Origin of the sequence: Streptomyces sp. NPDC085944, from assembly GCF_040686295.1 — a bacterium.
Taxonomy (GTDB): Bacteria; Actinomycetota; Actinomycetes; order Streptomycetales; family Streptomycetaceae; genus Streptomyces; species Streptomyces salinarius.
The window spans coordinates 110,300-222,666 of sequence record NZ_JBFBJX010000013.1; the positions used below are offsets into that span (position 1 = coordinate 110,300).

A 112,367-nucleotide genomic window follows, 5' to 3' on the forward strand; every position below is an offset into this window, starting at 1 on the left:
TCCGCGCGCTGCGCACCTTCCCGCTGCTCACGGCGCTCGGGCAGGACATCGCCGAGGTCTGTCCGGACGCGTGGCTGCTCAACTACACCAACCCGATGGCGATGAACGTCCAGTACCTCGCCGAGGCCACCGGCCTGACGCGGGTGGTGGGCCTGTGCCACTCGGTCTACTGGACGGTCCAGGGCCTGTGCGAACTGCTGAAGGTCCCCTACGAGGAGGTCACCTACCGGACCGCGGGCGTCAACCACCAGGCATGGGTGCTGCGTCTGGAGCACGGCGGCGAGGACCTCCACCCGCGCCTCGACGCCCTCCTCGCCGAGGACCCGCAGCTGCGCCGCCGGGTCCGCATGGACATGTACCGGCGCCTCGGCCACTACCCGACGGAGACCAGCGAGCACTCCTGCGAGTACGTGCCCTGGTACCTGCACCACGACAGCGAGATCGAGCGGCTGCGGCTGCCCGTCGGTGCCTACCTGGGCATCGTGGACGAGAACGTGGCCGAGTACGAGCGCACCCGCGACGCGCTGGCCTGCGGGGCGCCGCTCACGGTCGAGGGCACCATGGAGTACGCGCCGCAGATCATCCACAGCATCGTGACCGGCACCCCCCGCACGGTCTACGGCAATGTGCCGAACCACGGTCTGATCGAGAACCTGCCCGCCCGGGGCACCGTCGAGGTGCCGTGCCTGGTCGACTCCGCGGGCGTCCAGCCCACCCGCGCCGGGGCGCTGCCCCCGCAGCTGGCGGCCCTGAACCGGGCCTATCTGAGCACCACCGACCTGGTGGTGCGGGCGGCCGTGGAGGACGACCCGCGGCACATCCGGCACGCGGCGATGGCCGACCCCGCGACGGCGGCGACGCTCAGGGTCGAGGAGATCTGGGAGCTGTGCGACGACATGGTCCGCGCCCACGGGGACCGCCTGCAGCCCGGGCTGCGGGGCGCGCTCGCCCGTTGAGCCGACCGCCGCGCGGGCGACTGGTGCGGCCCCGCGTACGGGGGAGAACGCGGGGCCGCACCAGCAAGCTATCGGAGTAACCGGCCGCCTGCCAGACCCGGCGTCGTACCGAGCACCGTCGACTCCCGCCCCCGACCGCGACTCGGCCCGGGTGTCCGCCTTTCACCGGGCTCCCGTCACCCGACCGGCGGACAGGAGTGCCGGCGGGAGCGGGGCGCGCCGGGACGGCGCACGCTGCGGGGCGGGCCGTGCGGGGCACAGACTGGGGTCATGGGTTGCTCCGATCCACCGCCGGCAGCGGTGTCACGGCGTTTTCCCGGCGGGCCGACGAACGTGGTGGCGGCCCGCCGGTTCGTACGTGCCGCGCTTCGGGGCGCCGCCTCGGACCTGGTGGGCACGGCCGAGCTGCTGGTGAGCGAGCTGGTCACCAACGCGGTGCTGCACGCGCGCACCGAGGTGGAGGTGCGCGTGTCACGCCTCGACGGCCGGGTGCGGGTAGGGGTCGGTGACCGGCGGCCCGGCCTTGGACTCGTGCCACAGCGCCTTACGCCGTACGCCGGTACGGGACAGGGGCTGACTCTGGTGGAGAAGTTGGCCTCGCGGTACGGGGCGGACGGCGGTGACGCGGGCAAGACGGTGTGGTTCGAGCTGTGGCACGACGGTCCGCCGCCGCCGTCGTCCGGGTGGGAGACCGCTCTGCCGCCGCGCCCCGCCGAGGCGACGGTGACGCTCGTCGACGTGCCGACCGCCCTGGAGGCGGCGGGCCGGCAGCACCGGCACGTGGTGCTGCGCGAGCTGATCCTCGCCGCGTCCGCGGGAGACCTTCTCGGGGTGGCGCCCGAGGACCTCGCAGCCGCCAACGACGTCAACAACATGATCAGTGCCGGGATGACGGCCGCGCTGGAGGTACCGGTTCCCGAGTCGGGGCTGCGCACCCTGCCCCTTCCGCTGCCGCCCGACGCCGTGCCCGCGGTGCGAGCGCTGCGCCGCGTACTCGACCTGGCCGAGGAGCGGGCCCGGGAGGAACGGCTGCTGACTCTGCCGGCGCTGCCCCGCGGGCGCGCCTTCCAGGAGTGGCTCTTCGACGAGATCGCCGGGCAGCTGACCGGGGCGCCGCCCGCCGCCTGGACCGTGGTCCCCCGCGAGCCGGAGATCAGCTCCGCCGAACTCGTGCCGTGGGACGTCGGTCAGGTGCGGGCCAGCAGGATGCCGACCGTCGCCGCCGACGAGGGCAACCGGATCGTCGCGGCCAACGGAGCGGCGGCCGACCTGCTGGGCTGGGGACCGGACGACCTCGTCGGCCGCCGTCTGACCACCCTCGTCCCCGAGCACCTGCGCGAGCGGCACACCGCCGCGTTCACCTCGATGCTGCTCACCGGCCGCACCCGCGTCGTGGGACGCTCCGTGCCGCTTCCCGCGCTGCACCGCAGCGGACGGCTGGTGCCGGTCCGGCTGTACATCCAGGCCCAGGAGACGGCCGACGGCCGCACCGTCTTCGTCGCACAGCTCGTCCCGCGGGCGACCACGTTCCTCGACGGGCCGAGGGCTCCCGGCAGGATCAGGGAGGCGGCGATCGGGGAGCCGGACGGCGGCCGGTCGCCCGGCGTCCCGGAGGCCGGTGCCCGGGCGGCCGGTGCCCGGGGCGAATTGTCGGCGCTCGACCGGCTCACCCTCCTGGCCGAGTTGGGGGCGCAGCTCAACAACACGCTCGACCTGGACGAAGGGCTGCAGCGGGCGGGCCGCCTGCTGACGGAGCGGCTGGCCGACTGGTGTGTGGTGGACCTGTACAACGCCGACGCGCGGGTGGACCGGGCCTGCGTCGTCCACCGCGACCCCCGCGCCCTGCGCCCGGGGGCGTACGAGGGGGCGCTGTCGGAAGTCTCCGAGGAGTCGCGCGGTCCGCTGGCCCGGGTGCTGCGCGGCGCCGGGCCGCTCCTGCTCACGGACGCCCCGCAGCCGGCCCGGACCGGGAGCGCACTGGACCGGTCGTACGTCGAACTGTTCCGCGAACTGGGGGCGGGCAGCGCCGTCGTGGCCCCACTGCGGGCCCGCCGCCGGATCTTCGGCGCTCTCACCCTGGCGCGCGCGCCCGGCGGCCCGCCGTTCACGGAGGACGACCTGACGCTCGTCGACGACCTGGTGCACAGTCTCGCGCTGGGGGTGGACAACGCCCGCCTGTACCGGGACACCCGCTCCATCGCCGAACGGCTCCAGCGTTCGCTGCTGCCGGTGCTGCCGGAGGTCGAGGGGCTGCGGCTGGCCGCCCGCTACGCCGCCTCCTCGACCACCGCGCAGGTCGGCGGGGACTGGTACGACAGTTTCGTGCTGCCCGGCGGGAACACCGCGGTGATCATCGGGGACGTCGCGGGGCACGACCTGGACGCGGCCATCGCGATGAGCCAGTTGCGCAGCATGCTCCGGGGCATCGCCGTGGACCGCGAGGAGCCGCCCGCCGAGGTGCTGCGCCGGCTGGACCTGGCCAACCACAGCCTTTACCGGGAGGCCACCGGCACTTGCGTCTACGGCCTGGTCAAGGGCCCCGCGCACGGACCCTGGGAGCTGACGCACTCCTCCGCGGGCCATCTGCCGCCGCTGCTGGTCACCCGGGACGGGCGGGCCCGTTACCTCGACGGAGGCGCCGGGCTGCTGCTCGGCATGGACCCCGACGCGGCCCGTGGCACGGCGCGTGACGCGCTGCCCGCCCACTCGACGCTGCTGCTGTACACCGACGGCCTCGTCGAGCGTCGCGACGAGCCCCTGGACGACGCGCTGGAGCGATTGCGCCGGCACGCCGCCGATCTGGCCCACGAGCCCCTGGACGTGTTCTGCGACGAGCTGCTCATCGGCCTGGGGGCGGACAGCGTCGACGACATCGCGGTCCTCGCCGTCCGCCCCACGCCACCGTCGTCCGGACGCGAGTGCGACGGGGCGACCGAGGGGTGACGATCGCGCCGCCGGGCGCCGCCCGGCCTGCCCGTTCGGGCATCTGATTCTGCCTCGCAGGCTCCTGACGCCTGCGGGCGGGCGGCGCTAGTGTCCCCCCGGTGAGCATCACGTCCCGGCGAGCGGCCAGGTGAACGACGAGCGGCTGACCGTGACGCAGCCGGCCCCTGCTGAACAGCCGGGACAGGCGGAGCAACCCCGCAGGCGCAAGCGCCGCGGGCCGGGGCCCGTCACCCTGTTGCTGCTGCCGGCTCTGGTGACCGTCACCGGTGTGGCCGCCTTCCTCGCGCTGGGCGGGCTGCCGAGCCCGGGGTCCGACGACGACTCCGCCACGGATGCGTCCGCCGCGGTCGACATCGACCCCTCGTACCTCCCCTGGCTGCGCAAGGCGGCCTCGGCCTGCACCGTCCTCGAGCCGTCCGTGCTCGCCGCGCAGATCGACCAGCTCTCGGGCTGGAGCGACGACTCCGACGAACTCTCCGGTCAGAAGGGCATCGCCGCCTTCACCGACGACGAGTGGCGGACCTGGGGCAAGGACGACGACGGCAACGGGCGGTCCTCGCCGCGCGACCCGGCGGACGCCATCATGGCGCTGGGTCGGCGGGACTGCTCGCTGGCCGGGAAGGTGACCGAACTGCGCACCGAGGGCAGGATCAACGGCGACCTGGTGGAGCTGACCCTGGCCGCGTACGCCGTGGGGGAGGACGCCGTCACGGAGGCGGGGCGCGTACCGTCGGCGGCGAAGACGTACCTCGACGAGGTCCAGGCCCTAATGCCCCGTTACGAGGCGCTCGACCGTGAGGACTCCGGCGGCGGTGCGGGCGGGGCGGCCGGCGCCCTGCTGACCGCGCCGGTCAGCCCGCTCGCCATCACCTCGCCCTACGGGTCGCGGGAGCACCCGCTGACGGGGGTCACCAAGCTGCACACCGGTGTGGACTTCGCCGCGCCGCAGGGCGCGCAGGTCGTGGCGGCGCGGCGGGGCCGGGTCGTGTTCGCCGCGCTCACCAGCGCGTACGGCAACCGCATCGTGATCGACCACGGGACGATCCAGGGCAAGCGGGTGGAGACGACCTACAGTCACCTCTCCTCGCTGGGGGTGGCCGTGGGGCAGACCGTGGAGGCCGGGGCCCCGATCGGACGGGTCGGCTCCACCGGCCTGTCCACCGGCCCGCACCTGCATTTCGAGGTCATCCTCGACGGGTACTACACGGATCCGCGCCCCTGGGTCGTCGCGAACGGGGTTTGATCCGGCGGATCGTGTCGAAGCACTGAGCATGACCCAGTCGAAGCGCGAGACAGAGCGGAAGTACGAGCCACCCTCCGGCGGCGTCGCCGGGCTGCCCGACCTCACCGGCGTCGGTCCCGTCGCCTCGGTCACCACGGCCGGGCCCGAGGAACTGGACGCGGTGTACCACGACACCGAGGATCTGCGGATCGCCGGGGCCTCGGCCACGTTGCGCCGTCGTACGGGCGGTCCGGACGCGGGCTGGCACCTGAAACTGCCCCTGGCCGGGGACACCCGGGAGGAGGTGTGGGCGCCGCTCTCGGACGAGGTGCCGGAGTCGCTGCGCGAGCTGGCCCTGTCCCGCACGCGGGGCGCCGAGCTGCGTCCTGTGGTAAGCATCCGGTCCACCCGTACCGTGCGGCGGTTGCGCGACGCGGAGGGCGGGGTGCTCGCCGAGCTGAGCCTCGACGAGGTGCGCGCGGACGCGGCGGCGTCCGGCGGTGGGCGCGCCGAGTGGGGCGAACTGGAGGTCGAACTCGCCGAAGGTGTCGACGCCGGGCTGCTGGACGTCGTCGAGAAGAAGCTGCGGAAGAAGGGGATCGTCCGCGCCGGCAGCCCGTCCAAGCTCGCCCGGGCGCTGCGGGAGACGGGGGCGGGGGCGGGGGCAGTGCCGGAGCGTCGCCCGGAAGTGGTGGCCGGGTCTCCCGGGGCGTACGTGCTCGCGTACGTGAGGGAGCAGGCCGACAGGCTGGTGTCGCTGGATCCGGCGGTCCGGGGCGACCTGCCCGACGCCGTGCACCGGATGCGTGTCACGTGCCGACGGCTGCGCGGTTGCCTGCGCTCCTACCGGTCGGTGCTCGACCGGCGGGTCACCGATCCGGTGCGCGCGGAACTGCGCTGGCTGGCGGGTGAGTTGGGAGTGGCGCGCGATCAGGAGGTGCTGGGCGAACGCATCGGTGCCGCGCTGGCGGAGCTGCCGGACGAACTCGTGCTGGGTCCCGTCGCCGCCCGGCTGCGCGTCTGGGAGGTGTCCCACGGCGGCAAGGCGCGGTCCCGTACGCGGGAGGCTCTGGCCACGGCCCGCTATCTGCGCCTGCTGGACGCCCTGGACGCCCTGGTCCGGCGACCGCCCCTGCGGGCCGGGGCCGCGCGGAAGCCCGCCCGTACGATGGCCCGGGCGGTGCTCGAGGAGTACGGCCGTCTCGCCGGACGGATGGAGCTCGCCCTGGCGCAGCCTGCGGGCCGGTCGCGGGAGACGGCTCTGCACGAGGCCCGCAAGGCGGCCAAGAAGCTCCGCTACGCGGCCGAGGTGGCGCGTCCCGCGCTCGGCAAGCCGGTCGCCCGGCTCGGCGCGCGCGCCAAGGCGGTTCAGGTGCTGCTCGGCGAGCACCAGGACGCGGTGGTCGCCCAGGACACACTGCGAGGGCTGGCGGTGGCCGCCCACGGGGCGGGTGAGTCCGCGTTCACCTGGGGGCTGCTGCACGGTCTCGAACGGGCGGGGGCCGACGCCCGGCAGCGGGAGCTGCCCGAGGTGTGGCGGGCGGCGTCGGACCCCGCGCTGCGGACCCCGCTCGAACACTGACCCGCGGTGCGCCGCGCACGCGACGGCCGTGTGCCGCGCCATGCGGCTCCGTCCGCCCCCGCGCACCGTGCGACAAGGACCGGCCTCACGCCGCGCGTGCCCGCTCCGGCAGGGCGCGCGGCGGCGCCGGCGGGGTGCGGGTGGCGCTGACCCGGTAGGTGATCCGGTTCGGGTCCGCGAGCGGCTCGCCGAGCGATATCCGGCCCGCGGCGTGCAGCGTGTCGCACTCGGCGGTCGGCAGTGCGACATAGCAGCCGCCACGGCCGGTGACGGAGTCGAGCGGGCGCCAGTAGCTGTATCTGTGCCGCCCGTCCGCGCGCACCGTGACGAAGACCGGCGTCCGCGCGTCGGTGACGATGCGCAGGACCTCGGCCTCGGCGGCACCGAGTTTCGCGCGGCGCCGGGCTTCGCCCGAGTCGGCGGAGTGCGGACGGACGGCGGCGGTGAGCGGCATCGGCTGTGGCCCTTTCAGGTCAGTGACTCGAGAACGCCTACCCGGTCCGGCCGGTGTTGATCTCGATGGACCGCATTCTTCAGCACGGCACTGACAAGTCCTGTCCGGAGTCTTGCCGGATCGATTACTCACCACTTAAATCACACCTTGAACTAAGCCGCTGCATGGCGCGGTTGACCGATCCTGCCCGCATCCCCAGAAAGCACCCGTATGAGACTGAGATCCTTGGGTGTCGCGCTCGTCGCCACGGCGGCGCTCGTCACCCTTCCCGCCCCGATGACGGCCACCGCGGCCGACACCCCCCTCTCCCAGGACCGGACGGCCACGTCGTCCTCGGCCGAGAACGCCGGAACACCGTCCGGCAACGCCGTCGACGGCGACACGACCACCCGGTGGTCGTCGGCCGCGAGCGACGACCAGTGGCTCCAGGTCGACCTCGGCACCACCGCCTCCGTCACCCGCGTGGTGCTCGACTGGGAGGCGGCCTACGGCAAGGACTACAAGATCCAGCTCTCCCAGGACGGGAGCACCTGGACCGACGCGAAGACGGTCACCGGCGGCGACGGCGGCACCGACACGCTCGACGTCTCGGGGCAGGGCCGCTACGTCCGTATGCAGGGTGTCCACCGGGCCACGCCCTGGGGCTACTCCCTGTGGGAGTTCCAGGTCTTCGGCACCACCGGCGGCACCACGCCGGGCGGCTCGTGCGACAGCGCCAACGCCGCTCAGGGCAGGCCCGCCGCCGCCTCCTCGGTCGAGAACGCCGGGACGCCCGCCGCCGCGGCCTTCGACGGCGACCCCGGCACCCGCTGGTCCAGCCAGGCCTCCGACCCCCAGTGGGTGCGGGTCGACCTCGGCGCCGTACGGGACCTGTGCAAGGTGGATCTGAACTGGGAGGCCGCGTACGCCAAGGACTTCCGGATCGAGGCCTCCTCGGACGGGCAGAACTGGCAGACGCTCAAGAGCGTCACGGGCGCGACCGGGGGCAAGTCCTCCTACGCCGTCAGCGGTTTTGGCCGCTACGTCCGCGTCCTCGGCACGGCCCGCGCCACCGGCTACGGCTACTCGCTGTGGGAGGTCGCCGTGCACACCGGCACCACCGGCACTCCCCCGGTCGAGGGCGGCGGCGACCTGGGGCCGAACGTCATCGTCGTGGACCCCTCCACGCCGAACCTCCAGCAGAAGTTCGACCAGGTCTTCGCCCAGCAGGAGTCCAACCAGTTCGGCAGCGGGCGCTACCAGTTCCTGCTGAAGCCGGGCACGTACAACGGGATCAACGCGCAGATCGGCTTCTACACCTCGATCTCCGGCCTGGGCCTCAACCCGGACGACACACAGATCAACGGTGACGTCACCGTGGACGCGGGCTGGTTCAACGGCAACGCGACGCAGAACTTCTGGCGTTCGGCCGAGAACCTCGCCATCACACCGTCCAACGGCACCGACCGCTGGGCCGTCGCCCAGGCGGCCCCCTTCCGCCGGATCCACGTCAAGGGCGGCCTCAACCTCGCCCCCAACGGCTACGGCTGGGCCTCCGGCGGCTACATCGCCGACTCGAAGATCGACGGCACCGTCGGCCCCTACTCCCAGCAGCAGTGGTACACCCGGGACAGCTCGGTCGGCGGCTGGACCAACGGCGTCTGGAACATGACGTTCACGGGCGTCGAGGGCGCTCCCGCAGGCAACTTCGAGACCGGCCCGTACACCACGCTCGACACCACTCCGATCTCGCGCGAGAAGCCGTTCCTCTACCTGGACGGCAACGAGTACAAGGTGCGGGTGCCCGCCAAGCGGACCAACGCGCGCGGTGTCTCCTGGCCCGCCAACGCGGGTGGCACCTCGCTGCCGCTGAGTCAGTTCTACGTCGTCAAGCCCGGCGCGACGGCGGCGACCATCAACGCCGCGCTCGACCAGGGCCTCAACCTGCTGTTCACGCCCGGCGTGTACCACATCGACCGGACCATCGAGGTCGACCGCGCCAACACCGTCGTGCTGGGCCTCGGTCTGGCCACGATCATTCCGGACGGCGGCGTCGACGCCATGCACGTGGCCGACGTCGACGGCGTGCGGCTCGCCGGCTTCCTCATCGACGCGGGTCCGCAGAACTCCGACACCCTGCTGCGCATCGGAACGCCGGACGGGAACGCCGACCACTCCGCCAACCCCACGACCATGCAGGACGTGTTCATCCGCGTCGGCGGCGCGGGACCGGGCAAGGCCACCGACTCCGTCGTGGTCGAGAGCGACGACGTGCTCATCGATCACACCTGGATCTGGCGCGCCGACCACGGCGAGGGCGTCGGGTGGGAGACCAACAGAGCCGACTACGGCCTGCGGGTCAACGGGGACGACGTCCTCGCCACCGGGCTGTTCGTCGAGCACTTCAACAAGTACGACGTCTACTGGAGCGGGGAGCGGGGACGGACCGTCTTCTTCCAGAACGAGAAGGCCTACGACGCACCGAACGAAGCCGCCATCACCCACGACGGCATCGTCGGCTACGCGGCCTACAAGGTCGCCGACTCGGTGGACGTGCACGAAGCGGTGGCGCTGGGCAGCTACTGCAACTTCACCGCCGACCCGGCCATCGTCCAGCACCACGGCTTCCAGGTGCCGGTCAAGCCGGGGATCAGGATGCGCAACCTCCAGGTGATCTCGCTCGGCGGCATGGGCCAGTACCGCCACGTGATCAACGACACCGGCGCGGCCACGTCGGGGACGGACACCGTGCCGTCCAAGGTCGTCCAGTTCCCCTGAGACGACGACGTGCCCCGCAGCGGTGCGGGGCACGTCGCCCGCCGGGCCGAAAGCCCGGTTCCTCAGGCGAGTTGGACGAGCAGGTCGCCGCCCTCGACCTGCTGGATGCGGTTGATGGCGAGCCTGGTCACCGTGCCGGACTTCGGCGCGGTGATGGACGCCTCCATCTTCATCGCCTCGATGGTGGCCACGGTCGCCCCGGCCTCCACCTCGTCGCCCTCGGCGACGGCGAGGGTCACCACGCCGGCGAACGGCGCCGCGACGTGGCCGGGGTCTGCCCGGTCGGCCTTCTCCGTCACCGGGACGTCGGTGGCCGCCGACCGGTCGCGGACCTGGATCGGGCGGAGCTGACCGTTGAGGGTGGACATCACGGTGCGCATGCCGCGCTCGTCGGCGTCGCCGATCGCCTGCAGTTCGATGAGGAGCCGCACGCCGGGGTCGAGGTCGACGGTGTACTCCTTGCCCGGGCGCAGCCCGTAGAAGAAGTCCTTGCTGTCGAGGACGCCGGTGTCGCCGAACGAGGCCCGGTGGGTATCGAACTCGCGGGCCGGGCCCGGGAAGAGCAGCCGGTTGAGCGTCGCCCGGCGGTCCTTCTCCAGTCCGGTGCGGTCGTCCTCGGACAGTTCGGCGAGCGGCTTGGCCTCGCCGCGGCCGCGCAGTGCCTTGGTGCGGAACGGCTCGGGCCAGCCGCCGGGCGGGGTGCCCAGCTCGCCGCGGAGGAAGCCGACGACGGAGTCGGGGATGTCGAACCGGTCCGGTTCCGCCTCGAAGTCCGCCGGGGAGACGCCGGCGCCCACCAGGTGCAGGGCGAGGTCGCCGACGACCTTGGAGGACGGGGTGACCTTGACCAGGCGGCCCAGCATCCGGTCGGCGGCGGCGTACATGGCCTCGATGTCCTCGAAGCGGTCGCCGAGGCCGAGCGCGATGGCCTGGGTGCGCAGGTTGGAGAGCTGGCCGCCGGGGATCTCGTGGTGGTAGACGCGGCCGGTCGGGGAGGCGAGGCCCGCCTCGAAGGGGGCGTAGACCTTGCGGACGCTCTCCCAGTAGGGCTCCAGGTCGCCGACGGCCTGGAGGTCCAGGCCGGTGGGCCGCTCGGTGTGGTCGGTGGCGGCCACGATCGCCGACAGGGAGGGCTGCGAGGTGGTCCCGGCCATGGACGCCACCGCACCGTCGACGGCGTCGGCGCCGGCCCGGATCGCGGCCAGGTAGGTGGCGAGCTGGCCGCCGGTGGTGTCGTGGGTGTGCAGGTGCACCGGCAGGTCGAACTCCCGGCGCAGCGCCGACACCAGGGTCGCGGCGGCCGGGGCGCGCAGCAGTCCGGCCATGTCCTTGACCGCCAGCACATGGGCACCGGCGTTCACGATCCGCTCGGCGAGCCGCAGGTAGTAGTCGAGGGTGTAGAGCCGCTCGGACGGGTCCGACAGGTCGGCGGTGTAGCAGAGCGCGACCTCGGCGACGGCGGTGCCGGTCTGCCGTACGGCCTCGATGGCGGGCCGCATCTGCTCGACGTCGTTGAGGGCGTCGAAGATGCGGAAGACGTCGATGCCGGTGGCGGCGGCCTCCTGCACGAAGGCGTCGGTCACCTCGGTGGGGTACGGCGTGTAACCCACGGTGTTGCGGCCGCGCAGCAGCATCTGGAGGCAGATGTTGGGCACCGCCTCGCGCAGGGCGGCCAGCCGCTCCCACGGGTCCTCGGCGAGGAAGCGCAGCGCGACGTCGTAGGTGGCGCCGCCCCAGCACTCCAGGGACAGCAGCTGGGGCAGGGTGCGGGCGACGACGGGCGCCACGGCGAGCATGTCCTTGGTGCGCACCCGGGTGGCGAGCAGCGACTGGTGGGCGTCGCGGAAGGTGGTGTCCGTGACGCCGATGGTGGGAGACTCGCGCAGCCGGCGGGCGAAGCCCTCCGGGCCCAGCTCGGTGAGCCACTGGCGGGAGCCGGCCGGGGGTTCACCGGCGGGTACGGCCGGCAGCTTGGTCAGCGGGTCGACCAGCTCGGGGCGTTCACCGTGCGGCTTGTTCACGGTCACGTCGGCGAGGTAGGTGAGCAGCTTGGTGCCGCGGTCGGCGGAGTGCCGGGCGGTGAGCAGGTGCGGGCGCTGCTCGATGAACGAGGTGGTGACCCGGCCCGCCTGGAAGTCGGGGTCGTCCAGGACCGCCTGGAGGAACGGGATGTTGGTGGCGACGCCGCGGATGCGGAACTCGGCGACCGCGCGCCGGGCCCGGTTCACGGCGGTGGTGAAGTCCCGTCCCCGGCAGGAGAGCTTGACCAGCATCGAGTCGAAGTGCGCGCTGATCTCCGTACCGGCGTGGGTGGTGCCGCCGTCGAGCCGGATGCCGGAACCGCCGGGCGAGCGGTAGGCGCTGATCCGGCCGGTGTCCGGGCGGAAGCCGTTGGCCGGGTCCTCGGTGGTGATGCGGCACTGCAGGGCCGCGCCGCGCAGGGTGATGTCCTCCTGGGCGAGTCCGAGGTCGGCGAGCGTCTCGCCGGCGGCGATGCGCAGCTGGGACTGGACCAGGTCGACGTCGGTGACCTCCTCGGTGACCGTGTGCTCGACCTGGATGCGCGGGTTCATCTCGATGAAGACGTGGTTGCCGTCGCGGTCGACGAGGAACTCCACGGTGCCCGCGTTGCGGTAGCCGATCCGCCGGGCGAAGTTCACGGCGTCGGCGCAGATCCGCTCCCGCAGGGCCGGGTCGAGGCCCGGCGCGGGCGCCAGCTCGATGACTTTCTGGTGGCGGCGCTGCACCGAGCAGTCCCGCTCGAAGAGGTGGATGACGTCGCCCTCGCCGTCGGCGAGGATCTGCACCTCGATGTGGCGGGGTTCGACGACCGCCTTCTCCAGGAAGACCGTGGGGTCGCCGAAGGCGGAGGCGGCCTCGCGAGAGGCGGCCTCGATGGCCTCGCGCAGCTGGGCGGGTTCCTCGACCCGGCGCATGCCGCGCCCGCCGCCTCCCGCGACGGCCTTGACGAACACGGGGAAGCCGACCTCGTCGGCGGCGCGCACGAGTTCGTCCACGTCGGTGGAGGGCGCCGAGGAGGCGAGCACCGGTACGCCGGCCTCGCGGGCGGCGGCCACGGCACGGGCCTTGTTGCCGGTCAGTTCGAGAATCTGGGCGCTGGGTCCGACGAAGGTGATTCCGGCCTCTTCGCAGGCGCGGGCGAGTTCGGGGTTCTCGGACAGGAACCCGTAGCCCGGGTAGACGGCGTCGGCCCCCGCACGGCGCGCGGCGCGGACGATCTCCTCCACGGAGAGATACGCGCGCACCGGATGCCCCTGCTCCCCGATCTCGTAGGCCTCGTCGGCCTTGAGCCGGTGCAGCGAGTTGCGGTCCTCGTGCGGGAAGACGGCGACGGTGCGCGCGCCGAGCTCGTAGCCCGCACGGAACGCACGGATCGCGATCTCACCGCGGTTGGCGACCAGCACCTTGCGGAACATTCTTGATCCCTTCAGCCTGCCGGGTGACGAGACCATGGTGTCGGCGCCGACCTCGGTACGCCATGTGAGCCGGGCCACTCCCGGCCCCCTCATGTACGCGCGCCGTCCGTGCGGGGTCAAGGGCCATCGTCACGGCAGGACGGTGGCGAGGCGGTGGCGGATGCGGTCGAGACCGGCCGGGGTGCGGGAGGGGGCGGCGGTGGTGCAGCCGGGCAGGGCGGCCCTGGCGAGGGTGCCGAGCAGGGCCCGGGGGCCGCTGTCGAGGTAGGTGGTGAAACCGGCGCGGCGCATCGCGTGCAGGGTGCGGGGGAGGGCGAGGGGCTCGGTGAGATGGGCGGCGGCCACGGTGCGCAGGTGGGCCGGGGTGCGGGCGGGCCCCGCCCTGGTGGCCGTGTACACGGCGAGGGTGGGCGGCGCGACGGGCTGCGCTCGCAGCAGGCGCCGGAAGGCCTGGTGCACCTCGGTGAGCAGCGGGTGGTGGTAGGCCGTACGGCTGGTCAGCGGGGTGGCGCGGCGGCCGAGCGCTACGACGGTGTGCCGGACGGCGGCCAACTGGTCGTCGGGACCGGCCAGGACGGTCTGGCCGGGGGCGTTGCGGGCGGCGATCCGCACCTGTGGCAGGTCCTCGGCGCTCAGCAGGTCCGCCGCCTGCTCGGCGGTCAGGTCCGTGGCCAGCAGGCCCGCCGCGGGCAGCGCGGCCTCGCGCAGCAGCCGGTCGCGGACGTGCAGCAGCCGGACCCCCTGTTCCAAAGTGATGGCGCCGGTCACCGTGAGCGCGGCGAGGTCGCCCACGCTGTGCCCGAGCACCGCGTGGACGGGCGGCGCGGCGAGGTCGAGCAGGACGGTGGCACAGGCGACCACCGCGGCGTAGGTGGCCAGGTCGAAGCCCAGGGGATCGGTGCGCACGAGCCGGCCGGGTTCGGGTGCGCCGGGGTCGGTGAGGAGGCCGGCGACGGGCGCTCGGGGGCCGCCGAGCGCGGTGCTGCGGGTGTCCACCGTCCGCAGCACCCGGGCGACGGAGGGGACTTCGCCCAGATGACGCAGGGCGCCGGGGAGGTAGGCCCCCTGGCCGGGGCACATCAGCACGGTGCGCGGTGTGCCGCCGGCGGGGGCCGGGCGGCCGTCACTCACGAGGCGACGGCGAGCGCCACGTTGTGCCCGCCGAATCCCATGCTGGTGGTGACGGCCGCGAGGGGCCCGGAGGGCAGTGCCGCGGGGTCGCGGCCGACGACGTTCAGGCCGATCTCCGGGTCCACCCGTTCGAGACTGCACGCGGGCGGTGCGGTCCTGTCCCGCAGGGCGAGGACGGTGAGGACGGCCTCGATGGCTCCGGCGGCACCGAGGGTGTGCCCGAACGCGGCCTTGGTGGCGCTCACCGCGATGTCGTCCACGCCTTTGGCGAAGACGCTGTGCAGCGCCCGCGCCTCGCCGAGGTCGCCGAGCGGCGTCGAGGTGGCGTGGGCGTTGATGTGCCCGACCTGGTCCGGAGCGAGACCCGCGTCGCGCAGCGCGGCGTCGACCGCGGCCGCGCAGCCCGTTCCGCCGGGCGCCGGCTGGGCCACGTGGTGGCTGTCGTTGGTGATGCCGGCGCCGGTCAGCCGGCCGTGGACGCGGGCGCCGCGGGCGGCGGCGTGCCGGGCGCTCTCGACCACGAGCAGGCCGGCCCCCTCCCCCATCACGAAGCCGTCGCGGTCGGCGTCGAAGGGTCTGGACGCTCCCTTGGGGTCGTCGTGGCGCCGGGAGAGGGCCCGCAGCCGCGCGAACCCGGCCAGGGCGAGCGGATGCAGTGCGGCCTCGGCGCCGCCCGCGACCACGATGTCGGCGCGGCCGTCCCGGATCATGCCGAGGGCCTGGGCGAGGGCCTCGGCCCCGGAGGCACACGCGCTGACCGGGGCGTGCACCCCGGCCTCGGCGCCGACCAGCAGCCCCACCTCGGCGGCCGGGTGGTTGGGCAGCATGACCGGGATGGTGCGCGGGCTCACCCGTCCCGGGCCCTGCGTCCGCAGACGGCGGTCCTGCTCGAGGACGCTGGTGATCCCGCCGAGCCCCACCCCGACGACCACGGCCACCCGCGAGCCGTCCGCGGCGAGCGCCGACACGTCGGTGAACCCCGCGTCGCGGACGGCTTCCCGCGCGGCGACGAGGGCGAACTGCGCCGCACGGTCGCAGTGCGCCGCCTTGGCGGGCGGCAGAACGGTCCCGGGGTCGACGGCGGCCGGGGCCGCGAGGTACTCCTGCGCGGGCCCGTCCGGCTCCCCGAAGTCGACCCGCTCGACGCCGCACACGCCGTCCAGCAGGGCCAGCCAGGTGGTGGGTACGTCGCCGCCCAGCGAGGTGGTCAGGCCCAGCCCCGTGACGACGGCGGCCCGCTCCTCGGGGGCCGGGTCGGCCGCGTGCCGTGGGCTCACGCGGTGCCGCCCGCGGGGGCGGCGACGGCGGCGGCGAGGTGGGCGGCGATCTGCCGCACCGTCGTGAGCCGTTCCGCCTGCTCGTGGGGCACCTCGATCTGCCAGCGGTCCTCGATGGCGGCGACCAGCTCCAGCCGGGCCAGCGAGTCGACACCCAGGTCGTCCTGGAGGGAGGAGTCGGGATGGATCTCCTCCACGGTCAGGTCCTCGACCGTGGCGGCCAGCAGGTCACGTACTTCGTCGAGCAGCCGTGATGCATCGGCGGTGGACGGCATGTCCGGTTCCTCCTCGGTCGGTGCACGGTGCGCCCGGAGGTGGTGGGCGGGAGGACCCGGCCCCCCGGGCGCACCGGTGGTGTCCGGCGATCTGCCGGTTGCACGCCGACAGGCTGTCCGGCCGTCCGGGGCGGCAATCGCCGGGGCCGGGGTGACGGCGGAGCGTCGGGGGCACGTCCGGGGGCCCTGTGGGCACCCGTGTCCTCCTTTCACTGTGAAGCGCCCCGCCGTGGACCGAGGGTGGCGGGTGGCGGGTGCGTAAGGGGCCAGTGGTGGTGCCGTACTTCCTCAACGGACTTTGGCGGCTCTTTTAAGGCTTTCTGAAGATGACCTTCGAACGGCCGTTTTCACGCCGGTCGCGTCCTACGCTCTCGAACACCCCCCACAGTCCCGGTGGGCGCACTCGCGTCCACCGGGTACGGGGACTCCGTCAGCCGACCGACAAGCCGAGGTGTCCTGCGCATGGGTTCCCGCCGAGCCGCTCGCCCGTCCCGCTCCCACGCCCGTCCCCGCGGCGGGCTCAGGACCCGCGGTACCGCGCTGGCCCTCGGCGCCGTCGCCCTGACGGCGGGCGTCGGGATCACGCTGGCCGTCACCGACGGCGAGAACGACGGGGCCTCGGACCGGGTCACCGCGGACGCCGCCGACCCGGCGCCCAACGCCGAGGACGCGGCGGGCGGTGCGGCGCCGCTCGCGTCCGCGTCGGCGAGCCCGAGCGCCACGGCGAGCGCTTCCCCGAGCGAGAGCGCCGAGCCGAAGAAGAAGCCCAAGAAGTCGGCGAGCCCGACGACCAGTGCCGCGAAGGCTCCGGCACCGGCCTCCGAGGGTCCCGTCAAGGCCACCACGAAGAGCGCCGGCGACGGGTCGGGCGGCGAGGACTCGTCCGGCGGGGACAGCGGCTCGGGGTCGGGCGGCGGTTCCGGGTCCGGCTCGGGCGCCGGCGCGACCGGTGGGGCCGAGGCGCAGGTCCTCGCGCTGGTGAACGAGGAGCGGGCCGCGGCGGGCTGCTCGCCGGTCACCGCGAACGACAGGCTGACCCGGGCCGCGGACGACTACAGCGACGTCATGGCGAGCAGCGGTGTGATGTCCCACACGGGTCCCGACGGCTCCACCATGGCGAGCCGCGTCGAGGCCGCCGGCTACCGGTGGTCGACGCTGGGCGAGAACATAGCCCGGGGCCAGGCGGACGCCGCCTCGGTGATGGACTCCTGGATGAACAGCCCCGGCCACCGCGCGAACATACTCAACTGCTCCTTCAAGGAGCTGGGCGTCGGCGTCCACTTCGGCGACGGCGGCCCCTGGTGGACGCAGGACTTCGGCACCGGCCGCTGACGCCGACCGGCTCGACGCGCGCACGGCCCCTCCGCGGGCACCGCCACCGGGCCCTCAGCGTGCACCGCCACCGGGCACGGGCGCGTCCGCCAGCGCGAACGACACCGTCACCCGCGCGCCCCCGAGCGGTGCGCGGGCGATCGTCAGTTCGCCGTCCGCCGTACGGGCGGCCCGGGCCACGATGTCGAGGCCGAGCCCGGTGGAACCGCCGACGCTGACGCCCCGGGTGAGTGCCGCCTGTGGATCCGCCACCCCGGGTCCGGCGTCGTCCACGGTGAGGTGCACGTGCGCCTCACGCCGTTCCACGCGCACGAGGAAGCGGGTGCCCTGCGGGGTGTGCCGGAAGACGTTGCCGATCAGGGCGTCGACGACGGCGGCGAGGTCGTCCTCGGGGAAGGCCACGGGCGTCGGACGCGGGGTGAGGGAGCGCTCGAACGGACGCTCCTGCTGGGCGGCGAGGACCGACCAGAAGTCCAGGCGCATGGCGACCACCTCGGCGACGTCGCACATTTTCGCCGTGCCCGGCCCGGACCCGGCGAGCTGCGCCGACGCCAGGGGCGTGCGCGCCGCCGCGATGATCGAGTCCAGCTCGCGCTCGAGCTGCCCCGCCGCCTCCGTGACCCGCTGGGCGCTCGGCGTCGCGCCCATCCGGTCGGCCTCCAGGTAGAGCGCGGTCAGCGGGGTGCGCAGCCGGTGCGAGAGGTCGGCGACCAGTTCGCGTTCGACGGCGAGCAGGTCGACGACCCGGTCCGCCATGGTGTTGAACGCCGCTCCCGCCTCCTGCAGCTCGGGCGGTCCGTCCGGTGCCACCCGTACGCCGAGGTCGCCGGAGCCGAGGGCCAGGGAGGCCCGTTTCAGGCCCCGGGAGGAGCGGACCACGCGGGCGCCGAGCCGGTCGGCGACCAGCACCGAGCCGCCCACCAGTCCGACGGCGAGCAGGGCCATCACGCCCCAGGAGGCCGCGACGCCCCGGGTGAGGTCCGCGGCGGGCACGTACGCCTCGACGACCGCGATCCGCTCGCCCCGCAGGACGACGGGCTGGAGGTAGGCCCAGCCGTCGGGGGTGTCGACGGCGAGGGTCTCGCGCCCCCGTACGGCCCGGTCGAGCGCCTCCTCGGAGGCGTGCGGCGTCCCGACGAAGGTGCCGTCGGGCAGTCGTACGACCAGTTGGTCGGAGGAGCCGAGTTCCGCGACGGCCTGCTGGACGTCGGCGCGCCGGGTGGTGAGGGCGAGCACCGGCGAGAGGGCCGCGGCACGCTGTTCGGCCGCGGTGGTGACCCGGTCGCGGGCCTGTTCCCGGACGAGGAGGGCGAGCGGGATGAGGAACGACAGCGCCACCATGGAGGTGACGGCCAGGGCGATCCCGGCGAGGGCTCGTCTCATGGCGCGCTGACCAGCTTGATGCCGATGCCCCGCACGGTGTGGAGGTAGCGGGGCTTTCGCGCCTTCTCGCCCATTTTGCGGCGGAGCGCGGAGAGATGGACGTCGACCGTCTGGTCCTCGACGTACGGCTGCTGCCACACCTCGGTGAGGATGCGCTGCCTCGAGATGACCTGGTCGGCGTTGGCGGCCAGGTAGGCGAGCAGATCGAACTCCCGCCGGGTGAGGGCGAGTTCCCGGCCGCCGAGGTGGGCGGTGCGCGCGGTGGGGTCGATGCGGAGGTCGGCGACCCGGAGGACGGGCGGCCGGGCGGCGGGGAGGTCGGCGGGCACGGAGCGGCGCAGTACGGCGGCGAGCCGGGCCGCGAGCTGACCGCCGGAGAACGGCTTGACCAGGTAGTCGTCGGCCCCGGCGTTGAGCAGCCTGATGATCTCGGACTCCTCGTCCCGGGCGGTGGCGACCAGCACCGGGACGCGGGATATCCCCCGGATCATCCTGAGCACGTCGAGTCCGTCGAGGTCGGGCAGCCCGAGGTCGAGCACGACGATGTCCGGCGGGCTCTGGGTGATGTCGCGCAGCGCCTCGAAACCCTGGTGTGCGGTCTTCACCGCGTAGCCGTGTCCGGTGAGGACCTCGATCAGCGCGGCCCGGATCACAGGGTCGTCCTCGACGACAAGTACGGAGGCCATGGGCAGGCACGTTAGCCGGTCCGTCACTATGGTGTCGTGTCCCGCCTCCTGCGCTACCTGATCATCTGGCTGTCCTGCACGGCGGCCAGTGTCACGGCCGTCATCATCACGATCAGCTTCGTGGTGGGCTCGACCCGGCCGACCGCACCGGTCGCGCAGACGGCGCCGAAGGAGCTCCCGGCCCCGCCCCGGCCGACGGTGTCCAAGACCGTGACGGCCACTCCCAGCCCGTCGCACACCAGCCCGTCGCCCACCAGCCGGGCGCCCCGCCCGACGCCGTCCCGCACCAGCGAGGAGCCGCCCGGGCCGACCCCGACTCCCGCGCCGACGCCGAGCGCCCGCACCACTCCCCCGCGGTCTCCCGGGGCCGGGGACGGCCCCGGGTGCGAGGAGGGCGGGGCGGGTGTCTACACGGTGCCGTCCGAGGGCGGCAAGGCCACCGTGCGGTTCGGCGGCGGCGGGGTGTGCCTGATCTCGGCGGTGCCGAACCAGGGCTTCACGGTGAGTACGGAGCAGAGCGCGCCGCAGACGCTGAAGGTGACGTTCGCGGCGAGCCGCCACCGCTCGGAGATCACCGCGACGACACAGCCGCAGAGCCGGGCCGACGTCCGTGAGGTGTCGTGGTGACGTTCCTCACCCGCGCCCTGCCCTCGCCCTCGGTCAGGTGGTGAGGCAGGAGGCTCCGTCGAGCGTGAACGCCGCCGGGGCGGTGTTGGTGTCGCCCTTGCGCGCCGTGAAGCCGAGGGTGACCGTGGCGCCGGCCGGGATGGTGGAGGTGTAGGAGGCCGGGGCGACGCTGACCGCGCCCGCGTTCTGGGTGGCGGTGCCTCCCCACATGTTCGTGATGCTCTGCCCGTCCGCGAAGGCGAACGCGAGCGTCCAGGGGCCGACGGCGGCGCTCCCGGTGTTGCGGACGGCGATCTCGCCCTGGAAGCCGCCGGGCCACTCGCCCACGACGCGGTATCCGACGGAGCAGGAGGCGCCCGGGGTGCCGCCGCCCTCGTCGGTGGTGACCTCCACGGCGGCGGAGCGGGCGGACCGGTTGCCGGCCGCGTCGCGGGCGTAGACGGCGAAGGTGTACGTGGTGCCGGCGGTGAGACCGGTCACGGTGGCGGTGGTGGTCGTCGAGGATGCGATCCGCGTCTCGGTACCGTCGCCGACCCGGACGACGTCGTAGCCGGTGACCGCGGTGTCGTCGGTGGCGGCGGTCCAGCCGAGGGTGACGGAGGTGTCCGTGACCGCGGTGGCGGCCGGGGTGCCGGGTGCCGTCGGGGCGCGGGTGTCGCCGGGCGCGCCGCCGCCGTAGACGGTGGCCTCCTTCGCGGTCCGGGCGATGCCGTTGACGCCGTGGAAGATGCGTTCGCCCCAGTCGCTGAGCCTGCTCGGGTCGAAGTCGAGCGCCAGGTCCAGGATCGGGTCGGTGTTGCCGCTCCACGACCAGGCGAGGTAGCCGAGGCCCAGCCGCTCGGCGGTGGCCATCACGGTGTCCTCGTCAGGGTCGCCGTACTGGTCGGCGGGGCCGCCGAACTCGCCGACGAGGATGGGCAGTCTCGCGTCGACGAAGGCGTTGAGGTAGTCGGCGATCTCCTGGGCGGTGTCGAAGACGCTGTACATGTGGATGGAGAAGACGAGGTTGCCGGTGGGGTCGGCGTCGTAGACGGTCCGCGCGTTGGCACGCATGACGCCCTGCCAGTCCTGACCCCAGTTGGGGGCGTCCACCATGATCGTGTGCTGGAGTCCGGCGGCGCGCAGCTTCTTGACGGCCGCCGTGGTCGGCTCGGTCCAGCCGGCGGGGTCGGTGTTGCCCCAGGGCTCGTTGCCGATGTTGACGACGACGTAGTCCTCCTGGCCGGCCAGGACGTCCTTGAGGCCGATCCAGTAGTCGGCGGCGTGGTCGAGGGTGCCGGCCGCGGCGTCCTCGCCGTATCCGGTGGTGTCGTGCACCTCCAGGACGCAGATCAGCCGGTTGGCCTTGCACTGCTCGATGACGGCGGCGACGTCGCCGGGACCGTTCTCGCTCCAGCGGTACCCGTCCGAGAGGACGACCCGGACGCTGTTGGCGCCCAGCGCCTTGACGTCCGCGAGCGACTGCGTCTCGCCGGGGTACCAGGTGTGGGCGTGGTTGACCCCGCGCATGACGAAGTCGTTGCCGTTGGCCTCGAGGAGGCGGCCGTCGCCGACATGCAGGCCGACTGCCTGCGCAGCTGCCGGCGCGACGCCGGCCGAACGGGTGCCGGGTGACTGGGCCAGCGCCGACCCCGGAAAGAGGGCCCCGACGACGACCAGCCCGATCAGGGCGGCCAGAGAGGTCAGCAGGCGGGCGGGGAGCGTCTTCGGTAGGGGTGTATCGCGTCTTGCTCTGCGCACGGCGACTCCAGGGCGGGTAGTGCGGACACACGGACGGCGAGCAGCTCATGGGAGCGCTCCCACATGCACCACCATGAAACTGGCGCCGCCGCGTACACGTCAATAAGCGGGACAGAAAACGCTTGCCCCGCCGGCTCGGGCAGGGCTGGTCCCCGCCCGGCGGCCGCGCCCGCGGGGTCACCCGTCGACCGTCACCACCACGGAGTGCCACCCGCTCGCGCCGTCGGGCACGGTGCGCGTGCGCTTCTCGGTCTGCACCTCGCCGGTGCGGTCGGTGGCCCGCACGGTGAGGTTGTGGCTCCCCTTGGTGGCCTGCCAGGCGTACGACCACTGGCGCCAGGTGTCGCGCGAGTCCTCGGCCGCGAGGGTGGCCTCCTGCCAGGGTCCGTCGTCGACGCGGATCTCGACCTTGTCGATGCCGCGATGCTGGGCCCAGGCGACTCCGGCGACCATCACCGTGCCCGCCTTCGGCCGGGCGAACGGTTTCGGGGTGTCGATCCGGGACTGGGTCTTGACCGGTGCCTCGCGGGCCCAGTCGCGCTCGACCCAGTACGCGTCGTAGGCGTCGAACGTGGTCAGCTCGATGTCCTCGATCCATTTGCACGCGGAGACGTAGCCGTACAGGCCGGGCACGAGCATGCGGACGGGGAATCCGTGGTCGAAGGGCAGGGGCTCGCCGTTCATGCCGACGGCGAGCATGGCGTCGCGACCGTCCATGACCTCCTCGACCGGGCTGCCGATGGTCATGCCGTCCACGGAGCGGGCCACGAGCTGGTCCGCCGGGCCGCCCTTCGACGGCGGCCGGACGCCGCACTCGTCCAGCAGGTCGGCGAGCCGGACGCCGATCCAGCGGGCGTTGCCGACGTAGGGGCCGCCCACCTCGTTGGACACACAGGTGAGGGTGATGTCCCGCTCGATCAGCTCCCGCCGCAGGAGGTCGTCGAAGGTCAGCGTCCTCTCCCGGGCGACACCGTCGCCGTGGATGCGCAGCCGCCAGCCGGTGGCGTCCACCTTGGGCACCACCAGGGCGGTGTCGACCCGGTAGAAGTCGCCGTTGGGGGTGATGAAGCGGCTGACCCCCTGCACCCCTGCCTGTGCCCGCCGGGGCACCGCCGGGGCCGGGGAGCCGGGCGGCGGAAGGGTGACGTTCTCGCGTGAGGCGAGCGCCTCCCGGCCGCCCGCGCCGCTCATGGCCCGGCCCAGGACGCCGGCCCCCGCCGAGGCCGCGGCCGCGGCGGTCGCGGCGAGGACGAAACGGCGCCGGTCCCAGCCCTCGCCCCGCTCCCCCGGATCCGTCCGGCGCGGTGCCGGGAGGAGGCCGACGAGGACGTACAGGAGCACCGCGCCGGCGATCGCCCCCAGGACGGAGGGGAGGGCGTCGGTGACACCGGTGGAGTCGGGCCTGCCGAGGGCCGCCGCGGCGCCCACGACTCCGAAGACGAGGACTCCCCCGGCACCGGTGCGCCGGTGCCGGACGGCGAGCGCGCCGAGGGCCAGGGCGAACAGGGTCAGTGCGGCGAGGATGCCGAGCTGGAGCACGAGCTTGTCGTCGCTGCCGAAGGTGCGGATCGCCCAGTCCTTCACGGCGGCCGGCGTACGGTCGATGGCGGCTGCGCCGACCGCGACGACCGGCCCGGCCTGCGGGCGCACCGCGGCCGCCGCCAACTCGGCGACGGCGAGGGCGGCGCCCCCCGCCAGGAGGCCGCTCAGGGCCCCCAGCGGGAGGCGGGTCCAGGTGCTGGCCGACGCGGTGCGTGGAGTCTTGTCGTGGTCGCTCACGACGGTAATCCGGCACCGGGCGGCGGACGGATTGGTGGCGCGTCGCCCGCCGTCACGGTGTCCCGGCCCCGGACCCGGGCTGCGTCCCCGTCCCGAAGGCGTGGCCGAGCACCGTGCGTAGCGCGTGCCGCACCGCCGCGCGCGACTCGTCGGTCACGTCGATGGTCTCGAAGCCGTGGTGGCCGTTCGGCACGTCGATCACCTCCACGTCCGCCCCGCGGTCCTTGGCCGCGGCCAGGAACTCCTCGACGGTGGAGGCGAGTTCCGGCATCTCCAGCCCCACCCGGGTGAGCACGACGGGCAGGCCGCCCGCGTTCGCCACGGCGCGCACCGGTCGCAGGCGGGTCTCGGACAGCCCCCAGTTCGGCAGCGGCGCGAGGACCGGGTAGGTGGCCGCCAGGCAGCGCAGCCACGCCGGGGGCGCGTCCAGCCAGTCGGCGGCGATCAGGCCACCGCCGGAGAAGAACCACAGCGCGATCCGGTCCCCGTCCACCCGCGGATCGGCCCGCGCCAGTTCCACGGCGGCGGCCACGTCCGCGGCGGCCCGCTCGTAGTCGCCGAGGTCGTGCAGGCGGTGGTCGAGGAGGACGCCCACGGCTCCGTCCCCGGCCACGCACCGTGCGTACCCCGTCAGGCCGGGCCAGTCCCTGGGGGTCGGCCGGGCGTCGGCGGGTACCGGACCGCCGTGCACGAACACCACCGCGGGGCGGGGCTCCCCGGCGTCGGGCAGGTAGAGGTCGACGTTCCCGTGCCGCTCCCTCGGGACGTCGGGCACGTCCATCAGGAACGGCCGCAGGTGTCCCGGCCCCTCGGCGTCGTCGACCGGCTCCAGCCGGTGTCCCTCGCCCGTCGCGGCCCGCAGCAGCACGTCCGTCAGCTCGGCGGGGCAGGACAGCATCGGCCAGTGGCCGGTGGGGAGCTCGAAGAAGGTCACCCGGGGGTCGGTCAGGGCGCGCAGCGCGGGGTCGCCGAGGCGCACCAGCATCTGCACCAGCTCGATGCTCGTGCCGTTGCCCGTGCACAGCACGCCGGTGGTGGGCACCGGGGCGACCGCGCCGGTCAGCCGCAGCGGCTGGAGCAGGGTGCCCAGGGGCTGGGGCGCGGCGAGGGCGGTGAGCCGGTCCAGTGCGGCGTCGGGGACTCCCGCGGTGCTGCCCCAGCGCGGCCACTCGTCGAACGTCGGGGGCGGCAGCAGGCCCGGCGTCTCGTCCGCCCCGGCGGTTTCGGGAGTTCGGGCGAGACGGTCGCGCAGGGACTGGTCGGGTACGGCGGCCAGGGCCGGGACGCCGTCCCTCGGCAGGCCCGAGTCCAGATAGACGATCCGCTCGATGTGCTCGGCGCACCGGTCGGCGGCACCGACCGCCGGGTGGATGCCGTAGTCGTGGCCGACCAGGACGATCCGCCGGCCCTCGGACCCGCCCGCGGAACCGACCACGGAGTCGACCACCGCGAGCACGTCCGCGATGTGGGTCTCCAGGTCCACGGCCGAGTCGCCGGCCGCGCGCGGTCCGTCGAGGCCGGTGAGGGCGACCGGGTGCGCCTCGGCGCCCGCCGCGGTCAGGCGCGCGACGGTGTCCTGCCAGATGTGGGTGCCGGTGAACATGCCCGACACCAGGATGAACGCGGTCATGGTCTGCTCTCTCCTCCGTCCGTGGCGGCCCGGCCCGATCACCGGCCCGCTGTCGCCGGTACCGTAGGAACTCCCCCTGAGGGAGGTTCAAGTGTTCACGTCCCACGACGGCCTGTGCGGCATCGGCGAGCTGGCCGAGGGCGCGGGTGTCACCGTCAAGACGGTCCGCTTCTACTCGGACCGGGGTCTGCTGCCGGAGGCGTCCCGCAGCGCCGGAGGGCACCGCCGTTACGGTCCCGGGGCACTCGACCGGCTGCGGCTGATCCGCTCCTTGCGCGCCCTGGGCCTGGGCGTTCCCGAGGTGCGGAGGATCCTCGACGAGCGGCACGCGGACGGCGCGGCGGGCGGCGGGAGCGGGTCGGGCGGGGCACTGGAGGCCGCGGTGGCGGGCCGGCTGCGTGAGGTCGGCTCGGAGCTGAGGGCCTTGCGCTGGCGGGAGGCCGCACTGCGGCTGGTGTCGGAGTCGCCGCCCGGTGAGCAGGCCGACCGACTGCGGTTGATCGGTGCCGTGTCCGTCCCGCCCAGCACGGCGCCGCTGGTACGGTTCTGGCGCGGATGGCTCCCGGCGCGGATGCCGGCCCGGTCGGCCGGGGCCTTCCTGGACGTGGCGGTCCCGCAGCCGCCCGACGACCCCTCTCCGGCCCAGGTCCTGGCCTTCGCCCGCCTCAACGCCCTCACCCTCGCCCCGTGTCCGGGCACCGCCCAGCCCCAGCCCGAGGCCCACCGTGCCGCCGGGGCGCGGGGGGCCGCCGTGCTGTACGCGGCGCTCGCGGAGGCGTACGAGCTGGCCGGGGCGCAGCTGCGCCGGGGCCGGGAGCCGCATCCGGGTGAGGCGTTGGACGGCTTCGTGGGCGCGTACACGAGTGCGTACGGGGTGCGGGACACCCCGGACTTCCGGCGCCGGCTGGCCGGGCAGCTCGCCGCCGATCCACGTCTGGACGGCTACTGGGAGCTCGTGGCCGAGGTGCACACCGCGCCGGGCGGGCGGCCGGAGCCGACCCCGGGCACGGCGCACGACTGGCTGCTGGCGGCGCTGACCGCGCAGACGGGGGCGGTACCGGTTCAGGGCACGTCGCCCCGCCAGTCGAAGCGGCGGGTGTCCCCCGGCCTCGGGGCGTAGGCGGAGCGGCCGCCCGGGCCGTAGCGGCCTATCTCCGTCGCCAGTGCCACGGCGCGGCCGCGCTCCTGTTCCGTGAGGTCCGTGACGTCCAGGAGCAGACCGTCCAGGGGACCGCCCACCAGATGCGCGTACACGCGTCCGGCGCGCGGCCCGGGGTTGTCGTGGTCGGCGCCGTAGACCCTGCCGCGCATGAACTCCACCTCATCCATGCGTGAAGCCTCGCATCCGGCACTGACAACGGCCCGCGCGACGAGGGCCGGGACCGGTTCAGAAGGGCGGCTCGTCCAGCAGTTCCAGCAGACAGCGTGCCCCCGCCGCGGCCGTCGCGGCACCGGCGGCACCGGATGCGGTGGGGAAGAGCCGGCCGTAGGCGGCGGCGCGGTTCAGGGCGCTGAGCCGCCAGGCGAGGCTCGCCGCCCGCCGCAGCTGCGCCGCCGTACGGCCGGAGTCGGTCCAGGGTTCGAGGTAGGCGTCGCGCAGGCGCGGCAGCACGTGCGGACCGTGGTGCTCGGCGGCCCGGCGGGCGGGGACGACGAGGCCCGCGAAGGGGTGGGCCACGACGGCGTCGCCCCAGTCGAAGAAGGTGAACCTGCCGGGCGCGGGACGGAACAACTGCCCCTCGTGCAGGTCGGCGTGGTCGAGGGAGTCGGGGACGCATGAGGCGTCGAGTTCCGCGCACCAGTCCAGCAGGCGGGGGCGCAGGTCCCGCAGCGCGACCCGGTCCCGGTGCGGCAGCGGGGTGTCGTCGAGCCGGTCGAGGACGCCGGGCAGCGCGCGCACGGGGACGGCGGGGACACCCAGGCGTTCGATCTCTCCCGCCCGCACGGTCAGGGCGTGTTGCACGGCCGCGTACTGGCGCACGAGTTCTTCCCACGCGCCGGGGGTGACCGTCTCCCGTGCGAGGACCTCGCAAAACCGCGGTCCCCCGTCGGGCAGCAGCGACCAGCCCCGGTCGGTGTCCACCGCCAGCGGCTCCAGGACGCGCCCGGGGACCCAGCGGGCCAGTGCCGCGGTCAGCGCGCCCTCGAAGGCGCTGCCCGGCGGGTTCGCCTTGAACCAGACCGCGTCGCCTCCCCGGACGGACAGCCGCAGCAGGACGGACCACGGCCGCAGCCGCACCCGCCACTGCCCCGTCGGCCGCAGCCCGCGGGCGGTGAGCCCGGACCGGACCCAGTCCAGGACCTCGGCGCGCCAGGCCGGTTCCTCCCACGGGGTGACGGTGTCCTGGTACCGCCCCCGGTCCACGGCCACCGGTGCGTCACTGAGCATCGGGCCATCCCAGCACGGCGCGCTGCCCGTGACCACCGGTTTTCCCCTCGCAGGGACCGCCGGGGCCGCCGGACGGTGCCGGTACCGCTGGTGCCGGCACCGGCCCGTCCGGCGGCCGTGGGACTGGAAGGACGAGGCGGATCAGGCCAGGTCGAAGCGGTCCAGGTTCATGACCTTGACCCAGGCGGCGACGAAGTCGTGCACGAACTTCTCCTTGGCGTCGTCGCTCGCGTAGACCTCGGCGAGCGCCCGCAGTTCGGCGTTGGAGCCGAAGACCAGGTCGGCACGGCTGCCGGCCCACTTGACCTCACCCGTGGCGGCGTCGCGGCCCTCGAACGTGGTCCGGTCCTCGGACGTCGACTTCCACGTGATGCCCAGGTCGAGCAGGTTGACGAAGAAGTCGTTGGTCAGCGAGCCGGTCGTCCGGGTGAACACGCCGAGCTGGGACTGCTGGTGGTTGGCGCCCAGCACCCGCAGGCCACCGACCAGGACGGTCATCTCGGGCGCGCTCAGGGTGAGCAGGTTGGCCCGGTCGAGGAGGAGGAACTCGGCCGGCAGCCGGTTGCCCTTGCCGAGGTAGTTGCGGAAGCCGTCGGCGGTCGGTTCGAGCGCCTCGAAGGACTCGGCGTCGGTGTGCTCCTCCGTGGCGTCCACGCGGCCCGCGGCGAAGGGGACCTCCACCTCGAATCCGGCTTCCTTGGCGGCCTTCTCGACGGCCGCCGAGCCACCGAGGACGATCAGGTCGGCCAGGGAGACGTGCTTGGCGCCCGCGCCGGCGTTGAAGTCCCGCTGGACGCCCTCAAGGACGCGCAGGACCTGGGCCAGCTCGTCGGGCTCGTTGACCTCCCAGCCGCGCTGCGGCTCGAGGCGGATGCGGGCGCCGTTGGCGCCGCCGCGCTTGTCGCTGCCGCGGAAGGTGGACGCGGAGGCCCAGGCGGTGGACACCAGCTGCGCCACGGACAGGCCGGACTCCAGCAGCTTGGTCTTGAGGGCGGCGACGTCCTCGGCGTCGATGGCCTCGCCCTGGGGCTCGGGCAGCGGGTCCTGCCAGATGAGGGTCTCCTCGGGCACCTCCGGGCCGAGGTACAGGGACTTGGGGCCCATGTCACGGTGGGTCAGCTTGAACCAGGCGCGGGCGAAGGCGTCCGCGAATTCCTCCGGGTTCTCGTAGAACCGGCGGGAGATCGGCCCGTAGATCGGGTCGAGGCGCAGCGACAGGTCGGTGGTGAGCATCCGGGGGCGGTGCTTCTTGGCCGGGTCGTGTGCGTCGGGAATGATCTCCGGAGCGTCCTTGGCCACCCACTGGTGGGCGCCGGCCGGGCTCTGCTCCAGCTCGTACTCGAACTCGAAGAGGTTCTTGAAGAAGCCGTTGCCCCACTCGGTGGGCGTGCTGGTCCAGGTGACCTCCAGGCCGGAGGTGATGGCGTCGCCGCCCCTGCCCGTGCCGTGGGTGGACTTCCAGCCGAGTCCCATCTGCTCCATGGGGGCGGCCTCGGGGTCGTCGCCGACGGCGTCGGCGGGGCCGGCGCCGTGGGTCTTGCCGAAGGTGTGGCCGCCGGCGATCAGCGCGACGGTCTCCTCGTCGTTCATCGCCATGCGGCGGAAGGTCTCACGGATGTCGCGGGCGGCGGCGATCGGGTCCGGGTTGCCGTTCGGGCCCTCCGGGTTGACGTAGATCAGGCCCATCTGGACGGCGCCGAGGGGGTTCTCCAGCTCGCGGTCGCCGGTGTAGCGCCGGTCGTCGAGCCAGGTGGTCTCGGGGCCCCAGTAGACGTCCTCCTCGGCCTCCCAGACGTCGGCGCGGCCGCCGGCGAAGCCGAAGGTCTCCAAGCCCATCGTCTCCAGCGCGACGTTGCCGGTGAGGACGAGCAGGTCGGCCCAGGAGAGGTTCTGGCCGTACTTCTTCTTGACCGGCCACAGCAGGCGGCGGGCCTTGTCGAGGTTGCCGTTGTCCGGCCAGCTGTTGAGCGGGGCGAAGCGCTGCTGGCCGGCGCCCGCGCCGCCGCGGCCGTCGCTGATGCGGTAGGTGCCCGCGCTGTGCCAGGCCATCCGGATCATCAGCGGGCCGTAGTTGCCGAAGTCGGCGGGCCACCAGTCCTGCGAGGTGGTCAGCACCTCGGCGATGTCCCGTTTCACGGCCGGCAGGTCGAGGGCGTTGAAGGCGGCCGCGTAGTCGAACTCCTCACCCAGCGGGTTGGCGACGGCGGGGTTCTTGGCGAGGATCTTCAGGTTCAGCCGCTCCGGCCACCACTGACGGTTTCCGCCGCCCTGCGTGGGGTGCGGGGCGCGTCCGTGGGGGACCGGGCAGCCGCCCGTCTCCTCGGCCTTCGCGTCGGTCACGATGGCGTCGTGGTTCTCGGACATGGGAATCCTTCCGAACGGGGCGGATCACGGTGCTGGGGAACTGCCGGGGGTGGAGCAGTCGGGGCACAGGCCCCGGTAGATGACCTCGGCCTCGTCTATCACGAAGCCGTGGTCGTCGGAGGCCGTCAGACACGGCGCGTCGCCCACGGCGCAGTCGACGTCCGCGAGGGTGCCGCAGGACCGGCACAGGACGTGGTGGTGGTTGTCACCGACCCGTCCCTCGAACCGCGCCGGGCTGCCGGGTGGTTCGATACGGCGTACGAGCCGTGCCGCGGTGAGGGCGTGCAGGGCGTCGTACACGGCCTGGAGGGAGACGTGCCCCACGCGTCGGCGCACCCCTGAGGTGAGGGCCTCGGCGTCGAGGTGGTCGCCCTCCCGGACGGCCTCGAGCAGCGCGACGCGGGCGGCGGTCACCCGCAGTCCCGCCCCGCGCAGCTCGTCGGCGGTGGCCGGATTCCGGGAGTTCCGGGATGCCGTCATGAGGGCGAACCTACTCCCTGGAACACGAACGACTCAAGGAAACGAGTGGCTCCACTCTGGATGGCCGCCGCTGACGGGTGGCGTCCGGAACGCCTGTCCGGGTGCCGCCGGACGGACGTGGTAGTAAACGTGCGTGGCGGGCACTGGCAGGGGATGCCGCCCCGTATCAGTGCGACGACAGGAATGAGTTGCCGGTGCTTGTGAAGACGTTCCGCTGGGCTTTCGTGGTCACCGCCCTCGGCCTGGCCGCCGGAGTGCTCTACGACGGCTGGACCGCCCTCGGCATCGTGGCGATTCTCTCCGTCCTGGAGATCTCCCTGTCCTTCGACAACGCGGTGATCAACGCCGGGATCCTGAAGAAGATGAACGCCTTCTGGCAGAAGATCTTCCTCACCGTCGGCATCGTGATCGCGGTCTTCGGGATGCGGCTGGTCTTCCCCGTGGTGATCGTGGCGATCAGTGCCCGGCTGAGTCCGTGGAACGCGGTGCACCTGGCGCTCACCGACAAGGACCGCTATCAGGAACTGGTGACCGACGCCCATCCGTCGATCGCCGCCTTCGGCGGCATGTTCCTTCTGATGATCTTCCTGGACTTCGTCTTCGAGGACCGGGAGATCAAGTGGCTTGAGTGGCTGGAGCGTCCGCTGGCCAGGTTCGGCAGCGTCGACATGCTGTCGGTCTGCATCGCCCTGATCGTGCTGCTCGTCTCCGCGACCACCTTCGGCGCCCACGCCCACCAGCACGGCGGCACACACGCCGACGAGGCCGAGACCGTCCTGCTCGCGGGCGTCGCCGGCCTCGTCACCTACATGGTCGTCGGCGGCCTCTCCGGTTTCTTCGAGCAACGGCTCGAGCACGAGGAGGAGCGCGAACAGGAGGCGCAGGAGAAGGCGGAACGGGCGGGGCGGCGCGGGTCCCCCGTCCAGCTGGCGGGAAAAGCGGCCTTCTTCATGTTCCTCTACCTGGAGGTCCTGGACGCGTCCTTCTCCTTCGACGGCGTCATCGGCGCTTTCGCCATCACCAACGACATCGTCCTGATGGCCCTCGGCCTCGGCATCGGCGCCATGTACGTACGGTCCCTGACCGTCTATCTGGTCCGCCAGGGCACCCTCGACGACTACGTCTACCTGGAGCACGGCGCCCACTACGCCATCGGCGCGCTGTCGCTGATCCTGCTGGTCACCATCCAGTACCAGATCAACGAGATCATCACCGGCCTCGTCGGCGTCGTCCTGATCGGTGCGTCGTTCTGGTCGTCCGTGCGGCGCAACCGCGCGCTGCGGACCGCCTCTTGAGCGACCTGGCAGGTGCGCTACATTTTGCAGCGCCTTGACCACGATCATTCGCGATCCGACGCGCGCGATCCCTCACGCTACGGAGCCGGCAACGCCATGACCGACATCGTCAACGGACTCGGCCGGGCCGCCGCCTACGGCGGCCTGGGGCTGGTCCTCCTGGTCCTCGGCATCGTCCTCGTGGACCTGCTGACGCCCGGAAAGCTCGGCCGGCAGATCTGGGAGCAGCGCAACCGCAACGCCGCCCTGGTGCTCAGCTCCGCGCTGCTCGGCATCGGCGGCATCGTCTTCACCTCCATATGGACGACCTACGAGGACTTCGGCAAGGGTCTGGTGTCCACGGCCGTGTTCGGGCTGCTGGGGCTCGTGATGATGGCCCTGGCCTTCCTGGTGGTCGACCTGATCACCCCGGGGCGGCTGGGCGCGACGCTGGTCGAGCCGGAGCCGCACCCGGCGGTGTGGGTGACGGCGTCGTGCAACCTGGCGGTCTCCGCCGTCGTCGCCGCCTCCATCGCCTGACGCCGCTCTCCCGTCACTGGAGGCGCCTGATGTCCCCGCGCACCCGGTAGAAGCCGCCCGACGCGGCGTGCAGGGCGTCGACCACGTACCGCGCGCCGGGTTCCCTGATCGCCCTCGGGAACTGGACGTTCCACGAGTGGTCGTACCCCTCCGACACCACGTGGATGCGGGTACGGCCGTTCTCCTGGACGCACTCGACCACCACCGAGCCCGCGGGTGCCGCGGTCACGGTCGCCACGGCGGCGACCGCGGTGGCCGGCGCGTACGTCGGCAGGGTGGCGGCGAGCTTGACGTCGCGGGCGACGGGAACCGAGCCCTGCTGCGCGGCCGCGACCGCCGCCTCGCTCGCGTCCACGCACACCAGGGAGCCGTCCGTGGTGACGAGGAAGAGCCGCTCGTCGCGGTACTGCATGGACAGGGCGGAGCCGCCGCCGGTGCCGAGCTTCCACAGGCGGGTGCCGTCCCGGTCGAAGCAGTACACCGAAGACGCGGAGTCACCGGCGAAGACGAACCGGCCGCCGGGTGAGGTGGCGCAGGAGTAGACCGGGCTGTCGCAGTGGTAGGTCGCCTCGATGACGCCGGTCGCCTTGGACAGCCGCTGGACGGTGTGGCGCGCCGTGCCCGCGTACACCGCGTCGTCCTCCTGCCAGCCGAAGAGGACGGCCCCCTGGGTGGGGGTGTGCCACACCTCGGTGCCGCCGTCGGGTGCGTGGGCCGTCACGCCGCGGGTGTGCCCGTGGTAGACGGCGCGGTCGTCGGCGCGCACCATCCAGGCGTGCTCACCGCGCCCGCCGCGCGACCACTGGTGCTCGTCCTCGTGGTCGATGACGGTGAGCCGGCCGGCGCGGTCCGCGACGTTCAGCACGCCCTCGTGGATGTCGAGCCAGAAGATGTCCACGTCGGCGGCGATGTCGTAGGCGGCGAAGGGCAGTTTGGACGACAGGTCGTAGACCCGGCCGTCGTCGCAGCCGGCGTAGATCCAGAAGTCGTCGGCGACCAGGCACTTGACTCCGTCCGGCAGTTGGTAGCGCGCGAGGACCTCGCCGCCGTGGGCCAGGGTGTAGACGTCACCCGCCTGGTTGCCCACCCAGCACTTGTCCTCGTCGATGTGGATGCCGAACGCGGCGGAGCCGGTGCGGAACCGCCACAGGACCGGGGCGACCGCGCGGGCGGTGGAGGGTGCGGAGGCCACCTGCCGGCGGGTGACGGCCCGGGGCGCGCGCTGGCCCTGCACGGCGGGCTCGTAGCCCTTGCGCATCTTCTCGCCTATCTTCTTGGCCGCGGCGGCCTCGGCCTTCTGGGCGGTGGGGAAGGTGGAGGTCTGGGTCTGCCCGGCGGCGCCGATCCGGCCGTAGCGCACCGACACGACCTGTCCCTGGACGGTGACTTCGTAGAACTTGTGCGCGCCCCCGCCGTCCTGCGACAGCTCCAGGTACGTCCTCGACATGGCAGACCTCTCCCCGGTCGGTCCCGCGGCGTGTTCCGCGGGTTCCACTGACAGAACCGTAGAAGGTGCCACTGACAGTCGGACGTGGTGAGCGGCCCGGACGGCCCGCCCGGCTGCCGTCCTGCGTCCGGGAGCCCGCGGCGCTCCGGCCGGCCGGGGTGTGAGCGGATCACGCGGCCCGTTCGACGCTCCACAGCGGCAGTTGCTCGAAGAAGGCGACCGCGTCCTCGCGCCAGCGCGGGCGCCAGCTCTCCGCCACCAGGCGGGCCCGCTCGGCGTACTGCCGCATGTCGGCCCGCATCCGGTCGGCGACACCGGCCCGCTCGCCGATCGCGCGGACCTCGGCGACGGTCCGCGGTGTGCAGGCGGGATCGCCGAGGGCCCGGCGCACGAAGTCCCGCTCGGCGCCGCTGACGGCGGACAGCAGACGGACCACGGTGTAGGTGTGCCGGCCCTCGCGGATGTCGGTGCCGGTCGGCTTCCCCATCGCCTCCGCGTCACCGAACAGGTCCAGATAGTCGTCGCGCATCTGTCCGCAGATGCCGAGCAGGCGTGCGTAGTGGCTCAACCCGGGTTCGTGCGCGTCCGGTTGCTCGCCCGCGGCCAGGAGTCCGAGACGCAGGGGTGCCAGGACCGAGTACCGGGCCGACTTGTGGTCGGCGACGGCGTGCAGGACGTCGTCGCCCGGGGGTGCGGCACTGAAGTCGCGTTCCAGGTCGACGATCTGGCCGACGAAGGTGTCGGCCGCGGCCCGGGTCTGGACCTCGACCATGGCCTGGCGCACCTCGGTGGGAAGCTCGGCCTCCAGGAGCACACGCAGGCAGAGGGCCAGGGCGAGGTCGCCCGCGAGCACCGTGAGGGCGAGCGCGGCGCGTGGATGCCCGGGGAACTTCTCCCGGTAGGCGTAGTACGTGGTGGGGCCGCCCCTGCGGGTGGCGCTGTCGTCGATGAGGTCGTCGTGCACCAGGCCGTGGGTCTGGAGGAGTTCGACGCTCAGTGCGGCGGCGTCCAGCCCTTCGACCGCCTCGGCGGTCACCAGGCGCGCGGCCTCGTGCAGCAGGACGACCCGCATCCGCTTGCCGCCGCGCAGCGACAGGTCGCGCAGCAACTCGACGCAGTCCGGGGTGAAACGGCTGAAGGACGGAGCGTCCAGGGTCGTACCCAGGGTGTCGAAGTACTGCGCGAAGAGCGTGTTGAACCGGCGCTCGTACCCGGCGACGCGGGCCGGCGGCTGCTCGGTCATGACGAAGTCCTCCTGTGAGCGGGGCGGATGACGCGCTCAGCAGTGTGTCAGGGCGGGCCGGGAGATGTGCGACGTGGCCGGAGAAGGACGCGAAACGGGAGGAATGGGCGTTGGAGTTGAAGGAGTTGTGGACATGCCTCCATCCTTCCTTCATGTCTCTCACGTCTGCCCCCTCCGATCTGTCCGACCTGTGCGACTACGCCTTCGAATGGGCGTTGGTGGACGTGGAGACCTCCGGCCTCGTACCGCGCCGCGACCGGGTGCTGTCCGTGGCCGTGGTGACCCTGGGCCCGGACGGCGAGCAGACCGGCGAGTTGTCCACCCTGCTGGACCCGGGCTGCGATCCGGGGCCGGTGCACGTGCACGGCCTGACGGCGGAGCGGCTGCGCGGGGCGCCCGCCTTCGGGCAGGTGGCCGAGCGGATCGGGGCACTGCTGGAGGGCCGGGTGCTGGTCGCCCACAACGCCCAGTTCGACTACGACTTCCTCGCCCACGAGTTCGCGCGGGCCGGGCTGCGGCTGCCCGTGGCCAGGCGGCTGTGCACCCTGGCCCTGAACCGGCGCATCGACCCGCCGACCGACGACCTGAAGCTCGGCACGCTCGCCGCGCACTACGGCGTGCCCCGGCTCAAGGCGCACGACGCGCTGGACGACACGCGGGTGCTGGCGGGGGTGCTGCGCGCCTCGCTGCGGGCGGCGGCGGGGCTCGACCTGCCGCTGCCCCTGGTGGCCTGCCCGCCGCGACAGGACCCGCGGTTCGCACCGAAGCCGCCGAAGACGCCGTGCGCCTTCCGCAACCCGGGGCGGCTGACCCCGGGCGGGCCGCTGGTGCAGGGCATGAAGGTCGCCGTCACCGGGGAGACCGGTACCGCCCGCGCGGACCTGATGCTGCGGGGCGTCGCGGCGGGCCTGAACATGATGGGCTCGGTCAGCAGGCACACCAGTGCCCTGGTCACCAACGAGCCCTCCGGGGGCTCGGCCAAGGCGCGCCGGGCACGTGCCGAGGGCGTTCCGGTGATCGACGAGTCGGTCTTCCTGCGGCTGCTCGGCGACGTCCGCCCCGGCACCCCGCACGAGGGGGCGGCGGTCCCGGAACCCGTGCCGCCCTCGCATCCCGTAGTAGTGGCCCTGGAACCCGTGCAGTACCCGCACCCCGCGCCGCCGACCCCGCAAGCCGTACCGGTCGAGGGACCCCCGCCGGTCGGGGGACCCGAGCCGGCCCAGGGTCCCGCACCGGCTCCGGAACCCGCGACCGCGCTCTCCCCCGGGCTCTCGGCCGTGCCGACGCCGCGCCAACCCGCGGCGGGCGAGGCCGCCGGTCCGAAGCCCGGCACGAAGCGCTCCGCGAAGCCGCGCGGGCCACTGACCGGGCGCCGCGTCCTCGTACTCGGCGGCACCCACCCCGACGCGGTGGCCGCCCGCACCCGCGTCGTCGAACTCGGCGGGGCCGCGGCCATCAACCTCTCCGCCGGTGTCACCGACGTGGTCGTTCTCGACGGCGGCCGAAGCGACCGCCGACTTGCCAGGATCACCGCGCTGCTCCTGCCCGTCCATGACGCCGCGTGGCTGGTCGCACCGGTGGTCACGGAGGCGGCCGGGGCGGGAGAGGGGCGCGCGGCCGCCCATGTGCTGCCGCGCGGTGGCGTCGTCGACCTTCCCCTGCCGAAGGGCCGGGGACCGGCGGACCGCTGGACCGTCACCGCCTCCTGGGCGCAGCAGACGGCGTGCGAGATCGACGTGGTGGCGTTCGTGCTGGACGAGGACGAGCAGGTCTCCTTCGACGAGGACTTCGTCTTCTACGGCGCCCCGGAGAACCCGGGCGGCACGGTGCGGCTGCTGAGCGACGGGCCGACGGAGCAGACCGTCAGCGTGGACCTCGCCACGCTTGCGCCCTCGGCCCGCAAGGTCGTCGTCGCGGCCGCGATCGACGGCTCCCCCGCCTTCGGCGACGTGGGCGCCCTGCACATCGTCTCCGGCCCCGGCGCCGGCGCGGCCGCCCTCGCCCAGGCCACGCTGGACGCCGCCACCACCGAGCGCACGATGCTCCTGGCGGAGATCTACCGGCGCGGGGGAAGCTGGCGGCTGCGCGCCGTCGGGCAGGGCTACGACCACGACCTCGGCGCCCTCGCCCGGGGGTACGGCGTCGACGTGACCGACTGACACCGGCCGCGTATCCGAACGGACACGCCTTGGCCCGGCCCCCGTTGGCAGCGGGGGCCGGGCCGTCGAGCGCGGCTGCTCAGCCCTGGCGGGCCTTGAAGCGCGGGTCCTTCTTGTTGATCACGTAGGTCACGCCACGGCGGCGCACCACCTGGGCGCCGGGCCTGGCCTTGAGGGCGCGCAGGGAGTTGCGGACCTTCACGACTGCCTCCTCCTGTTTCTCGGCGCCGTTCAGCGTTCCTCGCGGAACGGCACGTGCTCCCCCGCCACCGGGTCGTACTTGCGCAGGACGAGCCGGTCGGGGTCGTTGAGGCGGTTCTTGCGGGTGACGTAGGTGACGCCGGTGCCCGCCGTCGACTTCAGCCTGACGACCGGGCGTGCGGTGCTGCGTGCCATGGTGCTCCTTCCGACCGCGGCGCGGGCTGCCGTTCTGTCCCGCGCATGTCAGTCACGCCTCACAACACGGACGGCGGCGGGGGCATTCCCGAGGGCCGTGCCGGTCAGCACTCCTGCCGCAGCCGCGTCATCACCCGCACCCCGAAGCGCAGGCCCTGCAGCGGCACGCGCTCAGCACGACCTGCATGAAGTCGGCCACGTGGCCCAGCTTGGCCAGCTCCGCGTCCAGGTCCTCGGCGTCGTGGTCGAGGTCGGCCCCCTGGAGGCGCGCGGGCTCGGCGAGCAGGGCACACACCGGTTCGATCAGCCGGACGGGGAAGGTGTGCCGGCCGATGCGGGTGAGGGACTCGGCGAGGTCGGTGACGGCGTTCTCGTCGTTGGGGGACGAGCCGTGTCCGGCGCGACCCGATGCCGTCAGCTCCAGCCACGCCATGCCGCGCTGGGCGCTCTCGATCGGGTAGAGGCGCCGGGTGTCGTCCAGAGCGTGGCTGAAGCCGCCGCCCTCGCCGATCGCCTCGGTGACGCCCTCGAACAGCTCGGGCCGGTGCTCCACCAGCCAGTGGGCACCGAACCTGCCGCCGGCCTCCTCGTCGGCGAGGAAGGCGAGGACGATCTCGCGGGCGGACCGGGTGCCGGTGCGGGCGAAGTGGCGGGCGGTGGCCGGCGTGACGGCCACCGTGTCCTTCATGTCGATGGCGCCGCGTCCCCACAGGTAGCCGTCCCGGATCTCGCCGGAGAACGGCGGCAGCTGCCACTCGGCCGCGTCCGCCGGTACGACGTCCAGATGGCCGTGGACCAGCAGCGCCCCCGGGAGGCGTCGACACCGGGGATGCGGGCGACGACCGCCTTCCTGCCCACCGGGGCCCGGCTCGCCTTCGTGCCGTACGCGCTCGCCGACCACGACGCCTACACCGCCCGCGTGCGTGGCGCGCTGTCCGGCGCCGGAATCGAGGTGCGGGGCGTGCACGAGGGCGGCGTTCGCTCGCGCGGCTCGGCGAGGCGGACGCGGTGTTCGTCGGCGGCGGCAACTCCTTCCGGCTGCTGTCCGCGCTGTACCGCACGGGGCTGCGCGAGGCGTTGATCAAGGCGGTGGCCGGCGGGCTGCCGTACATGGGGGCCGGCGCCGGGACCAACATGGCGGCGCCCTCGCTGCGCACCACCAACGACATGCCGATCGTCGAGCCGCCGTCCTTCGAGACGCTCGGGCTGGTCCCGTTCCAGATCAATCCGCACTACCTCGACCCGGACCCCGCCTCGACGCACAAGGGCGAGACCCGCGAGGAGCGGCTTCGGGAGTTCCCGGAGGAGAACGACGTGCCCGTGCTGGGCCTGCGGGAGGGGTCCTGGCTGCGGGTCGAGGGCGAGCGGGCCGTGCTCGGCGGCGAGCGCGACGCCCGGCTGTTCCGGCGGGGAGCGGAGCCGCGCGAGTTGTCGGTGGGCGCGGGCCTGTCCGAACTCTTCGCGGTGCGGGGCGAGTTCGACGCCCGCTCCCGACCGCAAGCGCGACCGGGGGCAGTCTTCGACGAAGAGGACCGCGCGGGCGGCCTTCTCGGACGGCCGAGACCCGACCCGGCCACGACCGCCGCGCCGCGCGGTCTGTCGGAGACACCATGTCGTCAATAGCCTGGTGGGACAAGGCCGTTGTCGACCGAGGAGCCTCATGTCCACCGCGCAGCAGGTCCCCGACATCCTCTCCCCCGAGTTCGCGGCGAACCCGTATCCGGCCTACCGGACGATGCGGGACAGCGCGCCCCTCATCCGGCACGAGGCCACGCAGAGCTGGATCGTCTCGCGCTACGAGGACGTGGAACGGGTCTTCAAGGACCGTGCGGGGCAGTTCACCACGGAGAACTACGACTGGCAGCTCGAGCCCGTGCACGGCAGGACGATCCTCCAGCTGAGCGGCCGGGAGCACGCGGTCCGGCGCGCGCTCGTCGCCCCGGCCTTCCGCGGGGCCGACCTCCAGGAGCGCTTTCTGCCGGTGATCGAGCGCAACTCCCGGGAGCTGATCGACGCGTTCCGGCACACGGGACGTGCCGACCTGGTCGCCGACTACGCCACCCGGTTCCCCGTCAACGTCATCGCGGACATGCTGGGTCTGGACAAGGCCGACCACGACCGGTTCCACGGCTGGTACACGTCGGTCATCGCCTTCCTGGGCAACCTCTCGGGGGACCAGGAGGTCGCCGCCGCCGGTGCGCGCACCCGCGTGGAGTTCGCCGAGTACATGATCCCCGTCATCCGGGAGCGCCGCGAGAAGCCGGGCGACGACCTGCTGTCCACGCTGTGCGCCGCCGAGGTGGACGGGGTGCGGATGAGCGACGAGGACATCAAGGCGTTCTGCAGCCTGCTGCTCGCGGCAGGCGGCGAGACCACCGACAAGGCGATCGCCGGCATCTTCGCCAACCTGCTGGCCCACCCGGAGCAGTTGGCGGCCGTGCGCGAGGACCGGAGTCTGATCCCGCGGGCCTTCGCCGAGACGCTGCGCTACACCCCGCCGGTCCACATGATCATGCGTCAGACGGCGACGGACGTCACGCTCAGCGGCGGGACGATACCCGCCGGCGCCACCGTCACCTGCCTGATAGGCGCGGCAAACCGGGACGAGAACCGCTACCGCGACCCGGACCGCTTCGACATCATGCGCGACGATCTGACCACCCCGACCGCCTTCTCGGCGGCCGCCGACCATCTCGCCTTCGCGCTGGGACGGCACTTCTGCGTCGGGGCGCTGCTGGCGAAGGCCGAGGTCGAGACCGGGGTGGGGCAGCTCCTCGACGCCCTGCCCGACCTGCGCACGGAGGACGGGTTCGAGGTCGTGGAGCGGGGCGTGTTCACCCGGGGCCCGCAGTCACTGCCGGTGCGGTTCACCCCCGCGGCCTGAGGGGCCGTACGCGTCAGGCCACGACGGGCGTGAAGACGGCGGGCAGCGTCGTCAGACCGCGCATCCAGATGGAGGGACGCCAGTTCAACTCCCTCGGCTCGACGGCGAGTACGAGATCGGGGAGGCGTTCCAGCAAGGTCTCGACCGCGGTGCGGGCGATGACGTCGGCGAGCAGCGGCGCCGGGTAGGGGCAGCGGTGTTCGCCGTTGCTGAAGGAGAGGTGCGCGGAGTTCTCGGCGCCGACATGGGCCTCGGGCCACAGCTGCGGGTCGGTGTTGGCCGCGGCGAGGCCGAGGACGAGGCAGTCGCCGGCCCGGATCTGCCGGCCGCCCAGCTGGGTGTCGCCCACGGCCCAGCGGCCGATGAAGTTCTGCGTGGGGGTGTCCAGCCACAGCACCTCGTTGAGGGCCTCCCCCACGCTGAGGCGGCCGCCGGAGACGTTGAGGGCGAAGCGCTCGTCGGTGAGCAGCAGGCGGAGCGTGTTGCCGATCCAGTTGCCGGTGGGCTGCTGGGCGGCGGCGATGACGGAGATCAGGTCCTGGACGATCTCCTCGTCGGTCAGTCCCGCCGGGTGGGTCAGCATCCGGGAGGTGACGTCGGGTCCGGGGCGTTCGCGCTTGTGGCGGACCAGCCGGTGGATGCGCTCGCCCACGCGCGTGTAGGCGGCGACCGGGTCGTCGCCCTCGGCTGCGTCGAGGGAGATGCGCAGGTCCTCGACGAGTTGCCGGGTCTCGGCGCCGCTGTGCGGCATCCCGCACATGCGCACGGCGGCGATCATCGGCAGCGGGTGGGCGTAGCCGCTCATCAGCTCGGCGCGGCCGCTGCCGGCGAAGGCGGCGATGAGCCGGTCGGCGAGCTGCCGGCAGTCCCGGGCCAGTTCGAACTGGTCGACGCCGGCGAGCGCCTGGGTGATGACACCGGCCCGCCGCCGGTGCTCCTCGCCCTCGGTGAACAGGACGGACGGCTGATGCCCGACGTAGGGCAGCAGGGGCCAGTCGGGCGGGATGCTGCCCCACTGGTTCCAGCGGCGCGAGTCCCGGGCGAACAGGTCGTCGTGGCTGGTCACATAGCTGACCTCGGGATAGCCGAGGACCAGCCAGGCGGGGATGTCGCCGTCGAGGAGCACGGGTGCGACGGCGCCGTGTTCGGCGCGCAGTCCGCGGTACAGCTCCGACGGGGTCTGCTGGTACTCCAGCCCCGCCAGTGGCACGGCGTCCGGGTGCGCGGGGCATCCCGGCGCGGCGACGGGGTGGGGTGAGGGGTCCAGTTCGGTCACGATGCGCTCTCCCGGGCCAGGGCCAGTTGGTAAAGGTGGTCCACGAGGGTGACCAGTACGTTCTTGCCCGACGTCCGCACCCGTGCGTCGCAGTCGATCAGCGGCACGTGGTCGGGCAGCGCGAGGGCCAGCCGGATCTCGTCCAGGGAGTGCCGGGCGGTGTCGTCGTCGAAGCGGTTCACGGCCACCACGAAGGGGGTGCGATGGTGTTCCAGCCGGTCTATCGCGTACCAGGAGTCGTCCATGCGGCGGGTGTCCACCAGGACGACCGCGCCGAGGGTGCCGGAGAAGAGCCGGTCCCACAGGAACCAGAAACGCTCCTGACCGGGGGCGCCGAACAGGTACAGCACCATGCGGTCGTTGAGGCTGATGCGGCCGAAGTCGAAGGCCACCGTGGTGGTGGTCTTCGCGGTGACCGAGCCGGTCTCGTCGACGCCGACCCCGGCCTGGGTCATGACCTCCTCGGTGTTGAGCGGCCGGATCTCGCTCACGGAGCGGACGAGAGTGGTCTTGCCGACTCCGAAGCCGCCCACGACGACGATCTTCAGCCCGGTCTCCGCGGCGTCGGTCAGCGGCGTGCGGCTCAAGGGCGCGAGGGCTTCCGTGACCGTGTGCGGGACCGCGGAGGCCGTCGGGTCAGAGGTTGCGGAGTCCATGGAGCACCTCCTGGAGCAGGGCGGTATCGGGGTGCGACGCGGCGGTCTGCCCCAGGCGCGGGTGGCGGGCGGTGATACTGCCGGTGGCCAGCAGGTCGCCGAGCAGGATGCGGACCACCGTGATCGGCAGGGCCAGCTCGGCGGCGAGTTCGACCACGGCCGTGGGGTGCCGGCACAGGTCGAGGATGCGGACGTGTTCCGACTGCATGCCGGCCGTCGGCCCGCACTCGGCGACCACCAGGGTGACGAGGTCGAACGAGTCGTCGGCACGGCTGCGCCCGCCCGTGACCGTGTAGAGCCGGTCGGGTGCGCCGGTGTCCACGGGCCTGCGCGTCACGACGAGCTGCCCCCGGGGACGGCGTGGCGCGGCTCGGCCCTCAGGTGGTCGCCGATCTGCTCGACCAGCTCGGTCATCTGGTGGCCGACGACACCGGGATCGGCGTCCTCGACCGCGACGACGGCGAGGTGGGCGCCCTCGCCCGCTTCCACGATGAACAGCAGGCCGCCGTGGAACTCGGTCATGGAGTGGCGTACGCCGCCGGTTCCGTTGCCGAACTCGACGGAGGCGCCCTGGGCGAGGGCCTGGATGCCCGAGCAGATCGCGGCGAGCTGGTCGGCCCGGTCCAGGGTGAGGTGCTCGGTCCAGCAGAGCTTGAGGCCGTCGCGGGACAGGACGAGGGCGTGGCGGGTACCGGGGGTGCGGTCCAGGAGGTTCTGCAGGAGCCAGGTGAGGCTGTTGTCGGTGGTCTGCATGGTGGGTGCGGGGCCGGTGGTTCCCGGTGCTGCGGTCACCGGCCCGTTCCTCCAATCTCACGAGCGGCACGAGCGATAGGGGCGAATGGCGGAGCGGGGGAATCGACCAGCGCCGTACGGTGCGAGGCGTGTGCCGGTACGGGCATGGGCCCGGTCCCTAGTCCCGGGCGGGCGGTTCGGGCTCCGGTGTCCCGGCGGCCCCCGCGGACCGCCGTGCGCGGTGGAAGGCGCCGAAGCTGGCCCCGGCGTCGCGCTGGGCGGACGCCGCCGGGTCGGCGGGCCGCCGGTGGTGGTCACGCCGTTCACGCTCGGCCTCGGCCATGGTGCGGCCCGGGGAGCGAACGGGCAGTCCGCCCGGCGTGGCCGCCGCGGGTCCGGGTGGCGCCGCCTGTTCGGGCAGCACGGCCCGGTCCACCGGCCGGACGTCCGGGACACGCCGCGCGTGTGCCGGGGCTTCCGCGGTGGGGGCGGGCCCGGGGACGGCGTAGCCGCCGCCACCGCCGAACGTACGGCCGGCCGGCGCGGGCCCCGGGTCCCGTTGCTGGGCGAGCAGCTGGGGCGGCACCAGGACGACGACGCCCGTACCGCCGCGCGACGAGGGCCGGTAGCTCACTCCGACGCCGTACTTGGCGGCCAGCCGTCCCACCACGGCGAGGCCGAGGCGGGTGCCCTGGAGGGAGGCCAGGTCGTTCATCCGCCCCGAGACCGCCTCTTCGGCGTGGCGCATGGCGGCGTCGGCCATCTTCAGCCCGCTGTCCTCGATGGTGACGACGATTCCGGCGGTACGTTCCTCCACATAGACGTGGACCTCGTCGATGGGTGGCGAGAAGTTGGCCGCGTTGTCCATGAGTTCGGCCAGCAGGTGCATGACGCCCTCGGCCGCGTAGCCGGAGATCGCGGCGTCGGTGGAGCAGTGCATCCGGACCCGCTGGTAGGCGGCGATCCGGCCGACGGCGCCGCGCAGGATGCTCTCCATCACGATGGGCCTGTTCCACGCCCGGCTGGAGCGTCCGCCCATCAGGAGGGCCAGCCGGTCGGTGATGAGGCCGAGCTGCGAGGTGCTGTGGTCCAGGCGCAGCAGATCGCCGAGGACCTCCTCGCCGTGACGATCCTGCATGTCCCTCAGGTCGGCGAGCATGCTGACGGCCTTGGCCTGGACACGGCTGAGGGACTTGGCGGAGGCGGCCTGCGCGGCGGCGGTGCGGCGCTCGCTGTGGGCCAGTTCCCGGACGAACAGCTCGGCGCAGGCGCGCGGCCCCGCTCCCCGCGGCCACTCCAGCTCGGACAGGACGATCTCCGCCGAGGTGCCGTCCCGCAGTTTCTCCACGGCGGCGGGCAGCGTGCTCTTGGTGAGCTGTTCCAGCTCGGCGGCGCTCGTGCGTGCCTCGTGCACCGCCTGCTGCCGCCGGGACTCGGCGTCCGCGGCGTGCCGCACGGCGTCCTGCACCAGCACGGCGAAGCTCTGTACGACCTGACGCAGGTGGGGGCCGGAGGCGGGGGCGGTGTTGGCGACGGCCTCCTCCGCGCCGGTGCCGTCGCGGACTTGCTGCGCGATGCCCGGCAGCGCCACGTTGACGAGGTGGATCAGGCCGGCGTTCTCCTGCGCGAGCCGGCCCTTGAGGGCGCTGATCTCCGTCCGCCGGGCCGCCGCCGTCCGGCGTGCCCGTCCGACCAGGTGGGAGCCGAGGCCCACGGAGAGTGCGACGCACAGCCAGGAGGTGACGGCGAGGGTCGCGGTCCAGCTCCGGGCGGTGTCGGGAGCGGCCGCCCAGGCGGCGCCCGCGGCTGCGGCGGCGGCCGGGAGCACGAGCAGCGGGACGGCCGGGACGGAGCGGCCGGATTGCTGCGTCCTGGGCGGCGTGGGGGGTGCAGACACTGACATTCCGCGGTCCCTCGGGTCCTTGAGAGCGGGGAGAAGGCCGGTCGGCCTGGGGCGGCCGCGGGCCGGAGCCGTGCCACCGGGTGCGTGGTGATCACTACGGTGGGCCTGCGGCTCATGCTAGTCAGCGCGTTGGCCTCCCATGCCGGACCGACCGCAGACCCCACCGAGGAGGGAACTTTTCCGACATCTCGCCAATCGAACGCAGCGATGTGGTACTGGCGTTCTTCTCGGAGCGGAGGTTCGCCGGAGCGGACCGCCCGGCAGCACCGTCTGGACGAACGCGGGATGCGGTGGGGCCCGACTCCGGTTCGGATGGATGCCATGCGCAGACCCATAGCCGTGGCGAAACGCCACTCACGCCTGCTCACCTCAGGCATCATCCTCGCCGCCCAGTCACTCCTCCTGACGCTGTCCGCCGTCCCGGCCTCGGCCGACGACACGCGGACGCCCGCCCGCGGTACCGCCCACATGGGCACGGGCGTCCTCGCCCACGAAGGCGTCCAGGGCCGGCCCGTCGGCACCCGCGTCGCCCAGACCGAGGGGGTGGACGTCTCCAGCCACCAGGGCAACGTCGCCTGGTCGACCCTCTGGAACAGCGGTGTGAAGTGGGCCTATGTGAAGGCCACCGAGGGGACCTCCTACCGGAACCCGTACTTCGCCCAGCAGTACGGCGGTTCGTACGACGTCGGCATGGTCCGCGGCGCGTACCACTTCGCGACCCCGGACACCGCGGGCGGCGCCGCCCAGGCGGACTACTTCGTCGACCACGGCGGGGCCTGGTCCAAGGACGGCAAGACGCTGCCGGGCGTCCTGGACATCGAGTACAACCCGTACGGGGCCACCTGCTACGGGCGGACGCACAGTCAGATGGTGAGCTGGATCCGGGCCTTCCTGGACCGGTACAAGGAGCGCACCGGCCGCCACGCCGCCATCTACACGTCCACCAACTGGTGGACGCAGTGCACCGGGAACTACAGCGGTTTCGGCGCGAGCAACCCGCTGTGGATCGCGCGGTACGCCTCGACGGTCGGGGCGCTCCCGGCCGGCTGGGACTTCCACACCATGTGGCAGTACACCTCGTCCGGGCCGACCGTCGGCGACCACGACAAGTTCAACGGGGCGCTGGACCGTGTCAAGGCCCTGGCCAACGGCTGACGCGCACACCCGCGCCCTCGCCGGCCGTCGTCTCAGCGGCCGGCGAGGGCGCCCAGGATGTCGGCGACCTGCTCCCGGACCACGTCCCGGGCCCCCGCGGGCAGGGCGCCGACGTCCGTCCGTTCCAGGACGTCCAGGGCCTCGTCGGCGCCCGCGTCGCAGGTGGCGCTCTCGCTGAGCACGTCGTAGCCGTCCCGGACGGCGACGCGCAGTCGCCGCCTGCCGTCGCCGTCGGTGTGCACCGCGGTGGCGACCACCAGCGGCGGCGGGCCGCCGGCTTCGGCGGGCTGCTTGCGGTAGCCGCTGGCCAGGGGGGTGCGCCAGCGCAGGCCGAGCATCAGGTGACGCTTCGCCATCACCTCGGCCAGATCGGTCTCGTAGGGGCGGTCCGGGCCCAGCACCGTGGCGCGGGCGTCCAGCACGAGGGCAGCGGGCAGCAGGCAGCGCAGGCTGCTGCCCACGAGGTTGCCGCCGACGGTGGCCGTCCGGCGTACCGCTCCGGTGCCCACCGAGCCCGCCGCCCGGCGCAGCACCTCAGGTACCCGGTCGTCTATGCGGTGCAGCACCACGGCCGCGCCCAGCGACTCGGGTTCGACGGTGTTCGCCTCCGGCAGTGCGCGCAGCGACATGGCCAGTTCCGGGAAGCCGTCGCGCTGCCAGGTGGCCCACACGAGCGTGGCCCCGCCGATGGGCACCGCCCCCTGCGCCATGCACTCCTGTGCTTCGGACACGGATGTGGGCTGACGCAGCAGCATGGCGATCGACCTGCTTCCCGGGAGTCGGCGGCCGGACGACACCTCGTCTTCCGCCGGGTGATCACGGTCACTGGAATTGTCCGCACCGCAAAGGGGGCGCGTACAGGGCTCACTCCTTTCCCGTGTGCGCCCTTCGCGCGCCGAGCAGTGCGTCGGTCAGTTCGGCGCGCAGGCGTTCAGCGTCCTTGCCGACGAGTGCGGGAACCTGGGCGTTCCACGACGCCGCGGCCCGGTCCAGGGACTCGGCGCAGGCCCGCCGGGCGCGGCGTCCCAGCAGCGCGGCGGCGAGGGGCACGAGCGGGCGGGCGAAGGAGCGGCCCCTGGCCCGTATCTTCACGGTGACCAGCCAGTGTCCGTCCGGGGCGGGGCGCGGCACGACCGTGACGCCGACGCGGGCGAACGCGTGCGTCAGGGTTCCGGTCAGGGGAGCGCGGGACGGGTGACGGCCCTGGCCGGTCGCCTGCCACCACCCGTCCAGGTCGAGGTGTACACGTCCGGTGCCGCCCAGGTGCTTGTCCCGCTCGCCGCCGCTCGGGGTCAGCGCCGCCGACAGCGACGCCTCGCGCGGCCGTTCGGCGCTCGTGAGCGTGAGGGCGCAGTCCAGTCGGACCGGGTGGTCCGGGCCGCCGTCGACGGTGACGACCTCCAGCGCGGTCTGTCGGCGACGGTCCCAGGCGAGCACGGTGACGCACTGGTCCGCGTCCGGTTCCCCGCTCTCCTCGTTCACGGGCCGGTACCGCGCGCCCGGCCGCAGATGCCGGCCCTGTGCCAGCACCAGTCCGGGCAGCGGGCGGCCGTCGGGCAGCCGCAGGCGCGCTGCCTCGGCGTTCGCGTCCTCGGCCTCCGTGTCCTCGGCCAGGTCGTGCAGCGTGGCGACGCACGCCTCGAACCAGCGGCGCGGCACGGGGGCGAGGGTCACTGTGTGCTGGAAACGGGCCATGCGGCGAGGGTGGCCGCCCGGAGGGTGCCGTGTCAGGAGGGCGGCCGGGCAGTGAGGAGGCGGCGTTGGTTGCCGGGTTGCGGAGGTCGCCGCGGTGCCGGTGGCGTCAGTGTCCGTCCGCCTCCGGGCGTCGCGCGACGAAGACGAACTCCCGGCCCTCGCGGTCGGGGGCTGCGCGCACCTCGCGCACCACGTACCCCTGTCCGGTCAGGTCGGCCGCCACCTCGTCCCGCTCGCGGAAGCGCAGCGTCGAGTCGGAGGTGAGCACCTGGCCGTCCGCCGCGAAGACGTAGGTCCACCGGAAGGTGACCAGCGGGCCGCTCACGTCCAGGAGCCGGCACCAGCTCTCCACGGGGCCCGTGCCGGGAATCCGAGCGACCTGGTGCGTGTGTTCCCGGGTCCACTCCTCCCAGGCGCGCCGGGCCGGGTCCCGCGTCTCGAACACCAGGTGTCCGCCGGGCCGCAGGGCCTCGTACGCGCCGCGCAGCGTCGCCTGCCACTCGTGGCGGCCGGTGATCGCCTGGGCGACGTTCGCCGTCATGGTCGCCAGGTCGACGCGCAGCGGGGGCAGTGCGGCGGCGTCGCCCTCGATCCAGCGCACCCGGTCGGCGCCCGGCTTGTTACGGGCCACGTCGAGACTGGCCCCGGCGGGATCGACGCCGACGACGTCCATACCGCGCTCCGCCAGCAGCAGGGCGAACACGCCGGTCCCGCACCCGATGTCCAGCACGCTGCTCGCGCCGAACTCGTCGGCCGTACGCAGGTACGCATCGAGGTCGCCGCGGTCGGCGTCGAGCACGTCGTAGAGCGCGGCGAGCCGCGGATGCCGGAAGCACTCGTCAGCCATACGGCCGACGATAGCGCCGGTCCGGCCGGGGAACAGGGGTAGGCATGCGCGCACTCGTCATCAACTGCACCCTCAAACCCTCGCCCCAGCCGTCGAACACCGAGGCGCTCGCCGCCACCGTGATCGCGGCGCTCAAAGGTCACGGGGCGGAGGTGGACGTGGTCCGGGCCGTCGACCTGAATCTGAAACCGGGGGTCGAGACCGACATGGGCGACGGGGACGACTGGCCGGGCGTGCACGAGAAGCTGCTGGCCTCGCAGATCCTGGTCGTCGCGTCGCCGACCTGGCTGGGCCGCCCGTCGTCCGTCGCCCAGCGGGTGCTGGAGCGCATGGACGCCATGCTCGGTGAGACCGACGACGAGGGCCGCCCGGTCGCCTACAACCGGGTCGCGGGCGTCCTGGTCACCGGGAACGAGGACGGCGCCCATCATGTCATCAGCGAGATCAGCGGCGGGCTCGCGGACATCGGCTACACCGTCCCCGGCCAGGCCTGGACCTACTGGCACCTCGGCCCCGGTCCCGGTCCGGACTTCCTCGACGACGAGCGCGGCCACGACTGGTCGGTGTCCACCGGCCGGGCCATGGCGTCCAACCTGGTGCACGCGGCGCGCGCCCTCGGTGCGATGCCGCTGCCGGCGCCGCCGTCCTGATCGCGACGCCGGCCGGCATGTCTGCCGGTGCCGATACGGGGCATTCGTGCACGAGCAACGACATACACAACGCATGAGGAGCTGAAGTCCGCCATGACGCACGACCTGACCCCGAAGTACACGGTCCCCGGCATCGAGCGCGAGGCCGCCGGGCGGCTGATCGGTGTGCTTCGGCTGCGCCTGCACGCCCTCAACGACCTGCACCTGACGCTGAAGCACGTGCACTGGAACGTGGTGGGTCCGCACTTCATCGCGGTCCACGAGATGATCGACCCCCAGGTGGACCAGGTGCGCGAGATGGCCGACGACGTCGCGGAGCGCATCGCCGCGCTCGGCGGGGTGGCCCAGGGCACCCCAGGGGCGCTGGTGGCCGAGCGCAAGTGGGACGACTACTCCATCGGACGGGCGGACGCCATCGCCCATCTCGGCGCGCTCGACGTGGTGTACACCGGCGTGGTCGAGGGCATGCGCGCGGCGGTCGAGGAGGCCGGCAAGATCGACACCGCCACGGAGGACCTGCTGATCGGGCAGCTCAGGGACCTGGAGCAGTTCCAGTGGTTCGTGCGGGCCCATCTCGAGAGCGCGGGCGGCACCCTCGCCACGGGCAGTGCCACCTCCGAGACGGAGGCGGCGGCACGCGGCGCGGACGTCTCGTAACCGGGTCGTCCGAACCCCGGGGGCCGTGTCCCGCCCGTGCGGCCGGGACACGGCCCCCGGGGCGCCTCAGCGCCGGCCGAGGCGACGTTCGCCGCGGCTGCCCTGCTCGTAGGGCAGGTGGTAGTGGGCGAAGACCGCTCCCTCGTCCTCGGCGGCGAGCTCACCGTCCGGGTCGATCCCCGGGGCGTCCTTGACCAGCGACTTGTCGTAGGTCACCTTCACGTACTGCGGCCCCACGGTGGCCTTGTCCACCGGCACGAAGACGAGCCGCCGGCGGGTCGGCAGGCCGATCGTGACCGTGGCGAACGCGGGCCGGTCGGTGAGGGTGTCGAAGTAGATGGACTCCAGGGTTCCGATCTTGCGGCCGTCGTAGTCCACGACGTCGAGGCCGCGCCAGTCACGAATGTTTTCGGCTTCAAACATGCCTGTTCTTCCCTTCCGAGGACGCGCTCTCTGTCGTGTTCCCCGCTTCGCCCGGCTGTCGCCTGTTTGTCCCCTCACCGGCGTACGGAAGCGGATCCGGGATAGGCTGCCTGGCCGGAAGGAGTGCCCGGGCGGCGGACGGGTGCCGGGCGGAGCTCCGAAGGGGGATCGAGTGTGGACGGCGCAGACGCTCCGGGTGGCCCGGCCCGTGTGCGGACCGGCGCGGTGCTCGACGTGGGCCCGCTGTCCGGCCGTACGGGTATCCGGGCCAGCGGTGAGATCAACGTGAGCACCCGGCTGTCCTGGGAGAAGGCCCTGACCGAGCTGTCCCGGCAGCACACCGACGTGTCCTACGTGGAACTGTCCGGCGTGCGGTTCGTCGACGTGGCCGGGGTGGCGGCGCTGGCCGTCACGGCCATGGGGCTGCCCGTCGGCCGGGTCGTGGTGGAGCGCCCGCCCCCGCAGCTTCCGCGGGTCCTGGACCTTTTCTGGCCGTCCCTGCACCGGATCGAGGTGGCGCCGCGATGAGCACGCCGACCACCGAGGAGACATTCACCCACCTGGCGCTGTTCTACCGCTCGGAGGCCGAGTACACGGACCGGACGGTGGCGTTCGTGCGGGAGGGGCTGGCCGCGGGCGAGCCGGTGGCGGTGGCCGTGCCCGGCCCCAACCTGGAGCTGGTGCGGGGCGGGCTGGGCGCGGACGCGCGGGACGTCACCTTCCTGGACATGACCGAGGCCGGGCGCAATCCGGGGCGCATCATCCCGGGCGTGCTGCGCGCGTTCGCCGACGCGCACGCGCGGGTCCGGGTGCGGATCGTCGGCGAGCCGGTCTGGGCCGGGCGCAGCGCCGCGGAATACCCGGCGTGCGCCCAGCACGAGGCGTTGATCAACGCCTCGTTCGCGGGCCGCCCCACGACGATCCTGTGCCCGTACGACGAGACCCGGCTGGCCGCCAACGTCCTGGCCGACGCCCTGGCCACCCACCCGACGGTCATCGCCCAGGGGGACGCGCGGGCCAGCGAGGCCTACGACTGGCGTGCCGTCGTCGCCCGTTACAACGAGCCGCTCACCCGCCCGCCCGACGCCGGCGTCCTCGCCTTCAGGGCCGGGGAGCTGCCCGAGGCGCGCCGCTTCGCGGTCGACCGGGCGGCCTCGCTCGGGCTGGCCGGGCGGCGGCTGCAGGACGCGGAACTGGCGGTGTCCGAGCTGACCACCAACAGCGTGGTCCACGGCGGCGGCGGCGGAACGCTGGCGGTCTGGGCCGAGGCGGGACAGGTGGTGTGCGAGGTCCGCGACGGCGGGCGGCTGACGGATCCGCTCGCCGGCCGCCGGCCCGCGGAGCCCGGTCAGATCGGCGGCCGGGGCCTCCTGCTCGTCCACTACGTCGCCGACCTGGTGCGGGTGCACACCACCGACGGGGGCACCGCGGTCCGCTTCTGTCTCGGTCTGTGAGGCGCCCGCCGCCGGGCGGCGCGGGCACCGTCCCCGAGCCCTCCCCGCGCCCTCTCCGGCCGTTTCGGCGCTTCGCCATGCATACGCCGTCTGACTCGGGGTAGGCGACCGTGCGTCGGCCGACAAGGTGACAACGACGACCGATCAACCGGGAGGGCACATCATGACGACGACCGCGCAGGCCACCGAGCACGCCACGGCGGAGATGCCGGAGATCGCGGACCCGTCCAAGGTGGCGCCCAAGGACGCGCGGGAGTTGTCGAAGCTGTTCTTCGAGCAGCTGACGGTGCTGGAGGAGGGTACGCCCGAGTACCAGTACGCCCGCAACACGCTGATCGAGATGAACATGTCCCTGGTCCGCTTCGCGGCCGGCCGGTTCCGCAGCCGCGGACCGGAGGAGATGGAGGACATCGTCCAGGTCGGCATGATCGGCCTGATCAAGGCCATCGACCGGTTCGAACTCACCCGCGAGGTCGAGTTCACTTCCTTCGCGGTGCCCTACATCGTCGGCGAGATCAAGCGGTTCTTCCGGGACACCTCGTGGGCCGTGCACGTGCCCCGCCGCCTCCAGGAGGCCCGCGTCCAGCTCGCCCGCGCCACCGAGGAGCTCCGCAGCCGCCTCGGCCGCAACCCCACCACGCAGGAGCTCTCGGAGCTGATGAGCCTGCCGGAGGACGAGGTCGTCGAGGCCCGGCTGGCGGCCAACGGCTACAACTCCGCCTCCCTGGACGCCACCATCAACGGCAGCGAGGACGGTGAGTCCGCGCTCGCGGACTTCATCGGCGCCGACGACGCCGCCCTGGCCCTGGTGGACGACTTCCACGCCCTCGCTCCGATGATCGCCGAGCTGGACGAACGCGACCGGCAGATCATCCACTGGCGGTTCGTGGAGGAGCTCACCCAGAAGGACATCGGCGAGCGCCTCGGCGTCTCCCAGATGCACGTGTCCCGGCTGATCTCGCGGCTGCTGGCCCGGCTGCGCGAGGGCATGCTCAGCACCAGCTGAGGCGCGGTCCGGCGGTTCAGGCCGCGGTCGTCCTCTTCTTCCGGCGGCCGCGGCCGGCGCTGCCGCCGAGCGCGTCGACGAGTTCCTGGCGGCTCATCCTCGACCGGCCCGCGATGTCCTGCTCGGTGGCCCGCTGGTAGAGCTCGGCCTTGCTCAGTTCCCGCAGCTCGCTTCGGGAGGGTGCGGTGGCCTTCTTCCGGGGCTTGGCGGGCCGTTCGGCCTCCGCCTTCCGTGACGTGGACGCGGCCCGCTTGCCGCCGGGGCTCTTGGACCTGGCCGCCGCCTGCTTGCCGCCGGTGTCCTTCGCCTGCTCCAGGCTGCCGCGCAGGACGTCCATCAGGTCGACGACGTTGGTGGCCTCGGGCGCCTCCTGCGCGACGGCGACCTCCTCGCCCTCGGCCTTGGCCCGGACCAGTTCGCGGACCTTCTCCTGGTAGGTGTCGCGGTAGCGGGCGGGCTCCCAGTCGCCGCTGAGGGCGTCGACGAGTCGCAGCGCCATGTCCAGTTCCTTGCCGCGGCCCACCCGCTCCGACGGCAGTTCCGGCAGCTCCTCGACCGGGTCGCGGACCTCGTCGGCCCAGTGCAGCGTCTGGAGCAGCAGCACCCGTTCCTCGGCGCGCAGGGCGGTCAGGTACTGCCGGTTGCGCATGACGAAGGTGGCGACACCCACCTTGCCGGCCTCGGCGAGGGCAGTGCGCAGCAGTGCGTAGATCTTGAGGTACTCCTTGCCGCGCGGGGCCAGGTAGTAGGTGCGGCCGAAGTAGACCGGCTCGATCCGGTTCAGGTCCACGAAGTCGGTGATCTCGAGGGTGCGGGAGCGTCCCGGCGCGATCTCGTCGAGCTCCTCGGGTTCCACGACGACGTACTCGCCCTCGCCCGCCTCGTAGCCCTTGACGATGTCGGCGGCGTCGACCTCCTTGCCGGTGCGCTCGTTGACCCGGCGGTTGCGGATCCGGTCCGAGGTGCCGCGCTGGAGCTGGTGGAAGTGGACGGTGTGGTCCTCGGTCGCCGTGAACAGGCCGACGGGCACCGAGACCAGCCCGAAGGTGATCACGCCCGTCCAGATCGCCCGTGCCATCGCCGTCCGCTCCCTGTGTGCCCGCCCGTACCGCCCGGTCCAGCCCGTACCGCCCGCACCGCGCGGTCCTGCCACGCTGCCATCCGGCTCGCTTCTCCGCGCGCCGGACGCAGCACACGGGTGGGCGGCCGGGCGACAGCGCGCGGATCGGCCGCGGCCGTTGTTCCCTGTGAGGTGCGGGACGGCAACCGCGGCCGGCACCTCGGCCGTCTCCCCCGTCGGACCGTCGCACGACGCCGCAGCGAGCCGCACCACAGCCGAACCGAGGGACGCCCCATGAGTCTTCGTCTGAAGCCGATCACCCGCGAGGAGCACCTGCGCTTCGTCGCGGCCCGGCCGTCCGTGAGTCACCTGCAGGTCCCCGCCTGGGGCGACGTGAAGCCGGACTGGCGGGCGGAGAGCCTGGGGTGGTTCGACGAGGGCGGCGAACTGGTGGGCGCGGGGCTGGTGCTGCTGCGGCCGCTGCCGAGGCTGAAGCGGTACCTGGCCTATCTGCCGGAGGGCCCGGTCGTCGACTGGACGGCGGACGGTCTGGAGCGATGGCTGGAACCGATGCTCGCGCACCTGAGGGAGCGCGGTGCGTTCACGGTGCGGATGGGGCCGCCGGTGGTGGCACGACGCTGGAGCGCCGACGCCGTCAAGGCGGCCATCTCCGACCCCGGGGCGCGGCGGCTGGGCGACGTGGAGGCGACGGTGCGCGAGCCGGGGGCGGACGACGTAGCGCAGCGGCTGCGCGCGATGGGGTGGCGGCGCACCGAGGCGGGCGGCGAGGACGGCTTCGCCGCGGGCCAGCCGCGGTACGTGTGCCAGGTGCCGCTCGCGGGACGTACGCAGGAGGACCTGCGAAGCGGCTTCAACCAGCAGTGGCGGCGCAACGTCAAGAAGGCCGAGAAGGCCGGCGTGAAGGTCGTCCGGGGCGACCGGGAGGACCTGGCCACCTTCTACGAGTTGTACGTGGAGACCGCGGAGCGGGACCGGTTCGTGCCGCGCCCCCTCGCCTACTTCCGGCGCATGTGGACCGCGCTGACGGCCGAGGACCCGGACCGCATGCGCCTGTACCTCGCCCACCACGACGGCGAGGTGCTCGCCGCCGCCACGATGCTGAGGGTGGGTGAACACGTCTGGTACTCGTACGGCGCGTCCACGAGCCGTCGGCGCGAGGTGCAGCCCAACAACGCCCTCCAGTGGCGGATGATGTGCGACGCCCGTGAACTGGGCGCCGCCGTCTACGACTTCCGCGGCATCACCGACACCCTGGACGAGGGCAACCACCTGCTCGGACTGCTCCGGTTCAAGGTCGGCGCGGGCGGACAGGCCGTGGAGTATCTCGGCGAGTGGGACTTCCCCCTCAACAAGGTGCTGCACAAGGCCGTGGCCCTGTACCTGGCGCGGCGCTGAGTCAGCCCGACGGCGTCGCCGCCCTCGTCCTGCCGCCGCGCGCCGGGACGGCGTAGAGCGCGGAGGCCACCACCGTGCCGGACGGCAGGGAGAGATCGATGTCGCCCGGGGCGCGGGCGACCGGTCCGGTGCAGGTCGACGCTCAGGGCCGCCGCGGTGACGCCTCAGGCCAGGGCGAGCGCACCGGCCGGGTTGACGGCCGCATCCGTTCCGTCTCGGGCACCGAGCCGACCCACGGCCTCGACCTGTCCGGCTGCGGTGATCTCGACTAGGTGCGGGCCCGCTGGCCGACGCGGTGCGCGACCTGCCCGCGGGTGCCCGGCTGCACGGCCGGGAGTCGGACCCCAATGTCTTCACCGGCCGCCCGGTCGAGGTGGCGCCCTTCGACGCCGTACTGGAGGCCTGCCCGCGCTGCTGCTGCTCTTCGACGCGCACTCGATGCCGGCCAGCCGGCGTGCGCTGGAACTCGCGGGGGTGGACGGGCCGCACGCCTTCGCCCAGGCGACGGCCGAGGTGGGGTGCGACGCGGACGGCAGGCCCACCGGGCTGCCACGCCAGGACGCCGCCTGCGACCTGGTGGAGCGGGTCGCGCCGCAGCCCACCCGTGAGGAGCCTCGCGACCGGCTCGCCGCCGCCCTGCGCGCCATGGCCGCCTCCGGACTGACCGGCGGCCACGTGATGGTTGACCGTCCTCGACGTCGACCCGACCCATCGGGCGGCGAGTCTGTGACACGGTGGGTGCCCTGCGGCCCGTCGCTTCCCGGGCAGCGGGCTCCGGTGCCGGCGAGGTGAGGCGGGGTGGCAGATGTCACGACTCCTGGTGGTGCAGAACCATCGCGGCGGCGGGCTCGGCCGGTTCGGCGACTGGCTGGTCGCGGACGGAGTGGCACTGGACGTGGTGCACGCGTACGCCGGTGCGCCGCTCCCCCGGCGTCCGGAGCACGACGGCATCATGGTGCTCGGCGGTGGCTACCTGCCCGACGACGACGAGCGCGCGCCCTGGCTCGCACCCACCCGGGCACTGGTCGCCGAGGCGCTGGACCGGGAGGCGCCCGTCTTCGGGATCTGTCTGGGCGGGCAGCTCCTCGCCCAGGTGGCGGGTGGCACGGTGCGCGGTGGGCACGGCGAGCCCGAGGTGGGCAGCACGCCGTTGACGCTGCGGCCGGAGGCCGGCGCCGACCCGCTGTTGCGGGGACTGCCGGAGCGGGTGACGGCGGTCGAGCAGCACGTGGACGCCGTCACCGTACTGCCGCCCGGCGCCGCATGGCTCATGGCGAGTGAGCGGTGCCCGTACCAGGCGTTCCGGGTCGGCGAGCGGGCGTGGGGCGTGCAGTTCCACCCCGAGGCGGGGGCGGACCGGGTCGCGGCGTGGGACGCCGGCCGGCTCCGCGCCCGGGGGCTGGACCCGGTGGAACTCGTCCGCCGGGCCGGACTCGACGAGCCCGCGGCCGAGGCGGTCTGGCGCGAGGTGGCCCGGCGCTTCGCCTCGGTCGTCGTCGGGGCGTGAGGCCCGGCCGCAAGTACCCCGGCCCGTGAGCTTCAGCTCGCGAAGGCACCCCGTTCGGTGAAGGCCGCCTCGGCGAACCGTTCGCCGATCAGACGGTGCGTGGCGGCGTCCGGGTGGACGCCGTCGGGCAGGGGAAGGTCCGCCGCGTCGGCCTCTCCGTAGAGTGCGCGGCCGTCGAGGTGGTGGAGGTTCTCGTCCTCGGCGGCCCGCTCCGTCACGATCCGGGACAGCTCGTCCCGGATGACGTTCAGGGTCAGCTTCCCGCTCGCGCGTTCGGCGGGGTCGCCGGTGGCGACGAACCGCACGCGGCCGTCGGTGAAGTCGGGGGCGAGGGGGCCGGGGGTGTCCTCGTGCACGGGGCACAGGATGGGTGAGACGACCAGCAGGGGAACGGTGGGATGGCCCTCCCGGACGGTGTCGAGGAAGCCGTGCACGGCGGGGCCGAAGGCACGCAGCCGCATGAGGTCGGCGTTGACCACGTTGATGCCGATCTTGACGCTGATCAGGTCGGCCGGGGTGTCGCGCATGGCCCGCGCGGTGAACGGGTCGAGCAGGGCGCCGCCGCCCAGGCCCAGGTTGATCAGTTCGACGCCGCCGAGGGAGGCGGCGAGGGCGGGCCAGGTGGTGGTGGGGCTCGCGGCGTCGGAGCCGTGACTGATCGAGCTGCCGTGGTGCAGCCAGACCCGGCGGCCGGGGTCCGGGGCGGCCGCCACGGGGGCGTTGGTGCGCAGCGCGACGAGTTCGGTGGTCTCGTTGTGCGGCAGCCAGATCTCGATGTCCTTGCTGCCCCCGGGCAGGTCCGTGAAGCGCAGGGTGCCGGCCGGACCGGACTCGAGGCCCGCCGTGCCGGCGGTCATGTCGATGGTGAGGGTGTTCCCGCCCGCGACGCTGCCCCGGCCCGCCGGACGGCCGTTCACGAGCAGGTCGTACACGCCGTCCGGGCGCGGCGGAGCTCCGGCGTAGACGCGCTTGGTGGGCAGCGTGTCCAGTTCGAGGGCGGTGGCGCGGGTGCGCAGGGCCAGGCGTACGCCGGAGGGCTGGGACTCGGCCATGGCCAGCTGTCCGTCGTTGTTCTGCGCACGGGCGCGGGCGGGCAGCCGGTGGGGCAGCAGACCGCGCTCCGTCCGCTCCAGGTCCAGGGCGCCCCGCAGGAGGTCAGGGGTGATCGGCGTGGTGATCCAGTCGTCCGTGGTGTTCATGTCGCCTCCGGCGGTGGTGCGTCTTACGGCTCTACTCATTCCTTCATCAATTATGCATAGACCTAATAGCATTAGGCAAACCGCTTGGCGCGTCAGGAACACGGTCGGAACGTCCCGTGGCAGGAGTGACAACTTCCGCCGGGAAAACGCCACCGGTACCGACCGCACTCCTGCGAAGAGGTACTTTCCGGCCATGCACACCGTCGCCGTTCTCGCGCTGGACCAGGTGATCCCGTTCGACCTGTCCACCCCGCTCGAGGTCTTCGCCCGCACCCGGCTCCCCGACGGCAGCCCGGGCTACCGGATCCGCGTGTGCGCGGAGCACCCCGAGATCGACGCCGGCGCCTTCACCCTGCGGGCCCCCTGGGGTCTGGACGGGCTGCGGGACGCGGACACGATCATCGTCCCCGGTACGGCCGCCGCGAGCGACCCGCTCTCCCCCGCCGTCCACGACGCGCTGCGCACGGCCGCCGGGAGGGGGACCCGGATCGCGTCCATCTGCTCGGGCACCTTCCCGCTGGCCGCCACCGGGCTGCTCGACGGGCTGCGGGCCACCACCCACTGGATCGCCGCCGAGGCCCTGGCCGACGCGTATCCGGACATCGACGTCGACCCGGGCGTCCTGTACGTCGACAACGGCCAGATCCTCACCTCGGCCGGCGCCGCCGCAGGCCTCGACCTGTGCCTGCACATGATCCGGCGCGACTACGGCTCGGCGGTCGCCGCGCACGCCGCCCGGCTGTCGGTGATGCCCCTGGAACGGGAAGGCGGGCAGGCCCAGTTCATCGTCCACGACTGCACGCCCGTGCCCCGCGGCTCCGCCCTCGAACCCCTGCTGACCTGGCTGCGGGAGAACCTCGCCCGCGACCTCACCCTGACCGACATCGCCGCCCACGCCGGGGTGAGCACGCGAACGCTGATCCGCCGTTTCCGGGAGCAGACCGGCAGCACCCCGCTGCAGTGGCTGCACCGGGCCCGCGTACGGCAGGCACAGCACCTGCTGGAGACCACACAGCACTCCGTGGAACGCATCGCCGCCCAGGTCGGATTCGGCTCCCCGACGGCCTTCCGTGACCGCTTCAAACGCACCACCGGAGTCAGCCCGCACGCCTACCGGCGCGCCTTCGGCTGACGGGCACCGGGCTGGAGGAACTCGCGCGGGCCGAACGGGAGGCCGAGCGTGCCGAGCGGCACCTGCACGACGCACGCGCGGAACAGGCGGACGCCGAGGAGTCGCTGCGCGCGGCCGACGACGAACTCGCCCGAGTCCAGGAGACGGTGGCCGCCGACGAGGAGCGGCTGCGGGCGGCGCACGAGGACCGCGACCGGGCCGAACGCAACCGGCGCGAGGCCGAGGAGCGGCACCGTACGGCCGCACACTCGGTGGCCCGAGGCCGAGCGGGAGGCACGGGCGAGCACGCGCGAAGTGGTCCGTCTGGGCGGCGGGACCAAGTCATACGGCTCGTCCGATTGAGTACCCGTACTCATGAGGTGATTCCCTCCACCGGGGGACGCTTGCCGCACGAGCCATCCACAGGGAGACGACAACCGTGCGTACCAGCAACCGAGTTCACCGGACACCGGCCGCACCCGCCGGCCGCACCACCCGTTCCGTCCGCTGTCTCCTCCTGGCCTGTGCCGTCGGCGCGGCCGTCCTGACCGGCTGCTCCATGGAGGAGGCCACCTGCGGCGGCGGCGAGTACCCGGTCCTGTCCGTCGGTGGGACCGGCTCGGCATGTGTGCCCAATGGCGAGGAGCCGCCCGAGGGTTACACCCGCTACCCCGAGGGCAAGGTCCCGGAACACGTGGGTGACAAGTGGGACACCTACTGGCAGACGCACACCGTCGACGAGCACGGGAAGATCGTGGAGGTGCCCGAGGGCGGGTGACCACCGCTCTGCGCGGTCCGAACACATGCACTGGGTTGCGGCGGCACATACCACGACAGCGACCATACGTGGTATACCGACTCGGCAGCGCACAGGGCAACAACCGGGGCTGCATGTCAGCCTTCACGGCCGTGAACCAAGGAGAGTCGCCACCATGTCCGAGAGCACCATGCAGTCCGCCACGGAACTGGCCTCGCAGTACAGCACCCAGGTCAACGACGACCTGGAGCGCAACGTCAAGGAGCAGGAACGTGTCAGCACCGAGATCACGGCTCTCCAGCAGCAACTGGCCGCGCTGCAGCACGACCACGCCCTGCTGGTGAACATGCAGCAGGCACTCGGCATCACCGCGCCTGCCCAGTCGTCCACCGCACCGGAGCCCGCTGCAGAGACGGCCGCCGTGCCGGCGCCGCGGGGCGGCACCGCCGGGCAGTCGGCCAAGGGTGGGCGCACGCGGAGCAAGAGGGCCACCACCGCGCCCAAGCGCGCCGCCGCCCCGAAGCCGGGTGCCAGGAAGGCTTCGAAGCCGGCCGCCAAGAAGGCGACCAGGTCGACCACCACGACCGCGGCCGAGCCGGCCACCGAGGCACCCGCGAAGACGACCACCAAGCCGGTCGCCAAGTCGACCGCCAAGCAGGCGCCCAAGGCCGCCGGGAAGTCCGCGGCGCAGAAGACGCCCAGTCGGCCCACCCTGGTGGAACTGGTGCGCGAGCACCTCGCCGGGCAGCGGGAACCGCGCTCCGCCGCCGAGGTCACCGCGGCGCTGGGCGAGGCCCACTCCGGGCGCGCCGTCAAGACCACGGTCGTGCGCACCACGCTCGAGGGACTCGTCGCCAAGAACCAGGCCCAGCGCACCAAGCAGGGCACCTCGGTCTACTACAGCGCCACCGAAGCACCGGCGCCCGCGCAGCAGCAGGACCCCGCGGCCGAGTCCGCGGCCGCGCAGAGCGGCAGCTGAGCCACCCCGCCGCTGGCGCCGTCCCGTCATCCGTCACCCGGGTCCGACGCGGCGCGCGACCGGGCCGGAACGGGGTGAGTATCGGTGGATGGGTGTTGTACTGCCGGTGCTCTTCGCACTCCTCGCCGCGTTCAGCAACGCGCTGGCCACCGTGCTGCAGCGGCGGGCGGCGCTGAGCGTGCCGCAGTCCCAGGGCTTCCGCCCCGGGCTCGTCCTCGATCTGCTGCGGCGGCCCGTGTGGCTCGGCGGCATGCTGGCCGTGGTGGTCGCCGGTGTCGGGCAGGCGGTGGCCCTGGCGACGGGTCCGCTGTCACTCGTACAGCCCCTGTTCGTCCTGGAACTTCCGCTGGCGCTGCTGCTGGCCTCGCTGCTGACCGGCAACCGGATGCCGGAGGCGGTGTGGCTCGCCGTGGGCGGGGTGGTCGTGGGGCTCGGTGTCGCGCTGGCCTCGGCGTCGCCGGACGGTGGGAAGGCCGACGTGCCCCTGGACCGCTGGATGCCGGCGCTCGCGGCCTGCGCGGGGGCGGCCGTTCTGCTGGCGGCGGTGGGCCTGAAACGGCCCGTCGGCAAGGCTCGCGCCGGGTGCCTCGGCGCGGCCACGGCGGTGTGCTACGCGCTGACGGCCGCGCTCATGAAGGACTCCATGCGCGTGCTGGACGCCGACGGCGTCGTCGGCTTCTTCACCACCTGGCAGACCTACGGTTTCGCCCTGGCCGGGGTGTGCGCCGTACTCCTGCTGGAGCACGCCATGCAGGGCGGTCCGCTCGTCGCCTCCCAGCCCGCACTCACCCTGGGCGACGCGACGGTGAGTCTCCTGCTCGGCGTGGTCCTGTACCGGGAGGACCTGCGCGGCGACTGGTGGGTCCTGCCGCAGTTGCTCGGGGTGGCGCTCCTCGTGGTGGGGGTCCTCAGCCTGGCCCGGCGCGGCGTGGATCTGCGCACCGCTCAGTGAGCATCCCCGGGCCGGGCGGCGGGTCGCCGCCGGGGTGCCCGTCCCGCACGGCTGACCAAGATGCCCGAAGCGACCACCTGGTGCACAGTGGACACTGCCGCGCTTCTTGCGCCGCCACAAGGAGGCCGTGTGACCAGCAATGAGAGCGCCGTGCAGCCCTCGCTCGGCGTCCATTCCGAGGTCGGCAGGCTGCGCAAGGTCCTGGTCTGCTCCCCCGGGCTGGCGCACCGGAGGCTGACCCCCACCAACTCCGGGGAGCTGCTCTTCGACGACGTCATGTGGGTGGAGAACGCCCAGCGCGACCACGCCGCCTTCGTCGGCGAACTGCGCCGGCGCGGGGTCGAGGTGGTGGAGCTGCACGACCTGCTGGCGCAGATCATGGCGATGCCCGAGGCGAAGGCGTGGCTCCTGGACCGGAAGATCGTCGCCAACCAGGTCGGCGTCGGCCTCGTCGACGCGACCCGCGCCTACCTGGAGACCCTCTCGCCGAGGGAACTGGCCGAGTACCTCGTCGGCGGACTCGCCACCAGTGATCTGCCGGAGGACTTCCGCTCCCCGCACCTCGCGATGGCCCGTGGGGCCACCGGCGCCCGCGCGTACCTGATGCCGCCACTGCCCAACACCCTGTACCCGCGCGACACCACCTGCTGGCTGTACGGCGGACTCACCCTCAACCCGCTGTACTGGTCGGCGCGGCACGACGAGACGCTGCTGATGAAGGCGATCTACACCTTCCACCCCGACTTCAAGGGCTCGACGGTGTGGTGGGGCGATCCCGAACAGGACTGGGGCCAGGCCACCCTCGAGGGCGGCGACATCATGCCCGTGGGCAACGGGGTCGTCCTCATGGGCATGAGCGAGCGCACCTCCCGGCAGGCCATCACCCAGCTCGCCGCCGCCCTGTTCCGCAACGGGGCCGCCGAGCACGTCGTCGTCGCCGGGATGCCGAAGCTGCGCTCCGCCATGCATCTGGACACCGTCTTCACCTTCGCCGACCGCGAGGTGGTGACCCTCTACCCGCGCATCATGGACGCGGTGCACACCTTCTCGCTGCGCCCCGGCGACCGGGGCCCCGGGTTCGACGTCGTCGACGAGGGGACGACGCCCTTCGTCGACGTCGTCGCCAAGGCCCTCGGGCTGCCGAAGCTGCGGGTGGTGGAGACGGGCGGCGACGCCTACGCCTCCGAGCGCCAGCAGTGGGACGGCGGCAACAACGCCGTCGCCGTGGAACCGGGGGTGGTGTTCACCTACGACCGCAACACCCTGACCAACGCGCTGCTGCGGGAGGCCCGGGTGGAGGTCGTCACCATCGTGGGCGCGGAACTGGGCCGGGGACGCGGTGGCGGGCACTGCATGACGTGTCCGCTGGTGCGGGATCCCGTGGACTTCTGACCCGCGCGGCCCGAGCGCCCTCAGCGGCAGAACCCGTACGCCTGCTCCAGCCACCGGTGGAGTGCCGTGTGCACACTGCCGGGGAGCACGCTGAGCTGGTCGATGGCGGCCCGGTCCCCCGCGGAGGGCGCGATACCGGCGGTGGTGAGCAGGGCGAGCAGGTCGAGACGGCGCAGGTCGACGGGGTCGACCCGGCAGGCGACGCGCTCGGCGGGGTTGGGCGGCTGGAGCAGGAAGTCGCCCGTCGTGTCGCGGGAGCGCGAGGGCGTCGGGGCGGTGGCGGTCGGAGCAGTCGTCGTGTGCATACCGCGGTCCTCCACTTGAGGGGTCGCCTGGACGGGTCCCCTTGTCGGGTCGCCGTTCTTGACGGCTGGAGACACCGGGGCACCGACGGCGGTTGCGGACCGCCGCGAGGACCACACGGTGGATGCAATCGGCGTCTTGTCGCACGAACCGGGTGCCCCCGACGCTGCTCCGTACGAGTGGTGCGTTCCCCGACTCGGTCGTACGGTCGGAACGGAGAAAGGGGAAAGCGGAGACAAGCGACCCCGAGACGGCGGGAGCAGACATGGGCAGGAACCCGATGAGGGCAGCGGTCGCACTCTGTGCCGCCGCCGCGCTGGCAGTCCCCCTCGGCACGGCCTCCGCCGCACCGTCGGCCGGGCCCGCGGCGCGGACCCAGCAGACGCAGGATCCGGTACTGATCGACTGCTCCGGGCAGCCGCAGATCGGTCCCGCGGCATACGTGCTCGCCTGCGGCGACGGAAACAGCCGCCTGGTCTCCATGCGGTGGTTCCGCTGGGACCCGCAGGCCGCCGTGGGCCGGGGCACGAACGCCGTCAACGACTGCGACCCGTACTGCGCGGCGGGCGCCTTCCACTCCTATCCGGTGACCGTACGGCTCGACATGCCGACGGGCGGGGGAGGGGGCACGGGCCAGTCGCACTTCACCCGGATCACCCTGACCTACACCGACGGCAGGCCGGACGGGTCCCCGCGCACGGTGACCTACCCCTTGCCCGGCTGACCGGCCGGCGGGCGGGCCCGGTCAGTCCGGCAGCACCAGCCGGCAGGTGTCCCCCGGCTGGATGCGCACCTCGCGGTCCGGCAGCCGGACGTCGATCGGCAGCGGTCCGGCCGCGGGCACGGCGATCTCCAGCCGGCCGTGCTCCAGCCGGAACCGCACGCCCCAGTGGCCCTGGTAGCGCACGGAGAAGCCGTACGACGACAGTTCGGGCAGCGGCACCGGGTCCAGCCACAACGCGCCCGCGCGGGTCTCCAGGCCGGTCAGTCCGCGCTGGACCAGGTCGACAGTGCCCGCCATGGCGCCGAGGTGGATGCCCTCCCCGGTGGTGCCGCCCTGGAGGTCGGCGACGTCGCCCTTGAGCGCCCCCTGGAAGTAGTCCCAGGCCTCGGCGCGGCGGGCGCGGGCCAGGATCCAGCCGTGGACGAGCCCGCTGAGGGTGGATCCGTGGCTGGTGCGGGCCAGGTAGTAGTCGACGGTGCGCTGCCAGGTCTCCTCGTCCAGACGGTACCCCAGGTGGCCGAAGAGGGCGCGCAGTTCGGCCGGGGAGAACAGGTAGCCCAGCATGAGGACGTCGGCCTGTTTGGACGCCTGGTAGTTGTTGACGCTGTCGTTCTCGGCCTCCAGGACGCGGTCGAGGCGCCGGATGTCGCCGTACCGCTCGCGGTAGCCCGCCCAGTCGAGTTCGGCGAGGTCGCCGTACCCCTCGAACTGGCTGACGACGCCCTCGTGGAAGGGGACGTGGAGGGTGCGCGAGACGCTGTCCCACTGTTCCAGTTCCGTGTCGTCCAGCGCGGTGCGCTCGACGAGTTCGCGGCGCCGGGGCTCGGGCAGGTCGTCGAGGACTTCGAGGGTGCGGGACAGCACCCAGGCGGCGGTGACGTTGGTGTACGCGTTGTCGTCGAGGCCGAGCCGGTCGGCGCCGGGGTAGGCCTCGTGGTACTCGTCGGGGCCGACGACGCCCCGGATGCGGTACCGGCCCACCTGCTCGTCCCAGGTGGCGGAGTCGGCCCAGAAGCGCGCGATCTGCAGCAGCATCTCGGCGCCCTTGGTGTGCAGGAACTCGGCGTCGCCGCCGGCCTCGCAGTACTGCCAGACGTTGTAGGCGATGGCGGAGCCCACGTGGTGCTGGAGGTGGGAGTGGTCGGGGAGCCAGCGGCCCGAGCGCGGGTTGAGGTGCAGCTGCTGGGTCTCCTCCCGGCCGTCGCTGCCGCTCTGCCAGGGGTAGAGCGCGCCCCGCCTGCCGATCGCGCGGGCCGCGGAGCGGGCCTTCTCCAGGCGGCGGTGCCGGTAGTGCAGCAGGGCCCGCGACACCTCGGGGAAGTGCAGGTTCAGGTAGGGCAGGACGAACAGCTCGTCCCAGAAGACGTGGCCGCGGTAGGCCTCCCCGTGCAGTCCGCGCGCCGGTACGCCCACGTCGAGGTCGGCGGTGTGCGGGGAGAGGGTCTGGAGCACGTGGAAGAGGTGCAGGCGCAGGATGCTGCCGGCCTCGCCGGGCACCTCCAGTTCGGCGCGGCGCCACAGCTGGCCCCAGGCGGTGCGGTGGGAGACCAGCAGGTCGTCGAAGCCGGGGGCTTCGGCCACCCGGTCGACGGCGGCCTGGAGCGGGTCGCTGATCGCCGGGTCGCGCGAGGTGTGCAGGGCCACCACCTTGTCGACGGTGGCGGTGCGGCCCGGTTCCACGCGCAGGACGGTGCGCTGGGTGACGCACAGATGCTCCCGTGCCGCGGTGACCGGCGCGTCGGCTGCGGTACGGGCGGCCATGCCGATCCGGATGTCCGAGCTGCGGGTCCGGCAGCGCAGCCACACGGTGTCCTCGTCGGCGCTTCCGGTGTGCACGTGGGTGAGGTGGTGGCCGTCGAGGTCCCGGTAGCGCGGCACGCCGCAGTTGGTGACGCCCCCGTCGAGGGTCGCCTCCACTCCCAGGTCGACCGGGCCGCCCTCGGCGGTGAACTCGGTGCGCAGGGCGGCGAGGTGGGGGTCGGCCATGTGCACCAGGCGCAACTGACGCACATAGAGCACGCGTTCCCCGCCGAGCGCGAAACCGGTGCGGCGCTCCAGCACACCCGAGTCCAGGTGCACGGTCTGGCGGTGGTCGAGCACCTCGGCGGTGTCGGGCGTGAGCCAGTCGCCCCCGGCGGGCCTGAAGCGCAGCGGCAGCCAGTTGGGGAGATTGACCATGTCCTCGTTCTCGACCTCGCGTCCCGCGACGGTGGAGGTGAGCCGGTTGTAGCAGCCCGCCACGTAGGTCCCCGGGTAGTGCACGTCGTCGGCGGCGCACTCGGGCAGCGCGCCGCGGGTGGCGAAGTAGCCGTTGCCGAGGGTGCACAGGGCCTCGCGCAGCCGCTCCTGCGCGGCGTCGTAGTGTTCGTAGTCCCAGGTCGACGGGGTCGCGGTCACCGCGCGCCGTCCCAGGTCCAGTCGGCGACCTCGGGCAGGTCCACGCCGTGCTCGCGGATCCAGTCGTGGTGCCGCAGCCGGGCGTCCTCCATACGCTGCCGTACGGCGGCGGCGCGCACGGCGAGACCGGGCACGCGGTCGATGACGTCCATGACCAGGCGGTAGCGGTCCAGGTCGTTGCCGACCACCATGTCGAACGGTGTGGTGGTGGTCCCGATCTCCTTGTAGCCGCGCACGTGCAGATGGGGATGGCCGGTGCGCCGGTAGGCCAGCCGGTGGATGAGCCAGGGGTAGCCGTGGTAGGCGAAGATCACCGGTTTGTCGGCGGTGAACAGGCCGTCGTACTCGAAGTCGCTCATGCCGTGCGGGTGTTCGCCGCTGGGCAGCAGGCGGGCGATGTCGACGACGTTCACCACGCGCAGGGCGAGTGTGGGCAGATGGCGGCGGACGAGCTGGGCGGCGGCCAGCACCTCCTGGGTCGGGACGTCTCCCGCGCAGGCGAGCACCACGTCGGGTTCGCGGCTGCCGTCCTCGGTGCCGGCCCACTCCCAGATGCCGGCGCCGCGCGCGCAGTGCACGCGGGCCTGCTCCATGGACAGCCAGTCGAAGCAGGGCTGCTTGCCGGCGACGATCACGTTGACGTAGTCGCGGCTGCGCAGGGCGTGGTCGGCGACGGAGAGCAGGGTGTTGGCGTCCGGCGGCAGATAGACCCGCACGGCTTCGGGGCTCTTGTTGAGGATGTGGTCGACGAAACCGGGGTCCTGGTGGGAGAAGCCGTTGTGGTCCTGCCGCCACACGTGGGAGGTGAGCAGGTAGTTGAGTGAGGCGATGGGTGCGCGCCAGGGCAGGCGGCGGGTGACGCGCAGCCATTTGACGTGCTGGTTGACCATCGAGTCGACGATGTGGACGAAGGCCTCGTAGCAGGAGAACAGCCCGTGCCGGCCGGTGAGCAGGTAGCCCTCCAGCCAGCCCTGGCAGGTGTGTTCGGACAGGATCTCCATGACGCGGCCGTGCCGGTCCAGGTTCTCGTCGACGGGCAGCGTCTGTTCCTGCCAGGCCTTGCCGCTGGCGTCGTAGACGGCCTGGAGGCGGTTGGAGGCGGTCTCGTCGGGGCCGACGAGGCGGAAGTCGCGGCGGTCGGTGGTGGCGCCCATGACGTCCCGGAGCAGCTCGCCGAGGACCCGGGTGGGCTCGTGCATGCTCGCGCCGGGCTCGTCGACGGGCACGGCGTACTTCTCCAGGGCGGGCAGGGGCAGGTCGCGCAGGAGGAGGCCGCCGTTGGCGAAGGGGGTGGCGCCGAGGCGGCGGGGCCCCTCGGGGACGGCGGCGAGGACGGCGGGCCGCGGGGCCCCGGCGTCGTCGAACAGTTCCTCGGGGCGGTAGGAGCGCAGCCACTGCTCCAGCTGCGCCAGGTGCTCCGGATTGCTCCGTACGGCGGACAGTGGCACCTGGTGGGCGCGCCAGGTGTTCTCCACGGGCAGTCCGTCGACCTCGGCGGGGCCGGTCCAGCCCTTGGGGGTGCGCAGGACGATCATGGGCCAGCGGGGGCGGCCGGTGGCGCCCTCCTCGCGGGCGGCCCGTTGGATCGCGGCGATGCGGTCGAGGGCGGTGTCCATGGCACGGGCCGTCGCGCGGTGGACGGCGGCGGGCTCGTCACCGGTGACGTGGATCGGGTCGTGCCCGTAGCCGCGCAGCAGTTCGTCGAGCTCGGTCTCGGGGAGGCGGGCGAGGACCGTCGGATTGGCGATCTTGTAGCCGTTGAGGTGCAGGATCGGCAGGACGGCGCCGTCGTGCACCGGGTCGAGGAACTTGTTGGAGTGCCAGGACGTCGCCAGCGGGCCGGTCTCCGCCTCGCCGTCGCCGATCACGCAGGCGACCGTGAGGTCCGGGTGGTCGAAGGCCGCGCCGTAGGCGTGCGAGAGCGCGTAGCCCAGTTCGCCGCCCTCGTGGATCGAGCCCGGCGTCTCGGGCGCGACGTGGCTCGGTACGCCGCCGGGGAAGGAGAACTGCTTGAAGAGCAGGGCCATGCCGGCCGCGTCCCGGGTGATGTCCGGATAGGTCTCGGTGTACGAGCCCTCCAGCCACGCGTTGGCCAGGACGGCGGGGCCGCCGTGGCCGGGGCCCCAGACACACAGGGCGTCGAGGTCACGCGCCTTGATGACCCGGTTGAGGTGGGTGTGGACCAGGTTGAGGCCGGGTGAGGTGCCCCAGTGGCCGAGCAGCCGCGGCTTGACGTGCTCGGGGCGCAGGGGTTCGGCCAGCAGCGGGTTGGCCATCAGGTAGATCTGGCCGACGGAGAGGTAGTTCGCGGCGCGCCAGTGGGCGTCCAGGCCGGCGAGCTCCTCCTCGGTCAGTTCGGTGGGCGCCTGCTGCGTGTCGGCGGACATCGGTGGTCCTTCCGTGTCGGGACAGCCGGTCGGAGCGCGCGGGCACCGGGTGCCCGTGCACATCCCAACCCTGCGCCGACCGGGCGGGTACCCGAGAGGGCCGTTCGGGTCACGTCCTGTGCCGAACGGGTCACGGGGCGCCGGTACGTGGAGGGGCGGGTGACGGTGCGTGACGAGAACAGCACGGTCGTCACCGGCGCCGACCCCGGTGTCGACCGTGCTGGTGCACCGGATACCCCAGCTTCAGGCCCGCACACAGGAGTTGCCCAAGTCCTGCGGCAGCGCCCGCAACGGTGACGCGCCGGACCCGCGAAGCCGTCACCACCCACTCGAGAATACCCCTGCCGGGTATATTCGTTGACCAGAGAGATACCCCCCGGGGGGTGATTCGAAAGCTGAAGGAGAGAGCACAGGGTTCTTTGTCGACGTCCTGGAGACCGAGGGACTGGGCAACCGCAGCCACCCGGCGGGCGGTCCCCGCTCGGCCGTGGTCGTGGACCCGCCGCGGGGCGTCGACCGCGTCGTCGCCGCGGCCGCCCGGCGCGGGACGTCTGGGACGGGAGGCGGCTGACCGCGAAGGTCTCCGCGGCGACGCTGCGGCGCGCCTTCGGCGCCGTGCTGCTCGCCGTGACCGTGGCAATGGGCGCGACGGCGGTCCTGTGATCCGCCGTCCCGCCCGGGCGCGTCAGGCCAGGGACAGGAAGAGCTTCTCCAGCCGGGCCCGCATCTGCGCCGAGTCCCGCACCTCCGGGTCGTCGCTGGTCATGCACTGCTGCAGTCCCGTGGCGATGACCGAGAAGCCGGCCCGGTCCAGGGCCCGGGAGACGGCGGCGAGCTGGGTGACCACGTCCTCGCAGTCGCGACCCTCCTCGATCATCCGGATGACTCCCGCGAGCTGTCCCTGGGCGCGCCGCAGCCGGTTCAGCGCCGACTTCAGTTCGTCGGCCGACATGTCGAGTTCCACGCTTCTCCCTCTCCTTCGTCCGATGTCCACCTGATCACAACCGATCCCGCATACCCCCACGGGTATTCTACCGCGCTGGGGGGACCGCAACGAGAAAGGTTTCCGTACGTGAGCACCCCATCGAACCGGCCACCTCCGTGGCCGCCACCGCCGTGACCACCCCACCGGACAGGCGGCGGTCCGCCTGGGCGACTTCACCGTCGTCGACGTCCGTTCCGCGGGCGAGTACGCCGGCGGGCACCTGCCCGGCGCGCACAACATTGCGCTGGAGCGCCTCGACGAGGCCGCCGACACCCTCGGGGCGGCCGCCGCACGGGGACCGCTGCTGCTGGTGTGCGCCTGCGGCAACCGGTCCGCCAAGGGCTGCGCGCGCCTTGCGGGGCGGGGCATGGAGGCGGCCACGCTCGAGGGCGGCACCAGCGCCTGGGCGGTGGCCGGTCACCCCGTCGAGCGTCCGGCCGGGGCGCGCGCCGTGGCCCATGGACCGGCAGGTGCGCCTCGCGCCGGGTCGCTCGTCGCCGCCGGTTTCGCGGCGGGCCGGTTCCGGCGCCCCGCGCACCGGCTGTCCGGCGCGACCGGCGCGGGACTGGTCTTCTCCGGGGTGACCAACACCTGCGGCATGGCCGCGGTCCTCGCCCGGCTGCCGCCCAACCGCCCCGCCGGGGGCGCCGTCCCCTTCGAGGAGACCGTGGCGCGACTGGCGGCCTGAGACACGGCTGCGACGGCGGGCCCCGATCCCTCACGGAGGGGTCGGGGCCAATTTTGCATGCCGTGCATCTTTGCATACCATGCAACTTATGTCGGAGAGAAGTGCCGCCGGGGGCGGTCTGCGGGAGCGGAAGAAGCGGGCCACACGTGCCGCTCTGGCCGAGGCCGCGGTCCGGCTCGCCGCCGAACACGGGGCGGAGAAGGTCACCGTCGAGGCGATCAGCGCCGCGGCCGGGGTGTCGGTGCGTACCTTCTTCAACTACTTCGACAGCCGCGACGACGCCTTCGTGGTGGTCGACGCCGACGCCGACGCGGGCGCGCGCATGCGGCGTGCCGTCCTCGACGCACCGGCCGGACTGTCCCCGCTGGAGGCCCTGCGTGAGGCCATGGCGGCGGAGCTGGCCGAGGCGGAACAGCAGCACGAACTGTGGCGGCTGCACGCCAAGGTGCTGCACGCCTCGCCGCACCTCCTGGCGCGCGGCGTCGGGGCCCACATGGCGGCCGAGGCGGACCTGGCCGACGCCATCGCCGAACGCCTGCGCGGGGTCGGCGGCACGAGCGGCCCGGGTTCCGAAGCCGGGCCGGGGTCCGTGACCGGCCCCGGGTCGGGGCTCTACCCGCGGCTGCTGGCCGCGGTGGCGGGCGCCGCGGTGCGCACCAGCATGGACCACTGGTCCGCACACCAGGAGGAAGCCGCCTTCCTCGACGTCTTCCACGAGGTGTTCACCCTCCTCGCCGCCGGTCTTCCGGCACCCTCCGCGTAGCCTCCGCGCCGGGCTCGCGACCCGACAGGACCTGAACCGAAAGAGATTCCGTGACCGCTACCGAGGCGCCCGCCGACGCGCCGCCCACCTCCATGAACCACCGGCAGATACTCCAGGCGATGTCGGGCCTGATGGCCGGCATGTTCGTCGCGATCCTGGCCGGCACGGTCGTGGCCAACGCGCTGCCCACGATCATCGCCGACCTGGGCGCCAGCCAGTCCTCCTACACATGGGTCGTCACCTCCGAACTCCTGGCGATGACCGCGACGGTGCCCCTGTGGGGCAAGCTGTCCGACCTCTTCAACAAGAAGCTGCTGCTCCAGCTGTCGCTGAGCATGTTCGTGGTCGGCTCGCTGCTGGCCGGCTTCTCGCACGGCGTCGGTCTGCTGATCTTCAGCCGGGTGGTGCAGGGCATCGGCGCGGGCGGTCTGACCGCTCTCGCGCAGGTCGTGATGGCCTCCGTCATCCCGCCCCGCCAGCTGGGCAAGTACGCCGGCATCTTCGGGGCCGTCTTCGCCGTGGGCACCGTGGCCGGACCGCTGGTCGGCGGCGTCCTGGTGGACACCTCGTGGCTGGGCTGGCGCTGGTGCTTCTTCATCGGCGTCCCGTTCGCGCTGCTCGCCATCGCCCTGCTGCAGCGCACCCTGCGCCTGCCCACCGTCAAGCGCGAGGTGCGCATCGACTGGCTCGGCGCCCTCCTGATCGTCGCCGGTGTGTGCGCGCTGCTCATCTGGGTGTCGCTGGCCGGCAACGAGTTCGACTGGGCGTCCTGGCAGACCGCCGCCCTGACGGTCGGCGGCGTCCTGCTGCTGGTCGCTGCGGTGTCCGTCGAGGCCCGCACCGCCGAGCCGGTCATTCCGCTCGGCATCTTCAGGAACCGCACGGTCACCCTGACCACGGTCGCCAGCCTCCTGGTCGGTGTCGCCATGTTCGGCGGGACCGTCTTCCTCTCGCAGTACTTCCAGATCTCCCTGGGCAAGTCGCCGACCGTCGCCGGTCTGATGAGCCTGCCGATGATCCTCGGCCTGCTGGTGTCGTCCACCGTCGCCGGACAGGTGATCAGCCGGACCGGCAGGTGGAAGCGGTACCTGGTGGCGGGCGCGTTGATCATGGCCGTCGGCCTCGCGCTGCTGGCCACGATCGACGCGAAGACGCGCTTCGGCCTGCTCAGCCTCTACATGGCCGTCCTGGGTGTCGGCGTCGGCATGCTGATGCAGAACCTTGTGCTGGCCGCCCAGAACGACGTGCCCGCCGCCGACCTCGGCGCCGCGACCTCCGTGCTGTCGTTCTTCCGCAGCATGGGCGGCACCATCGGCGTCAGCGTCCTCGGCGCTGTCCTCGCCAACCGGGTCGCCAGTGAGATGGCCAAGGGTCTCAGCGCCGCGGGCGTCGCCGTACCGGGTGGTGGCGGCTCGGGCGAGGGCAGCGTCCCGGACATGTCCACGCTGCCCGGCCCGATGCGGACGATCGTCGAGCACGCCTACGCCGTCGCCACGGCCGACCTGTTCCTGATCGCCACGCCGTTCGCGGTGCTCGCGCTGGTCGCCGTCGTGTTCGTCAAGGAGAAGCCGCTGAAGACCACCAGCGGCATGGAGCGCCTGGCCGAGGAGTACGGCGAGGGCCCCACGGCGTCGGCCGGCAAGGACCCGGCGCCGGTCGCCTGAGGCACCCGGTGGGAAGGCAGCGGGGCCGCACGTCCGATCCGGACGTGCGGCCCCGCTGCCGTGTACGGCGGCGTACCGGGGGTCAGCCGCGGGCCATGGCGATCGAACCCGCCAGCCGCTCCCCCGCCTCGTAGATCATGTACGGAACGCCGTGGTCGGTGCCGAACGACGGGGAGGCCGCACGGCCGTTCTCCGGCGCGGAACCCCGGGAGTCGTAGAAGACGCCGAGGTGCCTGCGGAGGGAGAAGTCGTTGCCGACCTCGGTGATCATCAGGTCGCCGCCGCTCTCCTTGTCCTTGTTGTAGACGACGTACGTGCTGTTGTTCCGGTGCAGCAGGTGCGGGCCGCCGATGTTCACCGCGCCGACGTCGCCGTGGCGGACCAGGGGCTCCTGGGCGAACGTCCAGGTGCGGCCGTCCGCGGACCAGCCCCAGCCGATGTCGCGGTGGTTGGTGGTGTTGTTGACCATGAAGACCATGACGTAGTGCGCGCCGCGCGAGGGCAGTTCGTGCGGGAAGACCCGCGCGTAGGAGGTCTCGGTGGTGCCGGACGGCAGCATCGAGGTGTTCAGTACGACCTTGTCGTAGGTGAAGTGGATGCCGTCGGCGGAGCGGGCGAGCCGGGTCGTGGTGTTCTCGCCGTGGAAGTACAGCCACATCTCCTTCCGCCCGGCGTGCCACATCACGTGCGGCGAGGAGACGTGGCTGACGGAGTAGTGCGGCGACCACGTGTTGGAGACGATCGGGTTGTGCGGGTACTCCGTGAAGGGGCCCTCCAGTGAGTCCCCGTAGGCCAGGCAGATGCCGCCGGGGGCGTCGTGCGGGGCGTAGTAGAGGTAGTAGCGGCCGAGCCGGCCGCTCGCGGGCAGCCGGTCGTAGACGCCGCGGACGGTCGGGAAGATGATCTCGCCGGTGGGGTTGTAGGCCAGCTGGGACGGCGTCAGCAGGGTGCGGACGTAGGTGTAGTCGGGGAACCCGCCGGGTGCGGCGGAGGCGGCGGGCGCGGCTGTCGCGCCCAGCGCGAGGGCGGCGCCGGTGAGGGCCGTGCCCTTCAGGAACAGACGGCGGTCGAGGTGCGGCTCGTGCATGTCGACTCCTGGGTGAGGGGGGATGTCACACGTACGGGTGTGTCACAGGTACAGGGCGGCGGTGACGCACATGCCGCCGAGGGCGACCAGCCACACGTAGGGCAGGGTGCGGACCATGACCTGCTGCGGGCTGACGCCCGCGTACTGCGCGGCCCACACCGTCTGGGTGCTGGTCGGGTCGGCGACGCCGAAGACCTGGTTGTACGAGGTGGCCATGCCGAGGACGGCGACGGCCGGGTAGATGCCGGTGGCGATGAGGACGCCCGCGATGCCGGCGCCGAGCCCGAACACGTTGAGCGGGCCGCGGTACAGGCACAGCGGCACCAGCACGGTGAAGACGATGACGAACAGCACCGGGTTCTGCGGGCTGACCGCCTTCATCAGCGGCTCCAGCGCGTCCACCGCGCCGGGTAGTTTGACGGCCGCGAGCAGGATGCCGATCGCCACGAACAGCGCGAGCGGCGGGGCGGCCACCTCGAAGCCGCCGTACAGGGTGCGCAGCAGCCGCTTGTTCATCTCGCCGGGCCGGGTGGTGGTGACCAGCGCGTAGAGCACACCGGCCAGCATCGAGGGGATGATGGCCACGTCCAGGCCGAGGGCCAGGACCAGCGGGACCACGGGGGCGAGCAGTGCGTACCAGGGCGCGTCGCCGAGGCGTTCGCGGCGCGGGGCCGGGCGCGCGGAGACCGACTTGAGCGACCAGGCGTGCTCGGTGCCGCGCCGCCGGTTCTCGATGACGACGTAGGCGACGGCGGCGACCAGGGCGAACGGGAACAGCTTCACCATGAAGCCGCGGACGGTGTCGACGGGCAGGTCGAGGGCGGTGGAGAAGAACTGCCAGACGGGCAGTTCGAAGGGAACGCCGACCGCGATGCCCATCAGCACCGTGCCCGCGGCGGTCACCTTGGGCACGCCGACCGCGACCATCGCGGGGATGCCGATGATGCCGGCCAGCATCGCGGCCGGTGCCGAGCCGGTGACGGTGCCGACGAGCGCGGAGACGGCGAGGACGCCGAGGGCGACGACGGTGGGCCGGTCCCCGCCGAACTCGACGATCTTGCGGACGAGGGTGCCGGCGATGCCGGTCTCGTCGAGCAGCTTGCCGAGCCAGGAGCCGAGGATGATGGCGACCATCGTCGCCGCGAGCGCCGGGGCGCCCTCCTGGAGCACCGTGTCCAGGACGCTGTTCTTGCCCGTCAGGGGCGCGCCGGAGAGGAAGGCGATGACCACGGCGAGCAGCACCAGCGCGAAGGCGGTGGGCAGCTTGCGGGTGAGCATCGCGGCGACGCCGGCCGCCATGACGAGGAGGATGACGACACCCATGGGTCAGTTCTCTCTTCTTGCGTCACGTGCGGGTGGTGGGGTGGTCCCGGGAGCCGTCCCGGCCCCGGTCTCGGCCTCGGTCTCGGCGGCCAGGGCGGCGGTCAGCAGCAGGGGGCTGCGGCCGAGTCCGCAGACGGTGCGGGCATAGGCGTGCGCGGCCACTTCCTCGGCGCCGGCGACGTGGCCGGCAACGCGCAGCCGGCCCAGGCGCAGGGCGCTGTGCCCGAGGGCGCGCTTCAGGGCCGCCTTCGCGGGGCCGTGGTGAAGGTGGACGTGCACCGCCTCGTGGGCGAGGGCGGCCGCCCGGACCGAGCCGGGCGGGTACCAGTCGCGCCAGCCGCGGGCGTCGACGACCCGTTCGGCGAGGTCGATGGTGTCCGTGTACAGCTCGACGGTGGGCGGTCTGGAGGTGTACCGGGCGAGCAGCCCGAGTTCCACTCCGCCGTCGCGCTCCACGATCCGTGCCCGGCACGCGACGGGCGCCAGGGCGGAGCCGAACGCGTCGGCCGCCCGCGCCCACCGGCGCAGCAGTTCCGGGTCGCGGTGCTCGTGGGTCGGCGTGGCGGCCAGCAGGCGTACGGCCCAGCCGATGTCGTCGGTGGCGGCGAGGTCGGCCGCCACCGGGACCTGTGACACGCTCATTCGCGCACCTCCAGTACGGCGACCACCGGTTCGTCGGCGGCGCGGGAGCGCAGTTCGCTGCGGGCCAGGGCGAGCAGCGGCTGCGGGTCGAGGACTCCGGAGAGATCGGCGATGCGGGAGCCGAGCAGCAGGCGCACCGCGGGGGCGCGCACGCCTCCGTCGCCGTAGGAGGTGTGTTCGGCGACGAGCCCCGCGAGCACCTCGGGGGCGGCGGCGACGGTGGTCGCCTCGACCCGGGCGTCGGGCGCGTGGTGGCGGACGACCCCGTCGGCGTCGACGACGCGCACCGGATGGCGTACGGGCCGGAAGCGTCGGTGGACCTCGGTGCCGTACACGGTGTGGGCCGGGGTGCCCGCGAGGACGTGCACCTTCGACGGGTCGGTCTTGAGGCTGGTGGCGGCCAGCCGCAGGCGTTCGGCGTCGTCGGCGCGGTGGGCCCGGTCCTGGGTGCGCAGTTCGGTGGCGCCGGTGGCGATGGCGCGCACGACGTTGGTCTGCGGGTCGACGGTGACCTCGACCTCGACGCCGTCGGCGGCGGCGCCCTGTTCGACCACGGCGCGCTCGGCCTCGGCCCGGACCGCGAGGATCTGCTCCTGGGTGGCGCCCGGCACGATCCGCTCGACCTGTTCGCGGACCAGCGCGAGGGCGACGCCGATGGGGCTGATGACCTCGTTGTGCTGTGCGATGCGGCCGGTCAGGTCGGTGCGGGCGGCCAGGTGCGGGGTGACCGAGGCGGCGCCGCCGCCACCACCGACCAGGACGGCGGTGTCGGTGTCGAGGCGGTACTCGCGTACGAGGTCGTCCACGACGGACTTCACCTGGTCGGTGCCGGCGTCCAGGAGCCGGGCGGCCGCGGTGTCCACGTCGGTGCCGAGGGCGGCGGCGAGCGGGGCCAGCGCGGCGCGGGCGGTGTCGGGGTCGGCGTGGGCGAAGTCGCCCTCGGGGACCCGGCCGAGCGCGTTGGCGGCGCAGGTCATGGTGAGCGCGAAGCGGCCGCCCGCCGCGTCGAGGACGGCGTAGTCGGCGGGGTCGCCGGGCAGCGGGCTGATGGTGGTCAGCCTGGCGTCCCGCAGGTCCGCCGGGTCGGCGTAGCAGGCGTACGGCAGCCCGGCGATGTGCGCGCTGCGCGGGCCGGTGCCGGTGACCCGGCCGCCGGAGACGCGCACCATGGAGCCGCCGCCGACGCCGACGGTGCGCACGTCCAGGGCGTTGAGGTAGGAGGTCTGCCCGAGCAGCACGGCGTGCCGTACCGCGACCTTGCCGCGCTTGACGACGCTGACGTCGGTCGAGGTGCCGCCGGTCTCCAGGAACACGCCCTCGCTGACGCGTTCCTGCATCAGCGCGCCCGCGACCCCGGCGGCCGGTCCCGACAGCACGGTCAGCAGGGGCCTGCGGCGCATCTCGTCCAAAGACATCACTCCCCCGTCGCAGCGCATCACCATGAGCGGTGCGGTGACACCGGCCTTGGTGATGGAGGCGTCGACGAGGTCGGCGGTGGCCAGCATGCGCGGCAGGATCGCGGCGTTGACGACGGCGGTGCGGGTGCGCTTGCGCAGCCCGTACAGGGAGGTGATCTCGTGCGCGGCGGTGGTGGGCAGGCCGGTGGTACGCGCCGCCTCGGCGACCGCCTCCTCGCCCTCGGGCCGGTCGACGCCGAAGGGTTCGCTGGCGACCAGTGCCTGCGCTCCTGCAGCGGTGAGCCGGTCGACGGCGGCCCGTACGGCGGGGGCGTCGTCGGGGTCGGGCACGTGGGCGTAGTGCAGCGGGAGCCGTTTGCCCGGGGTGAGTTCGAGCTTGGCGAGGGTGGCGAGTCTGCGGGTGAAGTACGTTCCGCCACCGGTGCCGATGCCGAGCAGACCTACGGTGGCGACGTCGCCCTCCAGCAGGGCGTTGGTAGCCTGGGTCGTGCCGTGTGCCAGGAAGGCCACGTCGGCGGGTGCGTGCCCGGTCTGTGTCAGCAGCCGGTCGAGTGCCTCGACGATGCCGTGTGCGACACCGTCCTCGTGATGGTGGCTCGTGGGGACCTTCACCTGGCCCACGAGCCGGAGCGTCGTGGCGTCTACCGCCACGGCGTCGGTGAAGGTTCCGCCCACGTCGATGCCGACGCGGATGCGGTGGGTGGTCATGTCCGGGCACCTCCTTGTGCTGGGTCGGTCCGCACGCGGGCGGTCACCGGGCGGGGCAGGTGGTGCTGCCCCGCCCGAACTCGCGCCGCGCGCGGGGTCGTTCAGTAGCCCCTGACGTCGGGCCAGTGACGCTGTACGCCGTCGCGGTCGAGCACCCCGGCGAATTCCTCGAACCTCTTGTCCTCGGCCTGCACCTGGTGCGGCTCGACGTCCTCGGCGAGGCAGTGGGCGGCGAGGGCGCCGGCGACCTCGCCGACGTTCCACTCCACCGGGTGCAGGCGGTAGCAGCCGTTGGTGATGTGGGTGGTGCCGAGGTTCTTGCCGGCCGGCAGCAGGTTGCGTACCCGGCGCGGGACGAGAGCGCCGAGCGGGACCTCGAAGGGCACGGAGCCGATGTCGACGTAGCCGTCGCCGCCGGTGGAGGGGTGCAGGTCGATGCGGTAGTTGCCGACGCCCACCGAGTCGCGGTGGCGGGTGCGGCCGTAGGGGCCGAGCAGGTCGATGGAGACGTCGTGCTCGGTGACGGTGGTGACGGCCTTGATCCGGCGGGACTCGCGGACGTAGGCCGCCTTGGCGAGGCCGTCGGCGGTGCCGGTCACGTCGGGGCGAAGCCGCAGCCCCGGGAAGCCGGTGCCGCCGTCGGTGCGGGGCGCCTCGGTCTGCAGCCAGTAGAGCACCGACAGCGACAACTGCCGCGCCTCGCGCAGGGCTTCGGCCTCCTGACCGATGTAGGGCTTGAGCCAGTAGTCGTTGAGCGGCCAGTTGACGAGGGTGATGTCGGAGTCGAAGGCGCCCTCGGTGTGCAGCTTGCGGGCGAGGATGCGGCGGAAGCCCCACAGCTCCTTGTCGCCGGCGTCCGCGCTCTGGTCGGCGCTGACGGCGAGCGGGTCGAGGTCCGGGTTGGGCACGAAGGTACGCGGCACCGGTTCCAGGGTGCGCGGGTCGGGGGCCTCGAAGCCGAGCAGCGGTCCCGGCCAGAAGTCGGGCTTGTAGTCGCGCCAGAAGGCGTAGTCGGCGGGCCGGTCGATGGTGTGGTCCTCGCCCTCGTGGTGGGAGAGGGCGAAGCAGACGGTGATGCCCTGCTGGTTGCCCGGCTGGGCCTCGTCGGGGGCGTGCGGTTCGTCGAACTCGGCCCGGGACTCGGCACCGTTGACGTGCTCTACCCCGGCGAGGTGGAGCAGTTCGCCGGTCTCGGTGGCGTCCAGGACGTAGCGGGCGGGGACGGTGCGGCGGGTGCCGTCGCGGAGGTCCTCCAAGGTGACGGCGCGTACGACATCGTTGTCGGTCTCGGCGGCCACCGGCCGGTGCTCGGTGAGGACGGTGAGCCGCCCGGCCGCCCGGTGCGGGGCGAGCATGCCCTCCAGGACGGCGAGTGCGACGCGCGGCTCGTGGCAGAGCTTGCTCACCCGGCCGGCGCCCGGGTTGAGGTCGGTGAGGGCGGCGGCCTCGGCGCGCAGCGGATACCACTGGCGGTAGTACTGCCGGATGCCTTCGCGCAGGCGACGGTAGGTTGCGGTGGTGCCGAACTGTTCGACCCACGGGTGTTCGTCGGGCGGCACGGCCTGGCTGGTGAGCTGGCCGCCGATCCAGTCCGTCTCCTCGGTCAGGACGACGCTGCGGCCGGCCCGGCAGGCGGCGAGCGCCGCGGCGACGCCGCCGAGGCCGCCGCCGACGACGAGGATGTCGGGTTCCGGTATCACGCTGTTGCTCCTTGGGGGGTGCGGTCGGTGCGGTGGGGTGCGGTCGGTTCAGGAGGCGGGCGGCCCCGCGGTCGCGCCGGGTCTGAAGGCGCAGGCGACGAGGGTCCCTTCGGCGGGCCCGCCCGCGATGCGGGCGGCGAGCAGCCGTACCGCCTCGGCGCCCAGCGCGGGGCGCGGGATGTCGAAGCCCATCGGCGCGGGTTGGTCCGCGAGGTCGGCGGGCGGACTGCCGAGCAGCGCGAGCGACACCTCGCCGGGACAGTCCAGGCCCGCCGCGTCGACGGCGGCACGCAGGGCCCGCCAGGCGGCGCCGGTGTCGGTCTCCTCGGCGACGAAGGCGGTGACGCCGTCGGCCACCCAGGCACGGACCCGGTCGGCGGTGAGGTCGCCGCGCGGGTCGCCGCAGCGGAACACGGCCTCGGGGCCGGCCGGCAGGCCGCTGTCGGCGAGCCCGTCGAGGAAGCCGCGTTCACGGTCGGTGGAGGCGGGGGCGTCGTCGTCCTCTCGGACGAGGATGGCGCGCCGGTGGCCCAGCCCGGCGAGCGCACTGACGACCTCGCGGCTGGCGCTGACGTAGTCGGCACCCACCCAGGCGAGGCCCTCCGGTTCGTCGCGCCGGCCGACGTGGACGACGGGGAAGCCGTCGGCGACCAGTCGGCGCAGTTCGTCAGCGGGGGCGTGGCGGCCGAGGAAGAGGCAGCCGTCCGCGAGCCGTACCCGGTTGAGCGCGCCCGCTCCCCCGGCGCCCGCTCCCCCGGTGCTCGACCCGGTGAACAGCACCAGGTCGTAGCCCTGCGCGGCGGCTTCCTGCTCCACGCCGACGAGGAAGGGGTAGTACGAGTGCCGGACGTCGGTCGGGAACGTCGCGGTGAAGCTGAAGACACCGAGCAGGTTGTTGCGGGCGGCGGCGAGGCGGCTGGCGGCGGGGTCGGGGACGTAGCCGAGGCTGTGGGCGGCGTCCAGGACCTTCGCGCGGGTGTCCGCCGAGATCGGCCGGCCCGTCGCGATGTCGCGCCCTGACAGCACCAGGGACACCGTCGCCTGCGAGACACCGGCGAGCCTGGCCACCTCCGCCTGCCTCGGCCGGGCCCGGCGACCGGCCGGCGCGGGGGCCCTCCCAGGCCTGGCCCGCCCTGCGGCTTCCTTCGCCACCACCACTCCTCTCCGTCGCTCCGTCGGTGAGCTGTTAATGCGCATTACCTAATGCGCATTAACAAGTAATGTGAAGGACCGCGGGCGTCGGGTCAAGGGGTTGTGCCGAGGAAATGCCGGGTGGCGGCGGAAGAGGCTCCCGCCGCCACCCGGCGGGTCGGATCAGATGCCGAACGGCGCCGCGTACCGGACGGTGCCCGCGGGCAGCGGGTGGGCGGCGTCCAGGGTGAGGGCCATCAGTGCCTCGTCCGGGACGTCGACGGTCAGCCCGATGCCGTGGGCGGAGGCCCGGCCGAAGCCGAAGCGGGGGTAGTACTCCGGGTGTCCGAGGACGACGACGTGGTGCTCGCCGAGGCGCTCGGCGGCGGCGAGCGCGGCCCGGACGGCGGCCGTGCCGGCACCGGTCCTCTGGTGCTCGGGCCGCACGGCGACGGGCGCCAGGCACAGCGCCGGGCTGTCCCCGATGTGGCAGCGGGTCAGCAGGGCGTGGCCGACCGGACGGCCGGCGTCGTCCACCGCGACGAGGGACAGCCCCTCGATCCACGCCCCGGCGTCGGCGCGCAACGCGTCGACCAGGGCGGCTTCCTCCGGCGTGGGGAAGGCAGCCCGGACGATGTCACGGATGACGGGGACGTCGGCGCCGGTCTCGGCGCGGGTGTTCCAGGAAGAACGGAAAAAGGACATGCGGAATGAGAATCCGTTTCTGAGGTTGGCGTTCGTGGGAGGCGGGGTCAGGCCGCCGCTCGGGACGCGAGGGAGGCCGCGAGGGACATCCGGGCATCGCGACGGGCGGCGTCGAGCACGGTCATCAACCTCACCTCCCTGTCGTCCCGCTCCTCTGGAGCCCGATCGAACGCGAACGGCATTTACTCTACCCGCCCCTCACCGTGCGAGGGTGTGCGTCGGGCGAGGTCACCGCGACTCGCTCCGGCCCCTGACCAATCCGCGGGCGGTGCTGCCTCGGATTACGCGGGGACACCCCCACCTCGTCGCGTTCTTTTGGAGCAACCGTCGTGAAGGAAGCCGTACACATCGGCAGAAACCCATCCGCCCGGCCCGATCTGCAGCAGCTGATCCGTGAGGTGGCCCTGGGCGACCAGGACTCCTTCGCCGTCGTGTACGACGCGGTGGCGGGGTCCGTGCTCGGGGTCGCCCGGGCGGTGCTGCGCGACCAGGCCCAGTCGGAGGAGGTGGCGCAGGAGGTGCTGGTCGAGGTGTGGCGCACGGCGCCCCGCTACCGGCCGGAGCGCGGCACGGTGGTCAACTGGATCCTGACCCTGGCCCACCGGCGGGCCGTGGACCGGGTCCGGTCGGTGGAGGCCGCCGCGGCCCGGGACCACAAGGCCGCCCTGCTCGACCGGACGCCCGAGTACGACGAGGTGACCGAACAGGTCGAGACCCGGCTGGAGCGGGAGCAGGTGCGGCGCTGTCTGCGCACCCTGACCGAGATCCAGCGCCAGTCCGTGACCCTCGCCTACTACCGCGGCCTGACCTACCGGCAGGTGGCCGAGGCGCTCGCGCTGCCGCTCGGCACGGTCAAGACGCGGCTGCGCGACGGGCTCATCCGGCTTCGCGACTGCCTGGGGGTGAGCGCGTGATGCGCACCGAGGACCTGCACAGCCTGACGGGCGCCTACGCCCTGCATGCCCTGTCCGACGACGAGCGGGACGCCTTCGAGCGCCATCTGGCGGACTGTGCCGACTGCCACCAGGAGACCAGGGAGTTCGCCGCCGCGACGGCCCGGCTGGGGCTGGCCGCGACGGTCGTGCCCGGCACCGCGCTCAGGGAACGTGTGCTGCACCGCATCACCACCGTGCGCCAGATCCCGCCGGGCGGCGGCACCGTGGAGAAGGCCGCGCGCCGGGTCGTGCCCCGGGGACGCGGACTGGCCCGCTGGGCGCTGGCCGCCTGCCTGGCCGCGGCGGCGGGACTCGGCGGCACGGCGGTGTGGCAGTACGAGCGGGCGCAGGACGCCGGGGAGCGGGCCGCGCAGGCCGAGCGGCGGGCAGAGACCCTCGCCGGGGTGCTGGCCGCACCGGACGCCGAGTCGCGTACGGCACGACTGGCCGACGGAGCGAGCGGGACACTGGTCGTCTCCGAACGCCTGGACCGGGCGGTCTTCCTGGCCTCCGGCATGGCGGAAGCCCCACCGGGCAAGGTCTACCAGCTCTGGTTCGACGACCACGGCACGATGCGCCCGGCCGGGCTGATGGACCCCGGTGACGACACCAGCCAGGCGGTGCTGATGGAGGGTGCCGTCGACGGTGCGGCGGGCGTGGGCATCACGGTCGAGCCGGCCGGTGGCTCGAAGCAGCCGACGTCGGACCCGATCGCGCTGATGAGCATGCCGGCCTGACAGGGGGTGGGGGTCACGGCCCTCACCCCCTGCCGAGTCCTACGCCAGCCGGCGCGGCGGACGCGGGAAGAAGCCGCTGGTGCGCGCCGCGTAGGCGGTCCATCCCGGCCGGCCCGCCATGCGCCGCTCCAGCAGCCGCTTCCCGCTGCCGCCGATCAGCAGGTACGTCATCACCAGCGGGGAGACGACGGACACCGCGGCGGCGGCGAGGCCCGCGTCGCAGGCGACCAGGAACAGGCCCCACCAGACGCAGAAGTCACCGAAGTAGTTGGGGTGCCGGGTCCAGCTCCACAGGCCGCGGTCCATGAGTTGGCCCCGGTTGGCCGGGTCCGCCTTGAACCGGGCCAACTGGGCGTCCCCGACGGCCTCGAAGGCCAGCCCCACCGCCCACAGCACAGCCCCGGCCCAGGCCAGGGCCGACAGCGGACCCGGCCCGTACGCGGCGGCCTGCACCGGCAGCGACACCAGCCACACCAGGGCGCCCTGGAGCAGGTAGACCATGCGCAGGGCGTACAGGTTCCGGTTGGCGGGGGCCTTGGCGAGCATCGCGTCGTAGCGCGGATCCTCGCCATGCCCCCGGCCGCGTCGCGCGATGTGCGCGGCCAGCCGCAGACCCCACACGGCGGTCAGGACCCCCACCAGCGCCCGGCGGCCCGCGTCGCCCTCCCCGGCCGCCGCCGCGACCACGCAGGCCACGAGGGCGACGGCGGCGAAGCCGAGCCCCCAGGCCACGTCCACGACCCGGTGCACGCCCTTGCGCACGGCGACGGCGAAGGTGGCCAGCATGACGGCGAACGCGGCCCCCGCGGCCCAGCCGAGACCCACGGCGAACACGCCCCACGGGAAGCCGCTCACGGGCGGTCCAGCCGCTCGTACCACTCCCCCGGTGTCGCGGGCATGCCGCTGACTCCCTCGGCGGTGGGCCGCACGGCCAGGATCTGGTCGACGCCCATCCGCCGCTCCTCGAAGGCGAGCGCCCCGCCCACCAGATACAGCCGCCACACCCGCGCCGTCTCCTCGCCGACCAGCGCGACGAACTCGTCCCAGCGCTCCTTGAGGGTGCGTTCCCAGGCGGCGACCGTGCGGACGTAGTGTTCGCGCAGCGACTCGACGTGCCGCACTTCGAGGCCGGCGTCCTCCAGGAGCTGGACCGTCCCGCCCAGCGGACGCATGTGCATGTCGGGTGCGATGTACGCCTCGATGAAGGCGCCGCCGCCGGGTGCGTCGCGTCCCCGGGACATCTGCTGGACCAGGACGCGCCCCCCGGGGCGGACCCTGCGGTGCAGGGCGGCGGCGAATGCCGGGTACTCGGCGTTCCCGACGTGCTCGCCCATCTCGACGGTGCAGACGGCGTCGTAGTCCCCGCCCGTGATGTCGCGGTAGTCCTGGCACACGACCTCCACGCGGTCCTCCAGGCGGCGCTCGCGCACCTGTTCGCGGACGTACGCCGCCTGCTCCGTGGCGAGGGTGACGGCGGTGACCCGCGCCTCGTGCCGTTCGGCCGCGTACAGGGTGAGCGAACCCCAGCCGCAGCCGATGTCGAGCAGCCGAGAACCGGCGGTGAGGCCCAGTTTGCGGCAGATCAGCTCCAGCTTGGTCCGCTGGGCGTCGGCGTCGTCGGCGGTCTCGTCCGCCCACACTCCGCACGAGTAGGCCATGGTCTCGTCGAGGAGGAGGCGGTAGAAGTCGTTGGAGAGGTCGTAGTGGTGGCTGATGGCGGCGCGGTCGCGGGACTTGGTGTGCAGGCCGCCGCGCAGCCGGGCCTGGGAGGCGGGCGTCGGGGGGCGCGGACCGACGGCGCCGAGGCGTACGGCGGTGCCGACCGCGCGGGCCCGGTCGGCCGGGGTGGGACGGTGCGGGTGAAGCCGGCGTTCGCGGGTGGCCGCCCACATCCGGCGCAGGCCGTCGGCCAGGTCGCCCTCGACGTCCAGTTCGCCGGTGACGTAGGCCTGCGCCAGGCCCAGTTCGCCGGGCTGCCACAGCAGGCGGCGCAGGGCGCGCCGGGAGCGGACGACGACCGCGGGGCCGTCGGCGGGTCCGGTCTCGGAGCCGTCCCAGGCGCGCAGCCGGACGGGAAGCGGGCCGCCGAGCGCGTTCTCGACGAGCACGGCGAGCCGGTGGGCGGCGCCGGTCCCGGCAGTGCGGACGGTGCTCATCGGGCGGGGCCCTCCTTGGTCAACAGGTACTGCTGGACGTCGAGGTAGGCGGCGCGGAAGCCGGCCTCGGAGTAGGCGAGGTAGAAGGTCCACAGGCGCCGGAAGGTCTCGTCGAAGCCGAGGGCCTCGACCTCGGCGGCGCTTTCGGTGAACCGTTCACGCCACAGCCGCAGGGTCTCGGCGTAGTGGGCGCCGAAGGCGTCGCGGCGGGCGACGCGCAGGCCGGTGTGGTCGCGGACCGTCGCCTCTATCGCGTCGGTGGAGGGGATCAGGCCGCCGGGGAAGACGTACTTCTGGATCCAGGTGTGGGTGTGGCGGGCGGCCAGCATGCGGTCGTGCGGCATGGTGATGGCCTGGAGGGCGGCCCGGCCGCCGGGGGCGAGGCGCTCGTCGAGGGTGCGGAAGTAGACCGGCCAGAACTCGGCGCCGACGGCCTCGATCATCTCGACGCTGACGATCGCGTCGTAGGTGCCGTTCTCCTCGCGGTAGTCGCGCAGTTCGACCCGGACCCGGTCGGCGAGACCGGCCTCGTGAACGCGTTCGAGGGCGCGGTCGCGCTGTTCGCGGGAGAGGGTGAGAGAGGTGACGTCGGCGCCGCGCGCGGCGGCGCGCAGGGCGAGTTCGCCCCAGCCGGTGCCGATTTCCAGGAGCCGGGTGCCGTCGCCGACCCCGGCGAGGTCGAGCAACCGGTCGACCTTGCGCTGCTGGGCGGCGGCGAGCGACTCGCGGCGGGCCGGAAAGGCGGGGAAGACGGCGGAGGAGTAGCTGAGGGTGCCGTCGAGGAAGAGGGCGAACAGGTCGTTGGACAGGTCGTAGTGACTGCTGATGTTGTCCCGCGCGCCCTCGGGCGTGTTGCGGCGGGCGGCGGGTTGTCGCTGGTGCCACAGGCCGCGCAGCCGCTGGAGCGGGGCGGGGACCAGCTGCGCGGCGTTGGCGGCGAGCACGGTGAGGGCGCCGACCAGGTCCGGGGCGTCCCACTCGCCGGCCATGTAGGACTCGCCGAAGCCGATGAGGCCCTGCGCACCGATCCGCCCGCGAAAGGCGTCCGGGTCGTGCACCTCCACCAGCGGACCGCCGAGGCCCACGGTATCGCCGTCGGCGAACCGGACCCGCAGCTGCAGCCGGTGCAGGGCGCGGCGTAGGACGGCGGCCGTGGTGGCGCGGCGGATCCGGGAGGTCCGGGGCGGGGCGGCGACGTCGGGCCAGCGGTACGGGTCGACCGGGGTGCCGCGACCCGACGGGACGGGGGTCGCTGCGGCGGGGTGTGGGTGGGTTGCGGTCATGTGGTCTTCTCCGTGGTGCGGTGAGTCGGGCGCGACTGGACGGGCAGGCCGCGCAGGTAGAGGCGGATGCCGTGGCGGCGGATGCCGGCCGACACCGCGAGGGTCGACAGGGGGTGCCGCAGGGCCAGGCGCAGGAGGGCGCCGGGCGTCGCCTCGCGCCGGGTGCCCCGGACGGTCGCGGTGAACGGCCGGGCGCCGGGCCGGTCCAGACGCACGGTCAGTTCGAGGCGGGCGGCGGGAGGCGGGAGGCGCATGCGGTAGGCGCCGTCGACGGGGAGGAACGGGGAGACGTAGAAGTCCTTGTCGGCGTGCGCGACGCCCGCCTCGTCGGGAGTCAGCAGGTAGGTGTGGCGTTCGCCGTAGGTGTTGTGCACCTCGGCGACCACACAGCGCGGTGTGCCGTCGGGACCGTGGCACCAGTACAAGGTCAGCGGGTTGAAGACGTGTCCGAGGACGCGGGCGTGCGTGAGCATCAGCACCCGGCCGTCCTCCAGGTCGACACCGCGGGAGGCGAGGAAGCGCTCCAGGCCGGCCCGCAGCGAGGGGGCGTCGCCGGTGAAGTGGTCGCGAGCCCGGAAGCCGGCCAACGGACGGAGCGGGAGCGGCAGCTCCGGGAGGTGATCGAGGTCGACGAGCCACATGTAGGTGCGGTGGCGCAGGGTGTACCGGATCGGGTCGAGGCGTATGTGCCCGATCTCGCAGGGGTAGAGGCCCGGGCCTGCCGTCGCGGTGGGGGTCACCAGGTCACTCCGAGGGCCGCGGCGGCTTCCACCCCGGAGCGGCAGCCGTCCTCGTGGAACCCCCAGCCGTGGTGGGCGCCGGCGTAGGCCGTGACCGCGGTGCGCAGTTCGGGCAGGCGGTGCTGGGCGGCCACCGACTCAGGCGTGTAGACGGGGTGTTCGTAGGTCATGCGGGCCAGCACCCGGCCGGGGTCGACCCGGTCCTCGCCGCCGAGCGTGACGACGTAGGTGTCGACCGCGTCGAGGCGCTGCAGCCGGTTCATGTCGTAGCTGACCCGGACCCGGTCGGCGCCCGCGTCGCAGGACGGCAGGAGGTAGTTCCAGGAGGACCGGGCTCCGCGCGAGCGCGGCAGCAGGGCGGTGTCGGTGTGCAGGAGTGTGGCGTTGCGCGAGTACCGGAAGGCGCCCAGGACCTCCTTCTCGTCGGGCGTCGGGTCGGCCAGCAGCTTCAGCGCCTGGTCCGGGTGGACGGCTATGACGAGATCGTCGTAGGTGTCGGTGGTGCCGTCGGCGGCGGTGACGTCCACGCCGTCCGCGTGCCGGGACACCGAGCGGACCGGGGTGGCGGTGCGCACGTCGGGCAGCCGTTCGGCGATCCGGTCGACGTAGGAGCGGGAGCCGCCGGTGACCGTGCGCCACACCGGGGAGCCGCCGACGGCGAGCATGCCGTGGTGGTCTAGGAAGCGGAACAGGTAGGCGGCCGGGTAGCGCAGGGCGGTGGCGGCGTCGCAGGACCAGACGGCGGACACCACGGGCGTCATGAAGTGGGCCCGGAAGTACGGCGTGAAACCCTCGCGGTCCAGGAAATCGCCCAGGGTCAGGTCATGGTTGGCCGCGCCGCCGCCGAGCAGTCGGCGGGCGGCTCGGTGGAAGCGGGGCACCTGGGCGAGCATGCGCAGGTAGGGCCCGTTCAGGGCGTTGCGCGGGCGGGCGAGCAGTCCGGCGGGGCCACGGGCGCCGGCGTACTCCAGGCCGCAGCCCTCGCACCGCACGGACATGCTCATCTCCGACTCCTGGGTGACCACGCCGAGTTCACTGAAGAGGCGCAGCAGGTTCGGGTAGGTGCGGCGGTTGTGCACGATGAACCCCGAGTCGACCTGGTGCACCCGGCCGTCGGACGCAGGCAGCTCGTGGGTGTGGGCGTGCCCGCCGAGGCGGTCGTCGGCCTCGTAGAGGGTCACGTGATGGGCTTGGCCCAGTACGTACGCTGCGGTCAGCCCCGCCACTCCACTGCCGACGACGGCGGTACGGCGTGCCCCCTCCCCTGACGCTCGCGACATGTCGCTGCTCCTCCACCCCACTGTGATCAACGCTTGCCTGGGTAATCCGGAGCCGTGGGCCGGGCGGATTGGAGCAGTTCGCGGGCGGCTTGGAGGACCACCAGTCCGGGAGCGGCGCGGCAACGGATCATCTGAGGCGGGCAGGGCACGGCAGCAGAGGGAAAGGGACCGGCATGAGCACTGAGGACGATCCGTCGACGGCTGGGGCGCTTCGGGTGCGGCGCCGGCCGGACCGGGCCCGCGCGGCGGTGCTCGTGCTGCACGGCGGCCGGGCGGTGAGTCGCGGCGCCGCACGGCCCTGGCAGCTCGCGGCGCTGCGGATGCGCCCGTTCCTGCGGGCAGTGGAAGCGGCCACCGTTCGCGACGACGTGCTTCTCGGCCAGGTGCGCTATCGCAGCCGCGGCTGGAACGGCACCGCCGCCGAGCCGCTGCGGGACACCCGGCGTGCCCTCGCGGAGCTGCGCGCCCTCGTCGGTGACGTGCCGGTGATCTTGCTCGGCCACTCCATGGGCGGCCGGGCGGCCCTGCGTGCGGCGGGCGCCGACCGGGTGTGCGGCGTGGTGGCCCTTGCGCCGTGGTGTCCGCCGGGCGAGCCCGTCGCCCAGCTGCGGGACCGGGAGGTGCTCGTCCTGCACGGTGACCGCGACCGCGTCACCGACCCCCCCGAGTCCGCGGCGTACATCGTGCGGGCCCGCGCCGCCGGGGCCCGGGCGGGCATGCTGCTCGTGGCGAACGGCGACCACGCCATGCTCCGCCTGCCCACCCTGTGGCACCGCACCGCGACCGCGGCCGTCACCCACCTGCTCGCCCCGCAGACGACGCCCTGCGAGCCGTTCGTCCGGGCCCTCGCCGCGGCCGAACCGCCGGTGCTCCACACCGCACCGCGCACCCCGGCCGACCCGGCGCCCGGACCGGTGCGGGAGCCCGGCTGTTAGGCTGGTGGAGACGTTGATCGTGCGGTGAGGAGTGGCGGACATGGTGGGTGACGACGACATCTCCGGGTGAGATCCGGTTCCGGTAGGCCGCAGCGGGCGTTGGTGAACGCCGCCGCAGTGGCCTCCTCGTCGTTCGCTTTTTCGTGTCTTCCGCTCCGGGCAGAGGTCTGTCTCCTGCCCCTCGTCCCCACGAGGTCGTTTCCATGTCCGACGCCGTTCTGCGCTGCTCCCAGCTGTCCTTCTCCTGGCCCGACGACACACCCGTCTTCGAGGACCTGTCGTTCACCGTGGGCCCGGGCCGTACGGGTCTCGTGGCCCCCAACGGGGCCGGCAAGTCCACCCTGCTGAAACTGATCGCCGGTGAGCTGCGGCCCACCGCGGGCTCCGTGACGGTCTCCGGCGTCCTGGGCCATCTGCCGCAGGCCCTCCCGCTGACGGGCGGCCTCACCGTGGCCGAGGTCCTCGGCGTCGACGCCGTGGTCCGGGCCATCGACGCCGTGGAGTCCGGAGACGTGGCCGAGGAGCACTTCACCACCATCGGTGACGACTGGGACATCGAGGAGCGCACCCGTGCCCAGCTCGACCGTCTCGGTCTCGGCACACTGACGCTGGACCGGCGGCTGAGCACGCTGAGCGGTGGGCAGATCGTCTCCCTCGGGCTCGCCGCCCAACTGCTGAAGCGGCCCGACGTACTCCTCCTCGACGAGCCCACCAACAACCTCGACTCGGACGCCCGCGGCAGGCTCCAGGACGTGCTGATGGACTACAGCGGCTGCCTGCTGCTGGTCAGCCACGACCGCGAGCTGCTCGACCGCATGGAGCGCATCGCCGAACTGGACCGCGGCGAACTGCGCTTCTACGGCGGTGACTTCACCGCGTACGAGGAGGCGGTCCGTGCTGAGCAGGAGGTCGCCGAGAAGAACGTCCGCAACGCCGAGCAGGAGCTGAAGCGGGAGAAGCGGGAGTTGCAACAGGCCCGCGAGCGCGCCGACCGGCGGGCGAGCAACGCGGCCCGCAACCTCAAGAACGCCGGGCTGCCCCGCATCTTCGCGGGCAACATGAAGCGCGGGGCTCAGGAGGCCGCGGGCCGGACGGGCCAGACCCATGCCAACCGGGTCGGTGAGGCGAAGGCACGGCTGGACGAGGCGGAGCGTTCGCTGCGCGAGGAACAGCGCATCGTGCTGGACCTGCCGGAGACCGACGTCCCCGCGGGACGCACCCTCTTCCTGGGTCAGGGGCTCCGGGTCCGGCTCGGCGAGCGGGAGGTGTTCGCCGGGGCGGGCGTCGACCTGACGGTCCGGGGGCCCGAGCGGATCGCGCTGACCGGGGCCAACGGTGCGGGCAAGAGCACGCTGCTGCGGCTCCTCGACGGCGACCTGGATCCGGAGGGCGGCGACATCCGGCGTGCCGACGGGCGCGTCGCGTACCTCTCGCAGCGGCTCGACCTGCTCGACGAGGAACGCACCGTCGCCGAGAATTTCACGGCCTACGCCCCACACCGGCCGGAGGCCGAGCGGATGAACCTCCTCGCGCGCTTCCTCTTCCGAGGTGCCCGCGCCCATCTGCCCGTCGGCCTCCTCTCGGGCGGCGAGCGGTTGCGGGCCACGCTGGCCTGTGTGCTGTGCGCGGAGCCGGCCCCGCACCTGCTGCTCCTGGACGAGCCGACGAACAACCTCGACCTGGTCGGCGTGGGCCAGCTGGAGAGCGCCCTGAACTCCTACCGGGGTGCGTTCGTGGTCGTCAGTCACGACCGGCGGTTCCTGCGCGAGATCGGCGTCGGCCGCTGGCTGCGGCTGGCCGACGGCGAACTGACGGAGACGGGGGCACCCGAGGAGTAGGGCGCCGGCGGGGGCAGACCTCGCGGGCGCCATCGTGTCCGTTTGCGGTCGGGGGGTGCCGGGCGGCAGGCTGCCGGTGTGGCCACTTTGCTGATCGTGCATCACACGCCGTCGCCGAACTGTCGGGCGATGCTGGAATCCGTCGTGTCCGGGGCGACCGCGCCCGGGATCGAGGGGGTACGGGTGGTCCGGCGGGCGGCGCTGGCGGCCACGGCCGTCGACGTGCTGGAGGCGGACGGCTTCCTGCTGGGCACCCCGGCCAACCTGGGCTACATGTCGGGCGCGCTCAAGCACTTCTTCGACCAGGTCTACTACCCCTGTCTGGACGAGACGCGCGGCCGCCCCTTCGGATACTGGGTGCACGGGGGCAGCGACACCACGGGCGCGGTGCGCGGCATCGAGTCGGTCACGACCGGTCTCGGCTGGCAGCGTGCGGCGCCCGCGGTGAGCGTGGCCGGTGAGCCCGGCAAGGCCGACCTGGAGGCCTGCTGGGAGCTGGGGGCCACGCTCGCCGCCGGTCTGACGGACGACTGAGCCCGCCCGAGCGGCCGCTCGCAACCGCGCTTTCAGGAGCCGTTCGGGCGATCGTGCGACCGTCCGTGTCTGGGTCGTCGTTGTGGTCATGGGGCGGAGGCACAGACGGCCTGTCGGCTCCGCCTCCCGTGCGGCCCGCTTCAGCGCCGCGCGGCAGAGGGTCCGGACGCTCCGATCACGCGCCAGGTCATGGAGTGGCTTGGTGCGTCGGTCAGGCCGTCGGTGTACAGAAAAAGAGTGTCCCCGGGGCCGAGGACCGTCGTGGCGATGACGAACGAGCCGTGGGCAGCAGGATGCCGACAAGGGGGCCGTCCGGCGCGGTCAGGAAGTCGGCCGTGTCGTCGGCGCGCAGGACCAGGGCCGGCGGGTGGCCGCCCGAGGCGAGTCGGACGGTGACCTTCCCGGACGCGGCGTCCGGTTCCAGCGTGCCGAGGATGACGGTGCAGTAGCGCGGGTCACTCCCGCCGCAGCGCTCGTGGAGCACCTGGTTGAGGATCGTCAGCGCGGCGACCGGGCCCGGGTGGTGCACGGCCGCGGCGCGCAGGGGGCAGGGGGCGCCCCATGACCACAGCGGCCCAGACCCGGACGGTCGCATGATCGCCCGTACAGCTCCTAGCCCCGCAGCGTGCCCAGGAAGCGCACGTGCGGGCGGCCGGCCGGGCCGGCGGGGGTGATCTCGGCGTCGACGCGGTAGACCTTCGCGACCAGGTCCGCCGTCAGGACCTGCGCCGGTTCGCCGCAGGTCACGACCCGTCCCTCCGAGAGGACGACGAGGTGGTCGCAGTACGTCGCGGCGAGGTTGAGGTCGTGCAGGGCCACCACGCTGGTGACGGGCAGGGCGGCTACGAGGGCCAGCACGTCCAGCTGGTGCTGGATGTCGAGGTGGTTGGTCGGTTCGTCGAGCAGGAGTTCGCGCGGCTGCTGGGCGAGGGCGCGGGCGATCTGGACGCGCTGGCGTTCGCCGCCGGAGAGGGTGTGCCAGAGGCGGCCCGCCCGGCCCGTCAGACCGGTGCGGTCCAGGGCGTTTGTCACCGCGTCCTCGTCCGCCGCCGACGCCGGTGCCCAGGCGCGGCGGTGCGGGATGCGGCCGAGCCGGACGACGTCCCGGACCGTCAGTTCCACCTGGGTGTCCGTCTGCTGCTCCACCACGGCGACGCGCCGGGCGACGTCCCCCCGGCCCACCCGGTCCAGGGGGCGCCCGTCGAGGGTGACGAGGCCGGAGGTCGGGGCGAGGACGCCGGCGAGCAGCCGCAACAGGGTGGACTTGCCGGAGCCGTTGGGCCCGAGCAGCCCGGTCATGGTACCGGTGCGCGGGCTCAGGTCGACGCCGTCCAGGATCAGCCGGCCACCGGTGGTGCGGGAGACCCGCTCGGCGTTCAGGGTCACCGTGCCCTCCGGGTGCGGTACAGCACGAGCACGAAGGCCGGCACACCGATCAGCGAGGTCACCACGCCCACCGGGACCTCCTGGGGTTCGAGGACGGTACGGGCCAGGGTGTCGACCCACACCAGGAACACGGCGCCGGCGAGCGCGCAGACCGGCAGCAGCCGGGCGTGTCCGGGGCCGGTGAGTCCCCGCACCGCGTGCGGCAGCACCAGCCCGACGAAGCCGATGGCGCCGGCCGACGCGACCAGGGCGGCGGTGAGCAGGGCGGTGGCGCACAGCAGCACCAGCCGGGTGCGGGCCACGTGGACGCCGAGTGCGGCCGCCGCGTCCTGGCCGAAGGCGAAGGCGTCCAGGGTCCTGGCGTATCCGAGGCACACGGCGAGGACCAGTACCAGGACCGCGGCGGTGGTCCACACGTCGCTCCAGCCCGCGCCGCCGAGCGAGCCGAGCAGCCAGAACAGCACGCCGCGGGTGGTCTCGGCGTCGGCGGCGGTCATGACCACGAAGGAGGTGAGCGCGGAGAACAACTGCATCGCCGCCACGCCCGCGAGGACCACCAGGTCCGTGGTGCCGCCGAGGCTGTGGCTGAGCAGCATCACCAGCGCGAAGGAACAGACCGCGCCGATGAACGCCCCGCCGGGGACGGACAGCGCGCCGCCGCCCACGCCGAGCACGACGACCAGGACGGCGCCGGTCGATGCGCCGGAGGAGACGCCGAGGACGAAGGGGTCGGCGAGCGGGTTGCGCAGCAGGGACTGGAGCACGGCCCCGCACACGGCGAGTCCGGCGCCGCACACCGCCGCGAGGAGGGTGCGGGGCAGCCGCAGGTCCCAGACGATGCCGTCGCGGATCGGCGACACGTCCCCGGCGGTGGTGCCGGCGCCGAGGTGGGCGGCGATCACGGACCACACGTCGGCGACGCCGATGTCCGCCGGGCCGATGGTGACGGCGACGGCCACGGAGGCGCACAGCGCGACGCCCCCGGCCGCCGCCCACGCCAGAGGGGCACGGCGGGCCGCGCCTGTGCCGGGGACGGAGTCGGCCCGGCTCGCGGACGTCACTTGGCGAGCCCGAACTCGCGCAGCGCCGCCGCCACCTGCTCCACGCCCTCGACGGTACGGATGGTGGGGTTCATGGCCTGCCCGCTGAGCAGCACGTAGCGTTTCTCGCGAACGGCGGTCATATTCCTGGTCACGGGGTCGGACTCCAGGAACTCTATCTTCCTCGCGGCCGTCTCGGCCGTCTGCGACCTGCGGGTGAGGTCGCCGAGGACCAGCACGTCGGGGTCCCGGTCGGCGACGGTCTCCCAGCCGGCCTGCGGCCATTCCTCGTGGGTGTCGTCCATGGCGTTCCTGGCGCCGACCGCGCGGGTGATGACGCCGGGGGCGCCGCAGCAGCCCGCGAGGTAGGGCGAGGTGGAGTTGGCGAACCAGTACATGAGGCTGACACCGGAGGCGTCGATGCCGGCTGTCGCCTTGGCCACCCTGGATTCGAGCTCGGCGACGAGCTTCTCGCCGCGCTGCTCGACGTCGAAGAGGCGTGCCAGGTCGCGGACTTCGCCGTAGACGGTGTCCATGCTCAGGGCCTCGGACCGGACGCCGTCGCCGTCGCCGCTGTTGTCCTTGCCGGCGCAGTCGGACGGGGACAGGTAGGCCGGTACGCCGAGTTCGGTGAACCGTTCGCGGGTGGCCACGCCGCCGGTGCCGAGAGTGGAGGCGAAGGAGGCGGCGACGAAGTCGGGTTCGGCGTCCAGGACCGTCTCGAAGGACGGCATGTCGTCGGCGAGCCGGGGGACACCGGCGTTCGCCTTCTCCAGTCCCTTCATGACCGGGTCGGTCCAGGTGGCGGTGCCCGCCATGCGGTCGGCGAGGCCGAGCGAGAGCAGGATCTCCGTGGTGCCCTGGTTGAGGGAGACGGCCCGGCGCGGCGGCGCGTCGACCCGGACGTCGTGGCCGCAGTCGTGGACGGTGCGTGGATAACCGGCGGCGTCGGCCCGGGCGGCCGGGTCGTCGCCGGCCGCGCCGGAGCCGCAGCCGACGGCCAGCAGGGCGCCGGCCAGGAGCAGTACGGGGCCGCGCGGGGCACGGTGGGAAGGGAAAAGGCGCCGAGGGGCGACGGGGGGTGCTGCGGGCAAGGAAGGATCCTCTGGCGTCGAGGGCTCATGCGCGAAGCCCGTCCGTACGGTGCGGCCCGCGCCGCACGCGGCACGGGTGCCAGCAGGTCTTCGGACTCGGGTTCGACCGGACGGAACGCCTTCCCGCACGGCGTACGCCGCACAGTGGCCCGTGTCCCGCCCGTCCCCCTCACCGCTGCGCGTCAGTTCCGGATTCGCACCGGATTCCCTGACCCACCAGGTGGGTTCGACTGGCTTGCGCAAGCTACCACAGCGCCCCCGCCGCGCCGGGGGCGGGCCACTGCCCGACCCGCCCCCCGGGGTCGTGTGTCAGCTCTTGGGCATGAGGACGGTGTCGACGATGTACACGTTGGCGTTCGCTGTCTTCACGTTGCCGCAGACGACCTTGGCGGAGTCGTTGACCGTGTAGGACTCGTCCGAGCCCGAGGTGGTCAGCTTGGACTTCTGCAGCGTCTCGAAGGAGCCGTTCTCCAGGTCCTCGGGCGCGAGCTTCTGGCCGACGACGTGGTAGGTCAGGATGTCGGTGAGCATCGCCTTGTCGTTGAGCACCTTGTCCAGGTCGGCCTTCGGGATCTTGGCGAAGGCGTCGTTGGTGGGCGCGAACACCGTGAGGTTCTCGGCGTTGTTGAGCGTGTCGACCAGACCGGCCTTCTTCACCGCGGACACCAGTGTGGACAGGGCCGGGTTGTTCGAGGCGGCCGTGGCGACCGGGTCCTTGGCCATGCCGTCGAACGACCCGGCGCCCTCCTTCGGCACCGTGGAGCAGGCCGGGCCGAAGGGCTCGTCGGAGTCCGCCGTGCCGCCGGACGTGTCGGCCGACTGGTCGTCGGCAGCCGCGGGGGCCGAGGAGGCGGCCTGCGCGGAGTCCGAGGAACCGCTGTCGCCGTCGTCGGAACAGGCGGCCAGGGACAGGGGCAGGACGGCGGCCGCGACGACGGCGACGGCGGAGCGACGGATACGGGCGTTCATGGAGAATCTCCCTGATAACAGGCAGCGCGAAGGCTGCGTTGGCGCGAAGTCGTGATCCGGAACTGAAGTGGTGGTGCGTAACCGAGGTGGTGTGCGGCGGTCCGCCGAGTACGCGGTGCCGTTCACGTGGTGGCCGGCCGACCCGGGTCCGGGGTCAGTCGGCGGTCCGTTGTCGGTACGGTCTCGGTTCTTCCCTCACACGGGGAATCCGGAGCAGATCCCGGCCCGGATTGCTTCCTCACCCGATCGAGTGAGGAAATTTCACCAACGCCTCTGTGACCTGCGGGGTTCCTCACCATCGCCCGTCAAGGAGTAAGGGGTGCTCAGAACGGCGTCGCGGCCCGCAGGATGAGGAACATGGTGACGGCGGCGTTCGCGGACGACATCGCCGAGACGGCGGTTCCGGCGGCCGCGGCCCAGGCCGCCAGGCCCACCGACGTGAACACCGGGGGCCAGGTGCGCACGCCGGGAGCGGGGCCGCAGCAGGGCGGCCACCCGGCGGGGCACCGGGCCGGGCGCCGCGAGACCGGCGAGGGTGGCGACGGGGGTGCCGCGAGAGACGAGGGCCGCCTTGCCGATCGCGGTCGCCACGGCGCGCCGGTCACCGACCGCCCGTGCGGCCGCCTCGTCCGCCCACCGCTCCGCCGTGTAGGACACGGCCGTGCGCAGGGGGCGCAGGAACGGGTTGGCCAGCGCGGCGAGCCGGACGGCGAGGAGGTAGCGGTGGTGCCGTGCGGCGAGATGAGCGCGTTCGTGGGCGAACAGGGCGCGCCGCTCCCCCGCTTCGGGGCTTCGGGGCTTCGGGGCTTCGGGGCTTCGGGGCTTCGGGGCTTCGGGGCTTCGGGGCTTCGGCGAGCTGTACCGGCACGGCGCCGAGTGGAAGTTCCGCGCGGTCGGACAGGGCTACGCCTCGGGTCTCGCGGGCATCGCCGCGGACTTCGGCGTCAACGTCTGATCCGGCACCCCGGCCGGTGGTACGACGGGTGTCCCCGCCGGGCGCGGCGCGCCCGGCGGGGGTGGGGACGGGGCGGCTCGGGTCAGCCGAAGTCGACGTCGCTGCACAGGAAGTACGTCTGGTCCATGTGCGACGCCTGCCAGATCGTGTAGACGACGTGCCGGCCGCTCAACCCCGAGGTGCCCACCGGGATCTCGTAGTTCTGGCTGGGCGCGTGACTGCCCGTCCGGGCGACCTGCTGAAGGCTGTCCCAGGTCAGGGCCTGGGTGGCGGGGCCGAAGCCCTGCTTGGTGACGTAGGCCAGGAAGTAGTCGGCGCCGTGGCTTGCCTGGTCGTAGAGCTTGACGGTGAAGTCGTCGGCGACGTCCGTGGTCTGCCAGGGGCCCACCGCGTCGAGGGAGTTGTAGCGTCGGCTCTCGGTCCGGCCGCCGCTGCAGAGCTGGCCGTCGGGGACCACGGCCTCGAAGTTGCCCGCCGAGCCGTTGCGGTACAGACCGTTCCAGTTCCACATGGCGTTCGGGTTGTCCTGCCACGCCTGCCGGCACATGGGGTCCTCGTCGGCCGTGGCCGGGTTCTGGAAGTCGTCGCCCCAGCGCTCCCAGCAGCCGTAGTTGCGGGGGGGTCGACGACCGAGCCGTGGGCGACGGCGGTGCCGCTCCAGGGGATCATGGTGAGCAGGGCCGCCGTCAGGGTGCCGAGGACGAGAGTCGTCGCCCGGCGGGCCCTTCGGGCAGGCTCACGATTGATGCGATCATGACACGTCGTGAATGCCCTTCTTTCGCGTGGGGGGACAGCACTGGACTTTCGCAGACGCCGATGGGAGCGCTCCCAAAGCGTCGCAGAACAGGCTGCGCCCGGGTAAAAGAGGTTGGCAACATCCCGAATGAGCCAGTTCTCGCGGCGCGGTGGCGTGTTCGACGCCTCGGCGCATGTCGACCCGACGGGTGGGCGGGGAAGCCACCCCCCGCCCACCGTCGGTCATGCCGCCGCGACAGCCGTCACAGCGCACGTCGCCTGGAACGGACCAGCAGGACACATCCGCCGGCGAAGAGCACGCCTCCGACCGCCGCGGGCCACAGTCCGAGCCCGGAGCCCGTCTCGGCGAGCCCGCCCTGCGCCTGCGCCTGCGGTGCGGACGCCGCACCGGAGCCGCCCCCGTTGCCGCTGTCGCCCGTGTTGCCGGTCTTCTCCGGTGCGGCCCCGGCGCCGCTCACGTCGCTCGGGGCGTCGGCCTGCGTCGTCGCGGCCCTGGGCTCGGCGCTCGCGGAGGCGCCCGCGTCCTGCGCCCCGGTGGCCGGGGGCGCGGTCTCGTCACGGCCGGGCCGCTCGTCGTCCTTGCCGTCGTCCTGGCCCTGGGCGGGAGCCTTGCCGTCGTTCCTCCCGTCGTCCTGGCCCTGGGCGGGGCCCCTGCCCTCGTCCTTCCCGTCGTCCACGGGTGCCGAGGCCGTGGCGGTCTGCTCGGCCGGGGGCTCGGCGGTCTGCCCGTCGTCGTCGCCGCCGGGCTGCTCCTCGCCCTCGCCCGGCTCGGGCCCCGGGGGTGTGTCCCCTCCGCACTCGCGGCCCGAGTTGATGCACTCGACCATCTCGCGCATCAGGTCCTCGTCGAACACGTTGATGAAGTCGCTGTGGTCGGTGACCGGCTTGTGCAGCTGCTCGGGGAAGGAGTCCACGGCGAACAGCGGCACGGTCCTGCCCCCGTCCGCGAGACTCGGCGCGGCCACGTCGTACACGACCCGCTGCACCAGCCGCGGAACGGGCCGGAACCCCTCCGGGCAGCTGCCGTCGTCGGCGGCGAAGGCCATGTGGGTGCGGTGGTTGGCGCTGTCGATGTTGCGCCCGTCCCAGCAGCTCTGGAAGGTGAAGGTGCGCACCACGCCGCTGCCCGTGGGGCAGAGCGGGTACTTGTCCTTCAGCTGCCGGTCTTCGAAGCCGGTGCAGCTCCAGGACGCGTTCGCGTTGGTGTCGCCGTTGACGAACGCCTTGGCGTCGCCGGTGATGATGCGCAGCAGCCGCGGCATCCCGGTGACCTTGCCGCGCTCGTTGCCCTCGAACGTCAGGGTGACCTCCGCGGGCGTGACGATCTCGCCGGCGTTGCCCTCGACGCCGCCGCCGGGTGACTGGGCGTCCTGCTCGACGGTGCCGTTCTGGAGGCGCAGCACGGGCCAGTAGTACGAGGACTTGTCGCCCTGGTCGGCACAGCTGGTGTCGCCTGCGGCCAGGTCCTCGTCGCTCGCGAAGGCGTTGTTGGCCTGGTTGCCGACGTAGTCGTGGAAGTGGTGGGCGCCGTTGCCGACGCCGGGGGCGGCGATCAGGTTGTCCGAGTTGAACAGGCCCTCGGCGTTGACTCCGCAGCTGGTGGCGAAGGAGCCGGTCGAGGCGTTGCGCTGCCGGGGCGCCCGTACGGCGTTGGGCTGCACGGACTTGATGTCGACGTAGTCCGCGGCCACCGGGCCATTGCCCGCCTGCCCGCCGTTGCCGGGCGGCTGCTGTCCGTCGCCGGCCTGCTCCCCCTTGCCGTTCTCCCGACCCTGTTCCTGGCCCTGGCCCTGCCCCGGTTGCTCCCCCCGGCCTCGCTGGTCCGGGCTGCCGCTCCCCGCGGCGGTCGACGCGATCTCGGTGCGGCGCAGGGTGCACTCGGCCAGGGTGTCCAGGCCTTTCGGGCGGTCGCCGGCCTCGTCGACGGCGGCGGCGATGCGCTCGATCGTCGCCGTGCGCTCCCTCTTCAGGGGGTCGAGGATCGCGCCCTCGTCGAGGGTGCCGTCGTCCGCGGTGCGGGCGGCCTCCTGGAGCTGTCGGTAGGCGGCGGCCACCTGCTCGTCGAGGTGGGCGAGTTCGGTGTCGACCTCGGGCCGCGCCTGCTCCGGAACGGCCGTGAGCCGCTCGGTCGGGTCGGGGCAGTCGACGGTGGCCGCGACTCCGGAACTGCCCAGGGGGACGGCGGCGTTGCCGGACTCCGTCGCGGAGGCGAAGACGTTCACGGCCACCAGGCCGCCGCCCCCCAGTATCAGCGCGACCGCTGCGAAGGTCGCGCGCCGCGCCCGGGTCGGGCGTCTGCGCCTGTTGTGTCCCAAGGCGTGCTCCTGTGTCGTGACGGACTCGGGCATGAAATGCCCCCGGCTCCATACGGAACCGGGGGCCGGAGCGTTCAACCGCCCCTGGAATTCTCAGGTTTCCCTCACCTCACGGGCGCAGGACCAGCCGGATCGGGTCGTCCTCCTTCTTCTCCAGCCGGGCGACCGCTTCGGCGGCCTCGGTGAGCGGCAGCACTCCGCTGACGGAACCGGAGAAGTCCAGCCGCCCGCCCTGGATCAGCCGCAGGAGCTGCGGCAGGGCCACCGGCATGTCGGAGCCGTAGTGGCCGAGGACGCGCTGCTGCAGGTAGCTGAAGCGGGTCCCGTCCGTGACGGTGAGCGGCTTGTCGGTCAGGCCCACCAGGACCAGCCGCCCCTTGGGCGCGAGGACGGAGACCGCCTGCTCGCGTACCGGCGGCACGCCCGCGAAGTCGAAGGCGGCGGCGAGCCCCGCGCCTCCGGTGACCGCACGGACCGTCTGCCGCAGCTCGGGGTCGGCGGAGTCCAGGGCGAGGTCGGCGCCCGCGGCCAGGGCGCGTTCTCGGGCGACCGGATTGGGGTCGACGGCGACGACGGGGCAGGCGCCGATCACCCGGAGCAGCTGCACGGCGTGCACACCGAGGCCGCCGACGCCCCACACGCCCACCGCCTCGGCGGGCCGGACCGCGCCGGTCTCGGTGATCGCGCCCCACGGGGTGGACACGGCGTCCGGGATGATCGCGCCCTGCTCGAAGGGGATGGCGTCGGGCAGCGCCGTCATGGCGTCGGCGGCGGACAGGGCGTACTCGGCCCAGCCGCCGTCGTAGTCGACGCCGCGGGTGTAGGTGACGCCGTCGCGCATCTCGCCGGCGTGCAGTACGACCCGCTGTCCGGGCGACCGGGCGGTGACGCCCGCCCCGGTCTCGGCGACGGTGCCGGAGACCTCGTGGCCGAGGGTGACCGTGTCGCCCCGGAGGAGCAGCGGAGTGAGCGTGCCGTCGATGAGGTGCACGTCGGACAGGCAGACGCCGGCGGCCTCGACCTTGACCAGCACCTCCCCCGGGCCGGGCTGCGGACGGGGCACCTCTTCGAGTCGCAGGGTGCGGCTCGGGACGTGCAGACGGGCGGCGAGCATCTGTGCCATGGCGGACCTCCTCGGTGCGGCGGCGACCTGGACGGCCCCCAGCGGTCCATCGCAGGTCGGCTTGCGTTAACCGTACACCCAACGCAGGAGGACTTGCTTTACGCTGGTCCGATGAGCTCACCGGAACCCGTCGCCCCGCCCCTGCGCCGCCGCGGGGAGCGGATGCGGCAGGCGGTGCTGGCCGCCGCGGTGGACCTGCTGTCGAGCCAGGGCCTGGCGGGCGCGACCGTCGGAGCGGTGGCCCGGGCGGCCGGGGTGCACGAGACCTCGGTGTACCGGCGGTGGGGCACGCGCGAGAACCTGATCCTGGACGCGCTGACCACGGAGCTGGACGCCGCACTGCCGGTCCCGGACACCGGGCGGGTCCGGGACGACCTGCTGGCGTTCTTCTCCGCCCTGGCCCGGCTCCTCGCCACCCCGCAGGGCCGGGCGCTGCTGCGACTGAGCGTCGAGCACGACAACACCCTGGAGGACCGGCGCGGCCCCTACTGGAGCGAGCGTCTCGACCGCGCCGTCGTGATGGTCCGGCGGGGCGTCGAACGGGGCGAGCTGGCGGCGGACACCGCTCCCGGGCTGCTGATCGAGGCGGTGAGCGGCCCGCTGTTCATGCGGGTGCTGCTCAGCGGCGCACCGCTGGACGACGTACTCGTACGGGGCCTGGTGGACCTGGCCCTGACCGGCGCCCGTCCGCGGTGAGCGCGCCGGCCGGTGCCGGACCGCGGTGACGTGAAGACCGGGATCGGACCGCGCAGACGTGAAGGCCGGAAGCGGGGGAACCCGGCGGGCCTCAGGGGCGCGGGTGCGCCGAGGACGGAGGAACCATGGACGGCAGCAGGCCGCTCGCCCTGGTCACCGGGGCCTCCAGCGGCATCGGGTACGAACTCGCCGCGCTGTTCGCGGAGCACGGCTACGACCTCGTGGTCAACGCCGAGGACGAACGGCTGGAGCACGCCGCCGGGCGGCTGCGGGAGACCGGCGTGGAGGTACGGGCCGTACGCGCGGACCTCCGGCGACCCGAGGGCGTGGACCACCTGGTCGCCGCCCTGACGGGACTCACGGTGGACGTGGCGGCCCTCAACGCCGGGGTGGGACAGGGCGGCGCCTTCGTCGACACCGGCCTCGCGGACGACCAGTCCGTCATCGACCTCAACGTGTCGTCGACCGTGCGGCTCACCAAGCCGATCCTGCGGGACATGGTGGCGCGCGGGGTGGGGCGGCTCATGTTCACGTCGTCGGTCGCGGCGACGATGCCGGGCTCCTTCCAGTCCGTCTACAACGCGTCGAAGTCGTTCGTGCAGTCTTTCGCGCAGGCGCTGCAGGAGGAGGTGGGGGACACCGGTGTCACGGTCACCTCCTTCATGCCGGGGCCGACGGAGACCGACTTCTTCCGGCGGGCCGGCATGACGGACACCAAGGTCGGCACCATGCCGAAGGACGACCCGGCACAGGTGGCCCGGCAGGCGTTCGACGCCGTCATGAAGGGGCGCGGCAAGCTGGTCACCGGCTCGGCGAAGACCAAGGCGCAGGGAGTGGCCGACAAGGTGCTGCCCGACCGCGTCAAGGCGGCCGTGCACCGCCGGATGGCCGAGCCGGGCACGGCGCAGGACGACGGCCAGGGCCGCTAGTCTTCTGAGTCGAGAACTGTCCACATGTACAGGGTTGCCTGGTGGCACGTACTGGGCGGCCGAAGGCCGAGTTGGTCCTGACGGATGAGGAGCGGGCAGCGCTGGAGGGATGGGTGCGGCGCCGCTCCACTCCGCAGGCGTGGGCTTTGCGGTGCCGGATCATTCCGGCCTGCGCGAGTGGCGCGTCGAACAAGGGCGTGGCCGCCCAACTCGGTGCGACACCGCATGCGGTGGGCCGCCGGCCGAAGCGGTTCGTCGAGCACCGGATCGCCTGACTGGGTGACGGGCCGCGCCCGGGCGGCTCGAGGACGGTCACCGACGGGCAGGTGTCGCCCGAAGGGCCCCTTGTCGGCGGCTCGTTCCCGGTGGAACGATGCCCGGGCACCGGCTCACCGCACCGAAGGGAACGTCGTGACCGACGACCGCGAACGCCCACGGGCCGCCGCCGCGTTCGACGCGCTGGGCGCCGAGTACGAGAAGGCGTTCGCCGGGTCGAAGACGCACCGCCGCTCACTGGAGTGGCTGCTGGCGCGGCTCGCGCCGGGCAGCCGGGTGCTGGACGTGGGCAGCGGCACGGGCCGTCCCACCGCCGAGACCCTCGCGAACGCCGGGCACGCGGTGCTGGGCATCGACATCTCCCCCGTCATGGTGGAGCTGGCCGCGCGGCAGGTGCCGGGCGCCACCTTCCAGTGCGCCGACGTCCGTGACGTACCGCTCGCGGACGCCTCGTTCGACGCCGTCTGCGTGTACTTCTCGCTGCTTCAGCTGGACCGGCGCGAGCAGACGGATCTCGTACGGCGGCTGGCTCGGCTGCTGAAACCGGAGGGCTATCTGGTCCTGGCCACCGTGCCGCTGGACGTGGACGGCGTAGACGCCACCTTCATGGGCCAGCCGGTGCGCGTCACCAGCTTCCCCGCGCAGGAGCTCGTCGTCCTGATCGAGGAGGCGGGCCTGGAGGTGCTGGCGCAGGAGGCGTCGATGTTCACCCCGGCCCACCCGGACGCCCGGCCGGAGCCACACCTCTTCCTGCACTGCCGGCGCCCGGGGCAGCCCTGGATGGGGTAACTGCGCACGCGCGGAACGGGGTCCGCGGTCAGGGCGGCGCGGAGCCGTACGCACCGGTCGGCGTGCCCCTGGTCGACCTGCTGGACCGGGTGCCGGCGACCGGCGTGGTGGTCAGCGGCGATCTGGTCCTGGCCGTCGCGGACGTGCCGCTGGTGCGGATCTCCCTGCACGCGCTGCTGTCGTCGGTGAACGAGCGGGTGCCCGCCCCCTGGCCGGACAGCGGGCCCCTGTGACCGCGCCCCGGGCCCACGCCGCCGGTACCGCCCACGCCCTGGATCCGGACCCCGAGCGGGTTACGAACGACCTGGCCGCGCTGGTCCTCACCGTGGTGGAAGTGCTGCGCCAGCTCATGGAACGCCAGGCCGTGCGCCGCTTCGACGAGGGGACGCTGAGCGCGGAGCAGGAGGACCGGCTCGGCACGGCGCTGATGCTGCTCGACGAGCGCATGGACGACCTGTGCGCCCAGCACGGCCTGAGCCGTTCCGACCTGAACCTCGACCTCGGCCCGCTGGGCCCCCTCCTGGCCGACCCGGATCCCCAGGGGTGGTGAAAGACCCGGGCACCCGGCGCGAGCGATCGTTATGATGACGCGGAATCGCTCAAACGAACATTCCCGGGTGGGGAGGCCTGATGCGGGAGCCGGTCGATCTCAGGCGCCAGCGGATACTGGCGTCGGTCCAGGCACGCGGTACCGCGCGGGTGCGCGACCTCGCCGCCGAGTTGCAGGTCTCGGTGGTCACCGTGCGCCGCGACGTGGAGGAGCTGACGCGGGAGGGACGGCTGAGCCGCGGCCACGGGGTCGTGCGGTCGACGATGCCCGACCGGGAGACGGCCGCCCCCGACCCGGCCCCGGCGGGCGGGGACCGGGTGGCCGTGGTGGTTCCCGTACGGCACTCGTACCTGACCGAGACCCTGCACGGGGCGCGCACGGTCCTGGAGCGGGCCGGCGTGCGCATGGCCCTGCACCTCGCGCCGCAGGCGTCCGGCGCGGAGCGCCCGCTGGTGGAACGGGCCCTGTCGGACGGCGCGGACGGGTTGCTGATCGCCCCGCGCTGGCGCGGCCGGGCCCACGAGGAGGCCGACCACGAGTGGCTGGCCGGGATCGGGGTCCCGACGGTGCTGATGGAGCGCCGCCCCTGGCGCGGCAGCGCGCTGCACGCCCTGGACTCGGTCTGCTCGGACCACTGGTACGGCGCGCACCTGGCGGTGGAGCACCTGGTGGGGCTCGGTCACCGGCGCGTCGTCTTCGCCACCCGGCACGACAGCCCCACCGCCCGCTCGCTGCGGGCGGCCTTCACCGGGATCGCCGGGGCGCATCCGCTGGTGGAGCGGTGGGCATGGGCGCTGGTCGCGCCGGAGGCCGGGGCCGACGGGCCGTATGCGGCGGACGAGACGGCGGAGCTGCCGGCGCTGATGCGCAAGGTGGGAGCGACCGCGATGGTGCTGCACGGCGACGTGGACGCGCTGATGGTCGTCCAGCGGCTCGCGGCGGAGGGGGTCCGGGTGCCGGAGGACTGCTCGGTGGTCGCGTACGACGATGTGGTGGCCGGCCTTGCCTCGCCTCCGCTGACGGCCGTGTCGCCGCCGAAGGCGGAGGTCGGTCATGCGGCGGCGGAACTGCTGCTCCGGCGACTGTCCGAGGCGGCTCCCGGCAGCCGGCAGCCGGGCCGGCGGATCGAGCTGCTGCCGCGGCTGATGGTGCGGGGGTCGACGGCCCGGCCGGCCGAACCCCTTGGCGAATGAGCGTTTGAGCGTTTCATTTTCTTCTGATCGATCTATTGACCGTTTAGGTCGGGGCGTTCAGGATTCCGGTGTCTCGAAGAGTCGCGTCCGCCCCCGCGCGGACCCGCAGGAGCCGCGGAGGCGCCATGCCCGGACGACCCAGCCGTCGCTCCGTGCTCGCCGCGATGACCGCCCTCCCCCTGACAGGAGCCGTGAGCGCCTGCAGCGGGGGGAACGGCGCATCGTCGGCCCGCACGGGCAGCACCACCCGCATCACCTTCTGGTCCGCCCTGCGCGGCAGCCAGGAAGTGGTCGACGCGTTCAACCGGACCCACCGGAACGTCCAGGTGGAGTTCCAGCAGATCCCCTCCGGCGGGCAGGGCGGCTACGCCAAGCTCAGCAACGCCGCCCGGGCGGGCAACGCGCCCGACGTCGCCACCCTCGAGTATCCGCAGGTACCGGGGTTCGCCATCGACGGCGTCGCCCGCGACATCACCGACCTGGTCAGTGACGGTCTGCGCCGCAAGCTGCTGCCGCAGGCGCTCGGCCTGACCACCTTCGAACGCCGGGTGTTCGCCGTGCCACTGGACGTCGAACCCATGGTGATGCACTACCGCGCCGACCTGTTCGACCACTACGGCCTCCGAGTCGCCCGGACCTGGGACGAGTTCGCCGAGCAGGCCGCGACCGTGCGGCGCAAGGCCGCCGACCGCCGGCTGGTGCTCTTCCCGACCGACGGGATGACGCAGTTCGCCTGCTACGCCTGGCAGGCGGGCGCCCAGTGGTTCGGCACCTCGAAGGGCGCGTGGAACGTCTCGCTCGCCGACGCGCCCTCCCGGCGGGTCGCGGAGTACTGGCAGGGGCTGATCGACCGGGACGACGTCTTCATGAACGCCGTGGAGAGCAGACAGTCCGACGCGCAGATCGGCAACGGACTGGTCCTCACCCGGCTCACCGGCGCCTGGGACGCCGGTGCCCAGATGAACGCGCGTCCCGGGCAGAAGGGCCAGTGGCGGATCGCTCCCATGCCCCAGTGGGACACCGCCGCCGCCTCGACCGGTACGCACGGCGGCTCGACCTTCGCGGTCACCGAGGACAGCAGGCACCCCGAGGCCGCGATGGAGTTCATCGAGTGGCAGGTCTCCCACCCCGACGCCCTGCGCGCCCGGCTCTCCAGCGGCACCAGCAGCCAGTACCCGGCCGCGCCCGGCCTGGTCGCGGTGGGCCGCGACGCCTTCGACCGCTCGTACTACGGCGGCCAGGACATCTACAGCCTGTTCGAGCAGGAGGCCGAGAAGATCGGCGACCAGTGGCTGTGGGGCCCCCGGATGAGCGCCACCCAGAAGGTCATGCAGGACTCCTTCGCCCGGGTCGGCGGTGGGCAGGGCAGCCTCGTCGAGTCGTTGCGCACCGCGCAGAAGGGCACCATGCCCGACCTCAGGGCCCTCGGCCTGTCCACCACCCAGCACAGCACCTGAGCCGACGAAAGGCAGGTGACACCCCCATGACCACGACCACCCACGCACGGGTGCCGGCCGGCGCCGCCCGCGCCGCCTCCCCGGCACCCTCGGACTCGGGCCTGCGGGCCCGCAGAGCGGCCAAGCGCCGTCAACTGACCGCCGCCGGCGTCCTCATGACGCCGTTCTTCGCCCTGCTGGTCACCGTCTTCCTGATTCCCGTCGGCACCGCCGTCCACCTCAGCTTCTTCAGCGACGACCAGCCCGGCCTCGGCTTCGGTCCCGAGCGCACGGTCTTCGTCGGTCTGCGCTCCTACGCGGCCGTCCTCACCGACCCGACCTTCCTCGGCGGGCTGGGCACGGTCGCCCTGTACTGCCTCATCTACATCCCGCTGATGGTCGTCGGCGCACTCGCCCTCGCCCTGCTGCTCGACTCCGGCGTGGTCCGGCTGCGCGCCTTCGCCCAGCTCGGCCTCTTCCTGCCGCACGCGGTGCCCGGCATCATCGCGGCACTGATCTGGCTGTACCTGTACACGCCCGGCATCAGCCCGGTCATCGAGCTGTTCGCGAAGGGCGACATCACGATCGACTTCCTGGGCGTGCACACGGTGATCCCGTCCATCGTGAACATCGCCCTGTGGAGCAATCTCGGCTACAACATGGTGGTCTTCTACGCCGCCCTCCAGGCCGTGCCGCGCGAGGTGATCGAGGCGTCCGTCGTCGACGGCGCGGGGCCGGTGCGCACGGCGCTCCAGGTCAAGACGCCGCTGGTGCGGGCCTCCATCGTGATGGTCTCGATCTTCACCCTGATCTGGGCGCTCCAGCTGTTCACCGAGCCGATGCTGCTCAGCCAGTCCTCCCCGATGATCAACTCGCGGTTCTCGCCCAGCATGTACATCTACGACGCGGCCTTCACCCGCAACAACTACAGCCTAGCGGCGGCCGCCTCGGTGGTCCTGCTGGTGTGCACCATCGCCCTGTCCTACGGCGTCACCCGCTTCACCAGCCGCGCCGACTCCGCGGAGGACCGATGAGCGCCGCCGGCAGTCCCCTGCTCCGACCGAAGCTGCTGGGCCGCGCCACCGTCAACGTGGTCGTCGCCGTCTCCGTCCTCTACACGCTGCTGCCGGTGCTGTGGCTGGTGCTGGCCTCGGCCAAGAACCGCGACGCGCTCTTCAGCAGCGACCTGCTCTCCCTGAGCGACTTCTCCTTCCTGCAGAACATGAAGGACCTGTTCGCCATGGACGGCGGGCTGTACGGCCGCTGGTACGTCAACAGCCTGCTGTACGCGGTCCTCGGCGCGGCCGTCGGCGCGCTGGTGAGCGTGGCCTGCGGCTACGCCTTCGACAAGTACCGCTTCCGGCACAAGGAGAAGCTGTTCGGCCTGGTCCTCGCGGCGGTGATGGTGCCGCAGACGGTGCTCGCGCTGCCGCTGTACCTGATGGCCTCCGAGGCCGGCCTGGTCAACACCTTCTGGGCGGTCTTCATCCCGGTGCTGTTCAATCCGTTCGGTGTCTACCTCGGCCGGATCTTCGCGCGGGGCTATGTGCCCGACGAGGTGCTGGAGGCGGCGCGCGTGGACGGGGCCGGCGAGCTGACCACGTACGCCCGGGTGGCGCTCAGGATGCTCGGGCCGGGTCTGATCACCGTCTTCCTCTTCCAGCTGACCGCGATCTGGAACAACTTCTTCCTGCCCATGGTGATGCTGTCCGACCAGGACCTGTATCCCGTCAGTCTCGGCCTGTACCAGTGGAACAGCTCGGCGTCCGTGTCGCCCGAGTACTACCCCGTGGTCATCATGGGCTCGCTGCTCGCCGTGCTGCCGCTCATCCTCGCCTTCGTGCTGCTCCAGCGATTCTGGCGCAGCGGCCTGACCGCCGGAGCCGTCAAGTGACCGTGCACGACCCCGGGCCCGGCCACCGGCCCCGTGCCGCCGTGGCCATGTCCCCGGACGCCGCCTCGGCCGTCCTCGACCCCCAGTCCCTCGCCGCCTTCCGCCGGGTCTGCGACCTCGCGCCGTTCCCGGTGCTCGACGACCTGACCACGGCACGGGCGAGATCCGTACTGGCGGACGTGGAGCTGCTGATCACCGGGTGGGGCTGTCCGCCACTGGACGAGGAGGTGCTGCGGTCGGCGCCCCGGCTGCGGGCCGTGGTGCACACGGCGGGCAGCGTCCGCGGGCACGTCACGCAGGCGTGCTGGGAGCGGGGCGTCGAGGTCTCCTCGGCCGCCGCGGCCAACGCGCTGCCGGTGGCCGAGTACACGCTCGGCATGATCCTGCTCACCGGCAAGCGGGTGCTGGAGCGGGCCCGCGACTTCCGGGTCTCCCGCACCCGCGGCAACTGGCTGCGCACCCCGCGCGGCGTCGGCAACTACCGGCGCACGGTCGGCATCCTGTCGGCCTCGCTGATCGGGCGCAGGGTCGTCGAGCTGCTGCGGCCGCACGACATCGATGTCCTGCTGCACGACCCGTACGTGAGCGACGCGGAGGCCGCCGAGCTGGGCGTCGAGAACGTGGGTCTGCCCGAGCTGTTCGCGCGGTGCGACACCATCAGTGTGCACACGCCGCTGCTGCCTCAGACCCGGCACCTGGTCGGCCGTTCGCTGATCGACGCGATGCCGTCCGACGCGGTGCTGATCAACACCTCCCGGGGGGCGGTGATCGACCAGGAAGCGCTCACCGAGGCCGTACTCGCGGGCCGCGTCCGGGCCGTCCTCGACGTCACCGACCCCGAGGTGCTCGCGCCGGACCACCCGCTGTGGGACTGCGAGCGCGCCCTGATCACCCCGCACCTCGCCGGCTCCGAGGGCAACGAATGGCGCCGTCTCGCCGACCTCGCCCTCGCCGAGACCACCCGCTGGGCCTCCGGTTCCGGCTTCCTCCATCCCGTACGACGCGAAAGGCTGGCGTTCCTGGCATGAGCATCCCGTTCGAACTGCCCACCGAGGACCGTGCGTCGAGCCCGTACACCGGTTGCACCCGCGCCCACTGGGAGGCCGTCGCGGACGGGCTGCTGTGGGCCGCGTGGCGCTGGAGCACCCCGGGCCGCGCCCTGCTCGACCTGCCGGGACGGCCCTCGCGCTCGGGGGTGCGCTCCGACGGTCTGGAGGGCTTCGCGCGGACCTTCCTCGCGGCGGGCTTCCGCGTCGCCGGCGCGGACGGCGCGGACCCGCACGGCTGGCTGGACCGCTACGCGGAGGGTCTCGCCTCGGGCACCCGCACCCCCGGCCGCGACGACACCGAGTCGTGGCCGCTGATCCTCGACCACGACGTGCAGGGCCAGCCCATGGTCGAGTCGGCGTCGGTGGCACTCGGGCTGCGGCTGACCGCGCCGTGGCTGTGGAAGCACCTCGACTCCGGCGTCCAGGACCGGGTGGAGGAGTGGCTGCGCGGTGCGCTGCGGCACGTGCCGGCACCGAACAACTGGTACCTGTTCCCGTACATGGTCGCCGGATTCCTGGAGTCGGTCGGCCGCGGCGACGCGGAGACGGCCGCGGCCCGGCACCGGGCGCTGGAACTGTTGGAGGGCTGGTACCGGGGCGAGGGCTGGTACGCCGACGGGGACGGGCGCGCCTTCGACCACTACAACGGCTGGGCGCTGCACCTCTACCCGGTGCTCGACGCCCACCTCGGCGGCGACACCGGCGCCCTCGCCCGTTACGGCGAGCGGCTGCGCGCCCATCTCGACGGCTTCGCCCTGATGTTCGGGGCCGACGGCGCTCCGCTGCACTTCGGCCGCTCCCTCACCTACCGCTTCGCCGCGTCGTCGGCCGTGGCCCTGGGCGCGCTGACCGGGCACACCCCGCTGACGCCGGGCGCCTCGCGGCGGCTGGTGAGCGGCAACCTGCGGTACTTCGTGGACCGCGGGGCGCTGACGGACGAGGGGCTGCTGAGCCTGGGCTGGTACGGCCCGCACGATGCGACCCTGCAGGAGTACTCCGGTCCGGCCTCCCCGTACTGGGCGTCGAAGGCGTTCGTGTCGCTGCTCGCCCCGGCGGACCACCCGCTGTGGACGGCGACGGAGGAGCCCGCCCCGGTCGAGGAGGCCGACCGGGTCCTGGCCCTGCGCGCGCCGGGGCTGCTGGTGCAGGCGACCCGCGGCGACGGGATCGTACGGCTGCACAACCACGGCAGCGACCATGTGCGTCCGCACGAGGGCGAGTCGGCGGCCGAGGACGACCCGCACTACGGTCGGCAGGCCTATTCGACCCGGACGGGTCCCACGGCCCGCGAGAACGTGGCGGACAACCACCTGTCGGTCGAGGTGAACGGCAGGTCCAGTGTGCGGCGCCGGGTCCATCCGCTGGGGGCGGGAGACGGCGACGGCTGGGGTTGGGCGGCGTCCTGGCACCGGCCCGTCTTCGTGGCCGGGCCGCCGATGGTGCCGGGGCTGCGGGTGGAGAGCGTGACGGTGGCCCGGGGGCCGTACGAACTGCGGGTGCACCGGGTGGTCGGGGCGCCGGCCGGGGCGCGGGTCACGCACACCGGGTGGGCCACCGGCCCCGAGGAGCCCCTGGCCTCCGCGCTGCACGGACTCTACGGCTGGGAGCCGGAGGCGGAGACGGTGCGCGCCCCGCAG

Annotated in this window: 98 protein-coding genes, 8 pseudogenes and 1 riboswitch (2 of these 107 running past the window's edge); of the genes and pseudogenes, 49 read left to right on the forward strand and 57 right to left on the reverse strand. The window is 73.2% G+C overall.

Annotated features, from left to right (window positions below; genetic code table 11):
- From AB0P07_RS25025 to AB0P07_RS25040, 4 genes are all read left to right on the forward strand, one after another.
- Positions 1-956, forward strand: the 3' portion of a protein-coding gene (locus tag AB0P07_RS25025) for an alpha-glucosidase/alpha-galactosidase (RefSeq protein WP_365554208.1). It extends 370 nt beyond the left edge of the window; 956 of the gene's 1,326 nt are visible here — the last part of the coding sequence; its start codon lies off the left edge, out of view; the stop codon is at positions 954-956.
- A 270-nt stretch (positions 957-1,226) separates the two neighbouring features.
- Entirely contained in the window at positions 1,227-3,899 is a 2,673-nt protein-coding gene (locus AB0P07_RS25030; protein WP_365554211.1) for a SpoIIE family protein phosphatase, read from the forward strand.
- Positions 3,900-4,029: 130 nt separating this feature from the next.
- Positions 4,030-5,145 carry a M23 family metallopeptidase gene (locus AB0P07_RS25035; protein WP_365554214.1) on the forward strand — a complete coding sequence of 372 codons (1,116 nt, stop codon included), beginning with the start codon at positions 4,030-4,032 and terminating at the stop codon, positions 5,143-5,145.
- 28 nt (positions 5,146-5,173) lie between these two features.
- Positions 5,174-6,706, forward strand: a complete 1,533-nt coding sequence (locus tag AB0P07_RS25040; protein WP_365554217.1) for a CYTH and CHAD domain-containing protein — start codon at positions 5,174-5,176, stop codon at positions 6,704-6,706.
- Positions 6,707-6,791: 85 nt separating this feature from the next.
- Here the strand turns inward: AB0P07_RS25040 and AB0P07_RS25045 are convergent, their stop codons facing one another.
- Positions 6,792-7,160 (reverse strand): hypothetical protein, encoded by a 369-nt coding sequence (locus tag AB0P07_RS25045; RefSeq protein ID WP_365554220.1) that lies wholly within the window; start codon positions 7,158-7,160, stop codon positions 6,792-6,794.
- A gap of 210 nt (positions 7,161-7,370) precedes the next feature.
- Here AB0P07_RS25045 and AB0P07_RS25050 point away from each other — a divergent pair, with 210 nt between their 5' ends.
- The gene (locus tag AB0P07_RS25050; protein ID WP_365554224.1) at positions 7,371-9,917 is read left to right on the forward strand and encodes a discoidin domain-containing protein; all 2,547 of its coding nucleotides are present in this window, start codon (positions 7,371-7,373) and stop codon (positions 9,915-9,917) included.
- Positions 9,918-9,979: 62 nt separating this feature from the next.
- Here the strand turns inward: AB0P07_RS25050 and AB0P07_RS25055 are convergent, their stop codons facing one another.
- From AB0P07_RS25055 to AB0P07_RS25070, 4 genes are all read right to left on the reverse strand, one after another.
- Positions 9,980-13,354 (reverse strand): pyruvate carboxylase, encoded by a 3,375-nt coding sequence (locus AB0P07_RS25055; protein ID WP_365554575.1) that lies wholly within the window; start codon positions 13,352-13,354, stop codon positions 9,980-9,982.
- 129 nt (positions 13,355-13,483) lie between these two features.
- Positions 13,484-14,485 (reverse strand): acyltransferase domain-containing protein, encoded by a 1,002-nt coding sequence (locus AB0P07_RS25060; protein ID WP_365554227.1) that lies wholly within the window; start codon positions 14,483-14,485, stop codon positions 13,484-13,486.
- Complete coding sequence (locus tag AB0P07_RS25065; RefSeq protein ID WP_365554230.1) at positions 14,482-15,762, reverse strand: beta-ketoacyl-[acyl-carrier-protein] synthase family protein; 1,281 nt, start codon at positions 15,760-15,762, stop codon at positions 14,482-14,484. The genes AB0P07_RS25060 and AB0P07_RS25065 overlap by 4 nt, the downstream gene beginning before the upstream one ends.
- Complete coding sequence (locus tag AB0P07_RS25070; protein WP_365554233.1) at positions 15,759-16,037, reverse strand: phosphopantetheine-binding protein; 279 nt, start codon at positions 16,035-16,037, stop codon at positions 15,759-15,761. Before AB0P07_RS25070 ends, AB0P07_RS25065 begins: the two co-directional genes overlap by 4 nt.
- Positions 16,038-16,499: 462 nt before the next feature.
- On the opposite strand from AB0P07_RS25070, the gene AB0P07_RS25075 reads away from it, so the two are divergent.
- The gene (locus tag AB0P07_RS25075; protein ID WP_365554236.1) at positions 16,500-17,369 is read left to right on the forward strand and encodes a CAP domain-containing protein; all 870 of its coding nucleotides are present in this window, start codon (positions 16,500-16,502) and stop codon (positions 17,367-17,369) included.
- A gap of 54 nt (positions 17,370-17,423) precedes the next feature.
- On the opposite strand, the gene AB0P07_RS25080 is transcribed toward AB0P07_RS25075, so the two are convergent.
- Genes AB0P07_RS25080 through AB0P07_RS25090 form a run of 3 tightly spaced genes read right to left on the reverse strand, consistent with a single transcriptional unit; the run spans position 17,424 to position 19,785 of the window.
- Positions 17,424-18,752 (reverse strand): HAMP domain-containing sensor histidine kinase, encoded by a 1,329-nt coding sequence (locus AB0P07_RS25080; RefSeq protein WP_365554239.1) that lies wholly within the window; start codon positions 18,750-18,752, stop codon positions 17,424-17,426.
- Positions 18,749-19,438: a response regulator transcription factor gene (locus AB0P07_RS25085; RefSeq protein ID WP_164712677.1), complete on the reverse strand. Its 690-nt coding sequence runs from the start codon at positions 19,436-19,438 to the stop codon at positions 18,749-18,751. The genes AB0P07_RS25080 and AB0P07_RS25085 overlap by 4 nt, the downstream gene beginning before the upstream one ends.
- Positions 19,439-19,491: 53 nt before the next feature.
- Positions 19,492-19,785 (reverse strand): hypothetical protein, encoded by a 294-nt coding sequence (locus tag AB0P07_RS25090; protein ID WP_365554242.1) that lies wholly within the window; start codon positions 19,783-19,785, stop codon positions 19,492-19,494.
- 67 nt (positions 19,786-19,852) lie between these two features.
- Here AB0P07_RS25090 and AB0P07_RS25095 point away from each other — a divergent pair, with 67 nt between their 5' ends.
- The gene (locus AB0P07_RS25095) at positions 19,853-20,065 is read left to right on the forward strand and encodes a hypothetical protein (protein ID WP_365554245.1); all 213 of its coding nucleotides are present in this window, start codon (positions 19,853-19,855) and stop codon (positions 20,063-20,065) included.
- Positions 20,066-20,098: 33 nt separating this feature from the next.
- Here the strand turns inward: AB0P07_RS25095 and AB0P07_RS25100 are convergent, their stop codons facing one another.
- From AB0P07_RS25100 to AB0P07_RS25110, 3 genes are all read right to left on the reverse strand, one after another.
- Entirely contained in the window at positions 20,099-21,805 is a 1,707-nt protein-coding gene (locus tag AB0P07_RS25100; RefSeq protein ID WP_365554247.1) for a cellulase family glycosylhydrolase, read from the reverse strand.
- Between the two features lie 177 nt (positions 21,806-21,982).
- On the reverse strand, positions 21,983-23,584 hold the full coding sequence (locus AB0P07_RS25105) for a sulfite oxidase (protein WP_365554250.1): 1,602 nt from the start codon (positions 23,582-23,584) through the stop codon (positions 21,983-21,985).
- A 52-nt stretch (positions 23,585-23,636) separates the two neighbouring features.
- Positions 23,637-25,214, reverse strand: a complete 1,578-nt coding sequence (locus tag AB0P07_RS25110) for an alpha/beta hydrolase (protein WP_365554253.1) — start codon at positions 25,212-25,214, stop codon at positions 23,637-23,639.
- 91 nt (positions 25,215-25,305) lie between these two features.
- On the opposite strand from AB0P07_RS25110, the gene AB0P07_RS25115 reads away from it, so the two are divergent.
- Positions 25,306-26,334 (forward strand): MerR family transcriptional regulator, encoded by a 1,029-nt coding sequence (locus tag AB0P07_RS25115; RefSeq protein WP_365554256.1) that lies wholly within the window; start codon positions 25,306-25,308, stop codon positions 26,332-26,334.
- Here the strand turns inward: AB0P07_RS25115 and AB0P07_RS25120 are convergent.
- The 4 genes from AB0P07_RS25120 to AB0P07_RS25135 all read right to left on the reverse strand — a co-directional run bounded on the left by AB0P07_RS25120 (position 26,277) and on the right by AB0P07_RS25135 (position 30,447).
- Positions 26,277-26,543 (reverse strand): hypothetical protein, encoded by a 267-nt coding sequence (locus AB0P07_RS25120; RefSeq protein WP_365554259.1) that lies wholly within the window; start codon positions 26,541-26,543, stop codon positions 26,277-26,279. The genes AB0P07_RS25115 and AB0P07_RS25120 overlap by 58 nt on opposite strands.
- 58 nt (positions 26,544-26,601) lie before the next feature.
- Positions 26,602-27,603 carry an aminoglycoside phosphotransferase family protein gene (locus AB0P07_RS25125; RefSeq protein WP_365554262.1) on the reverse strand — a complete coding sequence of 334 codons (1,002 nt, stop codon included), beginning with the start codon at positions 27,601-27,603 and terminating at the stop codon, positions 26,602-26,604.
- 141 nt (positions 27,604-27,744) lie between these two features.
- On the reverse strand, positions 27,745-29,967 hold the full coding sequence (gene katG, locus AB0P07_RS25130) for a catalase/peroxidase HPI (protein ID WP_365554265.1): 2,223 nt from the start codon (positions 29,965-29,967) through the stop codon (positions 27,745-27,747).
- A 24-nt stretch (positions 29,968-29,991) separates the two neighbouring features.
- The gene (locus tag AB0P07_RS25135; protein ID WP_365554268.1) at positions 29,992-30,447 is read right to left on the reverse strand and encodes a Fur family transcriptional regulator; all 456 of its coding nucleotides are present in this window, start codon (positions 30,445-30,447) and stop codon (positions 29,992-29,994) included.
- A 194-nt stretch (positions 30,448-30,641) separates the two neighbouring features.
- On the opposite strand from AB0P07_RS25135, the gene AB0P07_RS25140 reads away from it, so the two are divergent.
- A complete protein-coding gene (locus AB0P07_RS25140; protein WP_365554271.1) occupies positions 30,642-31,742 on the forward strand; it encodes a DUF475 domain-containing protein in 1,101 nt (366 codons plus the stop codon).
- A 96-nt stretch (positions 31,743-31,838) separates the two neighbouring features.
- Positions 31,839-32,261, forward strand: coding sequence for a DUF350 domain-containing protein (locus AB0P07_RS25145; protein WP_365554273.1), 423 nt, complete (start codon positions 31,839-31,841; stop codon positions 32,259-32,261).
- A 13-nt stretch (positions 32,262-32,274) separates the two neighbouring features.
- Here the strand turns inward: AB0P07_RS25145 and AB0P07_RS25150 are convergent, their stop codons facing one another.
- Positions 32,275-33,708, reverse strand: a complete 1,434-nt coding sequence (locus tag AB0P07_RS25150) for a WGR domain-containing protein (protein ID WP_365554276.1) — start codon at positions 33,706-33,708, stop codon at positions 32,275-32,277.
- Between the two features lie 169 nt (positions 33,709-33,877).
- The gene (locus AB0P07_RS25155) at positions 33,878-34,951 is read right to left on the reverse strand and encodes a polyprenyl synthetase family protein (RefSeq protein ID WP_365554279.1); all 1,074 of its coding nucleotides are present in this window, start codon (positions 34,949-34,951) and stop codon (positions 33,878-33,880) included.
- Between the two features lie 152 nt (positions 34,952-35,103).
- Here AB0P07_RS25155 and AB0P07_RS25160 point away from each other — a divergent pair, with 152 nt between their 5' ends.
- Positions 35,104-37,110, forward strand: a complete 2,007-nt coding sequence (locus tag AB0P07_RS25160; RefSeq protein ID WP_365554282.1) for a TerD family protein — start codon at positions 35,104-35,106, stop codon at positions 37,108-37,110.
- 79 nt (positions 37,111-37,189) lie between these two features.
- Here AB0P07_RS25160 and ykgO read toward each other — a convergent pair whose 3' ends face one another.
- The 3 genes and pseudogenes from ykgO to AB0P07_RS25175 all read right to left on the reverse strand — a co-directional run.
- Positions 37,190-37,312: a type B 50S ribosomal protein L36 gene (ykgO, locus tag AB0P07_RS25165; RefSeq protein WP_003978293.1), complete on the reverse strand. Its 123-nt coding sequence runs from the start codon at positions 37,310-37,312 to the stop codon at positions 37,190-37,192.
- Positions 37,313-37,341: 29 nt separating this feature from the next.
- A complete protein-coding gene (gene rpmG / locus AB0P07_RS25170; protein WP_019330754.1) occupies positions 37,342-37,506 on the reverse strand; it encodes a 50S ribosomal protein L33 in 165 nt (54 codons plus the stop codon).
- Between the two features lie 144 nt (positions 37,507-37,650).
- Positions 37,651-38,361 (reverse strand): annotated as a pseudogene (locus AB0P07_RS25175) (M20/M25/M40 family metallo-hydrolase); the annotation flags it as partial.
- Between AB0P07_RS25175 and pepE the strand changes: the two are divergent.
- Together pepE and AB0P07_RS25185 are read left to right on the forward strand one after the other, a co-directional pair.
- Positions 38,348-38,988: pseudogene (gene pepE / locus AB0P07_RS25180) on the forward strand (dipeptidase PepE); the annotation flags it as partial. The pseudogenes AB0P07_RS25175 and pepE sit on opposite strands and share 14 nt — an antisense overlap.
- A gap of 178 nt (positions 38,989-39,166) precedes the next feature.
- On the forward strand, positions 39,167-40,390 hold the full coding sequence (locus tag AB0P07_RS25185) for a cytochrome P450 (protein WP_365554286.1): 1,224 nt from the start codon (positions 39,167-39,169) through the stop codon (positions 40,388-40,390).
- 13 nt (positions 40,391-40,403) lie between these two features.
- Here the strand turns inward: AB0P07_RS25185 and AB0P07_RS25190 are convergent, their stop codons facing one another.
- The 5 genes from AB0P07_RS25190 to AB0P07_RS25210 all read right to left on the reverse strand — a co-directional run bounded on the left by AB0P07_RS25190 (position 40,404) and on the right by AB0P07_RS25210 (position 44,957).
- Positions 40,404-41,666, reverse strand: a complete 1,263-nt coding sequence (locus tag AB0P07_RS25190) for a cytochrome P450 (RefSeq protein ID WP_365554289.1) — start codon at positions 41,664-41,666, stop codon at positions 40,404-40,406.
- Positions 41,663-42,322, reverse strand: coding sequence for an ATP/GTP-binding protein (locus AB0P07_RS25195; RefSeq protein ID WP_365554292.1), 660 nt, complete (start codon positions 42,320-42,322; stop codon positions 41,663-41,665). Before AB0P07_RS25195 ends, AB0P07_RS25190 begins: the two co-directional genes overlap by 4 nt.
- A complete protein-coding gene (locus AB0P07_RS25200; protein WP_031038983.1) occupies positions 42,303-42,659 on the reverse strand; it encodes a DUF742 domain-containing protein in 357 nt (118 codons plus the stop codon). Before AB0P07_RS25200 ends, AB0P07_RS25195 begins: the two co-directional genes overlap by 20 nt.
- Positions 42,656-43,075, reverse strand: a complete 420-nt coding sequence (locus tag AB0P07_RS25205; protein WP_164417489.1) for a roadblock/LC7 domain-containing protein — start codon at positions 43,073-43,075, stop codon at positions 42,656-42,658. The genes AB0P07_RS25200 and AB0P07_RS25205 overlap by 4 nt, the downstream gene beginning before the upstream one ends.
- Before the next feature lie 157 nt (positions 43,076-43,232).
- Entirely contained in the window at positions 43,233-44,957 is a 1,725-nt protein-coding gene (locus tag AB0P07_RS25210; protein WP_365554295.1) for an ATP-binding protein, read from the reverse strand.
- Between the two features lie 321 nt (positions 44,958-45,278).
- Between AB0P07_RS25210 and AB0P07_RS25215 the strand changes: the two genes are divergently transcribed.
- Positions 45,279-46,112, forward strand: a complete 834-nt coding sequence (locus AB0P07_RS25215; protein WP_365554298.1) for a lysozyme — start codon at positions 45,279-45,281, stop codon at positions 46,110-46,112.
- 32 nt (positions 46,113-46,144) lie between these two features.
- Here the strand turns inward: AB0P07_RS25215 and AB0P07_RS25220 are convergent, their stop codons facing one another.
- The 3 genes from AB0P07_RS25220 to AB0P07_RS25230 form a co-directional block, all read right to left on the reverse strand.
- Entirely contained in the window at positions 46,145-46,867 is a 723-nt protein-coding gene (locus tag AB0P07_RS25220) for an FAD binding domain-containing protein (RefSeq protein ID WP_365554300.1), read from the reverse strand.
- Between the two features lie 109 nt (positions 46,868-46,976).
- Positions 46,977-47,807, reverse strand: coding sequence for a hypothetical protein (locus AB0P07_RS25225; protein WP_365554302.1), 831 nt, complete (start codon positions 47,805-47,807; stop codon positions 46,977-46,979).
- Positions 47,808-47,913: 106 nt separating this feature from the next.
- Positions 47,914-48,654 (reverse strand): class I SAM-dependent methyltransferase, encoded by a 741-nt coding sequence (locus AB0P07_RS25230; protein WP_365554305.1) that lies wholly within the window; start codon positions 48,652-48,654, stop codon positions 47,914-47,916.
- Positions 48,655-48,698: 44 nt separating this feature from the next.
- Between AB0P07_RS25230 and AB0P07_RS25235 the strand changes: the two genes are divergently transcribed.
- Complete coding sequence (locus AB0P07_RS25235) at positions 48,699-49,304, forward strand: flavodoxin family protein (protein WP_365554308.1); 606 nt, start codon at positions 48,699-48,701, stop codon at positions 49,302-49,304.
- 93 nt (positions 49,305-49,397) lie between these two features.
- Complete coding sequence (locus tag AB0P07_RS25240; protein WP_362484198.1) at positions 49,398-49,961, forward strand: DNA starvation/stationary phase protection protein; 564 nt, start codon at positions 49,398-49,400, stop codon at positions 49,959-49,961.
- A 66-nt stretch (positions 49,962-50,027) separates the two neighbouring features.
- Here AB0P07_RS25240 and AB0P07_RS25245 read toward each other — a convergent pair whose 3' ends face one another.
- Positions 50,028-50,384: a PRC-barrel domain-containing protein gene (locus AB0P07_RS25245; protein ID WP_365554311.1), complete on the reverse strand. Its 357-nt coding sequence runs from the start codon at positions 50,382-50,384 to the stop codon at positions 50,028-50,030.
- A 174-nt stretch (positions 50,385-50,558) separates the two neighbouring features.
- On the opposite strand from AB0P07_RS25245, the gene AB0P07_RS25250 reads away from it, so the two are divergent.
- From AB0P07_RS25250 to AB0P07_RS25260, 3 genes are all read left to right on the forward strand, one after another.
- Positions 50,559-50,912 (forward strand): STAS domain-containing protein, encoded by a 354-nt coding sequence (locus AB0P07_RS25250; RefSeq protein ID WP_365554315.1) that lies wholly within the window; start codon positions 50,559-50,561, stop codon positions 50,910-50,912.
- The gene (locus AB0P07_RS25255) at positions 50,909-51,838 is read left to right on the forward strand and encodes an anti-sigma factor RsbA family regulatory protein (RefSeq protein ID WP_365554319.1); all 930 of its coding nucleotides are present in this window, start codon (positions 50,909-50,911) and stop codon (positions 51,836-51,838) included. Before AB0P07_RS25250 ends, AB0P07_RS25255 begins: the two co-directional genes overlap by 4 nt.
- Positions 51,839-51,998: 160 nt before the next feature.
- Positions 51,999-52,844: an RNA polymerase sigma factor SigF gene (locus tag AB0P07_RS25260; RefSeq protein WP_365554579.1), complete on the forward strand. Its 846-nt coding sequence runs from the start codon at positions 51,999-52,001 to the stop codon at positions 52,842-52,844.
- Between the two features lie 16 nt (positions 52,845-52,860).
- Here AB0P07_RS25260 and AB0P07_RS25265 read toward each other — a convergent pair whose 3' ends face one another.
- A complete protein-coding gene (locus tag AB0P07_RS25265) occupies positions 52,861-53,922 on the reverse strand; it encodes a Ku protein (RefSeq protein WP_365554322.1) in 1,062 nt (353 codons plus the stop codon).
- Positions 53,923-54,198: 276 nt separating this feature from the next.
- Here AB0P07_RS25265 and AB0P07_RS25270 point away from each other — a divergent pair, with 276 nt between their 5' ends.
- The 3 genes and pseudogenes from AB0P07_RS25270 (at position 54,199) to AB0P07_RS25280 (ending at position 56,827) form a co-directional block, all read left to right on the forward strand.
- Entirely contained in the window at positions 54,199-55,320 is a 1,122-nt protein-coding gene (locus AB0P07_RS25270) for a peptidoglycan bridge formation glycyltransferase FemA/FemB family protein (RefSeq protein WP_365554326.1), read from the forward strand.
- A 185-nt stretch (positions 55,321-55,505) separates the two neighbouring features.
- A pseudogene (locus tag AB0P07_RS25275) lies at positions 55,506-56,001 on the forward strand (amidohydrolase family protein); the annotation flags it as partial.
- Between the two features lie 124 nt (positions 56,002-56,125).
- Positions 56,126-56,827, forward strand: a complete 702-nt coding sequence (locus AB0P07_RS25280; protein ID WP_365554329.1) for a type 1 glutamine amidotransferase — start codon at positions 56,126-56,128, stop codon at positions 56,825-56,827.
- 32 nt (positions 56,828-56,859) lie between these two features.
- Here the strand turns inward: AB0P07_RS25280 and AB0P07_RS25285 are convergent, their stop codons facing one another.
- Positions 56,860-58,026, reverse strand: a complete 1,167-nt coding sequence (locus AB0P07_RS25285) for a GDSL-type esterase/lipase family protein (RefSeq protein WP_365554332.1) — start codon at positions 58,024-58,026, stop codon at positions 56,860-56,862.
- 193 nt (positions 58,027-58,219) lie between these two features.
- On the opposite strand from AB0P07_RS25285, the gene AB0P07_RS25290 reads away from it, so the two are divergent.
- Entirely contained in the window at positions 58,220-59,158 is a 939-nt protein-coding gene (locus AB0P07_RS25290; RefSeq protein WP_365554335.1) for a helix-turn-helix domain-containing protein, read from the forward strand.
- Here the strand turns inward: AB0P07_RS25290 and AB0P07_RS25295 are convergent.
- Positions 59,137-59,445: a hypothetical protein gene (locus tag AB0P07_RS25295; RefSeq protein WP_365554338.1), complete on the reverse strand. Its 309-nt coding sequence runs from the start codon at positions 59,443-59,445 to the stop codon at positions 59,137-59,139. The two genes, AB0P07_RS25290 and AB0P07_RS25295, sit on opposite strands and share 22 nt — an antisense overlap.
- Positions 59,446-59,576: 131 nt before the next feature.
- On the opposite strand from AB0P07_RS25295, the gene AB0P07_RS25300 reads away from it, so the two are divergent.
- The 4 genes from AB0P07_RS25300 (at position 59,577) to AB0P07_RS25315 (ending at position 63,217) form a co-directional block, all read left to right on the forward strand.
- Positions 59,577-59,915, forward strand: a complete 339-nt coding sequence (locus AB0P07_RS25300; protein WP_365554341.1) for a hypothetical protein — start codon at positions 59,577-59,579, stop codon at positions 59,913-59,915.
- Between the two features lie 154 nt (positions 59,916-60,069).
- Positions 60,070-60,873, forward strand: coding sequence for a hypothetical protein (locus tag AB0P07_RS25305; protein WP_365554343.1), 804 nt, complete (start codon positions 60,070-60,072; stop codon positions 60,871-60,873).
- 88 nt (positions 60,874-60,961) lie between these two features.
- Positions 60,962-61,825 (forward strand): DMT family transporter, encoded by an 864-nt coding sequence (locus tag AB0P07_RS25310; protein ID WP_365554346.1) that lies wholly within the window; start codon positions 60,962-60,964, stop codon positions 61,823-61,825.
- Positions 61,826-61,954: 129 nt separating this feature from the next.
- A complete protein-coding gene (locus AB0P07_RS25315) occupies positions 61,955-63,217 on the forward strand; it encodes an arginine deiminase (protein WP_365554349.1) in 1,263 nt (420 codons plus the stop codon).
- 20 nt (positions 63,218-63,237) lie between these two features.
- Here the strand turns inward: AB0P07_RS25315 and AB0P07_RS25320 are convergent, their stop codons facing one another.
- Positions 63,238-63,522, reverse strand: coding sequence for a hypothetical protein (locus AB0P07_RS25320; protein ID WP_365554352.1), 285 nt, complete (start codon positions 63,520-63,522; stop codon positions 63,238-63,240).
- A gap of 263 nt (positions 63,523-63,785) precedes the next feature.
- On the opposite strand from AB0P07_RS25320, the gene AB0P07_RS25325 reads away from it, so the two are divergent.
- Positions 63,786-64,244 (forward strand): hypothetical protein, encoded by a 459-nt coding sequence (locus tag AB0P07_RS25325; protein WP_365554355.1) that lies wholly within the window; start codon positions 63,786-63,788, stop codon positions 64,242-64,244.
- A 21-nt stretch (positions 64,245-64,265) separates the two neighbouring features.
- On the opposite strand, the gene AB0P07_RS25330 is transcribed toward AB0P07_RS25325, so the two are convergent.
- The 3 genes from AB0P07_RS25330 to AB0P07_RS25340 all read right to left on the reverse strand — a co-directional run bounded on the left by AB0P07_RS25330 (position 64,266) and on the right by AB0P07_RS25340 (position 69,992).
- Complete coding sequence (locus AB0P07_RS25330) at positions 64,266-66,641, reverse strand: glycosyl hydrolase family 65 protein (protein ID WP_365554358.1); 2,376 nt, start codon at positions 66,639-66,641, stop codon at positions 64,266-64,268.
- Positions 66,638-69,028 (reverse strand): phosphoketolase family protein, encoded by a 2,391-nt coding sequence (locus tag AB0P07_RS25335; RefSeq protein ID WP_365554361.1) that lies wholly within the window; start codon positions 69,026-69,028, stop codon positions 66,638-66,640. Before AB0P07_RS25335 ends, AB0P07_RS25330 begins: the two co-directional genes overlap by 4 nt.
- Before the next feature lie 685 nt (positions 69,029-69,713).
- A complete protein-coding gene (locus tag AB0P07_RS25340) occupies positions 69,714-69,992 on the reverse strand; it encodes a metal-sensitive transcriptional regulator (RefSeq protein ID WP_365554364.1) in 279 nt (92 codons plus the stop codon).
- A 184-nt stretch (positions 69,993-70,176) separates the two neighbouring features.
- Here AB0P07_RS25340 and AB0P07_RS25345 point away from each other — a divergent pair.
- From AB0P07_RS25345 to AB0P07_RS25355, 3 genes and pseudogenes are all read left to right on the forward strand, one after another.
- Positions 70,177-70,701: pseudogene (locus AB0P07_RS25345) on the forward strand (rhodanese-like domain-containing protein).
- Positions 70,702-70,780: 79 nt separating this feature from the next.
- Positions 70,781-71,464, forward strand: coding sequence for a helix-turn-helix domain-containing protein (locus AB0P07_RS25350; protein WP_365554366.1), 684 nt, complete (start codon positions 70,781-70,783; stop codon positions 71,462-71,464).
- 92 nt (positions 71,465-71,556) lie between these two features.
- On the forward strand, positions 71,557-73,128 hold the full coding sequence (locus AB0P07_RS25355) for an MDR family MFS transporter (protein WP_365554582.1): 1,572 nt from the start codon (positions 71,557-71,559) through the stop codon (positions 73,126-73,128).
- 82 nt (positions 73,129-73,210) lie between these two features.
- Here AB0P07_RS25355 and AB0P07_RS25360 read toward each other — a convergent pair whose 3' ends face one another.
- The 7 genes from AB0P07_RS25360 to AB0P07_RS25390 all read right to left on the reverse strand — a co-directional run bounded on the left by AB0P07_RS25360 (position 73,211) and on the right by AB0P07_RS25390 (position 81,842).
- A complete protein-coding gene (locus tag AB0P07_RS25360; RefSeq protein WP_365554369.1) occupies positions 73,211-74,215 on the reverse strand; it encodes a twin-arginine translocation signal domain-containing protein in 1,005 nt (334 codons plus the stop codon).
- A gap of 42 nt (positions 74,216-74,257) precedes the next feature.
- Positions 74,258-75,538 (reverse strand): TRAP transporter large permease subunit, encoded by a 1,281-nt coding sequence (locus AB0P07_RS25365; RefSeq protein WP_054101126.1) that lies wholly within the window; start codon positions 75,536-75,538, stop codon positions 74,258-74,260.
- Between the two features lie 3 nt (positions 75,539-75,541).
- The gene (locus AB0P07_RS25370; protein WP_365554373.1) at positions 75,542-76,180 is read right to left on the reverse strand and encodes a hypothetical protein; all 639 of its coding nucleotides are present in this window, start codon (positions 76,178-76,180) and stop codon (positions 75,542-75,544) included.
- Positions 76,177-78,306 carry a hydantoinase/oxoprolinase family protein gene (locus AB0P07_RS25375; protein ID WP_365554376.1) on the reverse strand — a complete coding sequence of 710 codons (2,130 nt, stop codon included), beginning with the start codon at positions 78,304-78,306 and terminating at the stop codon, positions 76,177-76,179. The genes AB0P07_RS25370 and AB0P07_RS25375 overlap by 4 nt, the downstream gene beginning before the upstream one ends.
- A 101-nt stretch (positions 78,307-78,407) precedes the next feature.
- Complete coding sequence (locus AB0P07_RS25380) at positions 78,408-80,006, reverse strand: FAD-dependent oxidoreductase (RefSeq protein WP_365554379.1); 1,599 nt, start codon at positions 80,004-80,006, stop codon at positions 78,408-78,410.
- Between the two features lie 48 nt (positions 80,007-80,054).
- Positions 80,055-81,074 (reverse strand): LacI family DNA-binding transcriptional regulator, encoded by a 1,020-nt coding sequence (locus AB0P07_RS25385; protein WP_365554382.1) that lies wholly within the window; start codon positions 81,072-81,074, stop codon positions 80,055-80,057.
- 246 nt (positions 81,075-81,320) lie between these two features.
- Complete coding sequence (locus tag AB0P07_RS25390) at positions 81,321-81,842, reverse strand: N-acetyltransferase (RefSeq protein ID WP_365554386.1); 522 nt, start codon at positions 81,840-81,842, stop codon at positions 81,321-81,323.
- A 329-nt stretch (positions 81,843-82,171) separates the two neighbouring features.
- Between AB0P07_RS25390 and AB0P07_RS25395 the strand changes: the two genes are divergently transcribed.
- Complete coding sequence (locus AB0P07_RS25395; protein ID WP_365554389.1) at positions 82,172-82,756, forward strand: sigma-70 family RNA polymerase sigma factor; 585 nt, start codon at positions 82,172-82,174, stop codon at positions 82,754-82,756.
- Positions 82,756-83,514 (forward strand): anti-sigma factor, encoded by a 759-nt coding sequence (locus AB0P07_RS25400; RefSeq protein ID WP_365554391.1) that lies wholly within the window; start codon positions 82,756-82,758, stop codon positions 83,512-83,514. The genes AB0P07_RS25395 and AB0P07_RS25400 overlap by 1 nt, the downstream gene beginning before the upstream one ends.
- A 39-nt stretch (positions 83,515-83,553) precedes the next feature.
- Here the strand turns inward: AB0P07_RS25400 and AB0P07_RS25405 are convergent, their stop codons facing one another.
- From AB0P07_RS25405 to AB0P07_RS25425, 5 genes are read right to left on the reverse strand one after another with little or no spacing between them, the layout of a single operon-like run.
- On the reverse strand, positions 83,554-84,369 hold the full coding sequence (locus AB0P07_RS25405; RefSeq protein WP_365554394.1) for a DUF1295 domain-containing protein: 816 nt from the start codon (positions 84,367-84,369) through the stop codon (positions 83,554-83,556).
- Complete coding sequence (locus tag AB0P07_RS25410) at positions 84,366-85,670, reverse strand: cyclopropane-fatty-acyl-phospholipid synthase family protein (RefSeq protein ID WP_365554396.1); 1,305 nt, start codon at positions 85,668-85,670, stop codon at positions 84,366-84,368. Before AB0P07_RS25410 ends, AB0P07_RS25405 begins: the two co-directional genes overlap by 4 nt.
- Positions 85,667-86,953 carry a cyclopropane-fatty-acyl-phospholipid synthase family protein gene (locus AB0P07_RS25415; protein WP_365554399.1) on the reverse strand — a complete coding sequence of 429 codons (1,287 nt, stop codon included), beginning with the start codon at positions 86,951-86,953 and terminating at the stop codon, positions 85,667-85,669. Before AB0P07_RS25415 ends, AB0P07_RS25410 begins: the two co-directional genes overlap by 4 nt.
- A complete protein-coding gene (locus AB0P07_RS25420) occupies positions 86,950-87,693 on the reverse strand; it encodes a DUF1365 domain-containing protein (protein ID WP_365554402.1) in 744 nt (247 codons plus the stop codon). Before AB0P07_RS25420 ends, AB0P07_RS25415 begins: the two co-directional genes overlap by 4 nt.
- Positions 87,690-88,973 (reverse strand): FAD-dependent oxidoreductase, encoded by a 1,284-nt coding sequence (locus AB0P07_RS25425; RefSeq protein WP_365554405.1) that lies wholly within the window; start codon positions 88,971-88,973, stop codon positions 87,690-87,692. Before AB0P07_RS25425 ends, AB0P07_RS25420 begins: the two co-directional genes overlap by 4 nt.
- Positions 88,974-89,146: 173 nt before the next feature.
- Between AB0P07_RS25425 and AB0P07_RS25430 the strand changes: the two genes are divergently transcribed.
- The 3 genes from AB0P07_RS25430 (at position 89,147) to AB0P07_RS25440 (ending at position 92,280) form a co-directional block, all read left to right on the forward strand.
- A complete protein-coding gene (locus AB0P07_RS25430; RefSeq protein ID WP_365554408.1) occupies positions 89,147-89,908 on the forward strand; it encodes an alpha/beta fold hydrolase in 762 nt (253 codons plus the stop codon).
- A 203-nt stretch (positions 89,909-90,111) separates the two neighbouring features.
- Positions 90,112-91,746 (forward strand): ribosomal protection-like ABC-F family protein, encoded by a 1,635-nt coding sequence (gene abc-f, locus AB0P07_RS25435; RefSeq protein WP_365554410.1) that lies wholly within the window; start codon positions 90,112-90,114, stop codon positions 91,744-91,746.
- A gap of 78 nt (positions 91,747-91,824) precedes the next feature.
- Positions 91,825-92,280: an NAD(P)H-dependent oxidoreductase gene (locus tag AB0P07_RS25440; protein ID WP_365554413.1), complete on the forward strand. Its 456-nt coding sequence runs from the start codon at positions 91,825-91,827 to the stop codon at positions 92,278-92,280.
- A 203-nt stretch (positions 92,281-92,483) separates the two neighbouring features.
- Here the strand turns inward: AB0P07_RS25440 and AB0P07_RS25445 are convergent.
- From AB0P07_RS25445 to AB0P07_RS25470, 6 genes and pseudogenes are all read right to left on the reverse strand, one after another.
- Positions 92,484-92,824, reverse strand: a pseudogene (locus AB0P07_RS25445) (PP2C family protein-serine/threonine phosphatase); the annotation flags it as partial.
- Between the two features lie 68 nt (positions 92,825-92,892).
- On the reverse strand, positions 92,893-93,666 hold the full coding sequence (locus AB0P07_RS25450; RefSeq protein ID WP_365554416.1) for an ABC transporter ATP-binding protein: 774 nt from the start codon (positions 93,664-93,666) through the stop codon (positions 92,893-92,895).
- The gene (locus AB0P07_RS25455) at positions 93,663-94,667 is read right to left on the reverse strand and encodes an iron chelate uptake ABC transporter family permease subunit (RefSeq protein ID WP_365554585.1); all 1,005 of its coding nucleotides are present in this window, start codon (positions 94,665-94,667) and stop codon (positions 93,663-93,665) included. The genes AB0P07_RS25450 and AB0P07_RS25455 overlap by 4 nt, the downstream gene beginning before the upstream one ends.
- Before the next feature lie 56 nt (positions 94,668-94,723).
- Complete coding sequence (locus AB0P07_RS25460; protein ID WP_365554587.1) at positions 94,724-95,710, reverse strand: ABC transporter substrate-binding protein; 987 nt, start codon at positions 95,708-95,710, stop codon at positions 94,724-94,726.
- 153 nt (positions 95,711-95,863) lie between these two features.
- Positions 95,864-96,050, reverse strand: a riboswitch (cobalamin riboswitch).
- A gap of 59 nt (positions 96,051-96,109) precedes the next feature.
- On the reverse strand, positions 96,110-96,769 hold the full coding sequence (locus AB0P07_RS25465) for a fasciclin domain-containing protein (protein WP_365554419.1): 660 nt from the start codon (positions 96,767-96,769) through the stop codon (positions 96,110-96,112).
- Positions 96,770-97,092: 323 nt separating this feature from the next.
- A pseudogene (locus AB0P07_RS25470) lies at positions 97,093-97,546 on the reverse strand (M48 family metalloprotease); the annotation flags it as partial.
- Between the two features lie 70 nt (positions 97,547-97,616).
- Between AB0P07_RS25470 and AB0P07_RS25475 the strand changes: the two are divergent.
- A pseudogene (locus AB0P07_RS25475) lies at positions 97,617-97,724 on the forward strand (TerD family protein); the annotation flags it as partial.
- An 82-nt stretch (positions 97,725-97,806) separates the two neighbouring features.
- On the opposite strand, the pseudogene AB0P07_RS25480 reads toward AB0P07_RS25475, so the two are convergent.
- The 3 genes and pseudogenes from AB0P07_RS25480 to AB0P07_RS25490 form a co-directional block, all read right to left on the reverse strand.
- Positions 97,807-98,393: pseudogene (locus AB0P07_RS25480) on the reverse strand (lytic polysaccharide monooxygenase auxiliary activity family 9 protein).
- A 329-nt stretch (positions 98,394-98,722) separates the two neighbouring features.
- Entirely contained in the window at positions 98,723-100,828 is a 2,106-nt protein-coding gene (locus tag AB0P07_RS25485) for a DUF1996 domain-containing protein (protein WP_365554422.1), read from the reverse strand.
- A 76-nt stretch (positions 100,829-100,904) separates the two neighbouring features.
- Positions 100,905-101,918: a zinc-binding dehydrogenase gene (locus AB0P07_RS25490; RefSeq protein WP_365554425.1), complete on the reverse strand. Its 1,014-nt coding sequence runs from the start codon at positions 101,916-101,918 to the stop codon at positions 100,905-100,907.
- A gap of 111 nt (positions 101,919-102,029) precedes the next feature.
- Here AB0P07_RS25490 and AB0P07_RS25495 point away from each other — a divergent pair, with 111 nt between their 5' ends.
- The 12 genes from AB0P07_RS25495 to AB0P07_RS25550 form a co-directional block, all read left to right on the forward strand.
- The gene (locus AB0P07_RS25495; RefSeq protein ID WP_365554428.1) at positions 102,030-102,614 is read left to right on the forward strand and encodes a TetR/AcrR family transcriptional regulator; all 585 of its coding nucleotides are present in this window, start codon (positions 102,030-102,032) and stop codon (positions 102,612-102,614) included.
- Between the two features lie 125 nt (positions 102,615-102,739).
- The gene (locus tag AB0P07_RS25500; RefSeq protein WP_365554431.1) at positions 102,740-103,543 is read left to right on the forward strand and encodes an SDR family NAD(P)-dependent oxidoreductase; all 804 of its coding nucleotides are present in this window, start codon (positions 102,740-102,742) and stop codon (positions 103,541-103,543) included.
- Between the two features lie 41 nt (positions 103,544-103,584).
- Positions 103,585-103,818 carry a hypothetical protein gene (locus tag AB0P07_RS25505; RefSeq protein WP_365554434.1) on the forward strand — a complete coding sequence of 78 codons (234 nt, stop codon included), beginning with the start codon at positions 103,585-103,587 and terminating at the stop codon, positions 103,816-103,818.
- Between the two features lie 136 nt (positions 103,819-103,954).
- Entirely contained in the window at positions 103,955-104,608 is a 654-nt protein-coding gene (locus AB0P07_RS25510) for a class I SAM-dependent methyltransferase (RefSeq protein ID WP_365554437.1), read from the forward strand.
- A gap of 62 nt (positions 104,609-104,670) precedes the next feature.
- On the forward strand, positions 104,671-104,841 hold the full coding sequence (locus AB0P07_RS25515; protein WP_365554440.1) for a gas vesicle protein: 171 nt from the start codon (positions 104,671-104,673) through the stop codon (positions 104,839-104,841).
- Complete coding sequence (locus tag AB0P07_RS25520) at positions 104,838-105,158, forward strand: gas vesicle protein K (RefSeq protein WP_365554443.1); 321 nt, start codon at positions 104,838-104,840, stop codon at positions 105,156-105,158. Before AB0P07_RS25515 ends, AB0P07_RS25520 begins: the two co-directional genes overlap by 4 nt.
- Before the next feature lie 80 nt (positions 105,159-105,238).
- Positions 105,239-106,351, forward strand: coding sequence for a substrate-binding domain-containing protein (locus AB0P07_RS25525; RefSeq protein ID WP_365554446.1), 1,113 nt, complete (start codon positions 105,239-105,241; stop codon positions 106,349-106,351).
- 125 nt (positions 106,352-106,476) lie between these two features.
- Positions 106,477-107,808, forward strand: a complete 1,332-nt coding sequence (locus tag AB0P07_RS25530) for a sugar ABC transporter substrate-binding protein (RefSeq protein WP_365554449.1) — start codon at positions 106,477-106,479, stop codon at positions 107,806-107,808.
- A gap of 26 nt (positions 107,809-107,834) precedes the next feature.
- On the forward strand, positions 107,835-108,821 hold the full coding sequence (locus AB0P07_RS25535; RefSeq protein ID WP_365554452.1) for a sugar ABC transporter permease: 987 nt from the start codon (positions 107,835-107,837) through the stop codon (positions 108,819-108,821).
- The gene (locus tag AB0P07_RS25540; RefSeq protein ID WP_365554455.1) at positions 108,818-109,681 is read left to right on the forward strand and encodes a carbohydrate ABC transporter permease; all 864 of its coding nucleotides are present in this window, start codon (positions 108,818-108,820) and stop codon (positions 109,679-109,681) included. The genes AB0P07_RS25535 and AB0P07_RS25540 overlap by 4 nt, the downstream gene beginning before the upstream one ends.
- The gene (locus AB0P07_RS25545; RefSeq protein ID WP_365554458.1) at positions 109,678-110,709 is read left to right on the forward strand and encodes a hydroxyacid dehydrogenase; all 1,032 of its coding nucleotides are present in this window, start codon (positions 109,678-109,680) and stop codon (positions 110,707-110,709) included. Before AB0P07_RS25540 ends, AB0P07_RS25545 begins: the two co-directional genes overlap by 4 nt.
- A protein-coding gene (locus AB0P07_RS25550; protein WP_365554461.1) for a DUF2264 domain-containing protein crosses the window boundary here: on the forward strand, positions 110,706-112,367 show its 5' portion. The gene runs 234 nt beyond the window's last position; 1,662 of the gene's 1,896 nt are visible here — the first part of the coding sequence; its start codon is at positions 110,706-110,708; its stop codon lies beyond the right edge, outside the window. The genes AB0P07_RS25545 and AB0P07_RS25550 overlap by 4 nt, the downstream gene beginning before the upstream one ends.

What these genes read in the sequence shown, in the direction of transcription:
- AB0P07_RS25030 (WP_365554211.1), top strand. Translation starts at nt 1,227, where the DNA reads ATGGGTTGCTCCGATCCACCGCCGGCAGCGGTGTCACGGCGTTTTCCC.
- AB0P07_RS25040 (WP_365554217.1), top strand. Translation starts at nt 5,174, where the DNA reads ATGACCCAGTCGAAGCGCGAGACAGAGCGGAAGTACGAGCCACCCTCC.
- AB0P07_RS25045 (WP_365554220.1), bottom strand. Translation starts at nt 7,160, where the DNA reads ATGCCGCTCACCGCCGCCGTCCGTCCGCACTCCGCCGACTCGGGCGAA.
- AB0P07_RS25050 (WP_365554224.1), top strand. Translation starts at nt 7,371, where the DNA reads ATGAGACTGAGATCCTTGGGTGTCGCGCTCGTCGCCACGGCGGCGCTC.
- AB0P07_RS25055 (WP_365554575.1), bottom strand. Translation starts at nt 13,354, where the DNA reads ATGTTCCGCAAGGTGCTGGTCGCCAACCGCGGTGAGATCGCGATCCGT.
- AB0P07_RS25070 (WP_365554233.1), bottom strand. Translation starts at nt 16,037, where the DNA reads ATGCCGTCCACCGCCGATGCATCACGGCTGCTCGACGAAGTACGTGAC.
- AB0P07_RS25075 (WP_365554236.1), top strand. Translation starts at nt 16,500, where the DNA reads ATGGGTTCCCGCCGAGCCGCTCGCCCGTCCCGCTCCCACGCCCGTCCC.
- AB0P07_RS25080 (WP_365554239.1), bottom strand. Translation starts at nt 18,752, where the DNA reads ATGAGACGAGCCCTCGCCGGGATCGCCCTGGCCGTCACCTCCATGGTG.
- AB0P07_RS25085 (WP_164712677.1), bottom strand. Translation starts at nt 19,438, where the DNA reads ATGGCCTCCGTACTTGTCGTCGAGGACGACCCTGTGATCCGGGCCGCG.
- AB0P07_RS25110 (WP_365554253.1), bottom strand. Translation starts at nt 25,214, where the DNA reads ATGACCGCGTTCATCCTGGTGTCGGGCATGTTCACCGGCACCCACATC.
- AB0P07_RS25120 (WP_365554259.1), bottom strand. Translation starts at nt 26,543, where the DNA reads ATGGATGAGGTGGAGTTCATGCGCGGCAGGGTCTACGGCGCCGACCAC.
- AB0P07_RS25125 (WP_365554262.1), bottom strand. Translation starts at nt 27,603, where the DNA reads ATGCTCAGTGACGCACCGGTGGCCGTGGACCGGGGGCGGTACCAGGAC.
- katG (WP_365554265.1), bottom strand. Translation starts at nt 29,967, where the DNA reads ATGTCCGAGAACCACGACGCCATCGTGACCGACGCGAAGGCCGAGGAG.
- AB0P07_RS25135 (WP_365554268.1), bottom strand. Translation starts at nt 30,447, where the DNA reads ATGACGGCATCCCGGAACTCCCGGAATCCGGCCACCGCCGACGAGCTG.
- AB0P07_RS25145 (WP_365554273.1), top strand. Translation starts at nt 31,839, where the DNA reads ATGACCGACATCGTCAACGGACTCGGCCGGGCCGCCGCCTACGGCGGC.
- AB0P07_RS25150 (WP_365554276.1), bottom strand. Translation starts at nt 33,708, where the DNA reads ATGTCGAGGACGTACCTGGAGCTGTCGCAGGACGGCGGGGGCGCGCAC.
- AB0P07_RS25155 (WP_365554279.1), bottom strand. Translation starts at nt 34,951, where the DNA reads ATGACCGAGCAGCCGCCGGCCCGCGTCGCCGGGTACGAGCGCCGGTTC.
- AB0P07_RS25160 (WP_365554282.1), top strand. Translation starts at nt 35,104, where the DNA reads ATGTCTCTCACGTCTGCCCCCTCCGATCTGTCCGACCTGTGCGACTAC.
- rpmG (WP_019330754.1), bottom strand. Translation starts at nt 37,506, where the DNA reads ATGGCACGCAGCACCGCACGCCCGGTCGTCAGGCTGAAGTCGACGGCG.
- AB0P07_RS25185 (WP_365554286.1), top strand. Translation starts at nt 39,167, where the DNA reads ATGTCCACCGCGCAGCAGGTCCCCGACATCCTCTCCCCCGAGTTCGCG.
- AB0P07_RS25195 (WP_365554292.1), bottom strand. Translation starts at nt 42,322, where the DNA reads ATGGACTCCGCAACCTCTGACCCGACGGCCTCCGCGGTCCCGCACACG.
- AB0P07_RS25205 (WP_164417489.1), bottom strand. Translation starts at nt 43,075, where the DNA reads ATGCAGACCACCGACAACAGCCTCACCTGGCTCCTGCAGAACCTCCTG.
- AB0P07_RS25210 (WP_365554295.1), bottom strand. Translation starts at nt 44,957, where the DNA reads ATGTCAGTGTCTGCACCCCCCACGCCGCCCAGGACGCAGCAATCCGGC.
- AB0P07_RS25215 (WP_365554298.1), top strand. Translation starts at nt 45,279, where the DNA reads ATGCGCAGACCCATAGCCGTGGCGAAACGCCACTCACGCCTGCTCACC.
- AB0P07_RS25220 (WP_365554300.1), bottom strand. Translation starts at nt 46,867, where the DNA reads ATGCTGCTGCGTCAGCCCACATCCGTGTCCGAAGCACAGGAGTGCATG.
- AB0P07_RS25225 (WP_365554302.1), bottom strand. Translation starts at nt 47,807, where the DNA reads ATGGCCCGTTTCCAGCACACAGTGACCCTCGCCCCCGTGCCGCGCCGC.
- AB0P07_RS25230 (WP_365554305.1), bottom strand. Translation starts at nt 48,654, where the DNA reads ATGGCTGACGAGTGCTTCCGGCATCCGCGGCTCGCCGCGCTCTACGAC.
- AB0P07_RS25235 (WP_365554308.1), top strand. Translation starts at nt 48,699, where the DNA reads ATGCGCGCACTCGTCATCAACTGCACCCTCAAACCCTCGCCCCAGCCG.
- AB0P07_RS25240 (WP_362484198.1), top strand. Translation starts at nt 49,398, where the DNA reads ATGACGCACGACCTGACCCCGAAGTACACGGTCCCCGGCATCGAGCGC.
- AB0P07_RS25245 (WP_365554311.1), bottom strand. Translation starts at nt 50,384, where the DNA reads ATGTTTGAAGCCGAAAACATTCGTGACTGGCGCGGCCTCGACGTCGTG.
- AB0P07_RS25255 (WP_365554319.1), top strand. Translation starts at nt 50,909, where the DNA reads ATGAGCACGCCGACCACCGAGGAGACATTCACCCACCTGGCGCTGTTC.
- AB0P07_RS25265 (WP_365554322.1), bottom strand. Translation starts at nt 53,922, where the DNA reads ATGGCACGGGCGATCTGGACGGGCGTGATCACCTTCGGGCTGGTCTCG.
- AB0P07_RS25270 (WP_365554326.1), top strand. Translation starts at nt 54,199, where the DNA reads ATGAGTCTTCGTCTGAAGCCGATCACCCGCGAGGAGCACCTGCGCTTC.
- AB0P07_RS25280 (WP_365554329.1), top strand. Translation starts at nt 56,126, where the DNA reads ATGTCACGACTCCTGGTGGTGCAGAACCATCGCGGCGGCGGGCTCGGC.
- AB0P07_RS25285 (WP_365554332.1), bottom strand. Translation starts at nt 58,026, where the DNA reads ATGAACACCACGGACGACTGGATCACCACGCCGATCACCCCTGACCTC.
- AB0P07_RS25290 (WP_365554335.1), top strand. Translation starts at nt 58,220, where the DNA reads ATGCACACCGTCGCCGTTCTCGCGCTGGACCAGGTGATCCCGTTCGAC.
- AB0P07_RS25305 (WP_365554343.1), top strand. Translation starts at nt 60,070, where the DNA reads ATGTCCGAGAGCACCATGCAGTCCGCCACGGAACTGGCCTCGCAGTAC.
- AB0P07_RS25310 (WP_365554346.1), top strand. Translation starts at nt 60,962, where the DNA reads ATGGGTGTTGTACTGCCGGTGCTCTTCGCACTCCTCGCCGCGTTCAGC.
- AB0P07_RS25320 (WP_365554352.1), bottom strand. Translation starts at nt 63,522, where the DNA reads ATGCACACGACGACTGCTCCGACCGCCACCGCCCCGACGCCCTCGCGC.
- AB0P07_RS25325 (WP_365554355.1), top strand. Translation starts at nt 63,786, where the DNA reads ATGGGCAGGAACCCGATGAGGGCAGCGGTCGCACTCTGTGCCGCCGCC.
- AB0P07_RS25335 (WP_365554361.1), bottom strand. Translation starts at nt 69,028, where the DNA reads ATGTCCGCCGACACGCAGCAGGCGCCCACCGAACTGACCGAGGAGGAG.
- AB0P07_RS25350 (WP_365554366.1), top strand. Translation starts at nt 70,781, where the DNA reads ATGCAACTTATGTCGGAGAGAAGTGCCGCCGGGGGCGGTCTGCGGGAG.
- AB0P07_RS25355 (WP_365554582.1), top strand. Translation starts at nt 71,557, where the DNA reads ATGAACCACCGGCAGATACTCCAGGCGATGTCGGGCCTGATGGCCGGC.
- AB0P07_RS25360 (WP_365554369.1), bottom strand. Translation starts at nt 74,215, where the DNA reads ATGCACGAGCCGCACCTCGACCGCCGTCTGTTCCTGAAGGGCACGGCC.
- AB0P07_RS25365 (WP_054101126.1), bottom strand. Translation starts at nt 75,538, where the DNA reads ATGGGTGTCGTCATCCTCCTCGTCATGGCGGCCGGCGTCGCCGCGATG.
- AB0P07_RS25370 (WP_365554373.1), bottom strand. Translation starts at nt 76,180, where the DNA reads ATGAGCGTGTCACAGGTCCCGGTGGCGGCCGACCTCGCCGCCACCGAC.
- AB0P07_RS25375 (WP_365554376.1), bottom strand. Translation starts at nt 78,306, where the DNA reads ATGACCACCCACCGCATCCGCGTCGGCATCGACGTGGGCGGAACCTTC.
- AB0P07_RS25390 (WP_365554386.1), bottom strand. Translation starts at nt 81,842, where the DNA reads ATGTCCTTTTTCCGTTCTTCCTGGAACACCCGCGCCGAGACCGGCGCC.
- AB0P07_RS25400 (WP_365554391.1), top strand. Translation starts at nt 82,756, where the DNA reads ATGCGCACCGAGGACCTGCACAGCCTGACGGGCGCCTACGCCCTGCAT.
- AB0P07_RS25410 (WP_365554396.1), bottom strand. Translation starts at nt 85,670, where the DNA reads ATGAGCACCGTCCGCACTGCCGGGACCGGCGCCGCCCACCGGCTCGCC.
- AB0P07_RS25415 (WP_365554399.1), bottom strand. Translation starts at nt 86,953, where the DNA reads ATGACCGCAACCCACCCACACCCCGCCGCAGCGACCCCCGTCCCGTCG.
- AB0P07_RS25425 (WP_365554405.1), bottom strand. Translation starts at nt 88,973, where the DNA reads ATGTCGCGAGCGTCAGGGGAGGGGGCACGCCGTACCGCCGTCGTCGGC.
- AB0P07_RS25430 (WP_365554408.1), top strand. Translation starts at nt 89,147, where the DNA reads ATGAGCACTGAGGACGATCCGTCGACGGCTGGGGCGCTTCGGGTGCGG.
- abc-f (WP_365554410.1), top strand. Translation starts at nt 90,112, where the DNA reads ATGTCCGACGCCGTTCTGCGCTGCTCCCAGCTGTCCTTCTCCTGGCCC.
- AB0P07_RS25465 (WP_365554419.1), bottom strand. Translation starts at nt 96,769, where the DNA reads ATGAACGCCCGTATCCGTCGCTCCGCCGTCGCCGTCGTCGCGGCCGCC.
- AB0P07_RS25485 (WP_365554422.1), bottom strand. Translation starts at nt 100,828, where the DNA reads ATGCCCGAGTCCGTCACGACACAGGAGCACGCCTTGGGACACAACAGG.
- AB0P07_RS25490 (WP_365554425.1), bottom strand. Translation starts at nt 101,918, where the DNA reads ATGGCACAGATGCTCGCCGCCCGTCTGCACGTCCCGAGCCGCACCCTG.
- AB0P07_RS25495 (WP_365554428.1), top strand. Translation starts at nt 102,030, where the DNA reads ATGAGCTCACCGGAACCCGTCGCCCCGCCCCTGCGCCGCCGCGGGGAG.
- AB0P07_RS25500 (WP_365554431.1), top strand. Translation starts at nt 102,740, where the DNA reads ATGGACGGCAGCAGGCCGCTCGCCCTGGTCACCGGGGCCTCCAGCGGC.
- AB0P07_RS25525 (WP_365554446.1), top strand. Translation starts at nt 105,239, where the DNA reads ATGCGGGAGCCGGTCGATCTCAGGCGCCAGCGGATACTGGCGTCGGTC.
- AB0P07_RS25530 (WP_365554449.1), top strand. Translation starts at nt 106,477, where the DNA reads ATGCCCGGACGACCCAGCCGTCGCTCCGTGCTCGCCGCGATGACCGCC.
- AB0P07_RS25535 (WP_365554452.1), top strand. Translation starts at nt 107,835, where the DNA reads ATGACCACGACCACCCACGCACGGGTGCCGGCCGGCGCCGCCCGCGCC.
- AB0P07_RS25540 (WP_365554455.1), top strand. Translation starts at nt 108,818, where the DNA reads ATGAGCGCCGCCGGCAGTCCCCTGCTCCGACCGAAGCTGCTGGGCCGC.